The sequence below is a fragment of the Devosia sp. MC1541 genome (assembly GCF_012847305.1).
In the GTDB taxonomy this organism is placed as follows: domain Bacteria; phylum Pseudomonadota; class Alphaproteobacteria; order Rhizobiales; family Devosiaceae; genus Devosia.
In genome coordinates, this window is sequence record NZ_JABBDZ010000005.1 from 57,672 (window position 1) to 173,014 (window position 115,343).

General features: G+C 57.9%; 102 protein-coding genes, 4 tRNA genes and 2 other RNA genes (2 of these 108 cut by a window edge). 83 read left to right on the forward strand and 25 right to left on the reverse strand.

Going from position 1 to position 115,343, the window contains the following annotated elements; genetic code table 11:
• Positions 1 to 722 carry the 3' portion of a DUF2336 domain-containing protein gene (locus HKD40_RS07570; protein WP_169195135.1) on the forward strand. 403 nt of this gene lie to the left of the window's left edge, so only the last 722 of its 1,125 coding nucleotides appear in the window; its start codon lies beyond the left edge, outside the window; its stop codon occupies positions 720 to 722.
• On the opposite strand, the gene HKD40_RS07575 is transcribed toward HKD40_RS07570, so the two are convergent.
• Positions 710 to 1,963: a mechanosensitive ion channel domain-containing protein gene (locus HKD40_RS07575; RefSeq protein WP_169195136.1), complete on the reverse strand. Its 1,254-nt coding sequence runs from the start codon at positions 1,961 to 1,963 to the stop codon at positions 710 to 712. The genes HKD40_RS07570 and HKD40_RS07575 overlap by 13 nt on opposite strands.
• A 156-nt stretch (positions 1,964 to 2,119) precedes the next feature.
• Between HKD40_RS07575 and HKD40_RS07580 the strand changes: the two genes are divergently transcribed.
• The 7 genes from HKD40_RS07580 to HKD40_RS07610 all read left to right on the forward strand — a co-directional run bounded on the left by HKD40_RS07580 (position 2,120) and on the right by HKD40_RS07610 (position 8,888).
• On the forward strand, positions 2,120 to 3,082 hold the full coding sequence (locus HKD40_RS07580; RefSeq protein WP_169195137.1) for a metalloregulator ArsR/SmtB family transcription factor: 963 nt from the start codon (positions 2,120 to 2,122) through the stop codon (positions 3,080 to 3,082).
• A 1-nt stretch (position 3,083) separates the two neighbouring features.
• Positions 3,084 to 3,977: a methylenetetrahydrofolate reductase [NAD(P)H] gene (metF, locus tag HKD40_RS07585; protein WP_169195138.1), complete on the forward strand. Its 894-nt coding sequence runs from the start codon at positions 3,084 to 3,086 to the stop codon at positions 3,975 to 3,977.
• 122 nt (positions 3,978 to 4,099) lie between these two features.
• Positions 4,100 to 5,053 carry a hypothetical protein gene (locus HKD40_RS07590; RefSeq protein ID WP_169195139.1) on the forward strand — a complete coding sequence of 318 codons (954 nt, stop codon included), beginning with the start codon at positions 4,100 to 4,102 and terminating at the stop codon, positions 5,051 to 5,053.
• An 87-nt stretch (positions 5,054 to 5,140) separates the two neighbouring features.
• On the forward strand, positions 5,141 to 5,887 hold the full coding sequence (locus HKD40_RS07595; RefSeq protein ID WP_169195140.1) for a DnaJ family molecular chaperone: 747 nt from the start codon (positions 5,141 to 5,143) through the stop codon (positions 5,885 to 5,887).
• Positions 5,888 to 5,919: 32 nt separating this feature from the next.
• An RNA gene (gene rnpB, locus HKD40_RS07600) (RNase P RNA component class A) lies at positions 5,920 to 6,303 on the forward strand.
• 163 nt (positions 6,304 to 6,466) lie between these two features.
• A complete protein-coding gene (nspC, locus tag HKD40_RS07605) occupies positions 6,467 to 7,567 on the forward strand; it encodes a carboxynorspermidine decarboxylase (RefSeq protein ID WP_169195141.1) in 1,101 nt (366 codons plus the stop codon).
• A gap of 43 nt (positions 7,568 to 7,610) precedes the next feature.
• Complete coding sequence (locus HKD40_RS07610) at positions 7,611 to 8,888, forward strand: saccharopine dehydrogenase family protein (protein WP_169195142.1); 1,278 nt, start codon at positions 7,611 to 7,613, stop codon at positions 8,886 to 8,888.
• A gap of 292 nt (positions 8,889 to 9,180) precedes the next feature.
• Here the strand turns inward: HKD40_RS07610 and HKD40_RS07615 are convergent, their stop codons facing one another.
• From HKD40_RS07615 to HKD40_RS07625, 3 genes are read right to left on the reverse strand one after another with little or no spacing between them, the layout of a single operon-like run.
• Positions 9,181 to 10,218 (reverse strand): histidine kinase dimerization/phosphoacceptor domain -containing protein, encoded by a 1,038-nt coding sequence (locus HKD40_RS07615; protein ID WP_169195143.1) that lies wholly within the window; start codon positions 10,216 to 10,218, stop codon positions 9,181 to 9,183.
• 5 nt (positions 10,219 to 10,223) lie between these two features.
• A complete protein-coding gene (locus tag HKD40_RS07620) occupies positions 10,224 to 10,667 on the reverse strand; it encodes a response regulator (RefSeq protein ID WP_169195144.1) in 444 nt (147 codons plus the stop codon).
• Positions 10,664 to 12,160: a CHASE3 domain-containing protein gene (locus HKD40_RS07625; protein ID WP_169195145.1), complete on the reverse strand. Its 1,497-nt coding sequence runs from the start codon at positions 12,158 to 12,160 to the stop codon at positions 10,664 to 10,666. Before HKD40_RS07625 ends, HKD40_RS07620 begins: the two co-directional genes overlap by 4 nt.
• A 190-nt stretch (positions 12,161 to 12,350) precedes the next feature.
• Between HKD40_RS07625 and rsmH the strand changes: the two genes are divergently transcribed.
• The 17 genes from rsmH to ligA all read left to right on the forward strand — a co-directional run bounded on the left by rsmH (position 12,351) and on the right by ligA (position 35,137).
• Positions 12,351 to 13,349 carry a 16S rRNA (cytosine(1402)-N(4))-methyltransferase RsmH gene (rsmH, locus tag HKD40_RS07630; protein WP_169195146.1) on the forward strand — a complete coding sequence of 333 codons (999 nt, stop codon included), beginning with the start codon at positions 12,351 to 12,353 and terminating at the stop codon, positions 13,347 to 13,349.
• Entirely contained in the window at positions 13,349 to 13,732 is a 384-nt protein-coding gene (locus HKD40_RS07635) for a hypothetical protein (protein WP_169195147.1), read from the forward strand. The genes rsmH and HKD40_RS07635 overlap by 1 nt, the downstream gene beginning before the upstream one ends.
• Complete coding sequence (locus HKD40_RS07640; protein WP_169195148.1) at positions 13,732 to 15,468, forward strand: penicillin-binding protein 2; 1,737 nt, start codon at positions 13,732 to 13,734, stop codon at positions 15,466 to 15,468. Before HKD40_RS07635 ends, HKD40_RS07640 begins: the two co-directional genes overlap by 1 nt.
• Before the next feature lie 3 nt (positions 15,469 to 15,471).
• On the forward strand, positions 15,472 to 16,914 hold the full coding sequence (locus HKD40_RS07645) for a UDP-N-acetylmuramoyl-L-alanyl-D-glutamate--2,6-diaminopimelate ligase (RefSeq protein WP_248305963.1): 1,443 nt from the start codon (positions 15,472 to 15,474) through the stop codon (positions 16,912 to 16,914).
• A 143-nt stretch (positions 16,915 to 17,057) separates the two neighbouring features.
• Positions 17,058 to 18,455, forward strand: coding sequence for a UDP-N-acetylmuramoyl-tripeptide--D-alanyl-D-alanine ligase (murF, locus tag HKD40_RS07650; protein WP_169195149.1), 1,398 nt, complete (start codon positions 17,058 to 17,060; stop codon positions 18,453 to 18,455).
• A gap of 27 nt (positions 18,456 to 18,482) precedes the next feature.
• Entirely contained in the window at positions 18,483 to 19,568 is a 1,086-nt protein-coding gene (gene mraY, locus HKD40_RS07655) for a phospho-N-acetylmuramoyl-pentapeptide-transferase (RefSeq protein ID WP_169195150.1), read from the forward strand.
• A 158-nt stretch (positions 19,569 to 19,726) separates the two neighbouring features.
• Positions 19,727 to 20,890: a putative peptidoglycan glycosyltransferase FtsW gene (locus HKD40_RS07660; protein ID WP_169195265.1), complete on the forward strand. Its 1,164-nt coding sequence runs from the start codon at positions 19,727 to 19,729 to the stop codon at positions 20,888 to 20,890.
• Positions 20,887 to 22,005 (forward strand): undecaprenyldiphospho-muramoylpentapeptide beta-N-acetylglucosaminyltransferase, encoded by a 1,119-nt coding sequence (gene murG, locus HKD40_RS07665; protein ID WP_169195151.1) that lies wholly within the window; start codon positions 20,887 to 20,889, stop codon positions 22,003 to 22,005. Before HKD40_RS07660 ends, murG begins: the two co-directional genes overlap by 4 nt.
• A complete protein-coding gene (gene murC / locus HKD40_RS07670) occupies positions 22,002 to 23,420 on the forward strand; it encodes a UDP-N-acetylmuramate--L-alanine ligase (protein WP_169195152.1) in 1,419 nt (472 codons plus the stop codon). Before murG ends, murC begins: the two co-directional genes overlap by 4 nt.
• Complete coding sequence (locus tag HKD40_RS07675; RefSeq protein WP_169195153.1) at positions 23,417 to 24,337, forward strand: D-alanine--D-alanine ligase; 921 nt, start codon at positions 23,417 to 23,419, stop codon at positions 24,335 to 24,337. Before murC ends, HKD40_RS07675 begins: the two co-directional genes overlap by 4 nt.
• Positions 24,338 to 24,369: 32 nt before the next feature.
• On the forward strand, positions 24,370 to 25,212 hold the full coding sequence (locus tag HKD40_RS07680; protein WP_169195154.1) for an FtsQ-type POTRA domain-containing protein: 843 nt from the start codon (positions 24,370 to 24,372) through the stop codon (positions 25,210 to 25,212).
• Positions 25,209 to 26,522 carry a cell division protein FtsA gene (ftsA, locus tag HKD40_RS07685; protein WP_169195155.1) on the forward strand — a complete coding sequence of 438 codons (1,314 nt, stop codon included), beginning with the start codon at positions 25,209 to 25,211 and terminating at the stop codon, positions 26,520 to 26,522. The genes HKD40_RS07680 and ftsA overlap by 4 nt, the downstream gene beginning before the upstream one ends.
• Positions 26,523 to 26,875: 353 nt before the next feature.
• Positions 26,876 to 28,573, forward strand: a complete 1,698-nt coding sequence (ftsZ, locus tag HKD40_RS07690; protein ID WP_169195156.1) for a cell division protein FtsZ — start codon at positions 26,876 to 26,878, stop codon at positions 28,571 to 28,573.
• A 107-nt stretch (positions 28,574 to 28,680) separates the two neighbouring features.
• The gene (gene lpxC, locus HKD40_RS07695) at positions 28,681 to 29,637 is read left to right on the forward strand and encodes a UDP-3-O-acyl-N-acetylglucosamine deacetylase (RefSeq protein WP_169195157.1); all 957 of its coding nucleotides are present in this window, start codon (positions 28,681 to 28,683) and stop codon (positions 29,635 to 29,637) included.
• An 82-nt stretch (positions 29,638 to 29,719) separates the two neighbouring features.
• Positions 29,720 to 30,565 (forward strand): outer membrane protein assembly factor BamD, encoded by an 846-nt coding sequence (locus tag HKD40_RS07700; protein WP_169195158.1) that lies wholly within the window; start codon positions 29,720 to 29,722, stop codon positions 30,563 to 30,565.
• A gap of 216 nt (positions 30,566 to 30,781) precedes the next feature.
• Positions 30,782 to 32,452 carry a DNA repair protein RecN gene (gene recN / locus HKD40_RS07705; protein WP_169195159.1) on the forward strand — a complete coding sequence of 557 codons (1,671 nt, stop codon included), beginning with the start codon at positions 30,782 to 30,784 and terminating at the stop codon, positions 32,450 to 32,452.
• 519 nt (positions 32,453 to 32,971) lie between these two features.
• On the forward strand, positions 32,972 to 35,137 hold the full coding sequence (ligA, locus tag HKD40_RS07710) for an NAD-dependent DNA ligase LigA (protein WP_169195266.1): 2,166 nt from the start codon (positions 32,972 to 32,974) through the stop codon (positions 35,135 to 35,137).
• A 43-nt stretch (positions 35,138 to 35,180) separates the two neighbouring features.
• Here the strand turns inward: ligA and HKD40_RS07715 are convergent, their stop codons facing one another.
• Positions 35,181 to 37,004 carry an aminopeptidase P family protein gene (locus HKD40_RS07715; RefSeq protein ID WP_169195160.1) on the reverse strand — a complete coding sequence of 608 codons (1,824 nt, stop codon included), beginning with the start codon at positions 37,002 to 37,004 and terminating at the stop codon, positions 35,181 to 35,183.
• A gap of 110 nt (positions 37,005 to 37,114) precedes the next feature.
• Between HKD40_RS07715 and HKD40_RS18040 the strand changes: the two genes are divergently transcribed.
• Positions 37,115 to 37,249 carry a hypothetical protein gene (locus HKD40_RS18040; RefSeq protein ID WP_282567599.1) on the forward strand — a complete coding sequence of 45 codons (135 nt, stop codon included), beginning with the start codon at positions 37,115 to 37,117 and terminating at the stop codon, positions 37,247 to 37,249.
• A gap of 122 nt (positions 37,250 to 37,371) precedes the next feature.
• A complete protein-coding gene (locus tag HKD40_RS18045; RefSeq protein ID WP_282567598.1) occupies positions 37,372 to 37,503 on the forward strand; it encodes a hypothetical protein in 132 nt (43 codons plus the stop codon).
• 173 nt (positions 37,504 to 37,676) lie between these two features.
• On the opposite strand, the gene HKD40_RS07720 is transcribed toward HKD40_RS18045, so the two are convergent.
• The 3 genes from HKD40_RS07720 to HKD40_RS07730 form a co-directional block, all read right to left on the reverse strand.
• Positions 37,677 to 38,546: a 50S ribosomal protein L11 methyltransferase gene (locus tag HKD40_RS07720; protein WP_169195161.1), complete on the reverse strand. Its 870-nt coding sequence runs from the start codon at positions 38,544 to 38,546 to the stop codon at positions 37,677 to 37,679.
• A gap of 83 nt (positions 38,547 to 38,629) precedes the next feature.
• Entirely contained in the window at positions 38,630 to 38,947 is a 318-nt protein-coding gene (locus HKD40_RS07725; protein WP_169195162.1) for a heavy metal-binding domain-containing protein, read from the reverse strand.
• Between the two features lie 90 nt (positions 38,948 to 39,037).
• Entirely contained in the window at positions 39,038 to 41,395 is a 2,358-nt protein-coding gene (locus tag HKD40_RS07730; RefSeq protein WP_169195163.1) for a UvrD-helicase domain-containing protein, read from the reverse strand.
• Between the two features lie 246 nt (positions 41,396 to 41,641).
• On the opposite strand from HKD40_RS07730, the gene HKD40_RS07735 reads away from it, so the two are divergent.
• On the forward strand, positions 41,642 to 45,298 hold the full coding sequence (locus tag HKD40_RS07735; RefSeq protein WP_169195164.1) for an AsmA family protein: 3,657 nt from the start codon (positions 41,642 to 41,644) through the stop codon (positions 45,296 to 45,298).
• Here HKD40_RS07735 and HKD40_RS07740 read toward each other — a convergent pair.
• The 3 genes from HKD40_RS07740 to ssrA form a co-directional block, all read right to left on the reverse strand.
• Positions 45,279 to 45,524, reverse strand: a complete 246-nt coding sequence (locus HKD40_RS07740) for a ribbon-helix-helix domain-containing protein (protein WP_169195165.1) — start codon at positions 45,522 to 45,524, stop codon at positions 45,279 to 45,281. The genes HKD40_RS07735 and HKD40_RS07740 overlap by 20 nt on opposite strands.
• 12 nt (positions 45,525 to 45,536) lie before the next feature.
• Positions 45,537 to 46,025 (reverse strand): ClpXP protease specificity-enhancing factor SspB, encoded by a 489-nt coding sequence (locus tag HKD40_RS07745; RefSeq protein ID WP_169195166.1) that lies wholly within the window; start codon positions 46,023 to 46,025, stop codon positions 45,537 to 45,539.
• Between the two features lie 107 nt (positions 46,026 to 46,132).
• Positions 46,133 to 46,490, reverse strand: a transfer-messenger RNA (tmRNA) gene (ssrA, locus tag HKD40_RS07750).
• A gap of 63 nt (positions 46,491 to 46,553) precedes the next feature.
• Between ssrA and HKD40_RS17840 the strand changes: the two genes are divergently transcribed.
• From HKD40_RS17840 to HKD40_RS07775, 5 genes are all read left to right on the forward strand, one after another.
• Positions 46,554 to 47,132 (forward strand): thermonuclease family protein, encoded by a 579-nt coding sequence (locus HKD40_RS17840; protein WP_248305964.1) that lies wholly within the window; start codon positions 46,554 to 46,556, stop codon positions 47,130 to 47,132.
• A 53-nt stretch (positions 47,133 to 47,185) separates the two neighbouring features.
• Positions 47,186 to 47,737: a hypothetical protein gene (locus HKD40_RS07760; protein ID WP_169195167.1), complete on the forward strand. Its 552-nt coding sequence runs from the start codon at positions 47,186 to 47,188 to the stop codon at positions 47,735 to 47,737.
• A gap of 120 nt (positions 47,738 to 47,857) precedes the next feature.
• Complete coding sequence (locus HKD40_RS07765) at positions 47,858 to 48,427, forward strand: DUF1003 domain-containing protein (protein WP_169195268.1); 570 nt, start codon at positions 47,858 to 47,860, stop codon at positions 48,425 to 48,427.
• A 9-nt stretch (positions 48,428 to 48,436) separates the two neighbouring features.
• Positions 48,437 to 49,231 carry a thymidylate synthase gene (locus tag HKD40_RS07770; RefSeq protein WP_169195168.1) on the forward strand — a complete coding sequence of 265 codons (795 nt, stop codon included), beginning with the start codon at positions 48,437 to 48,439 and terminating at the stop codon, positions 49,229 to 49,231.
• The gene (locus tag HKD40_RS07775) at positions 49,228 to 49,548 is read left to right on the forward strand and encodes a phosphoribosyl-ATP pyrophosphohydrolase (RefSeq protein WP_169195169.1); all 321 of its coding nucleotides are present in this window, start codon (positions 49,228 to 49,230) and stop codon (positions 49,546 to 49,548) included. Before HKD40_RS07770 ends, HKD40_RS07775 begins: the two co-directional genes overlap by 4 nt.
• Here the strand turns inward: HKD40_RS07775 and HKD40_RS07780 are convergent.
• Positions 49,545 to 49,970, reverse strand: coding sequence for an EamA family transporter (locus HKD40_RS07780; RefSeq protein WP_169195170.1), 426 nt, complete (start codon positions 49,968 to 49,970; stop codon positions 49,545 to 49,547). The genes HKD40_RS07775 and HKD40_RS07780 overlap by 4 nt on opposite strands.
• A gap of 199 nt (positions 49,971 to 50,169) precedes the next feature.
• Between HKD40_RS07780 and HKD40_RS07785 the strand changes: the two genes are divergently transcribed.
• The 4 genes from HKD40_RS07785 to HKD40_RS07800 all read left to right on the forward strand — a co-directional run bounded on the left by HKD40_RS07785 (position 50,170) and on the right by HKD40_RS07800 (position 54,000).
• On the forward strand, positions 50,170 to 51,186 hold the full coding sequence (locus tag HKD40_RS07785; protein WP_169195171.1) for a DUF4424 domain-containing protein: 1,017 nt from the start codon (positions 50,170 to 50,172) through the stop codon (positions 51,184 to 51,186).
• 12 nt (positions 51,187 to 51,198) lie between these two features.
• The gene (locus HKD40_RS07790) at positions 51,199 to 51,720 is read left to right on the forward strand and encodes a dihydrofolate reductase (protein WP_169195172.1); all 522 of its coding nucleotides are present in this window, start codon (positions 51,199 to 51,201) and stop codon (positions 51,718 to 51,720) included.
• A 64-nt stretch (positions 51,721 to 51,784) separates the two neighbouring features.
• The gene (gene hflK / locus HKD40_RS07795) at positions 51,785 to 52,894 is read left to right on the forward strand and encodes an FtsH protease activity modulator HflK (protein ID WP_169195173.1); all 1,110 of its coding nucleotides are present in this window, start codon (positions 51,785 to 51,787) and stop codon (positions 52,892 to 52,894) included.
• A 2-nt stretch (positions 52,895 to 52,896) separates the two neighbouring features.
• A complete protein-coding gene (locus tag HKD40_RS07800; RefSeq protein ID WP_169195174.1) occupies positions 52,897 to 54,000 on the forward strand; it encodes a protease modulator HflC in 1,104 nt (367 codons plus the stop codon).
• 72 nt (positions 54,001 to 54,072) lie between these two features.
• Here the strand turns inward: HKD40_RS07800 and serB are convergent, their stop codons facing one another.
• Positions 54,073 to 54,945 carry a phosphoserine phosphatase SerB gene (gene serB / locus HKD40_RS07805; RefSeq protein ID WP_169195175.1) on the reverse strand — a complete coding sequence of 291 codons (873 nt, stop codon included), beginning with the start codon at positions 54,943 to 54,945 and terminating at the stop codon, positions 54,073 to 54,075.
• Between the two features lie 27 nt (positions 54,946 to 54,972).
• Here serB and miaA point away from each other — a divergent pair, with 27 nt between their 5' ends.
• Positions 54,973 to 55,866 carry a tRNA (adenosine(37)-N6)-dimethylallyltransferase MiaA gene (gene miaA / locus HKD40_RS07810; RefSeq protein ID WP_349236461.1) on the forward strand — a complete coding sequence of 298 codons (894 nt, stop codon included), beginning with the start codon at positions 54,973 to 54,975 and terminating at the stop codon, positions 55,864 to 55,866.
• On the opposite strand, the gene HKD40_RS07815 is transcribed toward miaA, so the two are convergent.
• On the reverse strand, positions 55,863 to 57,269 hold the full coding sequence (locus tag HKD40_RS07815) for an MATE family efflux transporter (RefSeq protein ID WP_248305965.1): 1,407 nt from the start codon (positions 57,267 to 57,269) through the stop codon (positions 55,863 to 55,865). The genes miaA and HKD40_RS07815 overlap by 4 nt on opposite strands.
• A gap of 74 nt (positions 57,270 to 57,343) precedes the next feature.
• Between HKD40_RS07815 and HKD40_RS07820 the strand changes: the two genes are divergently transcribed.
• The 4 genes from HKD40_RS07820 to HKD40_RS07835 all read left to right on the forward strand — a co-directional run bounded on the left by HKD40_RS07820 (position 57,344) and on the right by HKD40_RS07835 (position 59,160).
• Positions 57,344 to 57,706, forward strand: coding sequence for a DUF423 domain-containing protein (locus HKD40_RS07820; RefSeq protein WP_169195176.1), 363 nt, complete (start codon positions 57,344 to 57,346; stop codon positions 57,704 to 57,706).
• Positions 57,707 to 57,779: 73 nt separating this feature from the next.
• Positions 57,780 to 58,064 (forward strand): glycine zipper domain-containing protein, encoded by a 285-nt coding sequence (locus HKD40_RS07825; RefSeq protein ID WP_169195177.1) that lies wholly within the window; start codon positions 57,780 to 57,782, stop codon positions 58,062 to 58,064.
• A gap of 291 nt (positions 58,065 to 58,355) precedes the next feature.
• A complete protein-coding gene (locus HKD40_RS07830; RefSeq protein ID WP_169195178.1) occupies positions 58,356 to 58,571 on the forward strand; it encodes a cold-shock protein in 216 nt (71 codons plus the stop codon).
• A 130-nt stretch (positions 58,572 to 58,701) separates the two neighbouring features.
• Entirely contained in the window at positions 58,702 to 59,160 is a 459-nt protein-coding gene (locus tag HKD40_RS07835; protein WP_169195179.1) for an NUDIX domain-containing protein, read from the forward strand.
• Positions 59,161 to 59,238: 78 nt separating this feature from the next.
• On the opposite strand, the gene HKD40_RS07840 is transcribed toward HKD40_RS07835, so the two are convergent.
• Positions 59,239 to 60,738 (reverse strand): inorganic phosphate transporter, encoded by a 1,500-nt coding sequence (locus HKD40_RS07840; protein WP_169195180.1) that lies wholly within the window; start codon positions 60,736 to 60,738, stop codon positions 59,239 to 59,241.
• A gap of 370 nt (positions 60,739 to 61,108) precedes the next feature.
• Between HKD40_RS07840 and HKD40_RS07845 the strand changes: the two genes are divergently transcribed.
• The 5 genes from HKD40_RS07845 (at position 61,109) to HKD40_RS07865 (ending at position 67,263) form a co-directional block, all read left to right on the forward strand.
• Positions 61,109 to 62,878 (forward strand): acetolactate synthase 3 large subunit, encoded by a 1,770-nt coding sequence (locus tag HKD40_RS07845; RefSeq protein WP_169195271.1) that lies wholly within the window; start codon positions 61,109 to 61,111, stop codon positions 62,876 to 62,878.
• A gap of 23 nt (positions 62,879 to 62,901) precedes the next feature.
• Positions 62,902 to 63,456: an acetolactate synthase small subunit gene (gene ilvN, locus HKD40_RS07850; protein ID WP_169195181.1), complete on the forward strand. Its 555-nt coding sequence runs from the start codon at positions 62,902 to 62,904 to the stop codon at positions 63,454 to 63,456.
• Between the two features lie 137 nt (positions 63,457 to 63,593).
• Positions 63,594 to 64,340 carry a pyridoxine 5'-phosphate synthase gene (locus HKD40_RS07855; protein ID WP_169195182.1) on the forward strand — a complete coding sequence of 249 codons (747 nt, stop codon included), beginning with the start codon at positions 63,594 to 63,596 and terminating at the stop codon, positions 64,338 to 64,340.
• A 227-nt stretch (positions 64,341 to 64,567) separates the two neighbouring features.
• Entirely contained in the window at positions 64,568 to 65,182 is a 615-nt protein-coding gene (locus HKD40_RS07860; RefSeq protein WP_169195183.1) for an NADPH-dependent FMN reductase, read from the forward strand.
• A gap of 158 nt (positions 65,183 to 65,340) precedes the next feature.
• Positions 65,341 to 67,263 carry a potassium transporter Kup gene (locus HKD40_RS07865; protein ID WP_169195184.1) on the forward strand — a complete coding sequence of 641 codons (1,923 nt, stop codon included), beginning with the start codon at positions 65,341 to 65,343 and terminating at the stop codon, positions 67,261 to 67,263.
• Positions 67,264 to 67,290: 27 nt separating this feature from the next.
• On the opposite strand, the gene HKD40_RS07870 is transcribed toward HKD40_RS07865, so the two are convergent.
• The 7 genes from HKD40_RS07870 to HKD40_RS07900 form a co-directional block, all read right to left on the reverse strand.
• Positions 67,291 to 68,412 (reverse strand): NADH:flavin oxidoreductase/NADH oxidase, encoded by a 1,122-nt coding sequence (locus HKD40_RS07870; protein ID WP_169195185.1) that lies wholly within the window; start codon positions 68,410 to 68,412, stop codon positions 67,291 to 67,293.
• A gap of 107 nt (positions 68,413 to 68,519) precedes the next feature.
• Entirely contained in the window at positions 68,520 to 68,777 is a 258-nt protein-coding gene (locus HKD40_RS07875; protein WP_169195186.1) for a hypothetical protein, read from the reverse strand.
• 200 nt (positions 68,778 to 68,977) lie between these two features.
• Complete coding sequence (locus tag HKD40_RS07880) at positions 68,978 to 70,162, reverse strand: YeeE/YedE family protein (protein ID WP_169195187.1); 1,185 nt, start codon at positions 70,160 to 70,162, stop codon at positions 68,978 to 68,980.
• 78 nt (positions 70,163 to 70,240) lie between these two features.
• Complete coding sequence (locus tag HKD40_RS07885; RefSeq protein WP_169195188.1) at positions 70,241 to 71,167, reverse strand: sulfurtransferase; 927 nt, start codon at positions 71,165 to 71,167, stop codon at positions 70,241 to 70,243.
• 173 nt (positions 71,168 to 71,340) lie between these two features.
• Positions 71,341 to 73,002, reverse strand: a complete 1,662-nt coding sequence (locus tag HKD40_RS07890; RefSeq protein ID WP_248305972.1) for an iron ABC transporter permease — start codon at positions 73,000 to 73,002, stop codon at positions 71,341 to 71,343.
• Between the two features lie 51 nt (positions 73,003 to 73,053).
• Complete coding sequence (locus HKD40_RS07895; RefSeq protein WP_169195189.1) at positions 73,054 to 74,082, reverse strand: extracellular solute-binding protein; 1,029 nt, start codon at positions 74,080 to 74,082, stop codon at positions 73,054 to 73,056.
• Positions 74,083 to 74,250: 168 nt separating this feature from the next.
• Positions 74,251 to 75,318 (reverse strand): ABC transporter ATP-binding protein, encoded by a 1,068-nt coding sequence (locus HKD40_RS07900; RefSeq protein ID WP_248305966.1) that lies wholly within the window; start codon positions 75,316 to 75,318, stop codon positions 74,251 to 74,253.
• A 237-nt stretch (positions 75,319 to 75,555) separates the two neighbouring features.
• On the opposite strand from HKD40_RS07900, the gene HKD40_RS07905 reads away from it, so the two are divergent.
• The 14 genes from HKD40_RS07905 to HKD40_RS07970 all read left to right on the forward strand — a co-directional run bounded on the left by HKD40_RS07905 (position 75,556) and on the right by HKD40_RS07970 (position 87,176).
• Positions 75,556 to 75,702: a hypothetical protein gene (locus HKD40_RS07905; protein WP_169195190.1), complete on the forward strand. Its 147-nt coding sequence runs from the start codon at positions 75,556 to 75,558 to the stop codon at positions 75,700 to 75,702.
• Positions 75,703 to 75,785: 83 nt separating this feature from the next.
• Entirely contained in the window at positions 75,786 to 76,460 is a 675-nt protein-coding gene (locus HKD40_RS07910; protein WP_169195191.1) for a response regulator transcription factor, read from the forward strand.
• Entirely contained in the window at positions 76,457 to 77,839 is a 1,383-nt protein-coding gene (locus tag HKD40_RS07915) for a HAMP domain-containing sensor histidine kinase (RefSeq protein ID WP_169195192.1), read from the forward strand. Before HKD40_RS07910 ends, HKD40_RS07915 begins: the two co-directional genes overlap by 4 nt.
• Positions 77,840 to 77,869: 30 nt before the next feature.
• A complete protein-coding gene (locus HKD40_RS07920; RefSeq protein ID WP_169195193.1) occupies positions 77,870 to 79,096 on the forward strand; it encodes a hypothetical protein in 1,227 nt (408 codons plus the stop codon).
• Between the two features lie 147 nt (positions 79,097 to 79,243).
• Positions 79,244 to 79,891: a TetR/AcrR family transcriptional regulator C-terminal domain-containing protein gene (locus HKD40_RS07925; RefSeq protein WP_248306511.1), complete on the forward strand. Its 648-nt coding sequence runs from the start codon at positions 79,244 to 79,246 to the stop codon at positions 79,889 to 79,891.
• A gap of 28 nt (positions 79,892 to 79,919) precedes the next feature.
• A complete protein-coding gene (gene ilvC, locus HKD40_RS07930) occupies positions 79,920 to 80,942 on the forward strand; it encodes a ketol-acid reductoisomerase (RefSeq protein ID WP_169195195.1) in 1,023 nt (340 codons plus the stop codon).
• A 58-nt stretch (positions 80,943 to 81,000) separates the two neighbouring features.
• Complete coding sequence (locus HKD40_RS07935; protein ID WP_169195196.1) at positions 81,001 to 81,720, forward strand: hypothetical protein; 720 nt, start codon at positions 81,001 to 81,003, stop codon at positions 81,718 to 81,720.
• 88 nt (positions 81,721 to 81,808) lie between these two features.
• Complete coding sequence (locus HKD40_RS07940) at positions 81,809 to 82,270, forward strand: GFA family protein (protein ID WP_169195197.1); 462 nt, start codon at positions 81,809 to 81,811, stop codon at positions 82,268 to 82,270.
• A gap of 2 nt (positions 82,271 to 82,272) precedes the next feature.
• Positions 82,273 to 82,770 carry a heme-degrading domain-containing protein gene (locus HKD40_RS07945; protein WP_169195198.1) on the forward strand — a complete coding sequence of 166 codons (498 nt, stop codon included), beginning with the start codon at positions 82,273 to 82,275 and terminating at the stop codon, positions 82,768 to 82,770.
• On the forward strand, positions 82,767 to 83,642 hold the full coding sequence (locus HKD40_RS07950) for a PhzF family phenazine biosynthesis protein (RefSeq protein WP_169195199.1): 876 nt from the start codon (positions 82,767 to 82,769) through the stop codon (positions 83,640 to 83,642). The genes HKD40_RS07945 and HKD40_RS07950 overlap by 4 nt, the downstream gene beginning before the upstream one ends.
• A 48-nt stretch (positions 83,643 to 83,690) precedes the next feature.
• Positions 83,691 to 84,158 carry a GNAT family N-acetyltransferase gene (locus HKD40_RS07955; protein ID WP_210257055.1) on the forward strand — a complete coding sequence of 156 codons (468 nt, stop codon included), beginning with the start codon at positions 83,691 to 83,693 and terminating at the stop codon, positions 84,156 to 84,158.
• 136 nt (positions 84,159 to 84,294) lie between these two features.
• Entirely contained in the window at positions 84,295 to 84,432 is a 138-nt protein-coding gene (locus tag HKD40_RS07960; protein ID WP_169195201.1) for a hypothetical protein, read from the forward strand.
• Between the two features lie 115 nt (positions 84,433 to 84,547).
• Positions 84,548 to 86,107 carry a 2-isopropylmalate synthase gene (locus HKD40_RS07965; protein WP_169195202.1) on the forward strand — a complete coding sequence of 520 codons (1,560 nt, stop codon included), beginning with the start codon at positions 84,548 to 84,550 and terminating at the stop codon, positions 86,105 to 86,107.
• Positions 86,108 to 86,231: 124 nt separating this feature from the next.
• On the forward strand, positions 86,232 to 87,176 hold the full coding sequence (locus tag HKD40_RS07970) for an endonuclease/exonuclease/phosphatase family protein (protein ID WP_169195203.1): 945 nt from the start codon (positions 86,232 to 86,234) through the stop codon (positions 87,174 to 87,176).
• Here the strand turns inward: HKD40_RS07970 and HKD40_RS07975 are convergent.
• Positions 87,161 to 88,273, reverse strand: a complete 1,113-nt coding sequence (locus tag HKD40_RS07975; protein ID WP_169195204.1) for a pyridoxal phosphate-dependent aminotransferase — start codon at positions 88,271 to 88,273, stop codon at positions 87,161 to 87,163. The genes HKD40_RS07970 and HKD40_RS07975 overlap by 16 nt on opposite strands.
• A 458-nt stretch (positions 88,274 to 88,731) precedes the next feature.
• On the opposite strand from HKD40_RS07975, the gene HKD40_RS07980 reads away from it, so the two are divergent.
• From HKD40_RS07980 to HKD40_RS08015, 8 genes are all read left to right on the forward strand, one after another.
• Positions 88,732 to 88,947: a hypothetical protein gene (locus HKD40_RS07980; RefSeq protein WP_169195205.1), complete on the forward strand. Its 216-nt coding sequence runs from the start codon at positions 88,732 to 88,734 to the stop codon at positions 88,945 to 88,947.
• A gap of 103 nt (positions 88,948 to 89,050) precedes the next feature.
• A tRNA-Lys gene (locus HKD40_RS07985) sits at positions 89,051 to 89,126 on the forward strand.
• Between the two features lie 54 nt (positions 89,127 to 89,180).
• Positions 89,181 to 89,256: transfer RNA gene (locus HKD40_RS07990), tRNA-Lys, on the forward strand.
• Between the two features lie 59 nt (positions 89,257 to 89,315).
• Positions 89,316 to 89,391 (forward strand) — tRNA-Lys (locus HKD40_RS07995).
• A gap of 59 nt (positions 89,392 to 89,450) precedes the next feature.
• Positions 89,451 to 89,526 (forward strand) — tRNA-Lys (locus HKD40_RS08000).
• A gap of 193 nt (positions 89,527 to 89,719) precedes the next feature.
• Positions 89,720 to 90,409: a YjbE family putative metal transport protein gene (locus HKD40_RS08005; protein ID WP_169195206.1), complete on the forward strand. Its 690-nt coding sequence runs from the start codon at positions 89,720 to 89,722 to the stop codon at positions 90,407 to 90,409.
• A gap of 112 nt (positions 90,410 to 90,521) precedes the next feature.
• On the forward strand, positions 90,522 to 91,697 hold the full coding sequence (locus HKD40_RS08010) for a peptidoglycan bridge formation glycyltransferase FemA/FemB family protein (RefSeq protein ID WP_169195207.1): 1,176 nt from the start codon (positions 90,522 to 90,524) through the stop codon (positions 91,695 to 91,697).
• The gene (locus tag HKD40_RS08015) at positions 91,694 to 92,965 is read left to right on the forward strand and encodes an oligosaccharide flippase family protein (protein WP_169195208.1); all 1,272 of its coding nucleotides are present in this window, start codon (positions 91,694 to 91,696) and stop codon (positions 92,963 to 92,965) included. Before HKD40_RS08010 ends, HKD40_RS08015 begins: the two co-directional genes overlap by 4 nt.
• On the opposite strand, the gene HKD40_RS08020 is transcribed toward HKD40_RS08015, so the two are convergent.
• Positions 92,962 to 93,525, reverse strand: coding sequence for a hypothetical protein (locus HKD40_RS08020; RefSeq protein WP_169195209.1), 564 nt, complete (start codon positions 93,523 to 93,525; stop codon positions 92,962 to 92,964). The two genes, HKD40_RS08015 and HKD40_RS08020, sit on opposite strands and share 4 nt — an antisense overlap.
• A gap of 189 nt (positions 93,526 to 93,714) precedes the next feature.
• Here HKD40_RS08020 and acs point away from each other — a divergent pair, with 189 nt between their 5' ends.
• From acs to HKD40_RS08040, 4 genes are all read left to right on the forward strand, one after another.
• Positions 93,715 to 95,664 (forward strand): acetate--CoA ligase, encoded by a 1,950-nt coding sequence (gene acs, locus HKD40_RS08025; RefSeq protein ID WP_169195210.1) that lies wholly within the window; start codon positions 93,715 to 93,717, stop codon positions 95,662 to 95,664.
• Between the two features lie 206 nt (positions 95,665 to 95,870).
• Positions 95,871 to 96,953, forward strand: a complete 1,083-nt coding sequence (locus HKD40_RS08030; protein WP_169195211.1) for a glycoside hydrolase family 3 protein — start codon at positions 95,871 to 95,873, stop codon at positions 96,951 to 96,953.
• Between the two features lie 95 nt (positions 96,954 to 97,048).
• Positions 97,049 to 97,828 (forward strand): UDP-2,3-diacylglucosamine diphosphatase, encoded by a 780-nt coding sequence (locus HKD40_RS08035; RefSeq protein ID WP_169195212.1) that lies wholly within the window; start codon positions 97,049 to 97,051, stop codon positions 97,826 to 97,828.
• 124 nt (positions 97,829 to 97,952) lie between these two features.
• Complete coding sequence (locus HKD40_RS08040) at positions 97,953 to 99,143, forward strand: MFS transporter (RefSeq protein ID WP_169195213.1); 1,191 nt, start codon at positions 97,953 to 97,955, stop codon at positions 99,141 to 99,143.
• Between the two features lie 367 nt (positions 99,144 to 99,510).
• Here HKD40_RS08040 and HKD40_RS08045 read toward each other — a convergent pair whose 3' ends face one another.
• Complete coding sequence (locus HKD40_RS08045) at positions 99,511 to 105,606, reverse strand: hypothetical protein (protein ID WP_169195214.1); 6,096 nt, start codon at positions 105,604 to 105,606, stop codon at positions 99,511 to 99,513.
• Between the two features lie 347 nt (positions 105,607 to 105,953).
• Between HKD40_RS08045 and HKD40_RS08050 the strand changes: the two genes are divergently transcribed.
• From HKD40_RS08050 to HKD40_RS08095, 10 genes are all read left to right on the forward strand, one after another.
• The gene (locus tag HKD40_RS08050; protein ID WP_169195215.1) at positions 105,954 to 106,340 is read left to right on the forward strand and encodes an Hpt domain-containing protein; all 387 of its coding nucleotides are present in this window, start codon (positions 105,954 to 105,956) and stop codon (positions 106,338 to 106,340) included.
• 24 nt (positions 106,341 to 106,364) lie between these two features.
• Positions 106,365 to 106,784 (forward strand): GFA family protein, encoded by a 420-nt coding sequence (locus HKD40_RS08055; protein WP_169195216.1) that lies wholly within the window; start codon positions 106,365 to 106,367, stop codon positions 106,782 to 106,784.
• A gap of 124 nt (positions 106,785 to 106,908) precedes the next feature.
• Entirely contained in the window at positions 106,909 to 108,510 is a 1,602-nt protein-coding gene (locus HKD40_RS08060; RefSeq protein WP_169195217.1) for a peptide chain release factor 3, read from the forward strand.
• Entirely contained in the window at positions 108,507 to 109,676 is a 1,170-nt protein-coding gene (locus HKD40_RS08065; RefSeq protein WP_169195218.1) for an SAM-dependent methyltransferase, read from the forward strand. The genes HKD40_RS08060 and HKD40_RS08065 overlap by 4 nt, the downstream gene beginning before the upstream one ends.
• Positions 109,677 to 109,695: 19 nt before the next feature.
• Positions 109,696 to 110,016 (forward strand): 2Fe-2S iron-sulfur cluster-binding protein, encoded by a 321-nt coding sequence (locus HKD40_RS08070; RefSeq protein WP_169195219.1) that lies wholly within the window; start codon positions 109,696 to 109,698, stop codon positions 110,014 to 110,016.
• Positions 110,017 to 110,441: 425 nt separating this feature from the next.
• Positions 110,442 to 111,836 carry a siroheme synthase CysG gene (gene cysG / locus HKD40_RS08075; protein WP_169195220.1) on the forward strand — a complete coding sequence of 465 codons (1,395 nt, stop codon included), beginning with the start codon at positions 110,442 to 110,444 and terminating at the stop codon, positions 111,834 to 111,836.
• Between the two features lie 2 nt (positions 111,837 to 111,838).
• Positions 111,839 to 112,165 (forward strand): DUF2849 domain-containing protein, encoded by a 327-nt coding sequence (locus tag HKD40_RS08080; protein ID WP_210257056.1) that lies wholly within the window; start codon positions 111,839 to 111,841, stop codon positions 112,163 to 112,165.
• Positions 112,149 to 113,801: a nitrite/sulfite reductase gene (locus HKD40_RS08085; protein ID WP_169195222.1), complete on the forward strand. Its 1,653-nt coding sequence runs from the start codon at positions 112,149 to 112,151 to the stop codon at positions 113,799 to 113,801. Before HKD40_RS08080 ends, HKD40_RS08085 begins: the two co-directional genes overlap by 17 nt.
• A gap of 71 nt (positions 113,802 to 113,872) precedes the next feature.
• Positions 113,873 to 115,147 (forward strand): phosphoadenylyl-sulfate reductase, encoded by a 1,275-nt coding sequence (locus HKD40_RS08090; protein ID WP_169195223.1) that lies wholly within the window; start codon positions 113,873 to 113,875, stop codon positions 115,145 to 115,147.
• A gap of 151 nt (positions 115,148 to 115,298) precedes the next feature.
• Positions 115,299 to 115,343 carry the start of an NAD(P)/FAD-dependent oxidoreductase gene (locus HKD40_RS08095; RefSeq protein WP_169195224.1) on the forward strand. 981 nt of this gene lie beyond the right edge of the window, so the window shows 45 of its 1,026 coding nt (coding positions 1-45); it begins with the start codon at positions 115,299 to 115,301; its stop codon lies off the right edge, out of view.

A 115,343-nucleotide genomic window follows, 5' to 3' on the forward strand; every position in this document is an offset into this window, starting at 1 on the left:
AGCGGGTTGGGGAAGCCATTGTCGAGCATGGCGACGGCGCTTCGGTTGTGCGTCTGGTGCAAAACCCCAAGGCTGAGTTTGCACGGGAAACGCTGGCGAAACTGATTAAGCGTGCCCAGCAGGACGCAGCGCTGGCTGACGATTTGCGCGGACGCAATGATATCGATTGGTCCTCGGTTCGCAACGAGATCGATGAGGCGTCTGAAAAGGTTCTGCAGGCTATTCCGCAAGCCAATGTGACGCTCGATCCGGTAACGGCGAGCAAGATCAATGCGGTGGTTTACAATCGCCTGCGCGCTCGTGCGGGGTTCAACGCGCAGGAATGGAAGGTCGCCTATAATCAGGTAAAGGGCTTGGCGGATCGCCGTCAGCTTGATGATCGGGCTTTGGCGCGATTTGCCCGCTTTGGCTATGGTCACCATTCGGCTGCGGGCATTGCTGTGATGCTCAAGGTCGGTCCGGAGATCGTGGTGCGCTGGCTGGCCTCGCAGGACTACGCAGCGCTCACCGTGGCGCTGAAAGCGCTGGGGCTGAACGCAGACCTTTATGAGGCGATTGTTGCCACACTGCCGTGGCGCGATCTGCCATCTGAAGAAGAAAAGCGGATGGTCCTGTCGCGGTTTAAGGCGCTGGAGCTGGAAGACGCCAGAGAGATTTTCGCCCTCTGGCGCGCGCATTCCTTTCGTAAGAAAGGCCCCAGCCTAGAACGCTATTCGGCCTGAACGGTCCGGCTTGGCTGAGCGAGTAGCTTGCCCATTTGCTGCATGTCGTGACCTGCGGGTTCTTGGAAAACGCGCAGGTCGAACTCTGCCAGAATGGCATAGAGATGATCGAAGATGTCCGACTGGATAGCTTCGTAATTCACCCAAACCACAGTGTTGGTGAAGGCATAGAACTCCATCGGCAAGCCGGTGGAGGTGGGCTCCATCTGGCGCACCATGATCACCATTGAGGGGTGAATGTGGGGGTGGTTGCGCAGATACGCTTCAGCGTAAGCGCGGAAGACGCCGATATTGGTTGAGCGGCGCGTGTTCGCAGGGACTGTGGCGCGCTCGCCCAGGCTGGCGTTCCACTGCGCAATCTCCTCACGCTTCTTTTTGAGGTAGTTTTCGAGAAGGCCGATTGAGGCCAGACGATCGAGTTCGTCCTGGTTGAGGAAGCGGATGGAGCTTTGGTCGATATTGATGGCGCGCTTGATGCGACGGCCACCGGATTCCTGCATGCCACGGTAGTTTTTGAACGGATCAGTGACGAGGCGGCGAATGGGGATGGTGGTGATGGTTTTGTCAAAGTTCTGGACTTTGACCGTGTGCAGCTCGATGGCGAGAACATCACCATTGGCGTCCTGATTGGGCACTTCGATCCAATCGCCAACGCGGACCATGTCGGTGGACGAAATCTGAATGCCTGCGACCAGCGAGAGCAGCGTGTCCTGAAATACGAGGATCAAGACGGCGGCCATGGCGCCAAGACCCGAGAGCAGAATGACCGGGGATTGATCCATCAGGGTGGCGATCATCATCACCGTGGCGATGACGTAGACGGCGATTTTGAGGACCTGAATATAGCTCTTCATCGGCCGCAGGCGGGCCTTGGGGCGGCGATGGTAGATAACGTCAACGACGTTGAGCACAGCCGAAATGGCGCGGGCCAGCATCAGAATAATGGTGGCATTGGCGACGTTGCGAATGGCGACGACGGCAACATCATGCAGGTTTGGCACGATGGCGATGCCGAGTGCGATAATTAGCGGTGGCGCGGCCTGGGAGAGGCGCTCAATGACATTCTGGCGGCTGAGCTCGGGGTCTTTGCCATAGGGCGTGAACTTGAGCAGGCGATGCAGAACACGCAAGAGGACGAGCTTGATCACCAGATTCGCAGCATAAGCGGCGAGTGCGAGCAGGATGAGCGCTATGCTTGTGCTGACCAGCGGGTGATTGTCGATCCACTCAAGTGGCAGCATAAAGTCTCCTATCAGCGGGCGGGCGCTGGAATACGGCGGTTTGCCGGGCGGGCCCTTCAAAAGGAACCGCGTGGCAGAATGACGGCAGATGGGTTAAGAACAGGCTAGACCTCGTCACGATAAAGATATAAACATATCTTTATATCTGAGGTGTGTATGAGCAATCTGAACGAGTTGGTGGGCGTTTTGAAGGCGGCGGGGGAAAGCACCCGGCTGCGCCTTTTGGCGCTTCTGGCCGATGGCGATCACTCGGTCAAGGACCTGACCGAGATATTGGATCAAAGTCAGCCCCGTGTCAGCCGTCATTTGAAACTGCTTGCCGATGCAGGCCTAATCGAACGCCATGCGGAAGGGGCCTGGGCCTACTATCGCCTGACCCCATCGGGGCAGGGCGCAGATCTGGCCCGTTGGCTGACCTCACGTGTTGACCCGACCGACCCTGAGCGGTTGCGCGACAGAGCGCGTCAGGCTGAAGCGCGGAGCGCGCAGCAGGCTCTGGCGGCGAATTACTTCGCGCAAGTGGCGGACAGCTGGGACCTCTTAAAAACCCTTCATGTGCCAGAAGCTGCGGTGGAAGCGGCGGTTTTGGAAGCGGTTGGCGAACGCAAGATTGAGCTGCTGCTTGATCTGGGGACGGGTACAGGGCGGATGCTCGAGGTGCTGGCGCCTGCATACGAGCGCGGGATCGGCATCGACTCCAGCCGTGAAATGTTGGCGGTTGCCAGAGCGCGTCTGGTGGAAGCTGGGCTCGCCCATGCGCAGGTTCGCCTCGGCGATATGGCGGCGCTCGATAGCACGCTGGGACCAGCGGACGTGATCGTGGTGCACCAAGTGCTGCACTATTTTGACGATCCGGGTCGAATGCTGGCGCAGGCCAAGGGGTTGTTGAAACCCGGTGGGCAGGTTCTGATCGTCGACTTTGCGCCGCACACACTCGAATTTTTGCGCACCGACCATGCGCACCGACGCCTCGGGCTCTCCGATGAGCAGATGTCGGGTTGGGCCAATTCAGCGGGAATGGATGTGCAGTCTGTACGTCTGTTCCCAAGCGACACAAATGATCAGGGGCTGACCGTGTGTCTGTGGTCTCTGGTCGATCGAAATAAGACGGAAAACTAAAATGCTCGATGACAATTTGCGCGCTAGCCGCAAGACCGCAGAGACGCGGCCGGATTTGCAGATCTCGTTCGAGTTCTTTCCCCCCAAGACCGACGTTATGGAAGAGCGGTTTTGGGAAAGCGTACACAAGCTTGCGCCGCTGAAGCCACGTTTCGTGTCGGTGACTTATGGTGCCGGTGGTTCGACACGCGAGCGTACGCTGCGCATGGTGAGCCGCATTGCATCGGACACCGGTGTGCCAGCGGCAGCGCACTTGACCTGCGTTGGCGCGACCAAGGCCGAAGTCGACGAGGTTGTGCGCGGCTATAAGGATGCTGGCGTGACCAGCATTGTGGCGCTGCGCGGTGATCCACCAGAAGGCATTGGGCAGCCGTTCACGCCGCATCCGGAAGGCTATCAGAACGCGGCTGATCTGGTTGCGGGTATCCGCAAGATTGGCGATTTCGATATTTCGGTTGCCGCCTATCCGGAAAAGCACCCACAGAGCGAAAGCTGGGATGTCGAAATCGACAATCTCAAGCGCAAGATCGATGCCGGTGCGAACCGTGCGATTACGCAGATGTTCTTCTCGAACGCGGACTATCTGCGCTATGTCGAGCGCGCGCAAAAGGCCGGTATCACCGCGCCAATCGTGCCCGGCATTCAGCCAATCCACTCGTTCAAGCAGATTTCAGGCTTTGCCGGTCGCTGCGGTGCGTCGATCCCAGAATGGCTCGCAGAGCGTTTTGATGGGCTCGACGAAGACCCAGAAACGCATGCGCTCATGGCTGCAGCGGTTGCGGCGGAACAGGTCACCGAACTGCTCGATGAAGGCATAACGGAGTTCCACTTCTTTACGCTGAACCGGTCAAATCTGGTTCTGGCACTCGCGCGCTTGCTGGGTCGCCGCCCGTAAGAGGCGTTCATCCCCCGTTCAGACGGGGTGGCGGATGATGGGATCATGGCCGCAGTTCATATTGTGGCCATGAAAGCGGGGTTTGTCCTCGCCTAGCGCCCACAGCCGTTTGGATGATGTTTATGAAGATCGACCGCCGCATTACCAATGGCTTGGCCTGGACCGGCGCTTTGCTGGTCGTTGCCATTCCATCCGCAGACTTCATTACTCGCCAGTTCATGCCTGATGTCGGATCAAGCGTGGCTGTGGTCAGTGAAGTGCGTGCGCCTGCTGCTACTTCGGCGCCTGCAGCCGTTTCAGCCCCGGCGTCTCCAGTGGTTGAAGCGCGGCAAGAGGTGGCTGAAGCTCCAAAGGCGAGTGCACCTGCTGCGGCTCAGTCTGGCGATGTGGTCGATAATTTTTTGAACTCCGGGCGTGCGCTTCCCGATTATATCTCAGGCGGTGGCAGCGCGCCTGCGGCTAAGCCCGCGGCTCAGCCTGAAACCCAGCCGGTTGCCGCGAAGCCAGCAGTTCCGGCGTCGATACAGCCTGCGCAGCAGGCCGTAGAGAAGCCTGCGCCAAAACCAGTACCGGCTCCGGTGGCTGTGCCCGTTGCAACGCCACCAGCCGCTCCGGCTCCTGCACCTGCGGTTGTTGCTACTGTGCCAAAGGTCGTCGGGTTTCCGACGCCTGCGTGGCAGCGTCCGCCGTCAGTCGAGGTTGCGTCTACACCGCCGCTGATTATCGATACGCCGCCGATCCATAGTCAGACCGTCATACGTCCGTCAGATAACCGTGTTATCCGACTCCAAGACAATCGCGTCATTCGGCCTGAAGAGCTTGATGAGATGGAAGAATGGGAAGCTGGGCCTGTGCAGGATTTCCTCAATCAGCGGGGTAGCCGCGCCACCGTTCGCCGCCAGCAGATTGTGCCACCAAACGCAGTCGTGCCTCCGGCCAATGTTGGTGGTGGCAATGACTATGTGCCGGGCGGTTTTTTCTTTGATCAAGGTCCCGCGAACGCGCAACCAAGGGGCTTCCCTCTGGTTTATGACGGTAGGGACATCCCCGAATATGAAGTCTATCCGTTGAACTGATGAAACGGGTCCATGCGGTGCTGGCATGGACTTCATCGTAAAATGCCGATAGAGAGGTGTTTCGACGGAAACTGAAAGCGACAGCAAATGTTATCTTGCGTCCGCAAAGCTGAAGAGAACAACGATCTGCGTCATAAGCTGTCGCGGTTCCTTGGCTCGTTTTCAGATCGCACCGGCCTCGCGGGCCGAGTGGCTGATATTCTCGACCCAGACACATGGCTACCGGGTGGGCGCGACGCTGCCTTTACGCTGGCCTTGATTGCCTTGTCGGCCAAGATGGCTGTGGCTGACGGCGCGGTGACCGCATCGGAAGTGCGGGCGTTTAACGCTACGGTCGATATTGCCGATGGTAGCCGCGAGCAGGTGCAGAAGCTTTTCAACTTGGCCAAGCAGGATGTTGCTGGCTACGATTCTTATGCACGCAAAGTGTCCCGCTATTTCGCTGAAACGCCAGAAACGCTGGAGCACGTGCTCGACGGGCTGTTCTTTATCGCCACGGCGGACGGCCTCGTGCATGAAAGCGAGCTGGAATACCTGCGACACGTCAGCTCAATTTTTGGGTTCGATGAGGCGCGGTTTGAACAGATCGCCTCCCAGCATGTGATGCTGGAGGAGGGGGTGGACCCTTATATGGTGCTGGGCCTGCGCCACGATGCGCCGCCTGAGGAAGTGCGCCGGGTTTATCGCCTGCTGGTCGCCGAACACCATCCGGATCGTTTGATTGCTAAAGGCGTGCCTGAAGAGCTGATCGATGTGGCGACCGCGCGCATGGCGTCGATCAATTTGGCGTATCAAGCGATTACTCGGCCCAAACCCCAACCGATGCTCACTTGACGGATCAGTGGCGCTGCCGCATTTAGGCACCGTCAGTTGACCGGGTGACCGCTGGCGGGTGGGTAACTGCCCGTTGGAGGAAAGTCCGGGCTCCATCGAAACACGGTGACGGCTAACAGCCGCCGGGGGCGACCCTAGGGAAAGTGCCACAGAAAGCAAACCGCCTCGGCATGCCGAGGTAAGGATGAAAGGGTGCGGTAAGAGCGCACCGGGCGTCTGGCGACAGAGGCCGCACGGCAAACCCCACCGGGAGCAAAACCAAATAGGGATGACGCGGGCTTTATGCCCAGCCTGTTTCGAGGCCAGATCATCCGGGTTGGTTGCACGAGCGCGCCGGCGACGGCCGCCTCAGATGAATGGTCACCGCGTCGCTTTTAGCGGCCTTACAGAACCCGGCTTATAGGTCAACTGGCATACCTTCCCCATGGTGGTGGGGAGGGGCGTCCACAGGACGTGGGGTCGCAACCCCGTGAGATATCCCTGTGTGCCCTTGCGATTTTCGTCATCTTCCCTTAAACGGGGGCCCCTTGGACCTCCGCCGTATTTCCGGCGGGCACACGCTTTTTTGGAGTTGGCGCGATGCCCCTGGCAACACCGTTTTACCTGATCGACGAAGCCAAGCTCGATCTCAATCTGGCAAAAGTTGATCGCCTGCGGCAGCTCTCCGGGGCGAAAGCTGTGATGGCGCTTAAGGCGTTTTCGACCTGGTCAACCTTTCCGCAAATCTCCCAGCATATGGACGGCTCAACCTCGTCCTCGCTGAATGAAGTGCGTTTGGGCAAGGAAAAGTTTGGCGGGGAAACCCACGCTTATTCCGTGGCTTGGTCCGATGATGAAATCGACGAAGCGATTTCGTACGCCGACAAGATGATCTTCAACTCGATCAATCAGCTCGAGCGTTTTGGTGCCAAGGCTGCGCATATGCCAGTTGGGCTGCGGGTCAATCCGGGCGTGAGTCATTCCCATTTCGATCTTGCCGATCCGGCGCGACCATACTCCCGTCTGGGGGAACGCGACGTCAGCAAGGTTGAGGCGGTTATGGACCGCGTCAGCGGGTTCATGCTGCACTGCAATTGCGAGAACGACAGTGTTGTCGCTTTCTCCGCATTGCTCGACACTTTTGAAGAAAAGCTCGGTCACCTTTTCGAGAAGCTCGAGTGGGTCAGCTTTGGTGGTGGTATTCACTTTACCGGCGCTGGCTACGACATCGATGCGCTGGCAGCACGCCTCAAGGCGTTTTCTGAGCGCTATCAGCTACAAGTTTATCTTGAGCCCGGTGACGCGATCGTCACTGGAACTACGACGCTGGAAGTGTCGGTTCTTGATGTGGTCGAAAACGAAAAGTCTGTCGCCATTGTCGATAGCGCCGTTGAAGCCCATATGTTGGATCTGTTGATCTATCGGCAGAGTGCCGAAATGGAACCCAATGCCGGTCCAAACCACTATGTTATCGCGGGCAAGTCGTGCCTCGCCGGTGACGTGTTTGGCGAATACGATTTTCCGACGGAACTCAAGGTTGGAGACCGTATCTCTCTGCAGAACGCAGGCGGGTACACAATGGTGAAGAAGAACTGGTTCAACGGTGTTGCCATGCCTTCCATCGCTATTAAGAAACGAAATGGGGATGTCGAGCTGGTACGCACGTTCGACTATTCTGACTATCTCGCTAGCCTGTCTTAGGATTGGCTGACCTTTCCACCCATAAAAAGGTGTTTCGTGACAATTGAAGAAAAACGTACTGATCATCGGCGCCGGAGGTGTCGCGCAGGTCGCAGCTTATAAGGCTGCAATGCACAATGATGTTTTGGGAGACATTCACATTGCCTCCCGAACGCTGTCCAAGGCTGACGCACTGGTTGCGGGCATTTTGGACAAGAAGGCGCTTAAGCGCCCTGGAGTCTTGGCTGCACATAAGCTCGACGCAATGGATGTCGAAGCCACCAAGGCACTGATCAAGCAGACCCACACACACATCGTCATCAACGCCGGTTCTGCGTTTTTGAATATGTCGGTTCTGCGCGCCTGTATGGATACGGGTGTTGCCTATATCGACACAGCAATTCACGAAGACCCTAAGAAGATTTGCGAAGCGCCACCGTGGTACGGCAACTACGAGTGGAAGCATCGCGATGAATGCGAGCGCAAGGGCGTCACAGCCATTCTCGGTGCTGGCTTTGACCCAGGCGTGGTCAATGCTTATGCGTCGCTGGCAGCGAATGCCTATTTCGACCAGATCGACAGCATCGACATTATCGACGTCAACGCTGGTAGCCATGGGCGCTATTTTGCGACCAATTTCGACCCGGAAATCAACTTCCGTGAATTCACCGGCACCGTTTGGAGCTGGCAGAATAGCGAGTGGACGGCGAACAAGATGTTCGAAGTCAAGCGCACGGACGATCTGCCGGTCGTTGGTTCGCACACGACCTATCTCACCGGTCACGACGAGGTGCATTCGCTCTCGGCCAATCTCGGTGTTCCAGATGTTCGTTTCTGGATGGGTTTTGGCGAGCACTACATCAATGTCTTCACCGTTCTGAACAACCTTGGCCTGCTTTCTGAACAGCCGGTGACGACGGCAGAGGGCTTGGAAGTTGTGCCGCTTAAGGTGGTGAAGGCGGTGTTGCCTGATCCGATGTCGCTCGCGCCGGGCTACACCGGTAAGACCTTCATTGGCGATCTCATCAAGGGCACGCGCAATGGCGAGGCCACTGAGCTGTTAGTTTACAACATCTCAGACCACGAAGAAGCCTTTGCTGAGACCAATAGCCAGGCGATCTCCTATACGGCGGGTGTGCCTGCTGTCGCGGCCGCAATGCTGATCGCTACGGGTGAGTGGGATTGCCATCGCATGGCCAATGTCGAAGAACTGCCAGCTGTGCCGTTCATCGATCTTTTGGGCAGGCTTGGCCTGCCGACACGCATTCGTGACGCTAAGGGTGACCGCGAATTTAACCCGGCTGAGTTTAAGGCCCAGAAGGCTAAATCCAAGCTGGCTTAAGGATTTACGACATACGAAAGACCGGGAGCAATCCCGGTCTTTGATGTTTTGGGCACACTCTTAGGTTTGTTATTGCAACCACTTCCCGGCGACGGGCTTATGTCTGCAATACAATTACGGGCCTCTCTATGGACTATTCTAACAGCGGTGATCCGATGCGGGGTCGGAAAAACCCTTTCAAAAACAGCTACTTTAGGTTCTACGTCCTGAGCGGCGCTCTGGTTTTGGCACTGGTTGTGGGCATCGTGAAATTTGCCGCTGTACCGAACGAGCTTGCCCCTGTGCTCTATGCTCAGCCGTTCAGCGGGAAGGTGACCTCAACGCTTGTGCCCGGCCCGTTACGATAAGTGACATCGGCACTGAGGGAATGGGCCATTGCTCTGACGATGCGCGTTCCCAACCCAGTGCCACGCGGTTTGCCTACGCCGCTCCAGCCAACGCCATCATCTTCGATGATCAAGCGAACACTGTCATTCTGACAGCGCATCGTGATGCGGATTTCGCCGGGCTCGCGACCCTCATAAGCATATTTGAGCGCATTGGTGACCAACTCAATGAGAATGACGCCGAGAGAGGCCACCTTCTCCGTTGGGACTGGAAAGCTCTGCACATCGGTGCGAATGCGTGCGGTTTGGCCTTCTGCCTGAACGCTGTTTTCGAGTTCGCCAATCAGGCTGGAGACATAGTCGCCAATTTGCACGGTTCGGACGTCGCCGGAGGTATAAAGGTGCCTATGCACCCCGGCCACAGCATGAATACGCGCCTGCGTCTCGGAGAGGGCGCGCTTGGCTTCCTGATCCTCTAAGGCGTTCGCTTGTAAGCCGACGAGCGCGGCAACCATGGCCAGTGAATTGGCGACACGATGATTGACCTCCCCCAACAGCATTTCGGCGCGTTCGCGGGCTTCACGGGCTTCGCGGTTGGCGCGTTCATTGGCGCGGGTCAATCTCACACTGTCGACGGCGCTATCAATCGCCACCAAGAGCAGTTCCATGAATTGCTCAGAACCGGTCTTGGGGACGAAGTCGGTGGCCCCGGACTTCATGGCGGACACGGCAATCTCGGTTTCAGCAGCGCCTGTCACATAGACAACACCGGGCCGGTTTTCGAGCGTGCCCATGCCTGCGAGAATGTCTAGGCCGGTGCCGTCGGGCATGTAGTGATCAAGCACGGCGACATCGATATTTTCATTCTGCAAATGGGTCAGCGCTTCTCCAACGCCGCCAGCGCTGAAGAAGTGGAAGCCCCTGCGCTGCATGGCTTTTTGAACCAGCCGCGTCAGACCCGGGTCGTCATCAACATAAAGAACGGTCGGCGTTCTATTCGGCATTTAGATTATTCGGCCTCTGGAATTTGCATGACTGAGAAGAACAGGCCGAGCTGTTTGATGGCATGAGCGAACCCTTCATAGTCTACCGGCTTGGTGATGTAGACGTTGGCGCCCAGATCGTAGCAGCGCTGGATCTCGCGCTGATCATCGGTGGTGGTGAGCACCACGACCGGTGAGCGGCGAGTATGCTCGTTCGCTTTGACTTTTTCGAGGATATCGATGCCGGTCATGTCGGGCAGGTTGAGGTCAAGCAAAACCAGAAGCTGGCGCCCCTGATTGGTTTGGCCGGTGCCGTCGGGACCAAGAAGGAATTCGAGTGCATCGGTGCCGTTGGTGAAGCCAAGGATTTCGTTGGCAACACCAGCACGACGGATGTTTTTCTCGATGAGGCGGGCGTGGCCCTCATCATCTTCGACCATGACGATGGTCACTGGACGCGCGTTGTTCATGCCCCATTTCCCTTTAGGTATGCGCGCAGATCGCGCGGAAGATCGACGGTGAAGGTGGTGCCTGCACCGAGTTTGGATGAGAGTTTTACGTCGCCGCCGAGGCTGCGGGCCATGGTGCGGACGTGGGCGAGGCCAATGCCTTCGCCTGGATTGTTTTGGGTGCCAGAGCGGCGGAAGAGCTCGAAGACGCGTTCGTGGTCAGTGTCAGCAATGCCGCGCCCATTATCTGCGACATCAATGATCACGCGATTGCCGGGCGCGTTCCGCGCCGTGATCCGAACGTGTAGCGGCCGATTTGGGCTTTGGTATTTGATGGCATTATCGAGAATATTGCCCAAAACCTGCTCGACAGACAGCCGGTCGGTGAACAGCTCGTTGACCTTGACGTCGATATTGATCTCGCCTTGCCCTTCGACGAGTTGATGATGGACGGCCGCCGCCGAATTTTCAACGAGCCGTTTGAGATCAATAGATTCAGGGCGCAAGGTGCGCCGCCCTTCGCGGGAGATTTTGAGAATAGCGTTGATGAGGCTATCCATCTTGCGCGTGGCAGCGCGAATAAAGGTGACGGCCTCGGGAAGATCTTCAGAGGCGGCCAGATAGGCTTCCTCAGCCACTGTGTCGCCGGGGGCAGGCGGGTGCAGTTCCATATAGGTCCGCACGGCTGCAACGCCTGTTTCCATCTCACTGGTGAAGCCCATGACGTTGACGAGCGGGGCGCGCAGATCGTGCGTGACGATATAGGCGAAACGCTGGATTTCCTCATTCGCCTTGCCCAGCTCTTTGGTGCGATCAGCGACGCGCGCTTCGAGCCCGAGGTTCGCTTCTTCAATCTCTTTGCGCGCAAGGGCCAGTTCGCGCATGTAGGAAATCATGGTCCAGATGGAGCCGCTGACCACCAGCAGAATGACCGCGCCGCCCACGACCGTGATGAGGCGGAGAAAATTGATCGTGTTTTCTTGGTTCTCAGCACCGGCAGAGATTCGATCATCCGCGCCTGTCATCACAGCCGTGAGGAAAGCCCGGATGTCATCCATCGCTTGCTTACCACTATCGCTGCGGACCCGCTCAATCGCGTCAGGGAAACCTTGGCTATCAGCGAGGGTTAGGGTGTCCGCGAGCTCGGCGCGCTTGTAGGCGATATTGGTGCTCAGTCGCTGCAACGACTCTTGAGCGTTTTCAATTTGGCTGAGGCTCGCATTCAGATCGGCCAGGTTCCGATCGATTGCCTCAATATGCTGTTCGTATGGCTCAAGATATTTTCGGTCCTGGGTCAGCAAATAGCCGCGCTGCCCGGTTTCCATATCCTGCAATGATCCGAGTAGGTCGACAGATGCGCGGCGTATGGAGCGCGCATCAATAACTTCCTGGAAATAGCCTTGGGAGCGCTCGACCAACCAAATATTGGTCCCGACGATGCCGATCAGGGCGATCAAGCCGGTGAGCATTAAGAGTGCTGTCGATCGGATGAATGTTTTGTTGCTAATTGGCATCTGAAATCTCGGCAGGCACATATTTAATCGCCTGAATATTTTACAGGCGCAATGATGAATATAAGTCACGAGATCGTGAGTGGTTCCGCCGTCAGGTGAATGGGAAACAAAATCTTAAAGGTCCCATTGCAAAATAGGGGATGAGTTTTTGTAACCGGCGCGTTTTGCCGGTGATGGAGTTTTGCCGAATATGGGCAAGCCAAATCTGCCCGAGTCAGACGTGACAGCAGGGCCACATCTACCGGTTTTGTTGGACGAAGTGCTTTGGGCTTTGAAGCCCGCACCGGGAATGAAAATCGTCGACGGTACGTTCGGCGCAGGCGGCTATTCGCGTGCGCTGCTGCAGGCTGGCGCGACTGTCATCGGGATCGACCGCGACCCGACCGTTGCTCCGCATGTCGAGCGGTTGCGCGCTGAATTCCCCGATACCTTCCATTTTGTTGCTGGCACATTCTCGGCTCTCGATACGCTGGCCGCGCCCTTTGGGCCGATTGACGGCGTTGTGCTCGACATTGGCGTGTCGTCTATGCAGCTTGATCAGGCCGAACGAGGCTTCTCATTTATGCGTGAGGGGCCTTTGGATATGCGCATGAGCAGTTCAGGCACGAGTGCCGCGGATCTGGTCAATGAGCTGGAAACGGAGCCGCTGGCGAATTTGCTTTATGCGTTTGGCGAAGAGCGTAAGTCTCGCCGTATCGCCCAGTTCATTGTGGCCGCGCGCGAAGACGAGCCGATTACCACGACGCTGCAACTCGCCAAGATCATTGAGAAGGCCATCGGTCGTAAGCCTGGTGATGCGCATCCGGCAACGCGCTCGTTCCAAGCCTTGCGGATCGCGGTGAATGGCGAATTCGACCAGTTGGTTGAAGGCCTGTTCGCGGCCGAACGCCTTTTGGGCGAAGAGGGGACGCTGGCCGTGGTGAGCTTCCATTCGTTGGAAGATCGTATCGTCAAGCGCTTCTTCGACCCTGACAAGGGTGGGCCGACCGCATCGCGTCACTTGCCGCAGGTGCAGGCCGAAGCGCGGCGTTGGCATCCGGTCGCCAAGGCCGTCAAGGCGGGCGAGGCTGAGTTGTCGCGCAATCCGCGCTCGCGCTCGGCTGTGTTGCGCAGTGCGCGTCGCACCACTGATGCTGCGCGTCCGGTGCAGTTGCGTGGTCTGGGTGTTCCGGAAGTGCGAGAAGCGTAATGATCCGCAGCGTCAACATTTTCCTGCTGTTTGTGTCGGTGGCCATGCTTTCGGGCGTTTACGCGCTCAAGTTTTCCATTGAAGGCACGGCGGCTGAGCGAACTGCGTTGGCCGTAAAAATCAATGAGCAGGAGGGAGAACTCTCTCTGATCAAAGCAGACTGGGCGGTGCTCAATCAGCCCGGTCACATCGACCCAATTGTGAAGCGCCATCAGGTGGAGCTCGAATTGACCCCTGTTGCGCAAGAGCAATTTGGGGCGTTCGCGGCCTTGCCGATGCGCCCCGAAAAACCCGATGCGGCATCCATGGATGCCTTGTTTGAAGCAATTGCAGAAGGCGTTGATCCAATCGACGCTATCATTGAACTGGATGGAGCCGAATAATGGCTATCGTCGCCGAGGGAATGCCGCCGACCATTGCGTTAGAGGGCTCGCGTAAGCAGCGCGGGAACCTGACGCAGGCGCGTATTCGGTGGATGATTTTGGCCGTCGTCATGGGCTTTGGCCTGGTGGGCGGTCGCCTCATTCAGCTGGGCATGGTTGTGCCGGATCAATCGATCGAAGGGCAAACGCGTGACGCGATCATGGCGTCGCGCCCGCCCATTCTGGACCGCAATGGTTTGGAGATGGCGGTCGATATCCGTGTGCCTTCGCTTTACGCCGAGCCGCGCCGCATTATTGACGTTGAAGAGGCTGTCTCCAAGCTCCGTACCGTGTTGCCAAGCCTGGATGAAGAATGGCTGCGCAAGCGACTGACGGGCGAAAAGGGCTTTGTGTGGGTGCAGCGCGAACTGACGCCCGCCATCCAAGAGCAAGTGATGCGTCTGGGTATTCCGGGCATTGATTTCATCACGGAATCCAAGCGCTTCTATCCGGCGATGAGCGAGGCGGCCCATATTCTGGGATCGACCAATGTCGACAATCAGGGCATTGCGGGCATTGAGCGCTATGTCGATACCGACCACCTTTCGGTGTTGCAGGAGCTTGGCCTTGCGCGCGGCAATGCGCTGACGCCAATTGAGCTCTCGGTCGACATGCGCGTGCAGCATATTCTGCATCAGGAGATGCAGGATTCGATGGCGCGCTATCAGGCGATCGCGGCTGCAGGCGTCATTATCGACATCTATTCGGGTGAAGTTGTTGCGATGGCATCGTTGCCGGACTTCAATCCGAATGAGCCCGCGTCTGCCTTGGTCAAAGATACATTCAACCGGATCACGTCGGGCATCTTTGAGCCGGGCTCGATTTTCAAGACCATCACCATCGCGGGAGCGCTGGACTCCGGTACCGTCCGTATCACGGACAAGTTCGATGCGCGCTATGGTGTGCGCTTCGGTCGGTACACGATTAGCGACTTCCACGGTAAAAACCGTATCCTCGCGTTGCCGGAAGTTTACAAATACTCGTCTAATATCGGCACGATCCGGGTGATGCAGGCGATGGGCAAAGACAATTTCCGCGCCTTCCTCAGCCGCCTCAAGTTTGACGAACGCGTCGAGTTTGAATTGCCTGAAATGCGCTCTCCGACCATTCCAAAGTCGTTCTCAGAAGTGGGGGCCGCTACGGCATCCTTCGGTCACGGTCTTTCGGTGTCGCCGCTGCACATGGTTATGGCGCACACAGCTCTGCTCAACGGCGGCAATTACATTGCCCCAACGCTATTCAAGCGCTCGATTGCTGACGCAGAGAAGCTTTATGAGCCAGTGGTGAGTGCGCAGACCAGCGAATACGTCCGCTATTTGATGCGGTTGAACGCAATCTCGGTTGGCGGTTCCGGTTCGCAGATGAATAAGCTTGCGCTGGGCTACCGCGTTGGCGGGAAGACTGGTACTGCAGAAAAAGTGGTTGATGGCCGCTATTCATCGAGCAAGGTGACGAACTTTTTCGCGTCTGCCTTCCCACTCGATAATCCCCGCTATGCTATGGTCGTGATGGTCGATGAGCCAAAGGCAGAAAATGAACGGTCAGGCACCACCGCAGGTTGGAATGCGGGGCATATGACCGGCCGGATCGTGCAACGGATTGCACCAATGCTGGGTATTGCGCCAGAATTTAGTGAGCTGCTGGATCAACAGATCGTTCCGCAATCAGTGCGGCAGCTCTATCCAGAAGGATTTTGACTGTTGTCCATAAGCGTTAGCCAACTGCTCGAGGGATCTGGCGCCCGCCCGAAAAAGGGTCTTGGTGCCGTATTCGGGTTGAATTCGGACAGCCGGCGTATTGAACCGGGCGATGTCTTTTTCGCTCTGCCGGGCGTTAAGGTGCACGGTAATCAGTTTATCGCTGACGCGGTTGAACGCGGCGCGCTTGCTGTTGTGACGGATGTGACGCCTCCGGGTGACCCGGGCGTGCCAGTGATCGTGGTTCCCGATGTTCGCGCTGCCTACGCGCGCGCGGCAAGCCGTGTGTTTGAGCCGCAGCCAGAAATGCTGGTTGCTGTAACCGGCACGAATGGCAAGACCTCTGTTGCCTCCTTTGTTCGCCAGATTTGGGACGAAGTCGGGGTGCCGGGCGCAAGCATTGGTACGCTGGGTATTGAGACGAGCAACCGTCGTATCGACGGCGCTCTGACCACGCCCGACAGCCGCACGCTGCATCAGGCCATGCGCGCGCTCAAGGCGCAGGGGATTGACCATGTGGCGCTTGAAGCGTCGAGCCATGGTCTGGACCAGCGCCGGCTTGACGGTATCCACTTTGAAGCGGTCGCTTTTACCAATCTCAGCCGTGATCACCTCGATTATCACGCTGACATGGAAGAGTATAAGAACGCCAAGCTGCGTTTGTTCACCGAGCTTCTGGTTGATGGCGGCGCGGCAATCGTCAACGTCGATGATCCGGAACACGAAGCGTTTATGTTCGCGGCCCTTTCGGCCAGCGCAACATTGCTCACCGTTGGTCGTGAAGGCGCCTATATTGAGCTGCTTTCGATCAAGCCGGAAGGCTATGGCCAGCGCGTTGAAATCCGTCATATTGGCGAACTCGTCAGCTTCCACCTCAAAATCCCTGGTGAATTCCAGGTGTCAAACACGCTGGTAGCGGCTGCTCTGGCGATGTCTTCGGGTGTTGATAAGGCGGATGTGTTTGCCGCGCTGCCACAATTGGTGGGTGCTGTTGGGCGCCTTGAACTGGTTGCCGAGCACAATGGCGCAGCCATTTTCGTGGACTATTCGCATAAGCCCGAAGCACTGCGTACGGCTCTGACCACCTTGCGTCCATACGCGCCGAACAAGCTGCGCGTGGTGTTTGGGTGTGGCGGGGATCGCGACAAGGGCAAGCGTCCGCAGATGGGTGAGATCGCCAGCAGTCTGGCGGACGAAGTGATCGTTACCGACGATAATCCACGCACTGAAGACGCGGCTGCGATCCGCGCTGAGGTGATGGTTGGTGCCAAGGGCGCTGAGGAAATCGCTGATCGTCGTGAGGCTATCTTTGCTGCGGTGAAGCGCCTCAAGAAAGGCGACGTGCTTCTGGTCGCTGGCAAAGGCCACGAAACTTACCAGATCATCGGAACCACGAAATCGCACTTCTCGGACCACGAAGTGGTTCTGGAAGCGATTAAGGGCTAAAGCGATGGCGCCGGACCTCATAGTCCGGCGTTATTGTTTTGGGGGAAAGTGACACGCGTGGTCCATCACCTCAATTTCGCTATAGAACGGTGATCTGACTTTTTGCGTCACCAACTGCGCTTCTCTCAACGACAGCTAATCTCATGACCCCTCCACTTTTTACGCTTGATGCCATACTCGCAGCGACCGGTGGGCGCGCGGCTGGTGTGAGTGCGACTGAGATCAACTCGGTCTCGATCGACTCCCGTGATCTTCGCCGTGATGCCCTGTTTGTGGCGATCAAGGGCGATCGCTTCGACGGGCATGATTTTGTCGATACCGCTATCGCTAATGGCGCAGCGGCAGCTCTGGTGACAGACGGCAAAAGCGTGGGCGAGGGGCGTATTGTCGTCGCTGACGCCTTGGGCGGGTTGCGTGACATGGCGCGGGCAGCGCGGGCGCGGAGCCGGGCGTTTATCGTTGGCGTGACTGGAAGCGTGGGTAAGACCACGACCAAAGAAGCCATTCGCACTGTCCTCGAAACAGCGGGCGAAACGCATTACTCGATCAAGAGCTTTAACAACCACTGGGGCGTGCCGCTGATGCTGGCGCGGATGCCGGAAACGGCGCAGTTCGGTGTGTTTGAAATGGGCATGAGCGCGCCCGACGAAATTCGCCCGTTAAGCAAGCTGGTGCGCCCCCATGTGGCGGTGATCACCAATGTGGCGCCAGCCCATTTGGAAAATCTCGGTTCGCTGGAAAACATCGCGCTGGCTAAGGCGGAGATATTTGACGGGCTTGAGCCCGGTGGCACGGCGGTGATCAATGCTGATCACCCACAAATTGATATTTTGCTGCAAGCGGCAAGCGCTGCAGGCGTTGCCCGGGTCATCACCTACGGCTTTTCGGCCGGTGTCGATTGGCAGATCGTTGATGTTGTGACGAGAGCTGACGGCAGTACGGCTACGGTGGAGCGTGGTGGGGAACGCTATGCGCTTGAGCTGAGCGTCGCTGGGCGGCATATGCTGGTCAACGCCACGGCAGCGCTGATTGTGGCGGACCTCGCGGGCATCGATACGGGTTTTGCCCTGAACACTTTAGCGCGTTTGGGTGCGCAGCCGGGGCGGGGACAGCGCACCAATTTTGGATCAGCCGATAAGCCTCTGTTGCTGATCGACGAGAGCTACAATGCCAATACCGCCTCAATGGGTGCTGCCTTGGATGTGTTCGCCTCTGTAACACCGGCGAATGGTCGCAAGGTCATTGTGTTGGGCGATATGAGAGAATTGGGTGACACGGCTAACGCGTTGCACGCGGGCCTTGCACCAGCCGTACTGGCGTCGGGCGCGACGCGCGTGCATCTCGTGGGACAACATATGGCGGCTCTCGGACAGGCTCTGCCCGCTGGCATTGTGGCCAGCCATCATCAGAGTGTTGAACAAGCCCAAGAGGTGATCATAGATGATCTTGCGTTTGGCGACGCAGTTATGATCAAAGGATCGAACGGGGTTGGTCTGGCGCGTATTGTCAGCGCCATCACACAGAAATTCTCAAACAGCTGAAATCCCCAACAAGAATAGCGGAATAGAATGCTCTATTTTCTCGGCCAGTTGGGCGACTCCGTGTCAGCCTTCAACGTCTTCCGGTACATCACCTTCCGTACAACTGGAGCAGTTGTAACGGCGTTGTTCTTCGTTTTTATGTTCGGCCCGGGGATGATCTCCCTGCTGCGCCTGAAGCAGGGACGTGGACAGCCAATTCGTGAAGATGGTCCTGCTGGACACTTGCTGACCAAAAAGGGCACCCCGACAATGGGCGGGTTGATGATCCTTTCGGGCGCGGTGATCTCAACACTGCTGTGGTCGAACCTGACCAATGGTTATGTCTGGGTCGTGTTGTTCGTAACCATCGGCTTTGGTGCGATTGGGTTTTACGACGACTATCTCAAGGTCAAGCGCATGAGCCACAAGGGCTTTGGGTCCAAGCAGCGCTTGCTGTTGGAAGCGCTGATCGGGGGCGTCGCGGCCTTTGCGATTTCCCAGCTTGCTTCGGGCTCTTATGGCACTTCGCTGGTCTTCCCGTTCGTGAAAGACCTCGCCATCAACCTTGGCTATTTCTACATTCTGTTCGGCGGTTTCGTCGTGGTTGCTGCGGGCAATTCGGTGAACTTGACGGATGGTCTCGATGGTTTGGCGATTGTGCCGGTGATGGTGGCGGCGGCTTGCTTTGGCCTCATCGCCTATGTCGTTGGTTCGCAGAACTACGCGGACTATCTCTTCCTCAATTCCGTGCCGGGTACGGCTGAATTGGCGGTTGTGTGCGGAGCGCTAATCGGGGCGGGGCTTGGGTTCCTGTGGTTCAACGCGCCACCGGCGCAGATCTTTATGGGTGACACAGGTTCGCTCGCCTTGGGTGGTGCTTTGGGCACGATCGCGGTCGCGACTAAGCACGAAATCGTCCTCTGCATCATCGGTGGTCTCTTCGTTCTGGAGACGGTTTCTGTGATCGTGCAGGTGACCTCGTTCAAGCTAACAGGGAAGCGCGTTTTCCGAATGGCGCCCATCCATCACCACTTCGAGCATCTGGGATGGACGGAAAGTCAGGTGGTTATTCGCTTCTGGATCATTTCTTTTGTTTTGGCGCTGATCGGTCTGTCGAGCCTCAAGCTCCGCTAAATCGGTCAAGTCATTGAAATTCCAAGCAAGCCCCGGTTCGCCGGGGCTTGTTTTTTTCTGATCACGCTTTTGCAAAACGCAAATGCCTTGGCAAATCGGTAACCATCGTTGGTTACAAATCGAGGTAAGTTGTACCGCGTAACCGGGCTTTCCCGATGATGTTCTCCCGTGCTGAAAAAACTTGGCTTGCCGAATGGTGGTGGTCGATTGACCGCGAGCTGCTCGGCGCTCTGATTATGCTTTTGGCGTGTGGGATGGTCCTCAGCTTTGGCGCAAGCCCTGCTGTGGCCGAACGCATCGGGCTCGATGAGTGGCACTTTGTAATCCGCCATGCCATGTTCTGCGTCTTGGCGGTGCCAGTTATGCTGGCAACCTCTCTACTGTCTCACCGCCAAGCACGCTTGAGCGCGCTCTTCGTGCTGGTGGTGATGACAGTATTGCTCTGGGCGACCCTCTACTTCGGGACCGAGGTTAAGGGTGCGCGCCGGTGGGTATCGCTCGCCGGGCAATCCATTCAGCCATCGGAATTCGTCAAACCTGCCTTCGCGGTGATCAGTGCGTGGCTGTTTTCTGAATCGCTCATCCATCGCAACGTGCCTGGGCGCTGGATGGCCGCCGGGCTCATGGTCCTGATCGTGGCAGCGCTGCTGCTGCAGCCGGACGTTGGGCAGACCGCGCTGGTGGTCGCTACTTGGGCCGTGTTGCTGTTCTTTTCCGGGATCAGCTGGTGGGTGATTATTGGACTTGGGCTACTGGCGGTCAGTGCGCTGGCAGGGGCCTATATGTTCTTCCCGCACGTGTCGCGCCGTATCGATACGTTCATCAATCCTGATGCTGGTGGCAACACCTATCAGATCGACCGCGCCATTCAGTCCCTGCTGGAAGGTGGGTGGTTTGGACGTGGTCCGGGCGAGTCTCTGGCCAAAAAGCTCATTCCCGACGCGCATGCTGACTATGTGTTCTCGGCGGCAGCGGGTGAGTTTGGTATTCTTTTCTGCATGGGCCTAGTTGGTCTCATCGCCTTTATCGTGATCCGCGCGATGATCTCGGCGCAGCGTCAGACAAGTCTGTTTGCGCGATTGGCCGCATCGACCATTGCCGTGCAGTTTGCGATGCAGTCGGGCATCAATCTCGCTGTGAACCTGAACCTGATCCCACCCAAAGGGATGACGCTGCCATTCGTCTCTTATGGCGGCACGTCCATGTTCGCAGTGGCCTTTGGTATGGGGCTGATGCTCGCATTGACCCGTACCAAGCCGGAAGAGCGTATGGCGACCGGCATTCCTTCGTATCGCAGTGCAGTGGTGGCCCCCGCAGAATGAGCAGATTTATTCTTATTGCCGGTGGGACCGGTGGGCACCTGTTCCCGGCTATGGCGCTGGCTCAAGAGCTGCAACGCCGTGGTCATGTCGTCGAGCTGATGACGGACCATCGCGTGGAAGCCTATGGTGCGGATTTCCCGGCCAAGGCGATCCATATCGTCCCCTCCGCCACCCCTTCAGGCGCGAATTTGGTGAAGGCCGCGGGTGCGGGTTTCACTATTCTGCGCGGCGTGGCCAAGGCCTATGGCATTTTCGCTAAGGACAAGCCTGCCGCCGTTATTGGCTTTGGTGGCTATCCGACATTCCCGCCGTTCATCGCGGCGAAGCTGGCCGGTGTGCCGGGCATTCTGCACGAGCAAAACGCGGTTATGGGGCGCGCCAACCGGGCGCTGACCCGTTTCGCGCATACGCTGGCGCTGAGCTTTGCCAAAACGAAATTTGCTGATGCGCAAAAAGTGGCGTCAGTGGTGACGGGTAATCCGGCGCGTGACCGTGTTCGTGCCGTAGCGGGTCGACCTTATCCCGCGCTCGACGCTGTCGGTCCGATCCGGCTCGTGGTGACTGGCGGCAGCCAAGGCGCGCGCTTCACCTCCGATGTGGTTCCTGCGGCGATTGCGCTTTTGCCGGATGCGCTGCGTTCGCGTTTCCAGATTGTTCAGCAGGCGCGTCCAGAAGACATTGATCGTGTGACGGAAAGCTACCGCCAATCGCGCACCAATGTGGAACTGGCGAGCTTCATTGGCGACTTGCCAGAGCGGATCGCCAATGCGCATTTGGTGATTGGACGCTCGGGCGCTTCCACCGTAAATGAGCTTTGCATTATTGGCCGTCCAGCGATTTTGATCCCGCTGCCGGGCGCGCTTGATAGCGATCAGAAATACAATGGCCAGGTGCTCGAAGAGGGCGGCGGCGGCTGGGTGATGGAGCAAGACACACTCTCACCGCAATCGCTTGCCACTCGGTTGCAGAACCTGTTCAGCAATCCTGCCAAATTACAGCAAGCCGCTGAGGCTGCCAGAGCCTTGGGTCAGCCTCAGGCTGTCGAGAAACTGGCCGACCTTGCCGAGCAAATCGCTGGGCTTGCACCAAAGACGAATGAAGGAATTCCATCATGAAGATGCCGCGGAACATCGGGCCGGTCCATTTTATCGGCATTGGCGGCATTGGCATGAGCGGTATTGCCGAAATCCTTCATAACCAAGGCTACACGGTGCAAGGCTCCGACGCCTCGCTTAATCCCAATGTTCAGCGCTTGCGCGACATGGGGATCAAGGTTGAGATCGGTCAGAGCGGTGACAACCTCGGTCTGGCTGAAGTCGTGGTGATCTCCTCGGCGATCAAGAAAGACAATCCAGAGCTGATGGAAGCGCGGGCGCGGGCTTTGCCTGTGGTGCGTCGCGCTGAAATGCTGGCCGAAATCATGCGGTTTAAGACCGCCATTGCTATTGGCGGCACGCATGGCAAGACGACGACGACCACGCTGGTCGCGGCGCTGCTCGATGCCGGCAATCTTGATCCGACTGTGATCAACGGCGGTATCATCAATGCCTATGGCACCAATGCCCGTCTTGGTGGCGGTGAATGGATGGTGGTTGAGGCAGACGAAAGCGACGGCACTTTCGTGAAGCTGCCGGCGGACGTAGCGGTCGTGACCAACATCGACCCTGAGCACCTTGATCACTATGGTGACTTTGAAGGCGTGAAGAAGGCCTTCCACCAGTTCGTTGAGAATGTGCCGTTCTACGGCTTTGCGGTGATGTGCCTCGATCATCCGATTGTGCAGTCGCTGGTTGGCGAAATCCGCGATCGTCGTGTTGTCACCTATGGGCGTAACCCGCAGGCAGACGTACGCCTGATCGATGTCGAAAATCATGACGGCGTTCAGACCTTCTCGGTCGAAATCCGTGACCGGATTCGTCAGACGCAATTGCGCATTAATGGGCTCGAACTGCCAATGCCGGGCATTCACAACGCACTCAATGCGACGGCAGCGATTGCCGTGGCGGACCAGCTGCATGTGTCAGCTGAAGCGATTCGCAAGGGCCTCAAGGGCTTTACGGGCGTCAAGCGTCGCTTCACCAAGACAGGTGAAGCGGGCGGTGTGACAGTGATCGACGACTATGGTCATCACCCGGTTGAAATCGCGGCAGTGTTGAAGGCAGCGCGCCAATCGGCACGACGCGATGTGGTGGCGATTGTGCAGCCGCACCGCTTTAGCCGTGTGCAGGATCTGTTTGATGATTTCGCGGCCTGCTTCAATGACGCGGACACTGTGCTGGTAGCGCCGATCTATGCTGCGGGAGAGCAGCCGATTGAGGGCGTGACCAACGACGAGTTGGTCAACCGCATTCGTGCCCGTGGTCATCGCGATGCGCGCGTTCTTGCAGGGCCTGAAGACCTTGCCGCAATTCTGGCGGAACGCACGGCAGCAGGCGATTATGTCGTGTGCCTAGGCGCCGGCAATATCACTCAATGGGCGGCAGCGCTTCCGGCGCAATTGGCCGCTGCACAGAACGAGGCTGCACAATGAGCAAGCATGTCGCGGTCTTGATGGGTGGTTGGTCGAACGAGCGCCCCGTGTCGCTGAGCTCCGGCGCTGGCTGCGCTGCGGCTCTGCGCAATGCGGGCTATCGGGTGACCAAGGTTGACGTTGGCCGTGACGTTGCGGATGTGCTGCGTCAGCTTAAGCCGGATGTGGCGTTCAACGCTTTGCATGGCCCGTTTGGCGAAAGCGGCATGATCCAGGGCGTGCTGGAACTGCTCGAAATCCCATACACCCATTCGGGCGTGATGGCTTCGGCGCTGGCGATGAATAAGCATCAGGCCAAGATCGCCTTCAAGGCTGCGGGCATCCCTGTCACCGATCACGTGATCGTGACCAGGGCCGAGGCGGCGCGCGACCACGTTATGGCCCCGCCTTATGTGATCAAACCGATCGCCGATGGCTCCAGCTTTGGCGTGTTTATCGTCAAAGCCGAGACCAGTCATCCGCCGCAGGAACTGTTGCGCGAGGATTGGAATAATGGCGAAGAGGTCATGGTTGAACGGTTTATTCCGGGCCGTGAACTCACCTGCGCGGTAATGGGTAATGTGGCGCTAGGGGTGACGGAGATCGTCACAAACCTCAGCTTCTACAATTATGAAGCAAAATATGCGGCTGGTGGGTCGGTGCATATTTTGCCTGCCGATCTGAAACCGAAAATTTACGACAAAGTGCAAAAGCTCGCACTAGCTGCCCATGCAGCACTCGGATGCCGAGGCGTGACCAGAAGTGACTTCCGGTACAACGAGGCAGCTGGGGAAGATGGCGAACTGGTTTGTCTCGAGATCAACACCCAGCCGGGTATGACAGCGACATCCCTGGTGCCCGAGCAGGCTCTGCATGCCGGGCACTCTTACGAAGATCTAGTCTCCTGGATGGTGGAGGACGCGAGTTGCAACAGGTAAAAAGCGAGACACTTCTCGCTGGAGCGCGACCAGTGACGACCCGCGCTTTGCCTGTCCGAGCGCGCGCTCCGCGTCGCCGTATCAAAAATTCGCTGAACCGCGTTTGGGTTTTGCACAGCGGCAAGATCCGCAAGGTTTTTACTGGTGTTTTGCTACTCGCTGGCTGTGCCGGGCTTTACCAAGTCCGTGAGCCTATCGGCAATCTGGCGATGATCGGGGTCGAACTGGCGCAGGCGCAATTTGCGCATGCTGGCCTTGCCGTTTCGGAAATCTCGATCTCCGGTCAAACACTGACATCCGAGCAGGATGTGTTCGACGCTTTGGCGATCCAGCTCGAAACCTCGACGATGAGTTTTGATGTGGATGCCGCGCGCAAGCGCATTGCTGAGCTACCGGCCGTTGAAAGCGTGTTGGTCCGCAAGACCTATCCGGGGAAGGTGGACGTTACGATCACTGAGAAACTGCCGGTTGCGCGTTGGCGCGTGGATGGCATCACCTTCTTGATTGATCGGGCAGGGGATCAGATCGGCGAAGATCGTGGTGCCTATGGCGATCTGCCATTGGTCATTGGCGATGGCGCTGCGGACGATGCCTTGGCGATGATCCGCGCCATCGACACTGTTCCGCAACTCAAAGACGAGTTGGTGGCGATTTCGCGTATCGCCGACCGTCGTTGGGATTTGATCTATAGCACTGGCCTGCGTGTGCAGCTGCCGGAGCAGGGCGTCGCCCAAGCGCTGCGCAAGCTGCAAGACTATCAAGATGAATTCCGATTGCTCGACCGCGATCTGGCGCAGATTGATTTGCGCAATGACACGCTGGTCGCGCTCCGCCCCAATAAGCCTATCGAAGAAACTGTGACGACACCCCAATGATCACCGATGCGATGACCTCCCGGCTTCGTCCGGTTCAACCTGGCAAGACCACTCTGGTGGCCGTGCTCGACATTGGGTCGACCAAGATCTGCTGCATTATCGCGCGCCTGGTTCCGCGCAGCGAAGGTCGCTCCTTGAAGGGGCGTACCCACAAGGCAGAAGTGATCGGTTTTGGCTATGGTCCGGCGGCAGGCGTCAAGAGCGGTGTGGTCACCGACATCGAAAAGGCCGAACAGGCTATTCGCAATGTCGTGGGCATGGCTGAGCGCGCTGCAGGGCTGACGCTGGAAAGCGTGCTCGTCAACGTTACGGCTGGCCGTCTGGGTTCGGAAACCTTCTCGGCGGCGGTCAATCTTGACGGCCAAGAGGTGGAAAAGTCTGACCTTGTGCGTGTGCTCAAGGCGGTCAATTCTCGTTCGGTTCGTCCGGAACGCTCCATTATTCACGCGCTGCCCATCGGGTTTTCGCTCGATGGTCACAAGGGCATTCGTGATCCCAAGGGCATGGTAGGCGAGAAGCTGTCCGTCGATGTCGCCGTGGTGAGCGCGGAAACTCTGGCTATGCGCAATCTGGAACTGGTGCTTCACCGCTGCCACTTGCAGATCGAAGCCATCGTTGCCACGCCCTATGCCTCGGGTCTTGCGACCCTTGTAGATGATGAAGCGCAATTGGGTGTTGCCTGCATCGACTTTGGCGGCGCGACGACGACTGTGTCGGTGTTTAACGACGGGCATATGGTATATGCCGATGCTATCGCCATTGGCGGCCACCATCTGACGCTCGACATCGCGCGCCAGCTCTCGGTGAGCGTGCAGGACGCAGAGCGCCTCAAAACATTGCATGGCTCGGTTCTGCCGGGGCAGGCGGACGAACGCGAGATGATCCCGATCCAGCCCGTGGGTGCAAGTCATGACGAAGCGCCGGGGCAAATCCCGCGCGCTGTTCTGACCCGCATCATGCGTCCGCGTATCGAAGAAGTGCTGACAGCAATCCGCGACCGCATGCAGGCCACGGGCATGATGGACGTCTGCGGACGTCGCTTCGTGTTAACCGGTGGGGCCAGCGAAATGACTGGCCTGCCGGAAGTGGCGCGTCGCACCCTTGCTCGCAACGTCCGCAATGGTCGCCCGATGGGAATTTCGGGCCTGCCTGAAATTGCTCGTGGCGCCGCCTTTGCGACAGTGGCGGGCATGCTGGTTTATCCGCAGGTCTGCGCCAATGAATACTCCGAGCCGCGCAGTAGCCGCAAACTCATTGGGACGGACGGCTACCTCTCACGAGTCGGCAATTGGTTGCGTAGCAGCTTCTGATCGTCGACGGAAACGATCGATCAGGTGGCGGCGTTGGACGCGAATTAACACACAAAGATAGATACGGATAACTCCGTAGAGCCAAATCAGGAGAGGGCGTTCGTTAAGCGAGCGCCCTCTCACTTTATGGGCATTCGTTTATTTTATTATCACTTTATCAAGGCCCAAACTGACCAGCTCCGCACCGTGCAAGGTTAATTTTGTTGCTTATCGGCTGGTTAACGCCAGAGGGCGTGCCTTGCATGTGGTGTCGCAAAATGCGCCGAGAACTGCGCAATACAGGCAATTGTTAGGGTGGGATTAACGATTAGGCCGCTAAATCTTAATCAACCACGCCACCTATGGGGCCACACATGACGATCAACCTCACTATTCCCGATATTCAGGAACTCAAGCCCCGCATCACCGTGTTCGGTGTGGGCGGTGGTGGCGGCAACGCCGTAAACAACATGATTCAATCCGGCCTTGAAGGCGTGGATTTTGTCGTTGCAAACACCGACGCGCAGGCACTCGCCCTGTCGAAGGCACAGAGGATCATTCAGCTTGGCGTTGGCGTCACTGAAGGTCTTGGCGCTGGATCGCACCCGGAAGTGGGTCGTGCGGCAGCGGAAGAAAGCTGGGACGAAATCAACGATCACCTTTCCGGCTCGCACATGGTGTTCATCACCTGTGGTATGGGTGGTGGTACTGGCACTGGTGCAGCGCCCGTTGTGGCTCGGGCTGCGCGCGAACAGGGCATCCTGACCGTTGGCGTTGTGACCAAGCCGTTCAACTTTGAGGGTAATCGTCGTACCCGTCTGGCTGAAGATGGCATTGACGAACTGCACCGTCACGTTGACACGCTGATCGTTATCCCGAACCAGAACCTGTTCCGTGTTGCCAACGAGAAGACCACCTTCGCCGACGCTTTCGCGATGGCTGACCAGGTGCTGTTCTCGGGTGTTGCTTGCATCACCGATCTGATGGTCAAGGAAGGCCTGATCAACCTCGACTTCGCTGACGTGCGCGCTGTTATGCGTGGCATGGGCAAGGCGATGATGGGTACTGGCGAAGCTTCGGGCGAAGATCGTGCACGTCATGCTGCTGAAGCGGCTATCGCGAACCCACTGCTCGACGATGTGTCGATGCATGGTGCTCGTGGCCTGCTGATCTCGATCACCGGCGGTCCAGACCTGACCCTTTATGAAGTCGATGAAGCCGCTTCGCGTATCCGCGAAGAAGTGGATACCGACGCGAATATCATTCTTGGTGCGACTTACGATCCAAACCTGAACGGTACGATCCGCGTATCTGTCGTTGCTACTGGCACCGACGCGACTATGGTTCAGGCAATGGAGCCGGCTAAGCCGCACGCGTCCCGCACCCCTTTATCAGTAAAACGCCACGTTCCGGTTGAGGCCAACCGTCCCGTGGTGCCGCAGGCTCCGGTTGAGCCAGTGATGATGGAAGTTGAAGACATCAGCTCGCAGGTTGAAGCTGCGGTTGCCGAAGCGTTCCACGCTCAGCACCCAACGCCCGCTGCGCAGCCATCGCCAGTTTCCTTTCACGAAGACGACGGTATCGTCGTAGAACCATACGTGCCGGCTTCTGAATCTCACTATGAGCCAGAAGAGATTGTTGTTGCTCAGGAACAGCCGATCCCTTCGGTTTATGTTCCATCCAATGCAGCGCGTCCGGACGGTCAGCGACGTATGCCGCGTACTGAAGAGCTGCCAGCTGTTGCTCGCCGCACTCAGGAAGCTGCAGTCGCTCCGCAGGTGCAGACTGAAGAGCCACGCAATGCTCGCGCACTCTTCAAGCGTCTGGCATCCAATGTTGGTCTGAACTTGGGCGCACCTGCTCAGGCAGAGGTTCGTGCTGAACCGCGCCAGACCATGGCTGACGATGCTGCGGCTCGCAGTGCAATCGAGAATGGTGGTCAGCGCGCTTCGCGTGTCCCGCCAGCAACCGAAGGCGCGCGTGGCAATCTTGATACACATGGTCGCGCTCCTGCTGCACCCGCGCAGAAGGAACACCTTGAGATTCCAGCATTCCTGCGTAAGCACGGTTAGTCTTTTCGTGATCAACAGGTGAAAACCTTGCTCGGTGCGGCTTCCGCACCGAGCTTTTTTTCGATAAGCGTTCTGATTGAGCGTGACCTATTTGGAATATTCCAGGCATGACTAAGCTATCTACGCGTCAGCGGACCTTGGCCAGCGAGATTAACTTTGCTGGCTACGGCGTCCACGGGGCGCAGCCTGTGACAATGATTTTGGCGCCTGCAGCGCCCGATACTGGCTATGTAATTCGACGCGCCCTCGGCGGCGGCACGTATACAAAGACGGTTCCGGTGCTGCACACGCGCGTCAGCCGCACGACGCTCGCGACCACGATCGACCTGGGCGATAGCTACAGTGTTTCGACCGTTGAGCACGTGGTATCCGCACTCTCGGGACTTGGCGTCGACAACGCGCTGATCACGCTTGAAGGACCGGAATGCCCGATCCTTGACGGCTCTGCCTATCCCTTTGCCAAGGCAATTATTGAAGCTGGTTTGGTCACGCAGCCGGCTGCCAAGAAATTCCTCAAGGTGATGCGCGCCGTTACGGTTCGTAACAATGACGCCTTCGCAGCGCTTGAGCCCTACAACGGGCGCGCGCTCGATCTTGAAATTGAATTTGATTCTCGTGTCATCGGCCGCCAGCGCATGATCTTTGACTGGACACCGCGCCGGTATTTTGAAGACGTATCGCGCGCCCGCACCTTTGGCTTCGCGCGCGACGCCAAAATCCTGCGCTCGGCTGGTTTTGCGCTCGGCTCGAGCCTTGATAACTCAATCACTGTCGATGAAGACCGCATCCTGAACCCAGGTGGTCTGCGATTTGAGGACGAATTCGTGCGGCACAAGCTGCTCGACGCCGTGGGTGATCTCTCGCTCGCTGGCCTGCCGATCTTCGGTCGCTTCCGCTCCTATAAAGGGGGCCATGCGCTTAATGCTCATGTTTTGACTGGTCTCTTTTCCAGCGATGCTAATTATGAGATAGTTAGCGCGGAGGATCTGCCGCTTGAAATGGAAGCCTTCAACGACCAACCTGAAGGTCTTGAGGTGTCCCATTATCTGCGCTCGGCAAGCTGAGACGTTGATTTCTGCTGCCACAGTTTTGATCCATTTGGAAACTACGTCGCATTAGTGCGCATGAACCAATACGGGGCCGTACGTGACCTTTAATGCAATGAAGAAGCTTACAGCCCGCGCCGTTCGGCTCGCTGCCATTGGCGTTTTTGCGACAGCACTGACGGCTTGCGCCGGTGGTGGTCTGTTCCAGCCGCCTAAGCTTAAAGAAGCTGCTATCATTCCTGCCGCTGCCCTTTATCAGGGTGCGCTCGACGATATGGATGGCCAGCGCTACCAGACTGCGATCCGCAAGCTCGATCAGCTCAATCGCCAGCATCCGCTGGATCCGCTGACCGAAAAGGGCAAGGTTATGCAGGTCTATGCGAACTATCGCATCGGCAAGTTTGACGAGGCGATCCTAGCGGCAGACCGCTATCTGGCTCTCTATCCCAAGAGCTCTGAAACCGCCTATATCCTCTGGCTGAAGGGCACTGCCTATTTCGCTCAGATCAAGGATATTACCCGCGATCAGCAGCTGTCGACGGATGCGATCGACACCTATCAGCTCCTGATCAACAATTATCCTAAGTCCGAGCACGCCAAGGACGCTAAGGAAAAGCTCCTGATCGCCTATGACCAGCTCGCTGGTAAGGAAATGTCGGTTGGCCGCTATTACCTCGGTAATGGCCAGTATGCCGCGGCGATCAATCGCTTCCGCGAAGTCGTTGAAAAGTGGCAGACCTCGACTCACATCGAAGAAGCGCTCTACCGTCTGACCGAGGCTTATCTCTCGCTTGGTCTGACCACAGAAGCCATGTCGGCTGCCGCCGTTCTGGGCCACAACTACCCATCGAGCGACTGGTACAAGCGCGGCTTTGAACTTCTCGGTAAGCAGGGCCTTGCACCAAGCCTGAATTCAGGCAGCTGGCTGGCCGGCGTTCGCAACTAAGCGTGTCAGTATGACGAGTTTGAAGGGCCCCACACGGGGCCCTTTGTTTTTCGCTCTTGGGTTAGCGAAAGACGGTGTTGCTATTTTGTTCTAATTTGCTATCGTGTCACGCGGCTGTGTTAGCGGCTTTGCTGTGGAAGGCGTCTCGCGGGCGTCTCAATCCGCAGCCAAGCTGATAAGACAAGCAAAGCCCAGTCCCTTGAGGGAAATTCGCGCATGCTAAACGCGCTGTCGGTCCGCAATATCGTTCTCATCGACCAGCTCGATCTGGCGCTTGATAACGGCATGACTGTCCTCACCGGTGAAACCGGCGCGGGCAAATCCATTTTGCTTGACGCGCTGACTTTAGCGCTCGGCGGACGCGGGGATGCCTCGCTGGTACGGCAGGGGCAGGACAGCGGGCAGGTCGTCGCCGTGCTGGAACTGGCCGCAGATCATCCGGCGCGCGCGCTGTTGCGCGAAAACGCTGTGCCCGATGATGAGGACGTGATCCTCAAGCGTGTTCAGTTCTCGGACGGCCGTACCCGCGCCTTTATCAATGACCAGCCGGTGTCGGCCTCGCTTTTGCAAAAGGTGGGGAGCCAGGTCGTCGAAATTCACGGCCAGCACGATGATCGCGCTTTGGTTGATGTGGCCACGCACCGCGCGGCGCTCGACGCTTTTGGTGAACTCGCCAAACCGGCAGCGGCTGTGCGGGACGCCTGGGCGACCTTGGTTGAGGCGCAACAGGCCGTTGAGGAGCAGCGCGCGCAGGTTGATGCGGCACTTGCCGCCGAAGACTATGCGCGGCACACGGTTGATGAGCTCTCCAAGCTGAAACCGGGATTGGGCGAAGAGGCAGAATTGTCCGAACGTCGCCAACAGTTGCAGCAGGCCGAAAAGGCTGCCGCGGATGTTGTCGAGATTGATGAAATCCTCAACGGTCCAAACGCGCCATCGCCTGCACTCGCGGCGCTCATGCGGCGCTTGCTGCGCAAGCTGGACAGCGGGGCGACCCTGTTCCAGCCGATTGTGGATGCGCTGGACGCTTCGCTGGCCACCCTAGATACAGCCGCTGAAGCCTTGGAAGATCTGAAGCGTGAGATGGCGTTTGATCCCTCTGAGCTTGAGCAGGTCGAAGAGCGTCTTTTCGCGCTGCGCGCAGCCGCGCGTAAGCACCAGACCAGCTGCGATGGCTTGGTTGAAGTGCTCGAAAAGTATGAAGGCGATCTTAATACGCTACAAAGCGGGGAAGGGCGCCTCAAAACTCTGGAGAAGGCCGAAGCGCTGGCGCGGGCCAAATATGCAGAGGCGGCAGAAAAGCTCAGCACGAGCCGAGCCAAGTCTGCTAAAGCGCTGACCAAGGCGGTCGAGGCTGAACTGCCGGATTTGAAGCTGGGCGCGGCCAAGTTCATTGTCGACCAGCAGGTCGATAAGAACCGTGTCGCTGCTGCTGGCTTTGACCAAATCGCGTTCCACGTGCAGACCAATCCGGGCACGGCCGCTGGGCCACTGCTTAAGGTGGCGTCGGGCGGCGAATTGAGCCGTTTCCTGCTGGCGCTTAAGGTGGTGCTCGCCGATCGCGGCTCGGCACCAGTTCTGATTTTCGACGAAATCGACACTGGTGTTGGCGGTGCTGTTGCCGATGCGATTGGTCGCCGCTTGGCGCGGCTGGCAAGCACAGTGCAGGTTCTGACGGTAACACACGCCCCGCAGGTCGCAGCCCGGGCGAACCGTCACCTGCTTATTGAAAAGCAGATGGTCAAAGAGGGGGCTTTCATGCGCACGCATGTTCGTCCGCTGGACCGGGATGCGCGACAGGAAGAAGTGGCGCGTATGTTGGCGGGGGCGGAAATTACCGATGAAGCCCGCGCCGCCGCGAGCAAGTTACTGGGGACCGTGGTTTAGTCAAAATGGCGCTCGGTGTTTGGCCGAGTTGAGGCAGTATGCCTTGAGTGCTTTCCCCCACCCAGCCTCCCCCTGATAGGGGGAGGAGCGCATTGCGCGTTTGGATCGGGCGGGGTGGTGCCTAATCTCAGTAGTGGGCTTGATTCCCGATTGGCTCTATTGGGGGACTAACAGTACACTCGATCGGTCCCTCCCTTGCTAGCGGGGGAGGTTAGGTGGGGGGCTGCGTGCGAAGCTTTTTCAAGTCCACGAAGAAACCATAAGCTGATGCAGCTTCCAGTGTCGTTCCCCTATCTTTCTCGCGAAAGTGGGGGGGTGGGGCGTCGTCACAGCAATTGGGAACCCGTGTTCGTTTTAACTGGTGGCCCGCTTTCATGGGGGGACTAGTATGCCACCGCTCCTGCCACCCTCTGACGCGCGCGGCGCCATAGTCGTGGAGCTTAGGGCGTAACCCATGCGCGGTGTGATGCGTTCTGCTAAACCAACAGCATTCAGATTCTGAGTGATGCCATGACCGATTTGCCGCTGCTGCCTGTAACCGATCTCACGGAAGACCAAGCACGGGCTGAGCTTGACCGGCTCTCGACGGCGATTGCGGCGGCGGATATTGCGTATCATCAAAATGATGCGCCGGATTTGTCGGACGCCGATTACGACAAGCTCCGCCAACGCAATTTTGACATTGAAGAGCGTTTCCCTGCTCTCGTTCGCATGGATAGCCCGTCGACGGCGGTTGGGGCTGCACCTGCCGATGGCTTTGCCAAGGTGCGGCATGGCGTGCCGATGCTCAGCCTCGCCAATGCTTTCACCGACGAGGACGTGACGGACTTTGTCGCGCGGGCCAAAAAATTCTTCATGGCGGACACGCTGCGCGACCCGGAGTTCAAGCTCGAATTCACCGCTGAGCCAAAGATTGACGGGCTTTCGGCATCGCTGCGCTACGAGAATGGTGTGTTCGTAAAGGGCGCAACGCGTGGCGATGGGGCAGTGGGTGAAGACATCACCGAAAACCTCAAAACCATTGCCGATATTCCGCACTCGCTCTCGGGCGAGGGCTGGCCTGCGGTGATCGAAATCCGTGGCGAAGTTTATATGAACCACGCTGAGTTCAAACGCCTCAAGGAGCATTCCGCCAAGTTCGGCGGGCAGGATTACGTCAATCCGCGCAATACCGCGGCGGGGTCTTTGCGCCAGAAAAACGCGGAAATCACCAAGAGCCGAAAACTCAATTTCTTTGCCTATGCCTGGGGTCTGGCTGAGGATGGCGCGGGTAATCCGCAGCCTCCGGCCGAAACGCAGTTTGATTTCGTTCAGAAGCTAAAATCTTGGGGTTTTGTTACCAATCCGCTGATGATCCGCACCACTTCAGCTGAAGAGCTGATTGCCCATTATCACGGTATCGAAGTGCAGCGCGCGGCGCTCGGCTACGACATTGACGGCGTGGTCTATAAGCTTGATCGGCTCGACCTGCAGGCGCGTTGGGGCTTTGTGGCGCGCGCGCCGCGTTGGGCCATTGCTCATAAGTTCCCGGCCGAGCAGGCGTTCACCAAGCTTACAGCCATTGATATTCAGGTGGGCCGCACGGGGGCGCTGACCCCGGTGGCGCGTTTGGCTCCGGTGACCGTGGGTGGCGTGGTTGTTGAGAACGCGACGCTGCACAATGAAGATTACATCAAAGGCATAGGTAACAAGGGCGAGGCCATTCGCGATGGTGTCGATCTGCGCGTTGGCGACACAGTGGTCGTTCAGCGCGCGGGTGATGTGATCCCGCAGATCGTCAATGTCGTGCTTGATAAGCGTCCAGAGGGCACCGAGCCTTTCGTCTTCCCCCATGTTTGCCCGGTGTGCGGCTCTGAAGCGGTGCGCGAGATCAATGAGAAGACGGGTAAGCTCGACTCGGTGCGTCGCTGCACGGGCGAGTTGTTCTGCCCCGCACAGGCCGTCGAGAACCTAAAGCATTTCGTATCGCGCAATGCGCTCGACATTGATGGGCTGGGTGACAAGCAGATCAGCCAGTTTTACGAAGAAGGTCGCATCAAGCGCCCCGCGGATATTTTCACCCTAATGGCTGAAGACGCCAAAAGTTTCAAAAAGCTCAAAGACGCTGACGGGTTTGGTGCTGTCTCGGTCAAAAAGCTGTTCGATGCGATTGATGCGCGCCGTGAACCTGAGCTCGATCGCTTCATCTTTGCGCTCGGTATTCGTCATGTGGGTGAAACCACAGCGGCGCTTTTGGCCAAGGAATTTGGCACGATTGAAAAATTCCGCGATGTCGCATTTGCGGCGGCACACCACGAAGAAGGGCACGCGCTCTTCCCGGAAATCGGGGGTATTGGGGAGACAGTGCACTCTTCGATCATGTCATTTTTTGCCAATGACAAGAACGTCTCTGCGCTCAACGATTTGCTGCTTGAGGTGAAGCCAAAGCCCTATGTGGTGGTGATCTCGGCCGATAGCGTCGTCGCGGGCAAAACCGTGGTATTCACGGGAAGTCTTGAGAAGATGACACGCACCGAAGCCAAGGCAATGGCCGAGCGTTTGGGCGCGAAGGTTGCGGGTTCGGTTTCGGCGAAGACCGATCTGCTGGTGGCGGGGCCGGGGGCAGGCTCTAAACTCAAACAGGCGGAAAGCCTCGGCATTGAGGTGATCTCGGAAGACGAGTGGTTTGAGCGGGTCGCGAAATAGCCGAATGTAAAAAGGGCAGTCGAGAGACTGCCCTTTGGTTTGATTAGATCGCTGTGGTGGCGCGGCGAAGCCACTCTTTCACATCGCCCGTAAGGCGCGGGCTGATTTCGTCCCACACCTTGGCGTGGAAGGCGTTGAGCCAATCGCGCTCCGGCGTGGTGAGCAGGCTTTGGTCGATGAGGCGCGTTTCGATGGGCGCGAGGGTGATGGTGTCGAACTCCAGATAGCCAGGGAAGGATTTGGCTTCCTCGACCACGATCAGGTTTTCGATGCGGATGCCATAGGCTCCGGCCTTGTAGTAGCCCGGCTCGTTGGAGAGCACATTGCCGATTTCTAGGGGCGCCGTGTAGCGGCTGGAAATGCCAATCGGCCCTTCGTGGACGCCGAGGAAATGGCCCACACCGTGGCCGGTGCCGTGGGTGTAGGTGATGCCATCCTGCCAGAGGAATTGGCGCGCCAGCACATCAATGACTGCGCCGCTGGTGCCGACGGGGAAGCGCGCCATGGAAATAGCGATCATGCCTTTGAGGACGCGCGTGTAGCGGTCTTTTTCTTCGGCGCTGGCATCGCCGGTATACAGCGTGCGGGTGATGTCGGTGGTGCCGGAGAGATATTGCGCGCCTGAATCGACGAGCATCAGCTCGCCGGGGTTGAGGCGACGGTCGGTCTTTTCCGTGACACGATAGTGGACGATGGCGCCGTTTGGACCGGAGCCGGAAATGGTATCAAAGCTGGCGTCGACGCAGGTTTCTTCCTCGCGGCGGAAGGCTTCCAGCGCGGTCACGATGCCGATCTCGGTGAGATTGCCCTTGGGGGCTTCGGTATCGAACCAATGCAGGAACTTGGCGAGAGCAACACCGTCGAGCTTATGCGCTTCGCGCATGCCGGAGAGTTCGACCTCGTTCTTGCGCGATTTGGGTCCGAGGATAGGATCGCGCTTTTCGATGAGCTTGACGCCGGCGTTGGTCAGCGTTTCGGCAACGGCAGCGGGGGCAGATTGTGGGTCGATTAAAACGCTATTCGCATCTGCGCCAAAAGCCGCAAGAGCGGCAGAGAATCCGGTTACTGGTTCGATCTCAGCTATGCCCGAAAGTGCCTGTTTAATCTCGGGCGTGATCTTCCCCTCATCGAGGAACAGCTTCGGTGTGCCGGATTGTGGCACGATGGAAAAGCCAAGAACGAAGGGCGTGTTGGGCACGTCGCGCCCGCGCATATTGAAGAGCCAGCAGATGCTTTCGGGCAGGGTGAGCACCACAGCAGCGGCGTTTTCGTCACTTAGCGTTTTACGCAGATCAGTGAGCTTGTCCTGCGCGGTCTTGCCAGCGCGGTTGTGGCCCAGAAATTCGATCGGGCTAATGGGCGCTGCAGGGCGGTCGTGCCAGATGGTATCGACGAGATTGGTGTGCGGAACGACCTTGGCATAGCCCTTGAGCGCATCAACAAAAGTGCGGATTTCGCCCGGGGTGTGTAGCCACGGATCATAAGCAAGGGTCGCGCCCTCGGCGATGTAATCGCGCAGTACCGGGCTGGCCGAGCCAACTGCCAGTTCCTCGATTTTAAAAACGTCTGTGTCGGTCTGCGCGGGTGCCTGCAAGGTGTAGCGGCTGTCGACAAAAAGCGCGGCCTTATCCGCTGTGACCAGGGCATGACCCGCCGAGCCGGTAAAGCCGGTGAGGTATGCCAAGCGCGCATCGCTTTCCGGCACGCTTTCCCCGCGGTGCGCATCAGCGCGTGGAATGAGGAAGGCATCCACGCCCGCAGCTTTCATCGCCGCGCGCAACTGAGCGACTCGGGGCGCGACCTGGCTTGGGTCACTCTTGACCTCGAAGCTCTGAAACTGCGTGGGCGGGAAAGAACGGTCTGTCATGCTTACAAATCCTGCGCCGTGCTGCGCTCTGGGCATAGCTGGCTTGTCTTTATCGGACTGGTTGTCGCCCGAAGAATGCCTATCTTAGTGTCGAACACTAGGAGAGAAAAATGACGAAGCAAGAGAATTTCTTCCGCCGCGCCCTGAATGCCATCGTTGATGCTCGCACACAGCAGGCTGAACGCTATGTTGCTCAGTTCGATGCCAAGACCAAGGCTGCTCAGAAGCACAATACCGACATCTAATCGGTCGCCTTGCATAAAAGGCATAGCTGATCTGTTCGCGCCCCACTAACTGGAATGGCGCGGATGGAATAGAGAAACACACAGACGGCGCAACGGATTGCCGCCGTCGCATGGAGTAGAGAATGACCGAGAGCAAGAATAGCTTCCGCAGCACACTGGGTGGTCTGATTGACTGCCGTGGTCGCGAAGCTACCCGCCAGGTCAGCTACCGCATGCAGCACCAGCTGATTGGCGCGGTTACTAAGCGCCCATAAGGCGGCTGCAAGCATTACGCTGACAATCTAGACCAGACGATCCCCGGAGCCACCTTCGGGGATTTTTTGTTTTTGGGCCTGTGCACCAGGGGCTCGCACCGCATTGCGTGTTCCACGGGCCAACAAAAAAGCCTCCCCGAAGGGAGGCTTTTCTCTTTTTGAGGCGCAGTTGCTTAGTTCTTTTCGAGAATAAGCGTGGTCCAATCCTTGCGCTTGAGATGCTCGACCAGCTTGAAGTCGGCTGCGAGGTAAGCGTCGATAACGCCCTGCGCCTGAGTGTTGAGAATGCCCGACAAGATGGCATTGCCGCCTTCTTGCGTCACAGCGCCAACGCCCGGAGCCAGTTCGGTGAGCGGGCCCGCCAGAATATTGGCGACGACCAGATCATATGGCGCGCGCGAGGTGATCTCTTCATGGTCGAGGCCGGTGGCTTCGATGCATTCGATCAGTTCAGCGCAATCATTGAGGGCAGCGTTTTCGAGCGTCGTGGTGACAGCGATCGGGTCGATATCGGTCGAGAACACCTTGCGGTTGAGTTTCTTGGCCAGCGCAATGGCGAGAACGCCGGTGCCGGTGCCGACGTCGATCATGTTCTGCGGGTTTTTAGCGCCCAGGATCATGTCGATGGCTTCAAGGCAGCCGGTGGTGGTTTCGTGGTGACCCGTGCCAAACGCCTGCGCAGCGTCGATCTGCATGGCGATCAGGCCTTCGGGTACCGGGTCGGTCGAGTGCGAGCCATAGACGTAAAAGCCGCCCGCGATCACCGGAGCCAGGCCTTCGAGAGACTTGGCCACCCAGTTGATGCTCGGGTCGATTTCTTCGACAGTAAAGGTCACCGCGCCGCCGAGAACCTGCTGAGCGATTTCGTTAAACGCTTCAAGGTTTGGCGTGTCTTCGCAGCCTGCCTCAAAGATCCACTCGCCGGTTTCTTCGTTCTCGTGGCACGACACGGTCGAGGCCAGATCGTCGCGTTCAGAGACGGCGTCGACCAGCGCATAGGCCTGTTCTTTGGTGAGAGCGACGGAGACTTGTTCGACGGACATGGGCGACCTTTATTAGAGTTCGGTGCCATTGGGGCAGGAGAGGCGTCCAAGTCAATGGCGCAGTGTGTCCTGCCCGCGCGGAATTAGAGTTTTACGGCTGTGCCGGAGACGGAAACCATCAGCATGGAGCCGCCCTGACCGACCACTTCATAGTCGAGATCGATGCCCACAACAGCGTCGGCGCCGAGGCGGCGGGCTTCTTCTTCCAGCTCGCGATCCGCTTCACGGCGTGCATCGCGCAGTGTGCTTTCATAAGCGCCCGCGCGGCCACCGACGATGTCGCGAATACCGGCAAACAGGTCTTTGAAGATATTAGCGCCGACGATCACTTCACCCGTAACAATGCCAAGATATTGCGAGACGGGGCGGCCTTCGAGAGTGGGTGTGGTGGAGAGGATCATGTTTGCTTCCCATAAGTGTGTGCAGGCACAACGCTTAAATGGGAGCAGAGTTCACGAATGGATAGGGCAGCGTGAAGAAAAACCGGGCTCTTAGCCCGGCTTCACAAAGCTCTCCAAAACCTTCTTGGTTCCGGCCTTCTCAAAATCAATCGTCAGCTTATTGCCTTCGATATTGGTGACCGTGCCATAGCCAAACTTGAGGTGGAAGACGCGGTCGTTGAGCGAATAGCTGCTCGATTGGCTGCCGGTGTTGACAGAGCGGGCAACGAGATTGCCCTCAATCGTCATGGGGCCACCGCCCTTGCGGCTCGACTGGTTTTCGCGAGCACGCTTCCAGCCGGGCGTTTCATATACGCTCTCGAACGGGTCGATCTTATTAAAGCGGCTCGATGCGCCGCCGCCACCACCATAACCATAGCCGCCATAGGACGAGCCGGTGTCTTTCACTTCCACCACGTCGGGGGGAAGTTCATCGAGGAAGCGGCTTGGAATGGCGGATTGCCAGAGGCCATGGATGCGGCGGTTTTGCGCCACAGACAAGCGCACGCGTTTGCGGCCACGGGTGATGGCCACATAGGCAAGGCGCCGTTCTTCTTCGAGCCCAGCCTTGCCGCTTTCGTCGAGCGAGCGCTGATGCGGGAAGAGGCCTTCCTCCCAGCCGGGCAAGAAGACTGTGTTGAATTCCAATCCCTTGGCCGAGTGCAGGGTCATGATCGACACAGCATCGCTGGCGTCGCCTGCGTCACGGTCCATGACCAGAGAGATGTGTTCGAGGAAACCGCCCAGGTTTTCGAACCCTTCCATTGAGCGGACGAGTTCTTTCAAGTTTTCCAAGCGCCCGGGGCTGTCGGGCGATTTATCCGCCTGCCACATGCCGGTGTAGCCACTTTCGTCGAGAATTTGCTCGGCCAGCTCGTGGTGCGGAATGGATGCCATTCTCTCGGCCCAGTGGTCGAATTGCTGCACCAGCGCGCTCAGTGTCGAGCGTTGCTTGGGCTTGAGTTCTTCGGTCTCAACCAGCTGACGGGTGGCTTCGAGCAACGGCATGTTCATCAGCCGCGCGGTTTCCATCAGCGTCTTCACCGTGGTGTCGCCGATGCCGCGCTTGGGCACGTTGATGATGCGCTCAAAGGCAAGATCGTCGGCGGGCTGGCTGACAAGACGCAAATAGGCCAGCGCGTCGCGAATTTCCTTCCGCTCATAAAAGCGCGGGCCGCCGATAACGCGATAGTTGAGACCCAGCGTAATGAAGCGTTCTTCGAACTCACGCATCTGGAACGAGGCGCGTACCAGAATGGCGATGTCGTTGAGCTGCTCGCCGTCACGCTGCAGCTGTTCGATTTCTTCGCCGACCTGCCGGGCTTCTTCCTCACTGTCCCAAACGGACGTGAGCAGCAGCTTTTCGCCGTCTTCGGCAATGTCGGTGAAAAGCGTTTTGCCCAAGCGGCCTTCGTTATAGGCGATGACCGTGGATGCGGCCTTGAGGATATTGGCCGTAGAGCGGTAATTGCGCTCGAGTTTTACGACCTTTGCGCCGGGAAAATCCTGCTCAAAGCGCAGGATATTGTCCACTTCAGCGCCGCGCCAACCGTAGATGGATTGGTCGTCGTCACCCACCACGCAGATATTGGCTTCAGGTGCGGGCTTGCCCATGGCGAGCAAGCGCAGCCACAAGTATTGGGCGGTGTTGCTGTCCTGATATTCGTCGACAAGGATGAATTTGAAGCGCCGATGGTATTCGGCCAGCACGTCCTTGTTTTCGCGGAACAAGCGAATGCATTCGAGCAAAAGGTCGCCAAAGTCGGCGGCGTTCAGCGACTTTAGCCGCGCCTGATAGTCGTAATAGAGCTTTAGGCCCTTGCCATTGGCGTAGTGACTGCCCTCCGAGGCGGGAACATCCTTGGGCGTCCAGCCGCGGTTTTTCCAGGCGTCGAGCATGCCGGCGAACTGCTTAGCGGGCCAACGTTTTTCGTCGATCTGCTCAGCTTCAAGCAATTGCTTGATCAGGCGCAGCTGATCGTCCGTGTCCAAAATCGTGAACTGCGGTTTGAGATCAACCAGTTCGGCATGGCGGCGCAGGATTTTGACGCCGATGGAGTGGAATGTGCCCATCCATGGCAGGCCATCGAGTTGGGGCACCAGATCATGGATGCGCTTTTTCATTTCCGCTGCGGCCTTATTGGTAAAGGTCACAGCGAGAATTTCCGAGCCCCAGGCCATGCGGGTATTCAATATATGCGCAATACGGGTGGTGAGAACGCGCGTTTTGCCTGTGCCCGCGCCCGCCAGAACCAGAACCGGCCCTTCTGTAGTCAGCACGGCGTCGCGCTGTTCGGGGTTCAGACCGTGCAAGTAATCGGGAATATTCCGATCAACCGGCGGCTGACGGTTCAGTTGGCTTGTGATGGGGCCAGCTTTGGGGCGGGGCAGGGGCGCGTGGTCGACCATTAGCGAAAGTTTCCAAGGCGCTCACAGCATCGCTGCCACGTCGCCAAGCCTCGTCGAATCTCATTTTGTTCTCATTGCAATATAGGGAGTGCGCCGCCCCCTGTATAGAAGCGGGTGTTTTCACCGATCCGTCAGCGGCGGAGCTCGAAATTTCTCCCGTTTTCATTGCGCAAATTGCGGCTATGGCTTGCGCGGGGGCCGCAAGCGCCTACACTTCGCTCCAAATTGTCCGGGGCAGGCACAACATTGCTTAATCGCATTTATATCGTGGTCGGCATCTTCGCTATCGTGGTGCTCGGCTCAGCTTTCATTCTGCCCCGGTTCATCCACTGGGCGGATTATCGCGACCGCATGGAAGTGCTGGCTAGCCAAGTGCTTGGCACAGATGTGTCCATTCGCGGCGATATTGCGTTTTCACTGTTGCCGACCCCGCGTCTTGAGTTTGACGATGTGGTGGTGGGCCCGGCCACCGATCCGGCGGCAACGGTTCGGCGCGTTGAAGCTGAGTTCGCGCTGATGGACTTTTTGCGCGATATTTATAACGCCACCTCGGTTTCGCTGATTGGTCCCGTTGTTGATTTCACCATCGACGAGAACGGGCTTTTGGCCAGTGGCGTTGATATGTCGAACGCCGGAACCGGTGTCGCTCTGGGCCACGCCAGCATCACCGATGGCAGTGTGCGGCTCAATGATGTGCGGAGCCACGAAACCTTCACTGTTTCCAATCTGTCAGGCGATCTGCGGCTGTCTAGTTTAGGTGGGCCATTCCAGTTTCAGGGTAATGCCGACTATGCCGATGGGCGCTATGAGCTGCGGCTCAATTCTGGGGCCAGCGATGCGCAGGGCGCAGCGCGCGTGTCGGCCTTCGTGCGCGATCTTGTGACCAATACGGTTTTTAATGCCGATGGCTCTTTTGAAAGTGGGCTCGCCCCTAAGTTTGATGGCACGCTGACCTATCGTCAGCCACCACAACTCGCCACGGCAGCTAAGGACATTACGGGCGATCTGGTGCTCGAAACCAAGATTACCGCGTCCACCGATCGGGTGTCGCTGACCGGGTTTACGTTGAGCCCAGATCAGAACCGCTCGGGCATGCGGCTCACCGGCACGGCCAATGTGCAGCTGGGGGAAACGCGCTTCTTCGACATTATGGTTTCAGGGGGCGTGTTCTCGCTCCCGCCGCGTGATGCAAGCGAAGTTGCAGCCGAACAGGCCTATGAGTTCGTTCGTCTCTTGGGCGAAATTCCGGCTCCGCCAATTCCCAAGATGGCAGGCAAGCTTGAGATTGACCTTGCTGAGGTTGGGATGCGTGGCTTCTCGTTGCGCAATTTGCGCGTTGAAGCAACGACGGACGGCGATAGCTGGACCATTGCGCAAGCCATCGGGCTTTTGCCCGGCCAGACCGAAACCCGATTTTCTGGCAAGGTGACCAATGCCGGCGGAAGCTTGGGCGTCATGGGCGACATTGTCATGCGGGCGCAGCGTCTCGACGCACTGGCAGCGCTTTGGCGCAAGCCGAGCGACGACAACCCGCTGTTCGGCGTTCCGGGGGAATTGCACGGTCGCGTGCGTTTGGGCTCCGACGCTTTTGGCCTCAGTAATGCTTGGATCGCCTTGGGTGGGCAGGATCATGGGCTGGACCTGCGTATTGGGTTTGGCGCAGAGCCGAGACTGGACACTGTGCTGCGCTTGGGAGACCTCGATGCGCCGCTGAGCGAGGCGCTCTTTGCCCTCGCGCCCAATGCGTCGCTCGACAGCAATTTCCTTATTAGCTTCCCCGATGGCAGTTTCTCAGTACAGGCGCAGGCGCTCGATGTGCTCGGTGTGCCCGCGCAAAACCTCGTCGGCGAAGCGCAATGGTCGCGGGACGCCATCCGCTTCTCGCGCCTATCGGTTGATGATTGGGGCGGGGTTGGCTTTAACGGCACTGTGCGTCTAAGCGGTTCGCTGCTCGATCCCAATGTCACGCTTTCGGGTGGCCTAAATCTCAAAGAGGCCGGCGCGCCCGGGCTCACCGCGCTTTATGAAATGGCCAATGTGCCGTTCGATTGGCAACAAGCCATTGATTTGGCCATGCCAGCCGATTTGCAGATTGTGCTGGCCGATGCAGAACAGGGCAGTGGCCAGACCATTACCGCCAATGGCTCAATTGCCGAGGCGGCGCTGGACGTCCGCGTCGAGAGTGAGCGACCCATCTCGCACATGGGCGAGGGCCAACTTTCTGTGGTCGCTTCGATTGAGGCGCAGGATAGCCTCGCGCTGCTTGAGCAATTCGGTTGGACCGGCCCTTCTTTGTTTACCGGCGACGAGGCCATGGTCGGCAGCGCCTTTGTTGACGGAACGCTCGCCGATGGCTTCACTGGCCGTCTCTCTCTGGGGCAAGATGGGCAAGTCGTCGCCTTTTATGGCGATTTCGATTTTGACGATGGCGCTGTTCTGTCCGGCACGGGCACGGCCGACGTGATCTTGCGCGATGGCAGTGGGCTGGCGGCATGGGTTGGCGTGTCCGGCGCACAGCTGCCGCCGGTAGAAGCGAGCGCCAGCATGGAATTTGTCGCTGGTCGCAGCCTCGCACTGTCTGAAATTACCGGAGCGTCTGGCGACACCCGCTTTAGTGGCGACGTCAGCATGCAGATGATCGGACAATTGCCGGGCTTTGGCGGCACAATCACCACCGATCGCGTGGACACGACAGCACTGGCAGCGTTCCTCTTTGGTGGCGAAGCGCTCATCGGTGCGGCAGAGGGCGTCTGGCCAGAAGGCCCGCTCGCCACCGCGCACGCTCCCCGCCAAACGCGTGGCAATGTTGAAGTCATCGCCCGCGAGCTGAGCCTTGATGGGCGGACGATCGGCGGCGATACCAGTTTTATGTTCCTCTGGGACCAGCAATCGGCCACGCTGGGGCGCTTTGAAACCGCATTGGGCGGCGGCAAGCTCTCGTTGAACCTCGTCAATTGTTGCGCTGGCGCTCTGAGCGAACGGACCATTTCGGGGCGCGGGACCATGACGGGCGTCACTATTGCTGCCGTGGCGCCAGAGCTGGGTCTTTCCGGCATTCTCGATGGCAGCGGGCAGTTCGAAGGGGCAGGGCAAAGCTTGGCCGAGGTCGTGCGCAGCCTCTCGGGGGAAGGCAATTTTGCCATTCAGGAATTCGGCGTCGCCGGGCATTCTACCGCCGTCTATCCAGCACTCGTGAACGTTGACGATGTTCTCAACACTCCGCCAGAAGTTTTGGAAACCGTCATGCGTGCCGCGCTGGAGGAAGGCAAATTTGGCGCGCCGGTGGCGCCGGGCGCATTCACTATTGCGGGCGGCACAGTGCGCGTGGGCAACATGTTTATTGACGGTGAGGCAGCCACCCTTTCGGGCTCGCTCCAATTGGCGCTCAACGATATGGGCGTCAGCGGCTCTTTCGTTATGATGCCAAAAGCGTTTGAAGATCCACGCGGCTTGGTTGAGCTCGACAATGCGCGCATTCTGACCAGGCTTGGCGGGACTGTCTCTGCCCCCGAAGCCACTCTTGATCTCTCGGAAATTTCCGCTGCCGTGCAGGTGCGCGCCAATGAGATTGAGCTGGATCGCCTCGATGCGCTCCGTCTTGAAGACGAGGCTCGCCAGAGGGCAGCGGCAGAAGATCGGAACCGGCGTATTGAAGAGCAGCGCCGACTAGCTGCGGAAGAGGCCGCACGCATAGCTGCTGAGGAAGAAGCCGCGCGTCTTGCCGCCGGGGAGGAAGCGGCGCGTGCGGCAGAGCCAGTGCCGCCATTCTCCCAGCCGCTCGTCGCGCCGGAGCCGATCTTGCCAAATTTTGATCAGCAGACGATTGAAATGCTCATTCAGAGCGCGCCCGATGCCTCGCAAAGTCCGACGCTTTTCGCGCCGACTATTCGGCCTTTGCCTTAGGGTCTGTGGGGCGAGCCAAGGCTTCGCCATCACGATAATAGGCCAATACGGCCAGGCGCACGGCAGAGGATAAGTTCTGCGTGTCGCGGGTTTCGTCGATATGTCTGACGAGGCCAGCCAAGCTTAACCCGCGCTGTTGTGCCATGGCTTCAAGCCCAGCCCAAAACGCGGGTTCTAACGCAATCGATGTGCGGTGGCCGACAATGGAGAAGGAGCGTTTGTCCATCTCCGAAACGACTTATGGCTTCTTGCGGAAAGCGTCGAGCGAAACGACTTTTTCGCCGCTCGCTTCAACCGGTTCGGCAGAATTTTCGTCCGACGCAGCAGAAGGGGAGGAAGAGCCGGTATCGTCGCGCTGATCATCGGCAACGTTGCTCGGATCAAACTGCAAGCCAAACTGCACGGACGGGTCAAAGAAGCCCTTGATCGCGGTGTAGGGAATGAGCAGCATTTCGGGATTGCCGTTAAAGCTCAGGCCTACTTCAAAGCTGGCTTCGTTGACCTTGAGATCCCAGTATTGGTTCTGCAGCACGATGGTCATTTCGGAATCATACTGCTTGATCAGCTCTTCCGAGATGCGCACGCCAGGAGCGCGGGTCGCAAAGGAAATGTAGAAGTGGTGATCACCCGGAAGGCCGGTGCGCGACACCTCCGCCAATACCTTACGCACGACGCCCCGCATCGCTTCTTGCGTGAGGATATCGTAACGCATGTGGTCTTCGGCCATTGGGGCTTCTCCCGAGAGTAGTGTCGAATCCGAACGGCTCATATCAGCCCTACGTTCCCTGATAATTCAAGAACAAAGACGGATTTTTGCGATCGGATTGGAGATTGAGTGCAGGCTTCTGTTGCCAGGTGCCTGCGAACCCCGCCTATCGCCCGGCTAGGGGCGGAGGACTTATTTCCCAGATGTCGCGCAGCTTACGCTGCGAGAGCTACTGGAGCCTTATTGTTGTCATTTGCAACTATAAGTTTTAGTCCGATAACGGTGGTACCATGCCGAGCGAAAGCACACTCTTTACGCCCTCGTCGATCCTGTTTCGTCCCCATTGGCTCACCTCATAAAGAGGGGAGATGGTGGAGACGCCGGGTACTGCCCCCGGGTCCGATGGGTTTATTACAATGACAGTTTATCGCCATAGCTCTTGCGAGCCCCTTCTATATAGGTGACTGGGCGTAAGGATGCAAACGCTCTGCATAAAATTCACACGGGATTAAGATCGGATAGGTCAGTTTGCTCTGTGTAGGAGTAACTATGCCGCCCCGCCTTTATCTCGTACGATCTAACCGCTCGCGCCGATCTCAGCGCATGCCGTGGTGGGTGAAATTCCCCATCGCCTATGCGATTGCAGGCTCGTTTATGCTGGGCGCTTTGGTTGTTGTAGGCGTCGACCGCAGCGGGTTGGCGCAATGGCTTATCGAGCCACGGATCAGCGCTGTTGCCTCGACCGGTGTTGCGCCGTCTGGCGTGGCGATGCCCGCTAGGACGAGCGCACATTTTTCTGTCTGCAGTTCGAGAAATCGCGTCACCTGCGTTGTCGATGGCGACACATTCTGGCTCGATGGTGTGAAATATCGCATCGCCGATTTGAATACGCCCGAAGTCAGCAGCCCATCTTGCCCGCAGGAAGCGGCATTGGGCCAGCGCGCAACAACGCGCCTTGTCTCGCTGTTGAATGCGGCGCCTTTCACCTTGGGCGATTATGAGCGTGACGAAGACCAATATGGGCGCAAACTGCGCATCGTCGAGCGCAATGGCCGATCCATCGCAGACACCATGATCGCAGAAGGTCTGGCCCATCCATGGCGCGGCAAACGCGAAAGCTGGTGCTAGACAAGCTGGCCCAATTCACGCTTTTCTAAGGTCCGGGGGAATTGGAGGGGCCTATGGAATTGCAGCCAATTGAAGGGCGTAGCTGCGAAAGCTGCACCGCCTGCTGTTCCTTTGCGCCAATCCGCACGGAAGAACTGCAGAAGCCCGCCAATTTTTTGTGCCTGCATTGCGCCGAAGGGCAGGGCTGCACCGTCTATGATGTGCGTCCAACCGTGTGCCGCGGCTTTTACTGCGGCTACTTCTTCCTGCCTGAGTTGAGCGAGGCATGGCATCCTCTGCGGAGCGGCGTGGTCATCCGCTCAGAGCATTTCGACAATGACACGATCACAATTCTCGTTCTTGAGCTAACCGCCTTCCTCATTTCCGAAGAGTTCGCGGCTCTCGTCGGCGCTTGGGTTGATGAGGGCATTAGTGTTGAGTTCGAGCGTGTCGGACCTCTTGGCCATTTGCCCGCCAAGATGCGGATCAACGAGATCTTGGAAGAAGCGGTCGCGGCGCGAGACTTGCGTGGCATGCAGACCATGTTCGCGTGGGCGCTAGCGCATATCGACAAGTCGCATGTTTGGGAGAAGGACGAGACTGAGTTTGTCAGTCGCCTCGCCTGAAGCAGGCAATACCGTCTGAGACAGGTGCTGACAGCATTCTATACGGGAGTAGGATGCCGCTCTGGCTTGCGCCACCGCAGTGTCAGTATTGCTCCATCCATAAAGCAAGGGAACAAACCCATGTCTTCCGATCCCGCCGCCCGTATTGCGCATGCGTCCGATAGGTTTCTTGGCAAGGATATGGAAAATCTGACCGACCAGGAACGGAAGGTCCTTGAGCAAACGATAGAGCGACGCCCGCTATCGCGGGATACGCAGGCGCAATTCAATGACAGTCTGACCTTTGGACAGCGGTTGGCCGACAAGGTCGCGGCCTTTGGCGGCTCATGGGTTTTTATCGCAGGGTTTGGCGTGGTGTTGGCGCTTTGGGTGACGACCAATCTGCTATTGGCCGGTCGGGCATTCGATCCCTATCCCTTCATCTTTCTCAATCTGATGCTGTCGATGCTGGCGGCCGTGCAAGCGCCGGTCATTATGATGAGCCAGAACCGACAGGCGGCGAAGGATCGGGAGGTTTCTTCCCATGATTATGAGGTGAATTTGAAATCGGAGATCGAGATCATGGCCCTGCATGAAAAACTCGACCGGCTTCGCGAAGAGGAAATCCGCGGTCTCATTTTGCGTCAGCAGGAGCAGATCGCAACTTTGACGCGACTTATCGAGAAACACCTCGGCGGCGAATCGCGCTAGTTATGGGTCATGCAGCCGTACCTAAAACTCCTCTCCGATATTCTTGAAACCGGTGCCGACAAGTCGGACCGTACCGGAACCGGTACGCGATCGCTGTTTGGCTATCAGATGCGCTTCAACCTCCAAGAGGGGTTCCCGCTGCTGACCACCAAGAAGCTGCACTTGAAGTCCATCATCTATGAACTCCTGTGGTTCATTCGCGGTGAGACCAATGTGCGCTGGTTGCAACAGCGGGGCGTCAAGATTTGGGACGAGTGGGCCGATGAAAACGGCGATCTTGGTCCTGTCTATGGTTCGCAGTGGCGCAACTGGCCGGCGCCCAACGGTCGTCACATCGACCAGCTCGGTGCGCTTGTTGAAAGCCTCAAGCACAAGCCTGACAGCCGCCGTCACATCGTTTCGGCCTGGAACCCGGCGGAAGTGGACAATATGGCGCTGCCGCCATGCCATTGCCTGTTCCAATTCTATGTCGCCAACGGCAAGCTCTCTTGCCAGCTGTACCAGCGCTCGGCGGACACTTTTCTTGGCGTGCCGTTCAACATCGCTTCCTATGCACTGCTCACCCATATGATGGCGCAGGTGTGCGATCTCGAAGTGGGCGACTTCGTCCACACGTTTGGCGACGTGCACATCTATAATGACCACTTTGAGCAGGCGAATTTGCAGCTGACGCGCGAGCCGCGCCCACTGCCCAAGCTGATCATGAACCCAGAACGCAAGCGTCTGGAAGATTTTGTGTTCGAGGACTTTGCGTTTGAGGGCTATGATCCGCATCCGCATATCAAGGCGTCGGTTTCCGTATGAGCCGCACTCTCGAAGAGCTGACCGGTCTCGTCGCCAAGATTTCCGACCTTTATGCAGAGCGCATGAATGTCGAACGCAATGACGATTGGTTCATCCTCAAACTCCAAGAAGAGCTTGGCGAGCTGACTGCGGAGCATCTTCGCCTATCGGGTCGCGGGCGGCTCAAGGGCATGAGCGAAGACGAGATCAAGCAGAAGCGCGATGATGAGGCTGCTGACCTTCTCGCAATGATGCTGCTCTATGCGCGCCACAACGGCATTGATCTTGATGCCGCGCTCGACCGCAAGTGGTTCGCTTATTTCAATCGCCCCGATTAGGGGATCGCGACGAGTACTGCGCCCACGCCGATCAGAGCCACGCCAAGCCAATTGTGCACGGCCAGCTTTTCTCCGAGAAACAGCGCTGCGAAGAGAGCGACCATAACGACGCTGAGCTTGTCGATGGGCGCAACTTGCGACGCTGGCCCCATTTGCAGCGCACGGAAATAGCACAGCCAAGATGCGCCCGTGGCGAGGCCCGACAGCAGCAGAAACACCCAGGTTTTGCCGGGAATAGTTTCGAGCTTTTGCCAATGGCCAAAAGACACAACAATGGCCGCTGTCATGGCCAGAATGATGATTGTCCGGATCAGCGTCGCCATGTCCGAATTGATGTTCTGGACGCCGATTTTGCCGAAAACGGCGGTGAGCGCCGCAAACACTGCGGACAGAAACGCCCAAAATTGCCAAGTCTGAACCATGATGTGCGCGCTCTAAATACTTGCTCGGATGCTGTGCTGAAGAATGCTCTAGTCTAGGCTCAGGCTGCTGTCAGCTTTCGTCGGCTGTAATTCAGCGAATTTGCTGGTTTTGCGCTGCGGCTGAACATGCTTAAACCGGAACAAGGCATTTTGACGAGATTCCTGCTCCCACGAGGAGCGGGCAGAGTGGGGAGTTCACATGCGTTTCATCGCCCTTACGGTGGCTGCCGGAATTTTGGTGGGACCCAGTTTTGCCAATGATACGTCCGTTCAACTGACGACCAACGGGCTCAACTTCGTCACCAATGACCACATCTCGATGGAGAGCGAGGAACTCTACATCTCGGTCGACGAGATCCGCGTAAAATATGTCTTCCGCAACAATAGCGACAAAGATATTGAGCAGCTCGTTGCCTTCCCGATGCCCGACATTGATTTTTCCTATCATAGCCCAGTGTCCTATCCGACAGGGCCGCTCGACAACCTCTTTGAGTTTGTGACGACCTTCGACGGCGAAGAGCTTCCCGCGACGCTTTATGAATATGCCATGGCCGTCGGGGTGGATCGAAGCGCGCTATTGACCAGCATGGACATCCCCTTGGTCAATTTCGCCGACGAGACCCAAGACGCACTCAATGGTCTGTCGGCGGAGGACAAGAGCGCGCTTCAACGTCTCGGCATTGTTCAGCGTGAGGTTTATGATTTGGGCGAGGGCAAGGTGCAGGATGATACCTATCCGCTCTGGACCTATCGCGCCTCCTATGTTTGGGAGGCGACCTTCCCAGCCAATGATAAGGTTGTGGTCGAGCACAAATACCGCCCAAGCGTTGGCGGTACGGTTGGTACCAACGTCCTGCTCACCGGCGATCCGGAAAGCGGCTGGGACCCGCAGGGCGAATACGCAACCAAGTACTGCGTCGATGAAGGCTTCCGCAATACAGTGCGGAAATCCATTCCGAAGGGCGAGGAATACGCCCCTTATTGGGATAACTGGATTTCCTACATCGTCACCACCGGCAATAATTGGGCAGGGGGGCAAATCGAGAACTTCCGTCTCGTTGTCGACAAGGGCGACCCGAAAAATCTGGTGTCGTTTTGTGGGGACGGCGTCAAGAAAATCGGGCCAACGACCTTTGAAATGGTCAAAACAGATTACTGGCCCTCAGGAGAGATCGACATCCTTCTGCTGCGCCATTCCGATCAGCTGATGAACTGAGGACCGTATCCCATGCTGCTTGCCTTGATTGCCGCGGTGGCGCGGAACAGTGTCATTGGGTCTGACCAGACAATTCCGTGGCGCATTCCGTCCGATTTCGCGTGGTTCAAGGCAACCACTATGGGCAAGCCCATGATCATGGGGCGCAAACAGTTCGAGACTTTCCCTAAGCCCTTGCCGGGGCGCCCGCATATCGTGGTGACGCGGCAAGAAGACTATGCGGTTCCAGAGGGCGTCCATGTCCGCGCAAGCCTTGAAGCAGCCATAGAATTGGCCGCGAGCTTGGCCGGTGCGCTGGGTGTTGACGAGCTCATGGTCATCGGCGGCGGGGAGATTTACGCGCAAGCCATCTGCAAGGCGGATCGGCTCTATATCTCCCATGTCGAGCTCGAGCCGGCGGGCGATGTTGTCTTTCCTCAGGTCGACCCCGAAATCTGGCAGGTTGTGGCCGAACCACATGTTGAACCGTCGGAAAAAGACGGCGCGCCATATTCCATTAAGGTCTATGAAAAGCGCCAAGCGCTCGCGGATTGATACGCGGGTGCGCATGCCTATATAAGAACGAACAGATTTTCTCTTAGACACCGAAAGGATTGCGATGCCTTGGGAGAATAATGGTGGCGGAGGCGGCCGCAACAATGGCGGCCCTTGGGGCCAAGCGCCAGGTGGTGGCGGCAATAGCGGCGGTGGCGGCGGCGGTGGTCCGCGTCGTCCGGGCGGTAATCCCCCCAATCTCGAAGACATTCTCAATCGTGGCCGTGACCAGTTTAAAGGTAACGTTCCAGGTGGGAAGTGGCTGTTTATCGGCGGCTTCCTCGCGCTAGCAGCGTTTTGGGTGTCCAACTCTATCTACACCATCAACCCGCAAGAAGTGGGTGTTGAACTCCGCTTCGGTAAGCCGAAGCCAGAGATTTCGGGCCCGGGTCTGCACTTCATGGTGTGGCCTGTTGAATCGGTTGAACGTGCAACCACGACCGTCAATCAGACCCAGATCGGTGCAGCGACTGCATCGTCGCGCAGCAATGCGGGCGACGGTCTGATGCTTTCGGGCGACCAGAACATCGTCAATGTCCAGTTCTCCGTGTTCTGGGCGATCAACGATCCGGTCTCTTACCTGTTTAACGTTCGCGATCAGGAATCGCTGGTGCGCTACGCGTCTGAAAGCGCTATGCGTGAAGCGGTTGGTCGTCGTCCGGCTCAGGACATTTACTCTGACGACCGTGCCGGCATTCAGCAGGAAGTTCTGCGCATCACTCAGGCGACGCTGCAAAGCTACGGCCTCGGCGTGAATGTCAGCCAGGTGCTGATCGAGAATGCTGGTCCTCCAGCTGACGTTATCGATGCCTTCAATGAAGTGCAGCGTGCGCGTCAGGACGAGACACGTCTTCAGGAAGAAGCCCGTTCTTACGCCAACACCCTTCTCGGTAACGCTCGCGGTGAAGCCGCAGCGGCTCGTGAAGATGCTGCTGCGTATAAGAACCGCGTCGTTCAGGAAGCAACCGGTGAGGCGGAACGCTTCAACTCGATCTATGCTGAATACGTGAATTCGCCAGAAGTGACCCGTCAGCGTCTCTTCCTCGAAACCATGGAACAGGTTCTGGGCAGCTCCGAAAAGGTGCTGATCGAGCCAGGTGCAAATGGTTCGGGCGTTGTTCCCTATTTGCCGCTGCCAGAATTGGGCAAGCGCAACACCACTGAAGGGAACTGATCATGAACCGTCTTTATGTTCTCGGCGGTCTGGTTCTTGCCGCCCTCTACGTCGTCTTCTCCTCGCTTTACGTCGTTGACGAACGCGAGCAGGCCATTGTTATGCGCTTCGGTCAGATCACCGACGTGCGCACCGAGCCGGGCATCTACTTCAAGATCCCGACCGACTTCGTTGATACCGTTCAGATGATCGATGATCGTCTGCTGCGCTATGATATCTCGAACATGCGTGTTCAGGTGTCGGGCAACGCATTCTATCAGGTTGACGCATTCCTGACCTACCGCATCGCTGATGCGCGTTTGTTCCGTGAGCGTGCGACCGGTCAGCTTGCAGTCGCTGAAGCCCGTATCGGCGCAAGCCTCGATGCGGCTCTGCGTCAGGTTTACGGTCTGCGTGAATTCTCCGACGCTCTGTCTGATCAGCGCGCGCAGATGATGCAGGAAACCCGTGATCTGATCCGTCCGGATCTGGCAAATCTCGGCCTCGACATTGTCGACGTACGTATCCTGCGTACCGACCTCGATGCTGAAGTTTCGGCAACGACCTTTGAACGTATGCGTGCTGAACGTCTTGCCGAAGCTGCATTGCTTCGTGCTCGTGGTCAGGAACAGGCTCAGAGCCTGCGCGCTATCGCTGATCGTCAGGCGGTTGAAATCGTCGCGGCTGCAACCCGTGATGCGGAAATCCTCCGCGGTCAGGGCGACGCTGAACGGAACCGTATCTTTGCACTGGCTTATGGCCAGAACGAAGAGTTCTTCCAGTTCTACCGTTCGATGGAAGCCTATCGTACGTCGCTGGCAAACACCGGCACGACGATGGTTCTGTCGCCAGACAGCGCTTTCTTCAGCTACTTCGGTTCGGGCGGCGCGCTGCCAGAACGCGGCGAAATCACTGGTGCTCCGATCCAGCCTCTGGTTGTTCCAGAAGTTGTCGATGCACCGACTGAGCCACTCCTCGACGGCCTTGGCCTGCAGGACACCACTGTTCCAAGCATCACGCTGGAAGATGGTACGGCTTTGCAGCCAACCGTGGGTATTGAAGCTCCGGCCCCCGTTGAACCAGTGGTTCCGACTGAAGCCGAGCCTGCTGCACCAGCAGCTCAGTAAAAGCTGACTAGACATGATAAAGGCCGGCGCAGGAAACTGCGCCGGCCTTTTCTATTGGATCTTGGTGTTGGCTTAGCGGACGAGTTCTTCGTCGTCATAGCCTTGCAGATAAAGCAGGGCCGTGAGGTCGCTGTGGTCGATGCGGTAGCCTGCGGCCGCCGCTACGACCGGCTTGGCATGCAGCGCGACGCCCATGCCGGCAATGGCGATCATATCGAGGTCATTGGCACCGTCGCCCACAGCCATGGTCTGGCTCAGCGACAGACCCTTTTCTTGGGCGAGCGTTTCAAGGCGTGTACGCTTGGTGGTCTTGTCGACGATGGGCTTGCTCACTGTGCCGGTGAGGTTATCGCCGTCGAATTCGAGAACATTGGCGATGGCCTCGTCAAAGCCGATGCGCTTGCCAAAATAGTCAGCAAAGAAGGTGAAGCCGCCCGACACCAGCGAGGTGTAAGCGCCATAGGCCTTCATGGTCTGGATCAGCGTACGCCCACCCGGCATGAGGGTGATGGAGCCACGACGAACCTCGTCCATGGCAGCACGATCAAGGCCTTTGAGGAGAGCCACACGCGTGTCTAGCGCCTGTTCGAAATCAAGTTCGCCGCGCATAGCGCGTTCGGTGATTTCGGCAACCTTGTCTTTGAGGTTCAAGGCAGCGGCCAGTTCGTCGATGCATTCCTGCTGGATCATGGTGGAGTCCATGTCTGCGACAAGAAGCTGCTTGCGGCGACCATAGGTGGGCACCAAATTGACGTCCACTGCGCGCGTGCCAATGATTTCGCGCGCGAGGGCGAGAGCGTTCTCAGCTTTTGGCTCAATGATATCGCAGGCGATACCATTGTTCAGCCAGTTGAGTTCTCCGCCTATTTCCGCCACGACAGCTTGAGCAAGCTTGGTGTCGAAATCAGGATCTGCAGGGTTGGCGATCAGGGAAAGAACCGGCATGGATAAAGCGACTTTCGGGAGAACGAAATGATGGCCCAGAGGCGCGTGGTTCTGATAGCGGGTCCGACTGCCAGCGGCAAGTCGGCGCTGGCAATCGCGCGCGCCCAGACGGGTGGCGGCGTGATTATCAACGCCGATTCAATGCAGGTTTATAACACGCTTCGTGTTGTGACAGCGCGTCCATCTGTTGAAGACGAAGCGCAGGCCGAGCACCATCTCTATGGCGTTGTGCCTGTCGCTAAACGGTTCTCAACCGGCGAATATATCCGAAAAGTTAATGCGTTGATTCAAGAGGTCGATCCAGCGCGTGAGCTGATCTTTGTCGGCGGCACAGGACTTTACTTCGATGCGCTGACGAAGGGATTCGCAGACATCCCAGAAGTGCCTCAAGCCGTTATGATTTCGGTTGAAGAAGAGATTGCCGATTTTGACGAGGCTGAGCGTATGGCGCTGCTCGCGGCGGAAGATCCCATCACCGCATCTCGGCTCAAGGTTGCTGACCCTCAGCGTGTGGTTCGGGCGCTCTCGGTCAAGCGGGCAACGGGCAGGGCGCTGTCGTCTTATCAAGACGAGCCGCAGGCTGGAATTTTGGCTGACGCCGATATTGAGCGCTTTGTTATGTGGCCCGAACGCGAGGTGCTGCGCGAGCGTATCGCCCATCGCTTTGACCATATGTTCGACAATGGCGCTGTGGAGGAGGTGAAGGCGGTGTTGGCGCAAAACCTCGACCCGATGCTGCCTGCCATGAAGGCAATTGGCGTACCGGAAATTGCGGCTTGGCTGAAAGGGGAAATGGATGAGGAGGAGGCGATCCGTCTCGCCACGACTGCCACCCATCAATATGCCAAGCGGCAGCGAACGTGGTTCCGCAACCGCATGGCTGATTGGCCAAGACTGGGCCTTGGAGGAACCCCGCTTTAAGCGGGGTTCAGTGTTTTGAGCAGTCCGAGGCGTTCGCGATAGGCAAATCGCCCGACCAGCAGCACAGCCACGAAGGCGAGGCCGACAGCAAGACCGAGCCAAACGCCCAAGCCTTCCATGCCGAAGGTAAAGCCCAAGACATAGCTGGTCGGTAGCCCGATGAACCAATAGCCAAAGATGGCGATCCACATGGGCACCTTCGCGTCGCTCAGGCCGCGCAGCGAATAGGCTGCCGTAACCTGAGCGCCATCGACCAGTTGGAACAGGCCCGACACTGCGATGAAGGTCACAGCAAGATTGATCGCATGGGCGTTGGACTCGAGCGTCGGATCCAAAAACACCCCGGCAATCTGTCGACCCGCGAGCAGGAACAGGGCGCAGGAGAACACCATGAAGCCGGTTCCGAGGATGAAGGACGCCCAGCCGGCGCGCCGAATGCCTTCCTTGTCGCCGCGACCATAGGCCAAGCCGACGCGGACAGTTGCGGCATATCCCAAGCCTAGCGGCACCATGAAAGCGGTCGACGAGCATTGTAACGCGACGGCGTGCGCCGCAATCGCGTCTGTGCCGAATTGGCCAATGAGCACCGCAGCGGCGGTGAATAGCCCGACTTCCGCCAGTGTCGTCATGCCCATCGGAACACCAATGCGGAAGATTTCCTTGAGGTGCCCCCAGTCCGCCTTCCAGAAGCGCACGAGGATGTTGAAGCGCTTGAGTTTGCGGTGACGTAGCACATAGGTCAGCATCATCGCGACCATCGCCAAGTTCGCCACGAGCGAGGCAACGCCAGCGCCACGAATGCCCATTTCCGGCAAACCAAAATTGCCGAAGATGAGGCTGTATGCGATCAGCCCATTAATGAGCACGCCAAAGATGGTGATGATCAGAATGGGACGGGTTATGCCGGTCGCTGACAAAAACGAGCGCAGCACCATGATGCCGAGCGCCGGGAACAGGGAAAACGCCAGAATATTGATGTAGCTCTGGCCATGCGCGACCGTGTCGAGGTCTTGGCCCAGATGCTGATATATATTCTGAAACTGTAAGATCAGCGGCACAAGCACCGCACAAATCATGAGCGCCGCCCAGAAGCCCTGGCGCACGACACGGCGCACGGCCTTGATGTCTCGCTGCCCACGCGCTTGCGCAACAAGCGCTGATACCGCCGCGACAATCCCGGTGCCGAGCAGCATGAAAGGGGTATAAAACGTGGAGGCCAGCGTTGCCGCTGCCAGATCGGATGGGCCGAGCCAGCCGACCATGACGACGTTTGTTGTTTGCAGGGCGTTTTGAGCAAGCTGAGCAATAACCAGCGGCCAAGCGAGAGAAAAACTCTCGATAAATTCCCGCCCCCAGGCGCCACGCGAAGCACGCTCTGGCATTGGCGCGACCATCTCACTCATATTCAATACTCTCTTAGAGAGTGATCCTCTAGACCATTCGCTGGCGCTATAAAAGGGCGGCTAAGGAGTTGGACATGATTGTGTTGCATCGAGGCCTGCTTGTCGTTGCGGGTTTGCTTGGGGCAAGCGGCGTCGCTGCTGCGGCTGCATCCTCCCATATGGTGGACTCGCGCAATCTTTCTGCCATCGCGGCGGTCTTTCTATCCCATGGCCCTGCGTTGTTGGCGGTTGGCCTCTTTGGTCGGTCTCGTTCCTTCGCCTTTTCGGGGGCAATTCTGGCGCTCGGGACGCTGATTTTTGGAGCGGATTTGGCGTTGCGTGAGTTTCTCAGTGCACCACTTTTTGCAGGTGCGGCACCGATTGGCGGTGGGCTTATGATTTTGGGATGGCTTGGATTTGCCCTAAGTGGCGCGGGCCTCGCTAAATTAAATAAATAATTTGGGCGGAATTCTGGAACCATTCACGGATGTCGCGCATTTTGGACGCGGAAGTTATCGTGGAGGATATTCCATGCTTAAGATTTTGGTGGTCGCAGTTGCGGCTCTCTCGCTCACCGCATGTACTGCTAGCCAGCAGGGTGCAACCGTTGGCGGCGTCGGTGGCGCGGTCGTAGGGTCGGCAATCACCGGCGGCAGTGCAGCTGGTGCTATCGTTGGTGCTGGTATCGGCGCGATCGCCGGGGCGGCTGCTGGCGATGCTCTGCAAAGCCGTAACTATAACGGAAATCCAAATCAGTGCGTGTACCGCAACCCACGCACAGGTGTGCAGTACGTAGCGGCTTGTCCGCGCGGCTAACACCGTCTCTAGATGCCGTAGCGCCCCCTGCGGCGTACGCCCTTTTGGGCGTAAGACACCCGGTCGGCCCCCCGGCCGGGTGTCTTTCACTTACAGTGAGTTCTGCCTTGAAAATTGTTCAGTCTACGTAGATAATCGGTACTAACGTGCCACTCGACTTGCGCTAACTGAACGACCGGGCTTCCGGAAACTAGGCTACCTCCTGATCTGGTGAAAATGTACGTTCTGACAACTTGCTGTCAGGCTCACCCAACGCTGCGCGAGCAGCATCTACGACCTCGAGGTCTTGCTATGTCTACTATTACGGGCACCGTGAAGTTCTTTAACACCACTAAGGGCTACGGTTTTATTTCGCCTGAGAACGGCGAAAAAGACGCGTTTGTGCATATTTCTGCATTGCAGCGCTCGGGCCTACAGAGCCTGAACGAAGGCGACAAGGTCACCTTCGAACTCGAAACCGGCCGTGACGGCAAGGTTTCCGCAGCAAACGTTGCACTGGCACGCTAATCGAGCTTTTCGTCTCGATATAACGAATTTTGATTGGGCCCTTCGGGGCCCTTTCTGTTTGTGGTGTGGACACAAGCGGCGTAGCTGTGCCAAGGAGCGACCAACCTATTTTATCCAAAGGGTCGTGACCTTGCGCGAATTGCTTAAGCATTGGAGCCCCGCCGTCGAAACGCCAGATGCGTTGCGTCAGGCCGGAGCTCTGCCATATTCGATCATCGACGGGCGCATGGCTTTCCTGCTGATCACCTCGCGCCGCAGCGGCAAGTGGATCTTTCCAAAGGGTGCTATTGAGCCTGGCTATACTGCTTGGGACAGCGCTGCGAGCGAGGCTGCTGAAGAGGCGGGTGTTGTCGGCACAATCTCGCAGGACGTTATTGGCAGCTACCGCGCCAGCACCGGCGGGGAAGGGGCGACTTTAGTGAATGTCGATCTCTACCCACTTCTCGTCACCGAGCAGCTCGAGAGCTGGCGTGAGCAAGGGCAGCGTCTACGCCACTGGGCGACGCTGACAGAAGCCAAGCGTCTTTTGGCCGATCGCTCATTGGCGCGTCTCGCTGTGAAGTTTCACACGGCTTATCTCGTCAAGTAAGCGAACCCTTTCGAATTAGAGAAAAGGCCCGGAACCATGAGGTTCCGGGCCTTTTTGTTCGGCTAATGCTGTTGGTGGTTAGCGAATGATCAGGCTCAGCACGTAATAGAGCACGCCCGACAAAACGGCCGATGCGGGGACGGTTACGACCCAGGCCGCCGCGATCGAGTAAACATGCTGACGCCGGACCAGGAGACGCCCTTCAGACTTACGGGCATTGGCAAGTGCCTCTTCCGGGGTGGCATTGAGCTGGGATGGGTCAACGAACTTAGCGTTAACCGGAACTGCCGAGCCTTCCATATCGCGGCGCGAGAAATACTCACGCAGGAACCCGACGCCGAACACTGCACCCACAGCGATGTGCGTTGAGGAAACCGGCATGCCGAGTGCTGAAGCGACGAGTACGGTCACAGCCGCCGACAGCGCCGCACAGAATGCGCGGATTTCGTTGAGCTTGGTGATCTGCTCGCCAACAGTACGGATGAGGCGGGGGCCAAACAGCGCGAGGCCTAGTGAAATCCCGATTGCGCCAATGGCTAGGACCCAGAATGGCAAGCTGATGCCACCTGCGTCAGCCCCGCCGCTTTCGATGGCGCTCACGATAGCGGCCATAGGACCGATAGCGTTGGCAACGTCGTTTGCACCGTGGGCGAAGGAGAGCAGGGCGGCCGAGATTACCAGCGGAATGCGGAACAGGGTCGCTACATGCTTTTTGCGGTTTTCAAGGTTCATCGACTGCTTGCGCACGATTGGCATGGAAACAATCCAACCAAGTGCGGTGAACACGAAGAACAGCGTCACGACGATCGGCAGTTCAGGCTTCCAAATGCGGCTCATGCCCTTGGTCGCTAGATAAATGGCGAAGACGCCTGTCATCAGTGCGACAAGGATTGGTACCCAAACGCGCGCCGCTGAAATCTTGTCGAGGCGATTGGTGATCGTCTTCATGATCAACCACAAAAGGCCTGCTGCGCACAGCCCGCCCATGACTGGCGAAATCACCCAGCTGGTGGCGATAGCGCCAATCATGCCCCAGTTGACGACGCCAAAGCCTGCGGCAGCAATGCCGGAGCCAACGACGCCACCGACAACGGCGTGAGTGGTGGAAACTGGCGCGCCAATATAGGTCGCCAGGTTCACCCACAGCGCAGAGGCCAGCAGGGCGGACATCATCACGGTAATAAAGGTCTTCGACTCGAAGTCCGGTGCGATCAGCAGATCGCGCGCTACTGTGTTGACCACGTCGCCGCCAGCGAGCAGAGCGCCAGCCGCTTCGAAGATTGCCGCGATTACGAGAGCACCGCCCATGGTAATGGCACGGGCACCGACAGCTGGGCCCATGTTGTTGGCGACGTCATTTGCGCCAACGTTTAGCGCCATATAGCCTGCGATACAGGCCGATATGACGACGATATATGTGCCTGGCGAGCCGCCCATCGCGTAGCTGGCCCAAACTGCGGCCAGCAGAAGGAAGACCAAGGCGATGCCCGGCGCTGCGAGCGAGCGGGTTAAATTGAAGGTTGCCGTTTCCATTCCGGAAACACGCTGCAAGTCTTTGTCGAGCGCGCTTTTACTCATGTCACCAAAAGGTCATAATCTGTGTTGTGCCGCCTTTAGCACTTTGGAGGCGTCCTGCCATTAAAAAAGCCTGTGTGGCAGGCTGAGGCGATCTCAGCTGGGGATTTGCATGCGGCATTTTGGGTTGACTCAGGACTCACAATCACTTTATCAATGCGCAACGAATTTTCAGGAGAGGTCCCATGCGGGCGCTCATTCTCGTAGTGGTTAGCAGGCGCATCGGCACCGTGGGGTAAAACCCCGCGCGATTGCGGATGCGCCGAACACAAGGTCCCAAACGGGGCCTTTTTTATTGCCTTTTTTCCGCCGCGCGGGGAGAGGCGGAGAACGACGGATTTCCCTCCGGGGGAGAATTAGGAAGGGCTGAATGATGGCCGAAAAAATGACCGGCGCTGAAATGGTGATCCAAGCGCTCACCGATCAGGGCGTTGAACATATCTTCGGATATCCCGGTGGCGCTGCGCTGCCAATTTATGATGCGATGTTCCAGCAGGACTTCGTCCAGCACATTCTGGTGCGCCACGAACAGGGTGCGACCCACATGGCCGAAGGCTATGCACGTTCGACTGGCAAGCCGGGCGTTGTGCTCGTGACGTCGGGCCCGGGCGCGACCAATGCGGTGACCGGCCTCACCGACGCTCTTCTCGATTCCATTCCGCTCGTTTGCATCACCGCGCAGGTGCCAACGACCCTTATCGGGACCGACGGCTTCCAGGAATGCGATACGGTCGGCATCACCCGTTCGTGCACCAAGCACAATTACCTCGTAAAGAACGTGGCGGACCTGCCGCGCATCCTGCACGAGGCCTTCCACGTCGCCACCACTGGCCGCCCGGGTCCGGTTGTCATCGATATTCCGAAGGACATTCAGTTCGCGGTTGGCGATTACTATCGTCCAGAGCCGAGCACGCTGCGCGCCAAGTCGTACCGTCCGCAGATGGATGGCGACCTCAAGGCTATCGAAGCGGCTGTCGATATGATGCTCAAGGCTGAGCGTCCGATCTTCTACACCGGAGGCGGCATCATCAACTCGGGTCCGGAAGCCTCCGAATCCCTGCGCGAGCTGGCCGAACTCACTGGCTTCCCAGTCACCTCGACCCTGATGGGTCTGGGCGCGTTCCCGGCTTCCAACAAGCAGTGGCTCGGCATGCTGGGCATGCACGGTTCTTACGAAGCGAACTTGGCGATGCATGACTGTGACGTCATGATCAACATCGGCGCACGCTTTGACGACCGTATCACCGGCCGCGTCGATGCTTTCTCGCCAAACAGCCGCAAGATCCACGTTGATATCGATCCTGCATCGATCAACAAGATTATCCGCGTCGACATTCCAATCGTTGGCGATTGCAACCGCGTGCTGGCGGAAATGATCCGCATCTGGCGTTCCAAGACCAATCAGCCTCGCAATGAAGCAATTGCGCCGTGGTGGAGCCAGATTGAAAAGTGGCGCGCCGTTGGTTCGTTCAAATTCAAGAACTCGGACACGGTCATCAAGCCGCAATGGGCTATCCAGCGCTTGTATGAAGCGACCAAGAACCAGTCCAAGGAAGTCTACATCACCACTGAAGTGGGCCAGCACCAGATGTGGGCTGCGCAGCACTTCCACTTCGATAAGCCAAACCACTGGATGACCTCGGGTGGTCTCGGCACCATGGGTTATGGCCTGCCAGCCGCTGTTGGCGTGCAGGTTGCGCATGAAGATGCACTGGTGATCGATATCGCCGGCGAAGCGTCCGTACAGATGACCATGCAGGAAATCTCGACGGCGGTTCAGTATCGTCTGCCGATCAAGATCTTCATCCTCAACAACGAGCGCATGGGCATGGTCCGCCAGTGGCAGGATCTGCTGCACGGCTCGCGCTATGCGCATTCCTATTCGGAATCGCTGCCGGACTTCGTCAAGCTTGCTGAAGCTTATGGCGCTAAGGGTATTCGCTGCGAAAACCCAGCCGAGCTCGACGCGGCAATCGCGGAAATGCTCGACTATGACGGCCCAGTTATCTTCGACGTGATCGTCGAGAAGGACGAGAACTGCCTGCCGATGATCCCATCGGGCAAGCCGCACAATGAAATTATCCTGCCTGATACCGCTGACATCGGCGACATCATCGACGAGAAGGGACGCCAGCTGGTTTAAGCCAGCTGCGGAGAGAAACAAAAATGAACGCACATCTCCAGCCCACTGGTTCCGCCTATTTCATGGCTCCAGAAACCCAGCAGAACGAACGCCACACGCTTTCGGTTTTGGTCGACAATGAGCCCGGTATCCTCGCACGTGTCGTGAGCCTCTTCTCGGCGCGCGGCTACAATATCGAGAGCCTGACCGTCAGTGAGACCGAACACGACAGTCGACTTAGTCGCATCACTGTTGTTGTCATCGCCACGCCCAAGGTTCTGATCCAGATCAAGAGCCAGCTGGAGCGTCTCGTGCCGGTCCATAAGGTTCATGACCTTTCGGCAGAAGGCGCTTTCGTTGAGCGTGAATTGGCGCTGATCAAGGTTCGTGGTTCGGGCGATCATCGCGCTGAAACGCTGCGTCTTGCTGATGCCTTCCGTGCGCACATCATCGACTCGACCGTCGAGAGCTTTGTTTTCGAAGTCACCGGCAAGCCAGAAAAGATCGATAGCTTTATCGCTCTGATGGCGCCGCTTGGTCTCGTCGAAGTGGTCCGCACCGGTCTGGCTGCGATCAGCCGCGGCCCTGAAAGCATGTAATGCCCAATCATCCGGCGCGGTGTTCGCTCATCGCGCCGGGTGTTTTATAGTCTGCGTCTAACGGCCTAGCGCTTCAGTATTGCTCCTCGGTGAGGCAGGGCGTAAGCAGAAGCTATCTGCTGTAAGGATATCCGTCCGTGACTCTGCTGTCCGTCAATCTCAACGCCGTCGCCCAACTCCGCAATCGCCGCGATCTGCGGTGGCCGAGTGTGACCGGCATTGCGCGCGTGGTTTTGGACGCGGGCGCTGCGGGCATCACCATTCATCCCCGTCCCGACGAACGCCATATTCGGCGTACGGACGTGTTCGCTTTGGCTGAGCTTCTGTCCTTGGAATATCCCGATGTCGAATACAACATCGAGGGTTACCCAAGCGAAGATTTCATCACCCTGATCGAAACCATCAATCCCCATCAAGTCACGCTGGTGCCGGATGATCCGAGCCAGGCGACTTCTGACCACGGATGGGATTTTGTCGGTCAGGCCGACATTCTCAACGCGGTCATCCCGCGTCTTCGTGGTGCTCAAGGGCGCCGTATCTCGCTGTTTTGCGATCCAGACGCTGGGGCTGAAGGCGTTGCTGCTGCCAAGGCGGTTGGTGCCGACCGTATCGAACTGTTCACCGGCCCTTATGGCGCTTGCTATGACAACCGGGCTGCCGCGCAGCGTGAACTCGTGGCGCTGGCCGATACCTGCGCCGCTGCCCTTGCCATTGGTCTGGGTGTCAATGCCGGGCATGATCTGACGCTCGAAAACCTGCCCGCTTTCCAAGAGCAGGTGACAGGCGTCGCAGAGGCTTCCATTGGCCACGGCATCACCGCAGACGCACTGCTCTATGGCTTTGCTGAAGCCACCCGTCGCTACTGCGCGGTCCTCGCAGACTAAAGACTGTTCGATAAAACAGAACACTGCGTTTTAATTATGCTGAAAATGGACGGATTATCGTGATCCGTCCATTTTTTGTTCTAAAAGCCTAGGACTTTCCGATACTTACATCGGTGTTACCTAGTGAGACATATGTATCTGGGAACATAATAGTGCCCACTTGTGAACGGACGAGACAGGCACATATATCGCCTCAGTTACGTTTTGTTACCAAGGAGGGCACTCAGATGTCCAAGCTCAAGATTGGCGTTATTATTTCGACCACTCGTCCGACCCGCTTCGGTCACGTCCCTGCCCAGTGGATTGCTGACAAGGCCAACGAACGCCCTGAAATCGCAGCTGAAATCGTAGACCTGCGCGACTATGACCTGCCATTCTTTGACGAAGCTGCGTCCACTGCCTGGATGCCTTCGCAGAACGCAAATGCGCAGAAGTGGCAGAAGAAAATTGCTGAACTCGACGGCTACATCTTCGTAACCGCTGAATACAACCGTTCGATCTCTGGCGCTCTCAAGAACGCAATTGATCAGGCCTATGTCGAGTGGAACAAGAAGGCTTTTGGCGCTTTCGGTTACGGTGGTGTTGGTGGCGCACGCGCTATCGAGCACCTGCGGAACATCGGTGTTGAGCTGCAGATGGTTTCGACTCGCTCGGCAGTTCACCTTGCTGGCGCTGAATTTGCCTCGGTTCACCCAGGCTTTGGCGGCACCAAGTCGCTGAACGACATCGAAGGTGCAATCGGTGGCGCGGCCAAGGACATGCTCGATCAGCTGATCTGGTGGGCCTCTGCTACAAAGCAGGCTCGCGAAGCAGACGCTGCAACTGCAATCGCTGCTGAGTAAATCACTCACGCTCAGAGACAATTTTTGTCTTGGAAGGTCGCTCGCAAATCGAGCGGCCTTTTTTTCTTGTTGAACCAAGCATCGCGCCGGGCATTGATAGTTTATGGGTGCGGGTGTATAGCGGCGCCCGCCCTGCTACAGCGAGAGCCCTAACGCTCATGACGCATTCGGAAAACACCGCGCCCAGCGTCGGTGATGTGAACGCCCCCCACAGCGATCACAAGTCCAACAATCTACCCATGCTGACCCTCGGGGCGATCGGTGTCGTCTATGGCGATATCGGCACCTCGCCGATCTACGCTTTCCGGCAGGCCATGCACGTGCGCCCGGGCGCTGCGGCAACCAATGTCGAGATCCTTGGTCTGCTCTCGCTGATCGTGTGGGTGCTCGCGCTCACCGTCGCGGTCAAATATGTGTTCTTCGTCACCCGTGCGGACAACAATGGTGAAGGCGGCACGCTCAGCTTGATGGCGCTTGCCCGCAAGACCTTCACCAACCCACCATTCTGGATTACAGCGCTCGGGATTTTGGGCGCGGCCATGTTCTTCGGCGATGCCATTATCACCCCCGCCGTTTCGGTTCTGTCAGCCGTTGAAGGCATTGATCTTGTGGCCCCGGGCATGACGCGCTGGGTGGTGCCAATCACACTGGTCATTATTGTCGGCGTTTTTGCCGTGCAAAAATTTGGCACGGCGAAAGTCGCCATCATTTTTGGCCCCATAACGGCGATCTGGTTCCTCGTTCTCGGTGCCTCGGGCCTCTTCAATATCATGCAGTACCCGGCGATCCTGTGGGCGCTGAACCCGCTGCTCGGCATCGAGTTTCTTGTCACCCACCTCGGCATCGCCTTCGTGGTGATGGGGGCAATCTTTCTTGCTGTGACCGGCGCAGAAGCGCTCTATGTCGATCTGGGGCACTTTGGTCGCAAACCGATTGTGCTGGCTTGGTTTGGCCTCGTCTTTCCGTGCCTGTTGCTGAATTATTTCGGGCAGGGGGCTTATGTGCTGCATACGGGCGTCAACAACGTTGTCAGCCCGTTCTATGAGATGCAGCCTGAATGGGCGTTGCTGCCTTTCGTGATCCTCGCCACCTTGGCGACCATCATTGCCTCTCAGGCGGTCATCACGGGCACCTTCAGCCTCACTCAGCAGGCTATCGCTATGAACATGCTGCCGCGCATGCGCGTGCTCCACACGTCGGAGACGCAGAGCGGTCAGATCTACATGCCGCAGATCAACATGTTCCTGATGATCGGCGTGCTGATCCTCGTTGCTGCATTCGGTAGCTCGGCGTCCCTCTCCAATGCTTATGGTATTGCCGTGTCGGGGGTGATGATTGTCACGCTGGCCTTGTTGCTCGTTGTCATGCGCCGCAATTGGAAATGGCCGCTCTGGGCCGTTGCCTCATTTGGCGTGGTCTTTGCTATTATCGACGGCGGGTTCTTTGCCGCGAACGCGTCAAAGCTCTTCCAGGGGGGCTGGTTCCCTGCGGCGGTCGCAGTGTTTGTCGCGCTCTTGATGGGCAGCTGGATGGCCGGTCGTCGCCGTCTGCAGGAAAAGACCCGTCGCGATGAAGTGCCGTTGCAGTTCCTCGTCGATAACCTCGCCAAGAAAAAGCCAACGACTGTGCCCGGCACAGCGATCTTCCTCACCAGCGACATCGAGGGCGCGCCGACAGCGCTCCTGCACAGCCTCAAGCACTACAAGGTGCTGCATGAGCAGAACGTCATTCTGACGGTTCGCACCTCGACTTCGCCGCGCGTGCCGGACGATGAAAAGGTCACGATCGACGCCTATAACGCGCTGTTCTTCCGCGTGGTTATCACCTTTGGCTTTATGGAAACGCCGAACCTGCCAAAGGCACTGGGGTTGGCGCGCAAGCTGGGGTGGAAGTTCGACATCATGTCGACCTCCTTCTTCCTTTCGCGTCGTTCGCTTAAAATCGGCAAGTCCACGTCGTTCTGGCACACCTGGCAGGACAAGCTGTTCATTCGCCTGTCGCGCAATGCCAGCGACGCCACCGAATACTTCCACATCCCGTCTGGGCGGGTGGTGGAAATCGGCACTCAGGTGCTGTTGTAAAAGAAAAGGGGGCGTGAGCCCCCTTTGTCATTTCCGCACGCCGAGAACCTTGTCTCGACTTTGCACCCGCACTGTTTGCACCGGCCAGTTGTCATAAGACCCATCAAGTGCCCGTCGCGCGTGGGCTGCCCATTGCGGATCGTCCATTGCCCCGCGGGCCAGCGCGATGAAGTCGGCCTCGCCACGCGCAATGATCTGTTCTGCGCCTTCAACGTCACCCAAGAGGCCCACTGCCATGGTCAGAATATCGCCCTCGGCCTTCACCTGCTGGGCGAACTTGACCTGATAATTCGCCTCGGGCTTGATCCGGCCCTGCGCAAACCCGCCGCTTGAGCAATCGATCACCTCAACACCACGCGCTTTGAGCTCGCGCGCCAGCACGACGCTATCCTCAATTGTCCAGCCGCCTTCCGCATTGTCGCTTGCCGAGATGCGCGCCATGAGCGGCTTGCTGGCAGGCCACACCGCCCGCACCGCTTCGGTCACTTCCAAAACCAGTCGCATCCGGTTTTCGCGGCTGCCGCCATATTCGTCGGTACGATGGTTGGCGAGTGTCGAGAGGAATTGGTTGAGCAGATACCCATGCGCGGCGTGGATTTCGACGGTATCGAAACCCGCCTTGTCGGCGCGGATTGCAGCGTCTGCAAACCCGTCAATGACACGCTGAATACCGGCTGCGTCCAGTGCTGTTGGCACCTGATAGTCGTCGTCATTGGGGTCGTGGCTTTCGGCACTCGGCGCCACTGGTACCCAGTGCTCATAGCCTACGGCCTTGCGCTGTTCTTCCGTTTGAAGTTCATCCGCGCCGCGCCATTCGACAGATGTCGAGGCCTTGCGCCCCGCATGGGCCAGCTGAATCCCTGCGGCTGTGCCGTGCGTGTGCAGGAAATCGACAATGCGGGCGAGGGGAGCGATGTGCTCGTCTTTCCAGAGCCCCATGTCCGCATAGGAAATGCGACCCTCGGGGACAACGCCCGTGGCCTCCACAATCACCAGAGCAAAACCACCAATGGCAAAGCGCCCCAGATGAACGAAATGCCAATCATTGGCGAAGCCGTCGATGGAGGAATACATGCACATGGGCGCAACCACAGTCCGGTTGCGCAGAGTCACGTCACGAAGCGTGATCGGGGAGAATAACTCAGACATTGGTTCATCCGCTTAGGGTGGGGCGGTGACCATGCCTTGATATTGCTCCATCGGCAAGTGCCGATGGAAGCAAGATGTTTGAACCCACGCCTCTTGAGCGGAAAGGCTTAGTGGCTTGGATTATACTGGCGATAATCCTGCACGGCCTTCGCATCAGCGACACGGCGGGCGATGGCTTGTGCCAGTTCGCAATCGGCACCGGGGGCAAGCCCCTTCACCTTACGAAAATAGTCGCCCATCGCGTCGGGTGTGAAGTTGATATTGTCGACGACCTTGCGGAGCGTGCGGTGGAACACATTATCCTCGAGAGAGTCAGGTGTGTGCCAGGTATCGCGGTTCAGATATTCATCGAATACGTCGTACATGAGGGCCTGTACTAGTCATGTTTCTTTACGCCTGCGCGTGCGGAAAGACTGCAATGCGAGACGTCAAAAGTTCTAAAACAATTTCGTGTCGTGCAAACAAGTAAGCAGTCTGGGCGCGCTGGACCATTGGCATAGCGCGCCGCAGCCTCTTGGTAAACGCTTCTATCGTAGGGCCTGACTTGAGCCAGGCGCATTGCTCCTTAAAGGCTGATGCGGAAGACCCGCGCCAAGCGCCAGGTCAGCAGAATGCCAAGGCACATGAAGACGAGGAAGACCCAGCCCGACAAAGACCCTGCCTGAATGCCAGAGAGCAAAACGCCCACTGTGCAACCAAGCGCCGTCATCGAGCCCCAGCCCAGCAGCACGCCGCCCACGAGACCACGAGCAACGTCAGAGCCCTTTAGGCGGCGCGGCTTGAACTGACCGGCGATAAACGAGGTGAAAAAACTCCCCCCGATAATGCCCAGAACGAAAAGGCCGTTGTTGGAGAGCAGGGTTTCCTTGATGATGGTGGCGCAGCCGCGCAGCGTGTCCAAGCCAAAGAGGCTCGACGGCACAATGCCTCCCGCAGTGCCTGCGGTACGCGCCAGCGAGCCAAGTTCGGCTGTAACGCCCAGCGGCGCAACGCGCAGATAGGCGAGGGTGGAGATAATGCCCACCAGCGTTCCGGAGATGATCGCGGGCCAGCGCTTAAAGAACAGGTTCCTTACCCCGGTTTCCAGTGTCAGCGCTGCTTCCGCTTCCGTTGCTTGCGGCTTGGCCCACAGCAGCGCACCAATCGCCAGTGCGCCGAGCAAAACCAGCGTCAGCGTCAGCCCACCAGCATAGCCAAGGTGGTGCGGGATCCAGCCGATAAAGGCATTGGTGGTCACAGCGAGGAAAAGACTGTTCCAAGTGAGGAAGCCAATGCCGAAACCAAAGAAAGCGCCGATGATGGCGAAGGGCGAAATGACCGAGCCTTCAGAAAGGCGATAGAAATGCGCCGAAAGGCATGAGCCAGAGATGGCCATGCCGATGCCGAAGACGGTCGAGGCAATGGCAAGGGTAATGCTAACCGGGCCGATATGAGCGGTCGGGGGTAAGCGCTCCAGCGCCGGTGTCGGCAGCCAAGCGCCAAAAATGGTGGTGTAGCCAATCGCGCCAACGGCCAATGCCACCAGAATGGCAATGATGCCCCCTGCCTGCCGCTTCTCGATGAGATCGCGGAAGTTGCAGAGGAAGCAAAAGCGGCTGCGCTGCAGCACAATGCCGAAGGCCGTGCCGAGCACCAGTGACAAAGCGAGGGGGCGGCTTTCGACGCCCGCACTGTTGAGAGAAACGAAACCCCAGATCAGCACCGTCGCTGCAATCAGCGGCACGAGATAGCGAGATGGCGACAAAGTCATAAGAATGCCCCGGAAAAGTCAGTGGCGGGCGCCGAAGCGTCCGCCATGTCAGATCGTCAAAGCTAGTTCAGCTCTGGTTTAGATGCGGCCCCATACGGTGCCCGATGGGTTGTCGATCGGAACGCCAACCGAGTTGCCATATTCAGTCCAGGACCCGTCGTAGTTCTTCACTTCGTAGCCAAGGATACGCGAGAGAACGAACCAGGTGTGGCTCGAACGTTCGCCAATGCGGCAGTAGGTGATGATCGGCTTGGAGCCGTCGATGCCGATAGCCGCGAAAGCTGCCTTGAGGTCTTCGGTCGATTTGAAGCGACCGTCTTCCTGTACAGCGCCGCCCCATGGGAAGTTCACTGCACCAGGGATGTGACCGGCGCGGACGGAAAGTTCCTGCACGCCTTCTGGAGCGAAGATCTCACCGGAGAATTCCTTAGGACCGCGAATGTCGACCAGCGACACGTCGGCGCCACCTTCAACAACTTCGAGAACGTCAACGAGGCGCGCGCGGATCGGAGCCGCTTCTTCTGGCAAGTCGATGGTCGACGCTGCGTATTCTGGAGTTGCGGTGTCGAGCGGCAGGCCCTGTGCTTCCCAGTACTTACGGCCGCCGTCGAGCAGCTTTACGTCGTGGATGCCGTGGATATCAAACACCCAAGCGCCCCAGGCTGCGAACCAGTTGTTGTTGTCGCCATAGAGAACAACAGTGGTGTCTTCGGTCACGCCGGCCTGCTGGAGGATCGCTTCCAAGCCTTCGCTCGAAACGATGTCGCGACGAACGGTGTCGACGAGATCTGTGTGCCACGACAGGTTCAACGCACCCGGAATATGGCCGCGCTCATAAACGCCAGTATCAACGCTGACTTCAAAGATGCGCACGTTGGGATTGCTGATGTTTTCTTGAACCCACTCAGCAGTGACCAGCGGGCTGGCGTCGTCTGCGAGGGCGGGAGTGGCAACCAATGCAACACTGACTGCTGCGGTGGTCAGTAGTCGGGAAAATTTTGTCATTCTCTCGTCCTGATGAGCTCGGCGTATCTGCCGCGTTGACCCAATCATGGCCTTTTCGGGGCATAATTTTCAAAGCACAGGGGTCTAAAAGCGTGTTCAGGAGAATAAAATTCCGCTCAATCGAACGTGAGATGAGAGAATAAAACTCTATTGGACCGATAGTGTCAGAAGGCTCAGGGTTTTCGCGGCCGTCCCGTGCGCGCCAGCAATATGACCGGCAATATCCCTATCGCTACTAATAAAATTGCCGCTAACGAAGCATCTTCATAAGTGCCGCGCGCGGCCTCGCCATAGAGTAGTGTTGCGAGCGTTTCAAAATTGAGCGGCCGCAGCAGCAGCGTGGCTGGCAATTCTTTCATGCAATCAACGAACACCAAAAGTGCAGCCGCGATCAGCGCTGTGCGTGACAGGGGCAGGTGTACTCTGAGCAGCGTGCCAGATGCACTGTGGCCCAAGGTGCGCGCAGCATGATCATAAGAGAGCGGAATGCGCGACAGTCCAGCCTCGATCCCGCCTGTCGAAATCGCGAGGAACCGCGCGCTATAGGCATAGAGGAGTGCCGCGCCTGAGCCGAGGAGAAGGAGGCCAGAGGACAGGCCGAAGTTGGCGCGCAAAAAGCCGTCGAGCGTTCTGTCAAAAGCGGCGACAGGAACCAGTATGCCAATGGCGAGAACGGTCCCCGGCACGGCATAGCCCAGCGTCGCGATGCGCGAAAAGCCCTGCGTCACCGGCCCGGTGCGGACCCGCGCCGCATAGGCCACGGCAAAGCCGAGGGATAGAATGAGCACAGTCGCCAGCGATGAAATCGTCACTGTGTTCACCGTCGCGCGCAATAGGCTTGGCGAGAACCCGGCAAAATCCAACCGCTTGATTGCTGACGAGATCAGATAAATCGCTGGTCCCGCAAAGCCGATGAGGATTGGGGTGAGGCCAAGGCAAAGCGCCAACGCCGCCTGCCAGCCGCGTAGTTTCTGTGCTGGCATGGGGCGAGCCCGTTGCGCATTGCTCGCATAGCGTTGGTTGCGTCTCGCCCAGCGCTCAAGAACCAGCAGCAACAGCACGAGGGTGAGCATGGCGGTGGCGATTTGTGCCGCGCCGGCCAAATCGGTGCGCACAATCCAAGTCGTATAGACCGAAGCCGTCAGCGTGCGGACGCCAAGAAACTGGCTCGCCCCCACATCGTTGAGTACTTCCATGAGCGTCAGCGCTACCCCCACTGCGATGGCGGGGCGGGCGAGGGGCAGGGCCACACGCCAAAACACCATGTTCCGGCTGACCCCCAAGGTGCGCGACACTTCCACAAGGTTTGCGGCTTGGGTCAGAAACATCGCCCGCGTCGTGAGATAGACATAGGGGTAGAGCACGAAGCCAAAAACGACGATGGCGCCCCACATCGAGCGAATATCGGGCAGTCGGAACTGCCGGGGCGAGGAATAACCCAAGACCCATCGGATCGTGCCTTGTACCGGCCCAAGCGGGTTTAAAATGTCGAGATAGGCATAGGCCATAATATAGGTCGGAACGGCGAGCGGCAGGAGCAGCGCCCATTCCAGCACGCCGCGCCCTTTAAACTCGTAGGCCGAAACGATCCAAGCCGCGCCCGTGCCCACCATCGTCGCGATAATGCCGGTGCCGAGCAGCAGAACGCCGGTGTTCCAGGCCGATTGGGGCAGCACGTTGACCAGCACATGGCCCCACAGATCGCCCGTGTCCGCGCTCGCGGTGAAGACAATGACGAGGATTGGCACAAACACCAAAACCGCGGTGGCAGCAGCCACGGCGGTCCATGCAGAGATTGGGTTTCTGGTGCGCGCTAGAGGCGCGTTGGCCGCCATGGTCATGATGGGAAACGGTGCGGCTGGAACGAGCCGCCGCACCGAACTGTGTTAGTTTGAGAAGGTGTCGAAGTTCACTTCATCCACAAGTTCGCTGGCGCGCTTGCGGAACGGAAGGATGTCGCTCAGCGCCAGACTATCTGGGGTCAGCGTGCCGAATGCGGCGATGATCGGATGGACTTCAGCCGAAGCGTTGACTGGGTATTCGAAATTGGCTTCGGCGTAGATCTTCTGCGCTGCTGGCGACACTAGATATTCCAGCAGCTTAACGGCCTGATCCTTGTTCGGTGCGTGCTTGGCAACAGCAGCGCCCGAGATGTTCACCAAAGTACCGCCGTTCTCAAAGGTCGGAAGAATGACCTTGATCGCATCGGCCCAGGCCTTTTGCTCGTCGCCACCAGCGCCCGAAGCCATCAGCCCAACGTAGTAGGAATTGGCCAGCGCAATGTCGCAAATTCCGGCTGCAATATCGCGTGCGCCGTCACGGTCGCCGCCTGCTGCTGCACGGGCCTGATTGGCCTTGATGCCCTCGAGCCAAGTCTTGGTTGCCTCTTCGCCATGCTTGGCGAGATAGGCCGCAAAGGTCGCTGTATTATAAGGGTGCTGGCCCGAACGGATGCACAGGCGACCCTTCCACTCTTCATCGGCCAACTGCTCGTAAGTGATGGCGTCGAGATCAAGGTCCTTGGCCGCGTAAACAACGCGGGCGCGAGACGACAGGGCAAACCAATTGCCGTCCTTGTCGCGCAGCGTTTCTGGGATCGCTGCCGAAAGCACGTCTGACTGGATCGGCTGAGTGAGGCCCGCATCAACGAGGTCGACGAGGTTGCCAAAGTCGACGGTCATCAGAATGTCGGCGGGCGAGCTTTCGCCTTCAGCTTTCGCGCGTTCGATGATCCCGTCCTGCAGGAAGACGGTGTTGACGGTCACGCCGGTTTCGGCGGTGAAGGCATCGAGCAAGGGCTGCACAAGGCCTGGCTCGCGGGTGGTGTAAATGTTGAGTTCTTCGGCAATTGCAGGAACTGCGACGCCAAGCGCGAGTGCGCTGGTCGCAAAGATGATCTTGTGAAGCGATGCCATGGTGTTTCCCTTGTGGCTGACTCAAACAAGCGCGCCGTCGACGGAGAATTCTGCGCCCATGGCCGGGCAATAATCTAAGTGGAATTATTGAGTCAAGAAATATAGATTGGAATTAGAACAGTTCTAAACCACAGATGTTTCTCAAGAATACTGTAAAGAAAATATCGATCACGGAGAAAAGATCAATATTTCGTCTTCAGAGACATTTAGCTTGGCGGTGTGTCCGGGGCGCAATTTATAGCGCTGACTGGTGCGCATCAAAATAGGCTCGTGTAATTCTGGAACCGCAATGCGCCATTCTTCGATTTCGCCCAAAACGGCATGGCTAAGAATAGTGGCGTTGATTCCGTCGGCTCCAAAACTGAGCGCGCGAGGCCGGATGAATATCTCGCTGATCGCGTCTGGCTTATCGGGTGCGGGAAAGCGTCCGAGTGCTGTGTCGAGCCATTGCCCGTTGCGGGTGGCCGGAATGCGGTTCATCCGGCTAAAGAATTCGGCTGTATAGGCACTCTTGGGCGCGTTGAACAATTCGCTGCCGCGTCCGGCCTCGACGACCTTGCCCTCGCGCATCAGAACAATTCGATCGCCAACCGCCAACGCTTCTTCTGGGTCGTGGGTGACGATGATTGCGGTGGTGTTGAGCTCGCGCAGCAGCGCCACAACTTCCCCGCGCAAGGTGTCGCGCAGTCCACGGTCGAGGTTGGAGAAGGGCTCGTCCATCAACAGAACATGCGGTCGGGGGGCCAATGCTCTTGCAAGGGCGATGCGCTGCTGCTCGCCGCCCGATAGCATATGCGGATAGCGCTCAAGCAAATGGTCAATGCCAAGCCTAGAGGATAGCTCGTCCACGCGTGTGCTGGCGTCCTGCTTCGTGAGTTTTTTCAGGCCAAAGGCAATGTTCTGACGCGCTGTCAGGTGCGGGAATAGAGCATAGTCCTGCAACATGTAGCCAATCCGCCGATGCTCCGGCTCCACAAACCTGTGCGGGGCAAAAACAAGCGTCTCGTCGATTGCAATTGTCCCCGCATGAGGCGTTTCGACACCGGCAATAGCGCGCAGCAGAGTAGACTTGCCGCAGCCCGAATGCCCCAAAAGACAAATGATCTCGCCATCCATAACAGCGAGATCCACGCCATGAAGCGCAACGACATCGCCGAAGTGCAGATGGATATCTTCGAGTTTTAAAACAGTGCGCCGTGCGGTCATTGCTGCATCAACCATTCGGGCTTTGATCATGTCAATGTTTTGCATGACTTGTATGGTATGTTTGCTCGCGAAAGTGTGGGCTTCTACTTCGTTTTACTCATCGCGTTTCAGTGCGCGAGTGCCTTCGTATCGGGCTGATTTTGATCAACTTTCTGTGTTCAGCGAGAATTGTGCGTTTACTCGCTGATGAGGCAAGTTTGACGCAAGGTTGCCGATGCAATTTCACCGCACTCGATCCCTCCTCGAGACGCGAACAAGGAATTGAAAATGAAGAAGATCGCATCCGCTCTCCTCGCCGTTGCTCTGGTTGCTGGCGTCACCGCGCCGACTTTCGCGCAGGCCACCACCCACGGTTGCACTTTCAAGGAAGCATCGTTCTGCGAAGCTAAGTCGATCCCGAACACCGACGACTAATCAAAATTCGGCAGCAATTGCTGTAGAATAACAAAAGTCGGCTTCTGGATTTCCGGAAGTCGGCTTTTTGCGTGAGGTTGGGCATGAAGATTCTTTTCGTTGAAGACGAACCGGAAATGGCCAAATTGGTCCGTGCCGCGCTCACAAAGTCTGGTTTCGTGACCGATTGGGCGCCCTCTCTGGCGACCGCCTCCGAAACCATTCAAAGCACGCGGTATGATCTCGTCGTGCTCGATCGGTCTTTGGGCGATGGCGAAGGCACCAGCCTCATCCCCGTTGTCCGCAAGCTCTACCCGTCCATGCCCGTTCTGGTCCTGTCAGCGCATGGTACGGCCTCCGACAAGGTTGAGGGGCTCAATCTTGGTGCCGACGACTACCTTGCCAAGCCCTTTATGGTCGATGAGTTGATCGCCCGGGTCCGCGCTTTGCTGCGTCGCCCCCGCCATGTCGTCACCGAAGCCTTTGCCTTGGGTAATGTCGAGGTCGATGTCACCCTCGGGCAGGTGCGCGTCAATGGCCAGCCGTTAGAGGTGCCGCGCCGCGAATTGCTGCTTTTGGAAAGCCTTATCCGACGTTCAGGGCGCACCGTCCGCCGCAGCCTCATTGAAGAAGAGGTTTATGGCTTTGACGACGAGGTGCAGGCCAATGCACTCGAGCCCCATGTCTCGCGCTTGCGCAAGCGCTTGGCCGATGCTGGCGCGACAGCCACGCTCCACACTGTGCGCGGGGTCGGGTACATTCTGCAGGCTCAATCATGATTGACCGCAAATCGCCCAGCCTTGGCCGCAAGCTCACGGGCAAGATGATTGTCGTGCAGCTGTTTTCGCTCGCGCTGTTCTTTGGTCTGGGCGTGTTTCCGCTCGTCATTTACCCGATTGTGAGCCAGGCAGGCTCAGCGCGGGCCATTGACCCCAGTGTTTCGAGCACGCTCGCGGCGAGTTTCGCTCAAGTCCAAGATGGCGAAATCGTCATACGGCCAAGCCCGGAGGTTCGCGACCTCTTCGTCAACAATCCCGACATGTATGTTTATGCGGTCAGTGATAGCGGAGCGACTCTGACACTCGGTGCCGTACCGGCAAGCGCGGAGCCGCTTATTGCTAACCTGTCTCAGGTCACCATTTTGGATCTGCGCACCAAGGACGCCAGTGGGCGTTTCTTTGTCCGCACCGAAAACTCCAGCGTTGGGCCAGTTCACGTGCTCATTGGCAATGGCCCGACGGTCAGCGTTGTGGGCCTTTTGCGCAACGCCACCATTCTTCTCGCCTTCAGTATTTGGCTCGTACTTACGCTTGTCACCGTCATTGCCATTCCGCTCATTGTTCGGCGCGAGCTGCGCGGGGTGAAGCTGCTGGCAGAGGACGCCAGCCAGATCAATTACGAAAACCGGGGTGATCGTCTGCGTGAAACCGGCGTTCCAAGCGAACTGCTGCCGCTGGTGAAGGCCGTCAACGCGACCCTGGCGCGTCTCGATATGAGCTACGCTGGCCGCCAAAAATTCCTCGCCGCCGCTGCGCATGAAGTGCGAACGCCAATCGCCATTCTGCAAATGCGGCTGGAAAACAGCGACGTTTTCCCGGAGCGGCAGAACCTCCTCTTGGACGTGGCCCGCCTCGCCACTCTTGCCGAGCAATTGCTCGAGGTGCAGCGCCTCGGCATCGTCAAAGGCGTCTTGGCGCCGCTCGACTTGCGTGAGATCGCTGAGTTGGTGGTCGAAGAGATGGCGCCGCTTGCGCTCAAATCCGGCTATGATTTGGGTCTCGATATGGGCGATGCCCCGGTCACGGTCACCGGCGACAATCGCTCACTGCATCACGCCCTTGCCAATCTCGTCCAGAATGCCATCGCTCATAGTGGCGGGGCTGGAACAATCCTTGTCCGCGTCGGGACAGATCGCACCATTTCGGTCACGGACGAAGGGGAGGGGATTCCCGCGGAAGCGCGCGAGCGTATCTTTGAGCCCTTTGAACGCCTCCACCGCGCCGGTCGTGGAACGGGGCTGGGACTCAATCTGGTCTACTCGATCATGCACTATCACGGCGGTTCAGTCGTCGTTTCGGATAGCGATAGCGGCGGCGCAAAGTTTGTCCTGCGCTTTCCGGAGCAGGTTCAGGAGTGGCCTAGCTTAAGCTCTCTTTAACGGCAACGATGCAGTCCGAGGGGGAATAAAATGACACGACAGCAGGTTGCGCCAATTCTAGTGACCGCCGATACGGCGATATCTTTGCCTTCGCTGGACATCTCCAAAGGCGAGAGCGGCTTCGATGAAGCCAAGATACAGGATCTGATCCATCGATTCCCTGGGTGCTTGCCGATTAGGGAAATTGATCCGGCGTATTCAGACCCGATCGCGATATGCAGGGAACTGAGCACACGCGCTGGGCCGATCGATAACTTTCTTGTCACGGCATCAGGATTGCCAGTGCTCGTCGAGTGCAAACTTTGGCGCAATCCAGAAGGGCGGCGTAAAGTCGTTGGTCAAATATTGGACTATGCCAAAGAGCTTACCCACTGGACCAGCTCAGACGTCGAGCGTGAGGTAAGCAGGAGGATCGGCGCAGATGGCATCACTTTGCTCGACCGAGTCCGGGTGCACGCTCCAAATGTAGATGAAATTGCTTTTAACGATTCTCTTAGCCGAAACCTTAGGCGTGGACGCTTCCTATTATTGATTGTTGGTGATGGCATCCGTGAAGGCGTCGAGGCTATCGCTGAGTATCTAGAGCGCTACTCTGGCCTGCACTTCTCGTTAGGCCTAGTCGAATTGCCGATCTATGAATTGCCGTCAGGTGAAAAACTGGTCGCCCCACGGGTCCTGGTGCGAACCAAACTCGTTGAGCGACAAGTCGTTGCGCTGCCAGATGGGATGACACTCGTTGATGTTGCCGACGAGGAGGAGCACGAAGCGAGCGTCGTTGAAAAAGAGTGGGACGCGACCGCGCATGATCGTTTCTTGTTCTGGTCCGAATTTCTGCCGTATTTGGAGCTCGATGACAAAGAGCAAGCTATTCCTAAAGCCTCTCGGGCCGGCTATTTGGCGTTCACCCTGCCAGCAAAGGGCGGTTGGTTGACGGTCTACCGAGAAAAACTGAAGAATCGCGTTGGTGTCTTTCTCTCTGCGACGAGGGACACTGTGGGTGAAGCGGCAATGTTTGCTGTCGTCGAGGATGAAGCAGCTATTTTGAGGGAGCTTGGTGGCACAGCAGAGGTCATTGAGCGAGATGGCCGCCGTACGGTCTCGGACAGTAAGGTATTCACCGATTTAACTTCCCCGGTTGATCGGCACCAAGCATTTCTCTGGCTTGCCGAGCGCACAAATACGTTCATCAATGTCCTGAGGCCTCGTGTACGGGCGGTCGCGCAGGATGCGGCCGAAGACCGTGGGGCCTTATACTAGCCCACGGTATTCGGAGCGCCGCTGCCATGGTGTTGTAGCTCTTTTGATAGAAAGCTTAAGAATCCACTTGCTTCGAACCGTACCGTACGGTACGCCATCGAACGGATTAACGCCGATGCGTTCGGTCAACGCGTGGAAGGTATGGTCGTGGCACTCGCCATCAAGGTCAACGAAGAGACGTTTACGCCCCGCCAGCAAGCAGTGCTGACGGCCGCGCTCGATCTTCTGGTCGAGAACGGTGACGGGCTGACAATGACAGCCGTGGCGCGTCGCGCCTCGTGCTCGAAGGAAACCCTCTACAAGTGGTTTGGCGACCGCGATGGTCTGCTCACTGCGACAGTGCAATGGCAGGCCGCTAAGGTGCGTATGCCATTTGTCGACCGTAGCCATTTGTCGCTTAAAGCGCTGCGCACCAGCCTTGAGGCTTTTGCGCGCGATCTGCTGATGACCATTATCGGCGAAGTGTCTGTCACGCTCAACCGGACAGCCATTACCCATGCGGCGCAGGAGAAGGATTCTCTGGGCAATATCGTGCTCGAGAACGGTCCTTTGGCCATTCGCCGCCGCCTTAAACCCATTCTGGAAGCTGCGCGTGACGCGCGCCTTCTGCGGTTCACCTCTAGCGAAGAGGCATACCGCACTTTCTTTGGTCTTGTGGTTCGAGATGTGCAGATCCGTCTGCTGCTGGGCGACAAGGCCCTAACAAGCTCAAATGTCGAAGAAAACGTCGAAGCCGACGTTAAAGCTGCGACAGATCAATTCTTGGCCCTTTACGGGGCAAAGGCCAATACATAAACAAACCGCTTTCCGAGGGAGACTCCCAATGCGCGTATATTACGATCGCGACGCCGATCTGAACATCATCAAGGCCAAGAAGGTCGCCATCATTGGTTACGGTTCGCAGGGCCACGCCCACGTTCTGAACCTGCGCGACTCCGGCATCACCGACGTTGTCGTCGGTCTGCGTCCAGGTTCACCATCTGCTATTAAGGCAGAAGGCGAAGGCCTCAAGGTTATGTCGGTTGCCGACGCGTCCGCATGGGCAGACGTCATCATGCTGCTGACCCCAGATGAACTCCAGGCCGATATCTACAAGAAGGACATCGAGCCAAACATCCGTGACGGTGCAGCTCTTGCTTTCGCACACGGCCTGAACGTTCACTTCAACCTGATCGAACCAAAGTCGACCGTTGACGTGATCATGATCGCGCCAAAGGGCCCAGGCCACACCGTTCGCGGCGAATACGTTAAGGGTGGCGGCGTGCCATGCCTTATCGCTGTTCACCAGGACGCTTCGGGCAATGCACATGACATCGCTCTGGCCTATGCTTCGGGTGTTGGTGGCGGCCGTTCGGGCGTTATCGAAACGAACTTCCGCGAAGAATGCGAAACCGACCTCTTCGGCGAACAGGCAGTTCTCTGCGGTGGTCTCGTTGAGCTGATCCGCGCGGGCTTCGAAACCCTCGTAGAAGCTGGCTACGCACCAGAAATGGCTTACTTCGAGTGCTTGCACGAAGTAAAGCTGATCGTCGACCTGATCTACCAGGGCGGCATCGCGAACATGAACTACTCGATCTCGAACACTGCAGAATGGGGCGAATACGTCACCGGTCCGCGCATCATCACTTCGGAAACCAAGGCCGAAATGAAGCGCGTTCTTCACGACATTCAGTCGGGCAAGTTCACCTCCGAGTGGATGCAGGAAATCAAGTCTGGTGGCGGCGCACGCTTCAAGGCAACCCGTCGTCTGGCTGACGAGCATCCAATCGAAGCAGTTGGTCACCAGCTGCGCGACATGATGCCATGGATCAAGGCCGGCGCACTGGTCGACAAGGCAAAGAACTAATAGAGTTCGAGGGCGGGAGATAAAACTCCCGCCCTTTTTGTATCTTCACTTGGTGCCCATGACCTCTGTATTCCCGATCTCTGCCGTCGATATTCGGTTCAGCCCTGAGAACTGGCCGCTCCCGCAGGCCATTCGAGAGGCCGTTGGCGAGACTTGGGCCCGGCAGCTTCAGGAAAACCCACATTTGTGGGACGGGCGCATGATTTGCGTGTCGGTTCCGCAAATAGACGGTAATGGCGTCTTGCACGCGACCGCCTATGAAGATGCCTTTTCCGCTTTTATGACCTGGCGCGAGCAGGGCTTCCCGGAGATTGGGCTACGCAATCTCTTTGGCTCTGCGCTGATTATCACCACCGATAATGCCGTTATTCTGGGCGTCATGGGTGCCAACACCGCCAATGCCGGTCGTATCTATCCGCCAGCAGGCTCGCTTGAGCCGCGTGACGTTCTGCCCAACGGGTCGATTGATTTGCGGCGCAGCACTGAAATCGAGTTGATGGAAGAGACTGGCCTCTCCTATGCCGATGGTGTTGAGGGAGAAATGGTTGCCGTGTTTGATGGCCCGCGCGTTTCCGTCGCTCGCGCCCTCTACTTTCCGCACACAGCCGAAGACATGCTCGCGACCATCCGCGCCAATCTGGACATGCAAGAAGAGCGCGAGCTGGCCGATGTTGTTGCCGTGCGCAGCAAGGCCGAGCTTGAAGCGTTTGGCGAGCCTCTGCCTTATGTGGCAGCGCTGCTCTGGGCCTTCGAAACCGGCGGCTTTATTCGTCCCTAAAATCCCCTCGCAGGAGATCAAAAAGCCGCTACAACTGGTGGTGCAAGTCAGCGCGGGGAGTCGCTGGCTGATCGTCTGGAGGGGCGAGATGGCACTACCAAGATTTCCGGTTTCGGGTGGATGCAGCTGCGGGCAAGTCCGCTACACGCTGAGCGCGCCGCCCCTGACCGTCTATAATTGCCACTGCAAAGACTGCCAGCGCGCGTCCGGCTCGTCATGGGGCATGCCGGTCGTTGTTCCGGATGCGAGTTTTTCTGTCACCGGCGAGGTTGTCACATATCGGCGCACCGCCGACAGCGGCAATGTTATTGCCATGAACTTTTGCTCCACCTGTTACAGCTGGCTCTGGAACGATCCTCAAAGCCCCGGTTTCCGCATTGTGCGCGCCGGGACGCTCGATGATATCAGTTGGGCCAAGCCAGTCGGCAATATCTGGACGGATAGCGCTGCGTCTTGGGCGCCCATTGATCCAACACTTGTCAATTTTCCAAAAGGCCCACCGGGCCGCGAACCCCTCATCCAGGCATGGGCGAGGGCGAACGAGGTTTGAATATGACCAAAGACGACGAAATTGCCCTAGTGAAACGCCAAGAACTTGAGCTGGTGCTGCCGGCTTTCAACGAGAACGTCGCTTATGACATCGGCACGGCGATCCGGGCCCGCGCGCTGGCGGAAGGCCTTGTCCTCGTCTGCGATATTCGCACTTGGGACCGCCAATTGTTCTTCACCGCGATTGAAGGGACGGGCGCAGACAATGCTGAATGGGTCCGTCGCAAGATCAATTCCGTGCGCCGTTTCCAGCGCGCATCCTACCGCCTCGTGCTTGAGCGTGGCGAAGTGCCATTCTCGCCGCAGTCAGGTGCCGATCCGGCTGATTATGTGATTGCGGGCGGAGGTTTCCCGGTTCGCGTACCGGGCGCAGGCATTATCGGTACCATCACGATTTCGGGCCTGCCAGGCCGTAAGGATCATGGCGTTGCCGTTGATGCGCTCTGTGACTATCTGGGCAAGGCGCGCGGTGACTATGCTCTGCCGGAGACTGCAGCGTGAAACGCGATTACCTGCTTCTCGACGTCTTTACCCGCTCGCCTTTGCGCGGCAATCCTCTCGCTGTCCTTACCGATGCCACGGGGTTGTTGGACGACGAGATGCAGGCCATTGCCAAGGAGTTCAATCTCTCCGAAACGGTGTTTTTCCTCAAACCTGTGTCTGAGCGGAATGCGGCCTCGATCCGCATTTTTACGCCCACGCAGGAGTTGCCTTTTGCCGGTCATCCGACCGTTGGTGCCGCTGTCGTTCTCGGCCTCAACGGTCGAGGCGGGGTGGTTCGGATTGAGGAGCAGATAGGGCTCGTTTCAGCTCTCGTCGAAAAGATCGACCACCGCACAGGCTCCGCGCGCTTTACCCTGCCGAAGTTTCCCGAGTTTGTCGGCGATCTCCGCGATACGCTCACTATCGCACAGGCGCTAGGTCTTGAGCCGGAAGATATCGGTTGCGAGTTCTATAAGCCTGCAGGCTACTCGGCGGGTAATCCCTTCCACCTCATTCCGGTGCGCAGCACGGAAGTGCTCAAACGCATCGAACCCAATGCGCTGATCTGGGAGAAGGCTTTCCCCTTCGCGCGGAACTCGGCCTATATTTTCACCCTCACGCCCAACGAACCCGGCGTCGACATCGCCGCGCGCATGTTCAACGCTCGCCTCGAGGACCCCGGCACGGGCTCCGCCGCTGCCGCTCTCATCGGCATGTTGGCCACACAGCTCGGAGACAATGAGCATGCTGATTATGGTCTTCGTCAGGGCCATGAAATGGGCCGGCCGTGTCGAATGACCATCCACATCAAGAAAGAGGCTGGGGCACTGACCCACGCGGCCATCGGTGGCGACGCGGTGATCATCGCCTCCGGCACACTGGAGCTTTAGGGGAGGGGCTGAATTCGCCTCTCTATTGCAACGCACAGGGAGATGAACATGGCGATATCCGCAAGCACCATACGCTTGGCAACGGCCGACGATCTTGCGGGTCTCGCCATCCTCTATCGCCAGCTGCATCCCGATGACCCCGTGCTGCGCGCAGATACGCTCAAAGCAAATCTGGCGCGTCTTGCCGTCATGCCGGGCAGTGGCGTGTTCATCGCCTTGGTCGACACCCAGATTGTCGCAACCGTAACCGTCGCGATCGTGCCGAATCTCACCCGCGGCGGTCGTCCGTTCGCTTTGCTTGAAAACGTCGTCACCCACGCCGATTTCCGCAATCAGGGGTTAGGTCGACACCTCCTCAGCACCGTCATCGACCACGCCTGGCTCGCCGACTGCTACAAGATCATGCTGCTCACCAGCTCAGAAAAGCCCGAAGTCCTCGGTTTCTATGCCAATTGCGGCTTTGCAAATACAAAAACCGGCTTTGAAATGCGCCGGGTCAGCAAATGGCAAGAATAACCCAGTTCATAAAATCTTCCTGATCCGGCTCGTTATTTTTCAAGCCTCTCTGCTGCTAATCGAACGCATTTTGTCACATTGGTCTTGCAACGTGCTTTCAGTTCGCGCATTGTTGGAATTATCAGAAGCCGTACTCTTGGGTACTCGTATGCAGCGCAACCGCGCCAAAGCCATTGCAGTCGCTCAGCAGCAGGTCAACCAGACCAAGCTCGCGATTGTTGCTGCGCTGTCGCTGCTTCCACTACTTCTCCTCCTTCTTATCAGCCCCTGGTAACCGACAGCTCGATTTTGCGAGCGGGTGGTCAGGGGAGTGCGCATCTTAAACCGAACAGAGATTTTGTCCGGTCCAGTGAGCCTTTGCGCCCGGGCCGATAAGAAAAGAGACTAGTATGACCGCTGCAACCAATTCCAACAAAGAACGCGTCTTCATCTTCGACACCACTTTGCGTGATGGCGAGCAGTCGCCTGGCGCGACGATGACGCTGGAAGAAAAGCTGCAGGTTGCCGAAACTCTCGACGAAATGGGCGTCGACATTATCGAAGCCGGTTTCCCGATTGCCTCCAACGGCGACTTTGAAGCCGTTGTCGCTGTTGCCAAGCACGTCAAAAACGCGCGCGTTGCCGGTCTCGCTCGCGCCATCACTGCCGACATTGATCGCGCAGCTGAAGCTGTGCGCCACGCCAATGCAGGCCGCATTCACACCTTCGTTTCGACCTCGCCGATCCATCTGGCCCACCAGATGAAGAAGACCGAAGACGAGGTGATCGAGATCATTGCGCGCACCGTGGCGCAGGCTCGCAACCTCATCGACGACGTCGAGTGGTCCGCCATGGACGCGACCCGCACGCCAATCGAATTCCTGATGCGCTGCGTCGACACCGCCATCCGTGCTGGTGCGACCACCATCAACCTGCCGGACACGGTTGGTTACGCTGTGCCGGAAGAACATTTCCGCATGTTCAAGACCGTCATTGAAGGCGTGCCGAACTCGGACAAGGCGATCTTCTCGGTTCACTGCCATAACGATCTGGGCATGGCTGTTGCCAACTCGCTCGCCGGTGTTGCCGGTGGCGCGCGTCAGATTGAATGCACGATCAACGGCTTGGGCGAACGTGCTGGTAATGCGGCCTTGGAAGAAGTCGTCATGGCGCTGCGCACTCGCGGCGACGCGATGCCTTTCTATTCCGAGATCGAAACCACACACCTCTCGCGGGCCAGCCGTATTGTGGCAGCGGCTGCGAATTTCCCGGTTCAGTACAATAAGGCCATCGTCGGCAAGAATGCCTTCGCGCATGAGAGCGGCATCCACCAGGATGGCATGCTCAAGAACGCTGAAACCTATGAAATCATGACCCCGGCGAGCGTCGGCATTAAGGAAACCACCTTGGTCATGGGCAAGCACTCGGGCCGCGCTGCGTTCAAGGACAAGCTCAAGGAACTGGGTTACGAGCTGGGCGACAATGCCTTCCAAGAAGCCTTCCAGCGCTTCAAGGATCTGGCTGACCGCAAGAAGCACGTTTACGACGCTGACCTTGTAGCGCTGGTTGATGACGAAGTCGGTTCGGCTGGCGATCGCATCAAGTTGGTTGACCTCGAAGTCATCTCCAAGACCGGTGGCATTCACAAGTGCAATTTGACGGTCACCATTGAGGGCGAAGAAAAGTCAGTGACCTATGAAGGCACGGGCTCGGTTGACGCGATCTTCAACGCCATCAAGCTGGCCGCAGACGCCAACCCGCATCTGGTTCTCTATGCGGTTGACGGGGTAACCGGCGGCACCGACGCGCAGGCATCGGCACACGTTCGCCTCGAAATGAACGGCCGTATCGCCTCGGGCAATGCTGCCGAGCCTGATACTCTGGTGGCTTCGGCCCGCGCTTATCTCAACGCACTCAACCGTGTTGTCATCGAGCGTGGTGCTGCCGCACAAGGCGCGCTGGCAGGCTAATCGCTTTTAAACACGCAAGTGTCATTATGGGCCTCGGCGATAAGCCGGGGCCTTTTGTTTTGCGCACTTGCACTGAGCTGTCGAAACTGGTCTAGCCGGTCACTCGGGTGATGATGGAGTGTTGATGCTCAAACGTGCAGAATTCCGCGGCGCCATGCTGGCGCTAGGTTTGGTTGTGCTCGGTCTGCTCGGGTTGATCTGGTATTTGCCGGGCCTGCCGGGCGAGCTCTTGCTCCAGACCCTGCGCTTTCACATCCTCGGGCTCGGCGCGATTTTTGCCATCGGCGCGATGATCGCTGGCGCGCGTCTGCGCGGCACGCTCCTGCTCTTCATCATGATCGCCGGTGCCGTTCACAGCGTCACCTATGTCCGCGACTACCTCGGGCGTCGTCCGCCGATTTATGAAGCGCCCAAGGCAGAATTCTCGCTGGTCTCGTTCAATGTCTTGTTTGACAATCCCACGCCTTCCAAGCTTGTGGATGGCATTCTGGCCAACCCGCCCGATGTTGCCCTGATCTTGGAGAGCCCCGGTATCAGCCATCAGTTTGATCGGCTCAAGCGCGCCTTGCCCTATAGCGTAGGCTGCGAAGAGGGCAGGGCGTGCGATATATCGCTTCACTCAGCTTTGCCGATGGCAAATGCTCGTGTGCAGCGCTTGCCCCCATTCTCCCGCGATCGTCTCGTCTCTGCCGAACTGACGCTCAATGGCGAGACCGTGACCATTGTCGGCGTGCACCTCTCCAAACCCTATTTTGATGGGGCCTCTTGGGTTGAGCTTCAGGCCGTCGGCGAGTTCCTCAAGACCATCGAAGGCCCAGTCGTCATGGCGGGCGATTTTAATGCCGCCCCTTGGTCCGATCCGCTGGCCACTCTGGCCGCCAATCAAGGCCTTGCAATCGGCGGCTGGCCCTCGGCCACTTGGCCTGTCAATCTCGGGCTGCTCGGCGTGCCAATCGACAACGTCTTTTCGCGTGGCAATGCGCGTATAAAAACCCTAGAGGCGGGTGATCCTCTAGGGTCCAATCATTTGCCGTTGCGCGCAGAAATCAGTCTTTACGCGTCGCCCTGAGCCTGCTTGAGCGCAATGGGCAGCGCTGCAGCGAAAATATCCATCTCGCGCTCAGACCCACAGCTGACACGGATACACCGATCATGCCCCGGCGATCCGGGCTTGCGGATAAACACGCCCTGTTCGGCCAGCGCGTCGAGCACGGCCTTGGCAAACGCGCCATCGCGCTTGCAATCAATGGTCACGAAATTGGTCGCCGATGGAATGGGGTTTAGCCCGTGTTCTCTGGCGATGGCGTAAAGACGCTCACGCGACGCATCAATCGAGTTTAGCGCCCACTGCAAGTGTGCTTCGTCCTGCAGCGCAGCGAGGGCCGCCGCTTGGGTCAGGCGGGTAATACCAAAATGGTTGCGGATGCGGTTGAAGGCGCGGGTTAGGCGCGCATTGCCAATGGCATAGCCACACCGCATCCCAGCTAGGCCATAGGCTTTCGAGAAGGTTCGCATGCGCAAGACATTGGGGCGCGACGTGTCGATGGCGGGCATTGTGCCTTCGGGCGCGCATTCGCCATAGGCTTCATCGAGCACGATGATGCAGTCTTCGGGCACAGCATCAATAAACGCCTGAATGGTTTCGGCAGGCCACCACGTCCCCATCGGATTGTCCGGATTGGCGAGATAGACCATTTTCGCGCCCACTTCGCGGGCCTTTGAGGCCAAAGCGATTGGGTCTTCATGGTCGCGCATATAGGGGACGTAGTGCAAATCCCCGCCATAGCCCGACACATGATAGATAAACGTCGGGTAGCCACCCGCCGCCATAACCACCTTATCGCCCGGTGCGATAAACAGGCGAACGACCCAGCTCATCAGCCCGTCAATGCCCTCACCAATGGTGATTTCGTCTGGCGAGACCCCGAACTTGGCGGCGAGCGCCTGCTGCAGCTCAAAATTCTCTGGGTCGCCATAAGACCAAACACTGTCGGCATTGTCGCGAATGGCTTGCAGCGCTTTTGGGCTCGGGCCAAAGACGGATTCATTGGCGCCGATACGCGCGCGCGTCTTAATTCCGGTCCGCCGCTCAATCGCTTCGGGCCCGACAAAGGGTACAGTTTCGGGCAGAGTATCGACCACTGCGGTGAATGGCGGGACGGGCACAGGGCTATTCCTTCGTACGAATCGTCCCCCAGTCTACCCTCAGGCAAGCCACCCCGACCCCAGGTTTTTCGTCGCTGTTCTCTTCACCTCTCCCTTCGGGGGCTTCGCAGCGTGAAGAGATCGCTCCGGTGGACCGATCTTAGCGGAGAAGGCCGTGAGAGCTACGCTCGAATGGCTTGGTCGGTGCGTCGCGTCGGGTGAGGGGCCCACCACACCTCCAACCACACCCTAAACCCCTGAAATATCACAGGTCAAAACGCACCCCAAAACCCCACCTCTCGCCCCCGTGATTAAACTCATCCGTATCGACAAATTTTACATACCCACAGCACTTTACTGGAATCTGTCGCATTTGACTTAATCTACGTCGGACAGTGCAACAGCGCTGCAACTTGGGTCAGGCAAATTCGCGCCTGTTTCAACCAGTGTCTTCTCCAAAACTCATTGCGGAGCCTCCTATGCAATCATCGCATCTGCTCGCACGTGACTACCTGTTGCGCGCCGTGTCCATTCTCGAGGGGGATGACGACCGGACTGAAGAGATTCGATACATCATCGCGCGCACGGTGACGCTGTTGGAAGATCAGCAGGCGCAGCTGTCCACCTTCGGCGCCAATGTCGTTGAAATGTCAGACTATTCCTATCTGCGGTGCCGAAAAGCGCAGCCTGCCTAACTCTCAGCAAAGTTATACACATCCAGCATTTTTCACGCTGGACAGTCGGAAACTCGCTTGTTACATAGCACCCACTTTGGTGACGGCGGTTCACACCGCCTTCGGGTGCATAGCTCAGATGGTAGAGCAGCTGACTCTTAATCAGCGGGTCCAAGGTTCGAGCCCTTGTGCACCCACCAAAGTCTAAATCTCTTCATTGAGGTTTTGTTTCTTGGCTCCGGCCAAACCCTTTCGGGTGCATAGCTCAGATGGTAGAGCAGCTGACTCTTAATCAGCGGGTCCAAGGTTCGAGCCCTTGTGCACCCACCAAGGTTTTCTAACCTCGGTGGTCCGAATACGAAGGGATGAGAAATCATCCAAACCCTTACGGGTGCATAGCTCAGATGGTAGAGCAGCTGACTCTTAATCAGCGGGTCCAAGGTTCGAGCCCTTGTGCACCCACCAAGGTTTTCTAACCTCGGTGGTCAGAATACGAAGGGGTGAGAAATCACCCAAACCCTTACGGGTGCATAGCTCAGATGGTAGAGCAGCTGACTCTTAATCAGCGGGTCCAAGGTTCGAGCCCTTGTGCACCCACCAAGGCCTTCAGGTCTTCGTGGATTTTCTAATCTTAAAATTCTGTTCTGGCCGCACGATAGCCTCTTAATCGAGGCTCTCGGCTCGCCCTATGCGCAAGTGTCATGGCTTGTGTGTGATCTGTGCCTGACAAAGAGCATTCCCAGTTTAGCCGAGCAGGCGTATAGCGCTGCCAATACTCTGGGACAATTTTTCGATGTTTGGCATAGACTCGAGTTTTCTGTCATCGCTCCTGCAAGTAATTTTTATCGATCTCGTCCTCGCTGGTGATAACGCGGTGGTCATTGGTTTGGCCGCGGCCGGGCTAGCCTCCGACCTGCGTCGTAAAGCAATTCTCATCGGTATTCTGGCCGCTACGGGACTGCGCATTATCTTCGCGTTGATCACCACCGAGCTTCTCTCTCTGGGCGGAGGCTTGCTCGTTGCTGGGGGCGCGCTGCTGTTCTGGGTTTGCTGGAAAATGTACCGCGAACTTAGTGTTTCTCATCAGGATGAAGTGGAGGCGCATGAAGCCCTCGACAACGCTGATATCAATGCTGACGGACGTGTTGCCGGCAAGGCGCCAAAGAAAACCCTTCGGCAGGCGGTGACCCAGATCGTTATCGCCGACGTGTCCATGTCGCTGGACAATGTTTTGGCGGTAGCCGGCGCAGCGCAACATCACATCGAAGCAATGGTCTTTGGTCTGGCGCTGTCTGTAGTGCTCATGGGCGTCGCGGCGTCTTTTATTGCGCGCCTCCTGCACAAGTTCCGCTGGATCGCTTGGGTTGGTCTACTCATCATTCTCTTTGTCGCCGTTCGGATGTTGCTCGAGGGCGTTGGTAGCTTTGTTGCTATCCCGGAAATTCCGTTCCTCTACACGCCGCATGTGGCGGCTGCACATTAAGAGTTGCGAAACGATAGTGAAAAGCTCTCTGGGCTTTCACTGGCGCAGTAGGAATTTAAACATGTGAGCGTTTTATCTTCCGGATGTTGAATGCCGTCCGGAAGATGTTTTTATGTCCGCTGCAGTTAGTTCTGTTGATCGCGTCGAGATGTTGCGTCCGAGCGGCGCGCTTCGGGCGGATACTATCGAGCTGACACGTCGGCTGGTCGGTGCCGATGATTGGGATGCGATCATTTCGGGGTTCGACACGGTCTGTCAGGAGCAGATCTTTGCCTTTGCGCAAATGCGCTGGCCCTCCGTCATTCTGGAGCCCAATCTGTTTTACGTCGGCAATGTGCCGGTTGGTGGTGTGCTGATCATGATTCAGCGCTTGCCCGGTGGGCTATCCTCTATCGCCATTGCCAAGTGGGCGCCGATGATCGCTGACACCCAGCATCCAGAAGCTGATGCAATTTATAGCGCTATGGTGGCAGCGCTGAAGGCCGAATATGCCGATAAGCGCGGGATGTTGGTGTCGATCCTTCCCCATGCCAGCACCGATCCGCACAATGCTGATTATGCTGCACTGCGCGGGGCAGGGTTCAAGCGCGGCTATGCGCTCACCTATCCCGATCGCTATCTCGTCAAATTGCAACTCTCAGAGGGTGAGCTGCGCGCTAGCTTTGATCAAACCTGGCGGCGCCAACTGAACAAGTCTGAGAAAAACAATCTGCGCTTTGAACCCGCTCCGCCCGAACAGCTTGGCGCGTTCAAGTCGCTCTATGCCGCTATGTCAGAGCGTAAGTTGTTCCCCGATTTTTCTGCTTTTGACACGCTGGATAAGCTCTTTGCGCTCGATCCTGCGCTGCGCCCGGCGCTGTTCTATGTCTACGAGGGTGACACGCTCGTAGCGGGCGCGGTCATTTTTAAAGCTGGCAAGCGCGCCGTTTATCTCTATGGCGCGACGAATGCTGCGGCGCTGCCTTTGCGCGCGGGCTATTTCCTCCACTTCCACATCATCCAATGGCTCAGCCAGAACACAGATGCCGATTGGTATGATCTCGGCGGGACCGATGGCTTCCTCGGCCTCCATCAATTCAAAAAAGGCATGGTGGGGTCGCGTGGCGTCATTACCCCGGTTCCTCCTGTGGTCAATTATGCCTCCAACCCTCTGGCCTATGCTTTGGGAGTTGGGGCCTTGAGCGCCCGGGAGATGCTTCATCGCCTGCGCCGCACCCTCAGTCGCGCCAACCGCAATATTGCCCAGTCCGATCAACCATTACCGCCCTTGGATCGACAGTTTTCATGAGTTTTGTCGGACGGCTCGCGTCGCAGTCGAGCATTATTTTTGCCAGTCGCCTTGCGGGGGCAGGGCTCACCTTTATCGTCCAGGCGCTGATTGCCCGCGCATGGGGCGCAGCGATCCTTGCGGACTATATGCTCGCTATTGCAGCGGTAAATCTGATCGCCTGCTTTATGCCCTTAGGCTTTCAGACCATCGGCACTTACTTCGTTGCCGAATATGCGGCCAAGCGCGAAACCGGAAAACTCGTCGCCTTTATCAAGCGCGCTTATGCCCATGTCGCGATCTGCTTCGGCGTTGTTCTGGTGCTGGCGCTTTTGGGGCAGGGCGCGCTGCATCTGCCCATCGTCATTCTGGCCTGTGCCACTGCGGTCAACTACATCAGTGGTGCTGTGCTCGTGGGCCTCAAGCGCCCCTATGCGGGCTATTTCGCCGATAGTCTTTTCCGCCCGATGATGGTGGTTGCCACTTTCCTCGTTTGTCTCACCTTCATCGAGCAACCGACCGAAGGCTTCACCACCTTGCTGTGGGCCATTGCGTTCGGTTTTCTGGCGATTGCCGCACTGCAGTTCGCCTATGTTCTTGCGATCCTGCGCAAGCTTCCCATTGCGCTTGAGCCCTCACAGCCCGAAACCCGCCGTTGGTGGCGCTTTGCCCTACCTTGGGTGATCATTGGTCTAGCCACCGATTTCTTCTTCGACATCGACCTTCTGCTGCTCTCGACCCAGCTGAGCAAAAAGGATCTGGCGATCTTTGGCGTCGTCAGCCGGATTTTCGTTCTGGTGTCTTTCGGCGTCGCTGCGGTCTATGCCGTCATTCTCCCCGAAATCTTCGAGCGCGAGGCCAATGCCGATCGGGCTGGCTTCTTGCGTAAAGTGGGGGAGGCCAATCTTGCTGCCAGCCTTGCGGCGCTGGTGATGCTGGTCGGGGTCATCATTTTTGGCCCCTTGGCGCTTTCAATCTTTGGTGAAGGTTTTGGCGCTGGCCTGTGGCCCTTGGTCTTGCTGTCGCTGGCCTTGCTGGTGCGCTCGCTCTTGGGGCCGGCGGCCATGGTGCTGTCGATCTATGATCACCCTTGGGCCAGCATTCCTGCCGTCATCATCGGCCTATCGGCGCTCGTCTTGGGCAATCTGGCCCTCGTGCCCGCCTATGGCCTCGTCGGCGCGGCCGTTTCGGCGTGCCTCGCCATTAGCCTATGGTCGCTGGTGCTCTGGCTCATCGCTTGGCGCGTCGCCAAGGTCGATGTCTCCATTCGCCAATATTTCGCGCGCTAGCCGCCGACCAACTGCCTGATCTGTTTCTTGAGACGGCCCAAACGCCCCATATAGCCACTGTCATAAGGCCCATCTTGGCGCGTGTAGAACTTTTCGATGACGAGATAGTCCTCGCCGAATATGTGCTTTTCCAGCAGCGCCGTTTCCCGATAGCCGTAGCGTTTGAGCAAAGCGCGCGCCACGGCATTGTCAGGCCGCACATAGGTATAGGCCTTGTGAAACCGGCCATTGTCCCAATGCTCGTCGAAGGCCCGCATGCCAAACATGCCCAGCTTGGTTTGCCGTGCCTCTGGGAATACCCAGGACCAATAGCGGAAGACTGCGCCGCATTCAGGACCTGAAACCATCGCGCCACCCGGCACACCGTCGCTACACATGATCATGATGTGCCACGGGTCAATCGCGAGCAAATTGCGGAGGAAGGTTTTGTCCAGCCGCGCCGCCTCATGGGCTTTGAAACGCTCTGAATAATGGGGTGACTCGTGGATCACCGCAGCCAACTGCCGATGCACGAGGCCGATATCTGCGGGCGTCGCCGCCCGTACTGTCATCTCTGCCATGAGCCTCCTCAATGGACGCGCTTCTTGGTGCGTTTCGCCACACTAACAGGTTAGCTGTTAATGGGTTCTCACCTGCCATTTCGGCAAGCCCCCATGCTGGTGTAAGACGGTCAGCGACTCCCACGGTACTTGCCGCATAGTTGCGGTGTCAGGTAGAACAGTTGTGGGAGAGACGAAGGGAGGATGCCTATGAGCGAACAGCTCGTATTCCAGCCAAGCGCTGAAGCACTCGCGCACACCCACACCAAGCAGGACCAATACCAGGCCGACTATCGTCGTTCGGTAGAAGACCCCGATGGTTTTTGGGCAGACCAGGCCAAGCGGCTGGATTGGGTAAGCTTCCCCAAGACAATCAAGAACACCACATTTGCCTATCCGGATGTCTCGATCAAATGGTTCGAAGACGGTGTCCTGAACGTTGCTGCCAACTGCATTGATCGGCACCTTGCCGAGCGTGGCGATGACGTTGCGATTATCTGGGAGCCGGACAATCCGGCCGACGAAGCACTACATATCACCTACCGCACGCTGCATGAGAAAGTCTGCCGCTGCGCAAACGTCCTCAAGAAGCTGGGCGTCAAAAAGGGTGATCGCGTCACCATTTACCTGCCAATGATTCCAGAGGCGGCCTATGCCATGCTCGCTTGCGCGCGCATCGGTGCGGTTCACTCTGTTGTGTTTGGCGGGTTCTCGCCGGATTCGCTGGCTGGCCGCATCAATGACTGCGATTCATCGCTGGTCATCACCGCTGACGAAGGCCGTCGCGGTGGCAAGACTGTTCCCCTCAAGGCGAACGTCGATGCTGCCCTGCAGAATTGCCCCGGCGTGTCCAAGGTTCTCGTTGTCGAGAATACGGGCGGCACTGTCGACATGAAGGGCGCGCGCGACGTCTGGTGGCATGAAGCCGCCGCTGGCGTTGAACCCTTCCATGACCCAGAGCCAATGAATGCGGAAGATCCGCTGTTCATCCTCTACACCTCTGGTTCAACCGGCAAGCCAAAGGGCGTGCTGCACACCTCTGGCGGCTATCTCACCTATGCCTCGCTGACCCATGAGCGCAGCTTCGATTATCGTCGTGGCGAAGTGTTCTGGTGCACGGCAGACGTGGGTTGGATCACTGGCCACAGCTACATCGTCTATGGCCCGCTCGCCAATGGCGCGACCACGGTCATGTTCGAAGGCATTCCATCTTGGCCAGACTCCAGCCGTTTCTGGCAGGTGGTTGAGCGTCATAACGTCAACATCTTCCACACCGCACCAACCGCCATTCGCGCGCTTATGGGTGCTGGTTCTGAATATGCTGATAAGCATGACATGCCTTCGCTGCGCCTTCTCGGCACTGTTGGTGAACCGATCAATCCAGAAGCATGGATGTGGTATCGCAAGCACATCGGTAAGGACCGCTGCGGCATCGTTGATGCGTGGTGGCAGACCGAGACCGGTGGCCATATGATTGCCCCGTTCCCAGGTGCAACACCGACCAAGCCGGGCTCGGCCACCGTGCCATTCTATGGTGTTCAGCCGGTTGTGCTCTCGCCAGAAGGCAAGCTGCAGGATCAGACCAAGGGCGAAGGCGTTCTTGCCATCAAGGATTCTTGGCCGGGGCAGGCGCGCACCATTTGGGGCGATCATGGTCGCTTCGTTTCGACCTATTTCGAAACCTACAAGGGCTATTACTTCACGGGCGACGGCTGCCGTCGCGATGAAGACGGCTACTATTGGATCACCGGTCGCGTCGACGACGTTCTCAACGTCTCGGGTCACCGCCTCGGCACCGCCGAAGTGGAAAGCGCTCTGGTCGCCCATCCAAAGGTATCCGAGGCCGCTGTCGTTGGCTTCCCACACGACATCAAGGGGCAGGGCATTTATTGCTATGTCACGCTGATGGCTGGTGAGAGTTCCAGTGACGAGTTGCGCGCTGAACTGCGCAATTGGGTTCGTAAGGAAATCGGTCCGATCGCGTCGCCAGACTATATTCAGTGGGCTCCTGGCCTGCCGAAGACCCGTTCGGGCAAGATCATGCGCCGTATCCTGCGCAAGGTCGCCGAAAATGACTTTGGCGCATTGGGCGATACCTCGACCCTAGCAGATCCGGCAGTGGTGGATGATCTCATCGCCAACCGCCAGAACAAGGTCTAAAACGAAAAAAACGGGCGGCGACCCTGCGGTCTCCGCCCGAAAAGTATGATGGTTGTCGGATGAAAGGTTGAACATCCGGCATTGCGTCCACCTGGGGCCATTATCGCGCTTTGGTGCTGGCTCTGCACCTAAAAAATGCATTTTCACCACGCTATGGACATTTTTGACGGTCCATTTGCTCCTCTGCGCGTAACCAGGTGATTGCTTTGCTTCGAACTTTTGCGTTTATCGCTGTGCTTTTGGGTTCGGTCTCCGCCGCCGCAGCTGCCAGCCTTGCCGAAAAGGCGGGGCAAATGGTCGTGGTGGGCTTTGAAGGCACTTCCCCCAAGTCCAAGGGCGTTGTCGCCGTTACCGAGCAATTGGCCGAAGGGGCAATTGGCGGGGTCATGTTCTTGAAAAAGAATGTCTCCAGCCTTGCCGGCGTCGCCGAATTGAACGCCAGTTTTCGCGCTGCGTCTCCAGACTTAAAGCCCTTTATCACCCTCGACCAAGAGGGCGGGTCGGTAGAACGCCTGACCAAAGATGTTGGGTTTAAAGAAATCCCCAATGCGGCCCGGATTGCAGCGGTCAACTCGGTTGAGCAAGCCGAGATGATCTATGCCGAAATGGCGCGCGGCATTGCCGACGTCGGTTTCTCGGTCAATTTCGGCCCTGTGGCAGACCTCAATACCAATCTCAACAATCAGATCATCGCCAAGTTTGGCCGTGCTTATTCGGCAGATCCTGCGGTGGTGGCAGCCTATGACAGTGCCTTTATCCAAGCGCATCATGAGGCGGGCCTGGTGACTGCACTCAAGCATTTCCCCGGACACGGCTCGTCTACCGCCGATAGTCACGAAGGCTATGTCGACATCACCAAAACCTGGTCTGATGCGGAGCTTGAGCCTTATCGTCTCATGCAGGCGGATGGCTTGATGGACATGGTGATGGTCGGGCACCTCTATCACGCGGATTATTCCGACGCCGGGGATAAAACCCCGTCCTCTTTGTCCCGGCAGTGGATCGATGGCGTGCTCCGCAATGACATTGGCTTTGACGGCGTGGTCATCACTGACGATCTCGAAATGGGTGCAATCCGCGATCACTACACGCTCGAACAGACCGTGACGCGCGCTGTCCGCGCTGGTGTGGACGTACTTCTGTTTTCCAACACGGCCGAATATCGACCAGGACTGGGGAAAGAAATCCGCGACATCCTCGTTTCCGAGGCGGAACGCGACCCAGAATTTGCAAAAAATATTGACCAGAGTTACCAACGCATCCTCGCGTTGAAGTCGCGTATCCGTTGAGCTGGCGATTTAATTCTGACTTGCCTGCTTTTGCGTATTCAGCGATAGCGACCAGCGATAGTATAAGTTCTGCTTGAAACGAGGGCGCCTGGCTTATGGCCGAAGATCGTCAAACCCGACATGTCCGGGCGCTATTTCTGTCCGACGTGCATCTCGGCATGAAACCGATCCGCATCAAGCAATTGATCGACTTCTTGCGCGCCCACGATGCCGATATGATTTATCTGGTCGGCGACATTGTCGATGGCTGGCGCTTGGGCAAGCAGTGGCACTGGCCTGAAGAATACAATCAGCTGGTACAGATCATTCTCGACAAGGCCAAGGCTGGCGCGCGCGTCGTCTACTTGCCGGGCAATCACGACGAATTTTTGCGCGAATATCTCGGCACCTATTTCGGTGAAATCGAGCTGGTCGAGCGCACGATCCACACCTCCGCCACCGGAAAAACCTATCTCGTTATTCACGGTGATCAGTTCGACGTGGTGGTGATGAACGCCAAATGGCTCGCGCATGTCGGCGACTGGGCCTACAACGCAGCCCTGCGCGTCAACGGCGCCATCAATTGGGTTCGCCGTCGCCTTGGTTTGCAATACTGGTCACTCAGTGCATGGGCCAAGCAGCGCGTGAAAAACGCCGTTTCCGTCATCGGGCGGTTTGAGGAAGCCCTTGTCCATGAGGCCAAGGAAACTGGTGTCGATGGCGTCATCTGCGGCCATATTCACCTCGCTGACATGCACGACCGCTTGGGCATTCAATACATCAACACCGGCGATTGGGTCGAAAGCTGCACAGCCGTCGTTGAAAATCATTCCGGCGAGTTTGAGCTTATCCGCTGGACGGAGATGACAGCGACGACAGGTCGAAAACGCACCTAAGCGACTGAACTCTATCAATTTTTGGCGACCTCTGACTTCACCTCGTAAAATCTCCTTGCGTCAATTGAACTTCCGGCTCATGTAGGGTTTTGGGGGCGCGGTTTTGCGCCGGAGTTCAAGTTTCATGCAGTCGTTGGCTTCGCGCTGGGATACTCCCGAGCTGCGCGCGACAATCTATCAGTTCACCGTCTATTTTCCCGGTGGCGTTGCTTCTGTCTTCTTAGGCATCTGGCTCTTTGAGAACGGCATTCAGGCCGAGCAAATTGGCTTTATCAATGCCTTGCCGACCCTGTTGCTGCTCATCCTCAACGTTGTCGTTGGACGCATTGCTGATAAGGCCGATGACTGGCGGACGGCGCTGATAGGTCTATCCATCGTCTCGGCCTTGGTTGCCTTGCCGCTCTTCTACGTCTCTGAATTCTGGGGCATTTTGTTCGTCTGGGCCCTGTGTGCCTCGAGCAATGGCCTCGTTCCCCCGGTGATCGATGCTGCCACTGTGCGCATGACCCGCCGTAACGGCACAGACTTCGGCGTCATTCGCGCCTGGGCGACCGTTGGCTATGTCGCTTCTGCCATTATCATGGGGTCTGCTCTGAGCACTTGGGGCGCAGAGGCCTTCGTCTATCTCTATGTCGCTGTGGTCGTCGCGCGTGCGCTTCTGGCATTCCTACTCCCGCGTTTTCGCGCCCCAGAGCCGCAGCTCACTGTTGCCGCCGTCACAGCCGATCAGAACGCACCCAGCCGCCTCAAAGACTCGCTCAAGCTTTGGTTTGTTCTGCCACTTGTCGCCTTTGCTCTCGTCAATGGGGGCAATGCGATCATGGGTGGCTTTGCCTCGCTTCTCTGGCACGAGAACGGTATTGGCAGCTATCACATCGGCCCCTTGCTGGCGGTGTCAGCAGCAGCTGAAGCAACCTTGATGTTTGGCTGGCGAAAATTCGGCGGCCGGTTCACGGCGCGCAATATGATCATGGTGTCGGCAATCGCTGGGCTCGTGCGCTTCGCCATCATGGCCTTCAGCCCGCCTGTTTGGCTGCTCTATGTCGCGCAGTGCTTGCACGCCTTGAGCTTTGGTCTGGGCTATTTTGGCATGGTCCACTTCATCGCCAATTGGACCCGCGAAGAGAACGCCGCTGAAGCGCAGGGCTTTTCCAACATGCTCACGCAGGCTGCCGCGATGGTGGGTCTCATCGTCTTCGGCGCGCTCATGGAGCCGTTGGGTAGTTTCGCGTTCTTCTACTCAGTCGTCGCCTGCGCCCTAGCGGTGATCTGCGTTCTGATTTCGCTCAAACTAAAACCCCCAAAATCCCTCTGAGCCACTTTTAACTCTCCCCACCTCTTTTTACCTCTCCCCCACGGGGAGAGGTCGCCCCACTTGGGGCGGGTGAGGGGGCCTTCCATCAGCCTCTTGGTCCGGCCCCTTCACTTAACCCCGCACTCCCCAGATCTTGTATTCTCCTCCCAGAGATAGTGCTTCTGCCTGCCCATAGGACAGTCGCGCCTCCGCCCCCCAAAAAACCACCAATTGCTCTGCATCGCCAACACGTTGCCACTCCGCCGTGGCCCCAAAAAGCCACGCCCGGGCCTCGCCTGACGCCCAAAAGTGCCAGCACCGGGCCACAGATGTGCCAAAAAAAGCCCCGGATCTCTCCGGGGCTTTTTCATCTCGATTATGTGTTGTTTTACGCGAGGCGGCCGCTGGCGTGAGCGAGGGTCGTGTAAACCTTGCCGCGATCCGAAAGCAGATACTCGCGGGTTTCGGCAGCTGGGTTATTGCCCGAGGCGGCACGCTTAAGCAGCGCTTCAAACTCGGTCATATAGGCCTGTGCTGTGCGCGCGAAGTCTGGCTCGCGCTGGATGCGACGGCGCACTTCGTCATAGGTGCCTTGGCCGGTCAGCGAATAGATGCGGCGGGTGAAAACATTCGATTCACCAGACTGATAGCGTGCCCAAGCTTCCGCCAGTGCATTCTCATCAATCGCACGGGCGATCTCTTCAGTCAGGCCCGAAAGGCCCTGAGGAGCAATGCCACCGGCTTGCTTGGCCGAGGCGTTACGCAGCACGTCGCGGAGCCAACCGCCGTCCCGTGGAGGACCGGCTTCGGCAACGGCGGCCGCGGCAACTTCTGCCGCAGTTGGCAGAGCCGCTTGTGGCTGTGGCTGCGGACGCGGTGCAACACGGGCTGGTGCTGGCTGCGGCTCGACCGGCTGGGTACGGATCGGGTCAACCAAGGTCGCCTGAGCCGGTTCCGGACGGTAAACTTCGCGGGCAGGTTCTGGCTGACGCTGCGTAAAGCTCGGTGCTTCTGGCTGGCGTGGGGCAGGGCGGTTCGGCGCGCGGCGCTCAGCGACGTCGTGGCTCGCTGGCTGCGAACGGACGATGGCATTGAGTTCGCTGAGCGCTTCGATCTGCTCGGCCACGACGCGGCGCATTGCGGCGGCGCTGGCGCGGGTTTCTTCCGGTAGATCGTTGACGCTGCGAGCCAATTCGGCGCGGGTCGCTTCCAGTTCGCCACCCACTTCGCGGGCAGTTTCGCGCATTGCACGAGCGGTTTCGTTGAAGCGCTGGGTGGCTTCGTCGATTGCGCGCTGCATCTCAACCATCATGCGCTGCTGCGCTTCCTGCAGAACTTCGCTTGCACGGCGGCTTTCGGTATCGGCGACCGAATGGAATTCACCAAGCTTGCCGGTCACGTCGCCAGTGGTTTCGTCCAGAGCGCGGCGCAGCTGGCCGGCATTGGTCGAAATGGCGTTGCGAACCGAAGCGGTAGAGTCCGAAATTGTGTCGGCGAGCGAGCTCGTGGTCGTGGTCAGAACGTCGGTTACGCTGCCAGCAGTTGTGGCGAGTACATCGCTGACTTTGTTGGCATTTTCGTCGAGAGCAGCGTTGACCTGGTTGGCCTGTTCGGACAGCGCCAGACGCACTTGGCTCTGGGTCTGGTGCAGAACATTTGCTGCTGCATCTGCGGCGCGCTGAACGGCCTGATCAACCTGCGAAACATTGCTGTTCAGGGTCGAAGTGAAGCGTTCGTTGGTCGTGTAGAGCGCGTTGGCGACGTTTTCGCTGTTCTGTTCCAGAGCCTCTGTGAGGGTCTGGGTGGTGTTCGCCAGCACATCGGTGACGGTGTGTGTGGTCGCGTTGAGGGCTTCGTCCATGGCGCGGCGCGCACCGATCAGGCGGCGTTCCGTGTCGTTGACGGTGTCGGCAATGCTCTGTGCAAAAACGCGCATACGGCCGTCGATGTCGTCGGCACGCGACGCAAAGCTTTGCGCGAGGGAGTCCATTGCCTCGCGGCGCTGTTCGAGATTTTCCAGTGCAGTGGTGCTGGAGCTGTCGAGGGCGTGCGCGGCCATGTTGAGGCCAACGGCCTCGTGGTCGAGACGGCCGAGGATCGAGCCAAACTCTTGGACCATCGACTGAATTGTCGTCTGGAGGGCGCCAACGTGCTGGGCAACCATCGTGCCAGCCTGTTCGGTCTGGCCCATGGCTTCGCGCATGGTGCTGGAGTAGTTCGCGGTCTGCTGCGCCACGCTGGTTTCGAGGCTCGCCAGATTTGCGGTCGAAGCGTCGAGGACGCGCTGCAGCAGGAGATTGGAGTCGTTGAGCTTGTTGAGGGCAGTGCTCACGTCGCTCAGGATGCGACCTGTCGAGTTTGCCATCAGCTGCTCAGCCTGTGTGCTGTTCTCAGTGAGAGCATCACGCAGGATATTGCCGTGGTTCGCCAACGCGTTGTGCAGCAGGCCGGTCTTTTCGGTGACCAACTGAGCGAAGGTCGAAGTGTGCACTTCCACCGAGCGATTGATGTCGGTGAGGCGAGTTTCGATTGCTTCGGCAGCATCCACTGCCTTCACGCTGACCAGTTGATCGATATTGGTTGCGGCCAGACGGATCTGGTCGAGTGCAGAGCGGACAGCGGAGTCCATGCGGGTCGCTGTGTTCTCGACATTGTCCGAAATCGCGTGAGCCGCCGCAGTGATGCGGGTCGCGATGGTTTCTTCGATACGGTCAGCGCCCGCTTCGAGGTCCGCCATGGACTGGGTGATCGAGGTGCTGATGGTCGCGTTGAGGGCAGCCAGGCGTTCTGCGGTAATGTCTGCACGCGCAGTGATTGCCTCGGGCAGGGTGCCAAGGCGCTCATCGACCATGTCAGAGATGGCCTGACGGGCGGAGTTAACACCGTGTTCGATGAGCTCAGCCGCCTGACGGGCGCTTTCGCCGACAGTGATGCTGGCGCTTTCGATGCTCGCTGCTACGCCGCGTTCTGCGTCGGCGATGCGAACGATGGCAGCATCGAGGCCGCTTTCGAGACCATTGTTGACTTCTGTGACCTTAGTGGTGACCGTCTGCGACATTTCTTCGAGACGTTCCGACATGGTGTCGGTTGCCTGACGCAGAGCATTTTCAATGCTGCCACGGGCATTTGCACCATGCTGATCAAGGGTCGACGCCAGCTCTGCGGTATGCAGGCCGATGGTTTCGCCAATCGAGGCTGTGTGGGTTGCGAGCGTGTCGGAGAGCGACTGGGTACGGGTGCCGAGAGCTTCGTTGAGTTGCAGGGTACGCGTGTGAACTGCGTTGGCCAGCTCGTAGGTGCGTTCGTCGAGGTTCGACACCAGAGTGCCGGTGCGCTCGTCGATTTGACCAGCGAGGTCGCGGGTGCGGGTTTCGAATTCGAGCGAGAGCGCGTTGGTGCGTTCCGACAGTGTGGCGCTGAGGTCTTGCGAGCGCGCGGTGATCGTGTCGGCAAGGGCTTCGGCGCGACCATCGAAGGCCTGCGAGAGGTTGTCGGTGCGCTCGGTGAGTGTTGCCGCCAGTTCCTGGGTGCGCGCCGAAATGGTGCTTGCCAACTCGTCGGCACGGCCATCGAAGGCCTGCGATAGGTTCTGCGTGCTGTCGGCCAGAGTGGCCGCCAGTTCCTGGGTGCGCGCCGAAATGGTGCTTGCCAGCTCGTCGGCACGGCCATCGAAAGCCTGAGAAAGGTTCTGCGTGCTGTCGGCCAATGTTGCCGCCAGTTCCTGCGTACGCGAAGAAATGGTGGTGGAGAATTCGTCGGCGCGGCCGGAGAAGGTTTCGTTCAACTCCGAAGCGCGAGCGGCAAGGGTGTTGTTGAGCTCTGCCGAGCGCAGCGCCATGTTCTGGTCAATGTCGCCAGCGTGGGTGGCGAGGCTTGCCGCAATCTCCGCTGCACGATGGGCGAGGTTCTGTTCGAGTGTCTGGCTACGCGCCGATAGTGTCGAAGTGAGCTCTGCCGAGCGTGTTGCAAAGCTCTGATCAAGTTCAGAGCCGCGCTCAGCCAAGGTAGTTGCGATTTCGGCAGAACGGAGCGCAAGGTTCTGATCAAGCTCAGCATTGCGGTCGGCCAGAGTGGAAGCAATTTCAGCCGCACGCGCTGCAAGATTGAGATCAAGCATAGAGCCGCGTTCTGTCAGGTTCGACGCGATTTCGCTCGAGCGCGCTGCCAGGTTCTGGTCGATTTCAGCTGCGCGGACAGTCAGTGTCGACGCAATTTCAGCGGAGCGAACGGCTAGGCTCTGGTCGATGGACGACGCGTGAGTTCCCAGAGCATTGTTGAGGTATTCGCTACGCGCTGTGAGCGTTTCGTCGAGGCCCTGCGTATGAATAGTGAGGGTTTCGTCGAGCTGACGGGTCTGGTTCTCCAAGGTGTCGGAGAGACGCTGGGTACGACCGGCGATAGCCTGATCGAACGCCTGGGTGCTCGTGACGATGGTCTCGCCCAGTTCCTGCGAACGAAGGTGAATGGCTTCGCTGACTTCGACGGTGCGGTTCGCGAGGACTTCGCCGAGTTCGTCGGTCTGAGCCTTAATGGTCTGACCAACTTCGGTAGCACGGTTGATCAGCATCTCATTGAGCTGACCAGTGCGAGCGTCAAGCGTATCGGCAATCAGCGTCGCCTGGCCGTCGAGTACATCGGCGATCGCTTCTGCGCGCTTGGTCAAGTTGTCAGCAACAAACTGTGTCTTGGCGCCAAGGGTTTCGCTCAGTTCGCGTGTGCGTTCCGAAACGATGTCGTTGAAACGGCCGGACTCTGCGTTGAGGGCCATTTCCAGCACGTTTGCGCGCGCAGCAAAATTGGTGCCCTGTTCGCCCAGACGCGCAACAAGCTGCTCGCCACGTTCGCCGATAACATCGTCCAATGCCTTGAGCTTATCATCCAGCGCACCGGTGATTTCGGTGAGGCGGTTGTCGAAGTCCTGCAAGGAATCGCGACCAGCCGACGAAACGGTCAGGCGCGCGCGCTCCGAGGTATCATCCAGCGCGCCGTTAATTTCGATAATGGCCGACTGCAAGCGGCTATCGAGGGCGTTGAGCTGGATCGAGACAGATTCATCAAGCTGGCGCGAGAGCGTTGCCAGAAGCAGTTCGGCTTCGGTCGAACGACCGGAAATATCGCCCGACACCTGTGCGCCAATAGCGGCGAGGGCGGCGCTGACTTCTTCGCCACGAATGCGCAGCTGTTCGAGGAGCGAGCTGCCACCGTCGGTGAGCAAGTTCGACAGCGCTTCTGTGCGCAGGTCAAGTTCAGAGGCAAGGTTGGTGGTGCGTGCTTCGATCAGGCCGGCAATATTCTTCGTGCGGTCTTCAAAAGCACCGGTGAGCACGTCCGCGCGTTCGGCGATGTGCTGAGTGCGCGCGTCGATCGTCGCGGAGATGGACTGCTGATGGGCGTCAAGTGCTTGGCTGAGCAGCGCGATGCGGTCTTCAACGCCAGAATTGAGGTTCAGCGCACGTGCATCGAGAGCCTTAGCCATCTCTGCGGTTTTTTCGTCGAACCCACTCTCAAGGCGGCGCGAGCTGTCGTTCAGTGCGCCAAGGAAATCCGTCGTGCGGTTTTCGAGGAGGTGGACGAACTGGTCCGCATGGTCGTTGAAGCCAGTGTTGAGCGTGTTGCCCGCTGTTTCCAGCGCGCGGGTGAGGTTGCCGCCGCTATCGACGATAGAGCCCGAAATACGCTGGCTGATCATGTCGAGATCGAAGACCAGACCGGTATGGCTTTCGGTGATTGCTTCGCGGACACGTTCGGTGTTGGTAAGCACGCTTTCGCGCTGGCTGGCGAGTTCGGCAATCAGCGCACGCATGCGCGATTCGTTGTCAGAATAGGTACGTTCGAGGGCGGTGACTTCGTTGTGAATCATCACTTCGAGTTCGCCAGCACGCGAGAGCGCACGTTCAAGACCATCGCCAAGCGCGTTGACTTCGCGTCGAACGGCCTGGCCAACCGAAGCGACCTTATCGGCGGCGGTAATTTCTGGTTCGGCCAAGCGCATAGCGGCTTGGGTGATGGAGGATGCAGCATTGCGAAGGTCTGCGGCGCGACGGAAGAGTGTGGCTACGGCGAAGAAACCCACGATCGGCAGAACAACGATGGCCAGCAGTGCTACGAATTCGACCGATCCCATGAACTGGCCGAAGTTGGACATCTGCGGCGCGAAACGCAGCCAAGCAGCGGTGCCACATGCGAGCAGCCAAACGAGGGAGAGACCGAGAGCGAGGTAGGTCGGAGTGTTTGAAGAACGACTCTGCAAGCTATAGAGAAGCTTGGAAGTTGAGATGCGGTCGTCGTTGGCGACAACGCCAGCTTGCTGCGCGATTTTATCGGCGGCGCGCAAACGTTCCGAACGGGCTGGGGCCGTAGGCTTCTTTTCCGAAGTAGGCTCGGCGCCTTCCTCGAAATCGAACACCGAATCCTTAAGCGCATCCTCGACGGCCGAAAAAGCCAGTGCGGCCGGATCGTTCTGGGGTGTCGTGTTCTTCGCCATACTCTTTACAACTCTCGCGTCGGCACTGCAGCAACACGGCGGATTTTGGGAGTTGTTATCGCGTTCAAGCCCTTAGCAAGCTCAACGCCACAACGGGACAATGCGATGCAAATGCCCCAGATTGTCCCCCAAACCCTCGCCGCCGCGCGCTGGTTAAAGCGCATACTTACATTCAATTTTAAGCAAACCCACCGCTTTCTTGCTCAAAGGTTAATTTTTGAGTGAAAAACGTTAACCTTTTGATCGTTTGAGCAAGGCAAAGCTGTGGCTTAATTCCCTGTTCATGGGCGTTGCGTAAGTTGTTCACAGGGTATTTGCCGATTTCGATCGGTTCTAGGAGTGCGACTATGGCTCAGTGGGCAGTCAACGAGAACGAGCTAGAGAACAATGAGGCGCTGTCGAAGCGTCCCATTGACCGCGCTCATTTGGCCAAGCAGTGCCTGGGTGATCCCAACCTAGAACTCGAAATTTTGCGTCTCTTTGATACGACCATCAAAAACTATTACGAACGCCTGCGTCTGGCGGCGGACTACGACGGCATGGCCATGAATTTGCATGCGATCAAGGGAGCCTCTGCAGGGGTGGGTGCGTTTGAAGTGACAGAACTCGCGCGCCAGCTTGAACGCGATTTGCAGGTCATGCGCCCGCTCACCACCGAACAGCTCGATGATTTGGGCATGGCGGTAGAAGAAGTGCGTGCGACAATCGCTGACATTCTGAGCGAAGCAGAGTAAGCCGAGAACCAAGGAGGCACTGTGATGGATCTCGATGTTGCTACAACAAAAGGGGCCTGTCACTGCGGTGCAGTTCAATTCACGGTAAAGCTGACGGACGGTTTGCGCACGGCACGGCGTTGCACATGCTCGTTCTGCCGCATGCGTGGGGCCGTGGCGGTGTCGGCTGATCCCGGCGGGATCAGCATCACGGAGGGCGAAGACAAGCTCACGCTCTATCAATTCAATACCAACACGGCCAAGCACTACTTCTGCTCGGTTTGTGGCATCTATACCTTCCACGTTCGCCGCTCCGTTGCCGGGCAATATGGCGTGAACGTCGCCTGTCTTGAGGGCATTAGCCCTTACGATTTTCATGATGTGCCGCTCATGGATGGGGTGCACCATACTTCTGATGGGTTTGCCCTGCGCAAGCTTGGTACGCTCAAGTTTGTTCCAGAATGAATTGGAACAGGCGAGACACTGCGTCCGTTTGACCAAACACCTCTGTCAAACTATACAGCGCACCCATATGTAAGGCCGGGTCGCTCGGCTCTTTCTGCCAGCGCCAACACATTCAGCAGTATCGATGACCATTGCCACCGCTGCCGCGGCACCAGCCCGGCCCACCAACGAACCGTTCCGTCTTCGCCGTACCTTTGCGATCATCTCGCACCCTGACGCCGGTAAGACGACCCTCACCGAACGCCTGCTGGCAGCAGCAGGCGCAATTCAGTCTGCCGGCCTTGTTCGCGGCAAGTCGGGCGTGCGCGCCACGCGCTCGGACTGGATGGAAATGGAGCAGCAGCGCGGCATTTCCATCACCTCCTCGGTGATGACCTTTGACTATGACGGGCTGACGCTCAACCTGCTCGATACGCCGGGCCACTCGGACTTCTCGGAAGACACCTACCGCACGCTGACCGCCGTTGACGCGGCCATCATGGTCATCGACGCCGCCAAGGGTATCGAAAGCCAGACGCTCAAACTGTTTGAAGTCTGCCGTCTGCGCGACATTCCGATCATCACCTTCATCAATAAGGTGGACCGCGAAGGTCATGCCCCGCTTGAACTGATCGACGAAATTCAAGGCAAGCTGGCGCTGGATTTGACGCCTGTGCTCTGGCCAATCGGGCAGGGCGTGGATTTCACCGGCTATATCGATCTGATCGAAAAGCGCGTTGTTGATCCTAAGGGCAAGACCATCGTCGAGTTCGAGAGCCTCGAAGATCTTCTGGACGTCGAAGCATTGGCGAACAATCCAGTCTTCATGACGGCCCTTGAAACTTTGGAAATGGCGCAAGCCATGCTCCCAGAGTTTGATCTCGAAACTTTCCACGCTGGCCATTTGAGTCCAGTGCTGTTCGGCTCTGCGCTCAAGGGTGTTTCCGTTGCTGAACTGCTGCGGACCCTCGGCGAGTGGGGCCCTGAACCTCGTCCACAACCAGCATTGCCCGCGCCAATCGACCCTGCCGACAAGAAGGTCACTGGGTTTGTCTTCAAGGTGCAGGCGAATATGGACGCGAACCATCGCGACCGTATTGCTTTCGTGCGTCTGTGCTCGGGCACGTTCGAGCGCGGCATGCGTCTCAAGAACGTCCGTACCGGCAAAGATATGGCCGTGTCGAACCCGATGTTCTTCTTTGGTAACAACCGTGAACTCGCCGAAGAGGCTGTTGCGGGTGATATCGTCGGTATCCCAAACCACGGCACCTTGTCCGTGGGTGATACGCTCACCGAAGGCGCGAATATCAACGTCACCGGCATCCCGAACTTTGCGCCGGAAATCATTCGTCGCGTTCGTTTGACCGACGCGATGAAGACCAAGCAGATGGCTAAGGCTCTCTCGGACCTGTCCGAAGAAGGCGTCACGCAAGTCTTCCGCCGCATGGTAGGCGCAGACTGGATCGTCGGCGTCGTTGGTCAGCTGCAGCTTGAAGTTTTGGCGTCGCGCGTTGCTAAGGAATACAACGTCCCAATCACCTTTGAATCCATGGGTTATGAAGTTGCCCGTTGGGTCGAATGTGATGACGCTGAGGAACTCAAGCGCTTCATCGCCGCGCAGAAGGTCAACATGGCCGAAGATCGCGCTGAATCCCCCGTCTTTCTTGCTCAGAACGCCTGGTGGGCTGACCGCGCGAAGCAGGACTGGCCCAAGATCCGCTTCCTCACCACGAAGGAACGGCATTGAGCGCGTCCGACCGCATCGCTGAGTTTGTAGCTGCTGTTCGCGATACATTCGCGGACGGTACGCTGCTGAAACTGAAGCTTGCTGGCTACCACGGTGCTTCAACCGATCTGAAATCGGTTGAAGCCCGCAAGGTGGTCATCAAGGCCGGCGAGCGTTTGAGCTTGGTCTACCGCTACAAAACCCGCGACATCACCAAAAACCTCGCTTTGGCAGAAGCTGAAGCGTTTTTGTCGGCGGGTCTGGCGAACGACTATCGAAGCGCCAAGCTTGAAACAGTTGCGTTCGACCTTAGCTTCGAGCGTCAAAAGGACGAAGTTCGCCTCAAGCGTCGCGACGTGAAGGGTAGAGAAGCTGCCCCCGCTACGCACGACCGGGCGAAGAACCGGCCACTGGCAGATACGTCTTCTGTTTGGCTGAAGGAACTCGGCATTACAGGTGCTGATGGCAAGGTTCTGTCGGCGTCCCAAGACAAGTTCCGCCAGATCAACAAGATGGTCGAAATCTTTGCGCCGCTGATTCAACAGATTGGCGCAACCGAGCCCACCATTATGGATATGGGCGCGGGGAAGGGCTATTTGGATTTCGCCTTGGCCGACTATTTCAAGCGTGAGAGCCTAAAGGCCAAGATAGTGGGCGTAGAGATGCGTCCCGCCTTGGTCGAGAGCGGCAATGCCCTGGCCGCAAAGTCTGGCTTTGCGAGCCTCAGCTTCGCGTCCGGCATGATCCTTGATTTCGACACGAGCGGCGCTGATGCCATAATCGCGCTCCACGCCTGCGATACAGCCACCGACGACGCAATCTTTAAGGGCATTACATCAGGCGCGAGCCTGATTGCGGTTGCGCCGTGCTGCCATAAGCAGATCCGTCGCTCGATGGAGCAGGGGCAAGCCGATGAACGCCTCGACTTCCTGCTGCGCCACGGCACGTTCCTTGAAAAGCAGGCCGAGATGGTGACGGACGGTCTACGCGCACTCATTCTTGAAGTGCACGGCTATCGCACCAAGGTGTTCGAATTCATATCTGATGCACATACGCCCAAGAACAATCTCATCGTCGCGCAAAAGGGACAGGCGATGTCTCGCGAAGCCGCGCTTGACCGGATTGCTTCAGTCAAGGCTATGTTTGGGATAGAAAAGCATTACCTCGAAGGCCTTATGGGTCTTTGATCGTCTGGAAGGCCCCTTAATGACCAAGATTACCTATGTCACCGCTCAGGGTGAACGTATCGAAACTGTTGGCGAAAACGGCTCCACCGTCATGGAAACGGCGATCATGAACGCTGTTCCGGGCATCGTCGCCGAATGCGGTGGTGCGTGCACTTGCGCGACTTGCCACGTTTATATCGACGCTGCATGGCGCGACACGGTCGGTGGTCCATCGTCGATGGAAGAAGACATGCTCGACTTCGCCTTCGACGTTCGTGACGAAAGCCGCTTGTCATGCCAGATCAAGGTGCGTGGCGAGCTCGATGGTCTTGTCGTTCACGTACCGAGCCGCCAGGGCTGAGGGTTTGATTTTCAAGTTTGAAGGGGCCGCAGCAATGCGGTCCCTTTTTTGTTGGCCATTCTGCTTTCACGCAGAAGCGTTCCTCTCTCCGCGTCAGCCGTCGCAACGGACCGCACACCACTCACCGCCCGTCATCTTCTGACTTGCAGAATTATCCGGCCTGACGCGGACCGTGCAATTCGGAGAATATTTCTCTCCAAACGTGTCGCTATACGCAAATTGCTCGACCAAAACTTGCGCCGCTCGTCAGCAAAAAATTCTCTCTGGCGATCCGGGAAAGATTTATTTGGCGAGAAGTGGCCTGCATGGTGATGCTCTTTCCAAGTCACGCGTCTGAAGAGGAAAATAAAAGCTATCGAATTTCAAGCCATTGTTGCGCTTGATGAAATTAGATTAGGTTCCAGCATCTATTGTTTGGAAACCAAATGGGCAGTCTCAACACATTTCCGTTGAGTTTTAAGGTCAAGGGTAAGCGCATCATCATCGTCGGCGGTAACGATGAAGCCCTTAATAAGGTCCGGTTGGTTAGTAAGACGACAGCTTCGGTAGAGATTTACTCCCAGACTGTCGAAACTGACTTCTCCGCCTTTCCTGTGGCCATCATCCCCCGCGCGATCACTGCAGACGACGTTGTCGGCACAAGCCTCGTATTCGTCGCAGAAAAAAGTGACGCGGCAGAGTTGGCGAAAGCGACAGCACGTCGCCTCGGCATTCCGCTTAATGTGGTCGACGTTCCAGCCGAATGTGATTTCTATACGCCCTCAATCGTGGATCGTGCGCCACTGACCGTGGCGATCTCCACTGAGGGCGATGCTCCCGTTCTCGCGCGTCTCGTCCGCGCGCAAATCGAAGCCATGCTGTCGCCCAGCGTCGGCAAGATCGCTGGCCTTGCGGGTAAGATGCGCCACGCGGTCGAGAGCCTGATCCACGAGGGGCCGAAGCGTCGTCGGTATTACGAAGAGCTTGTCAGTTCACCCGCCGTCGCTCGTGCCGTCGAAGCGGGCGCAGGAGACGCCGCAGCCAATGATCTCCTTCAGCAGCACGCGAATGCTGGCCGCAGCGATGGCGTCGTCTGGTTGATCGGTGCGGGCCCGGGTTCTGAAGACCTCCTTACCCTGCGCGCCCAGCGATTGCTTCAATCCGCTGATGTGATTGTTCACGATCAACTCGTCCCCGCAGCCGTGGTGGAGATGGGCCGCCGCGATGCCGAACAGATTTGCGTTGGCAAGGCGCGGGGACACCATTCCTTTAGTCAGGCTCAGATCAATACCCTCATAGTGCGTCTCGCCTCAGAGGGCAAAAAGGTCGCCCGGCTCAAGTCTGGGGACCCGATGATCTTTGGCCGTGCGGGCGAAGAGATCGCGGCTTTGCGTAAGGCGGGCGTTGCTTACGACATCGTTCCGGGCGTCAGTGCAGCTCTTGCCGCTGCCGCAGATACGGCAACGCCAGTCACTCTGCGCGGCGTGTCGACGGGCTTTGTCGTTGCGACGGCGCACGGCGCGGACGACACAGATTTGAACCATTGGGCGGCGCTGGCGCAGTCGGGGCTGACGGTCGCGCTTTACATGGGCAAAGCCATCGCCGCCGAAACGGCCGCGCGACTGGTTTCGCATGGGGCAGGTTTTGATCTTCCTGTCGGCATTGTCGTCAATGCGGGCAGGGCGGATCGGACATTCTATTCTGGCACGCTTGGTGCCTTGGCAGAGGGCGCAGTCGAATTTGTCGATGGACCCGCCGTCATTCTGATTGGACGGGCTGTCGCCCACGGTGATTGGGCGCAAGCGGCCTCGGCGGCTGCTGAGAGTTTTAAGGTAGCGTGACTATGGAAATTCTAACCGGCAACGAGCTGATCTCGGGCGCCGCAGTTTATCTCGATGGACATGGCGTTTGGGTCGAGGACCTGCAGTCCGCGCGCCTTTACGCCAAGGACGAGGCCGTTGCTCGCGATGAGGCGCTGGCAGCCAGCAAGGCCACCGGCCGTGTGGTCAGTCTCGAAATTGAAGAAGTAGAGCAGGTCGATGGGGTGATTGTGCCCAAGCGTCTGCGCGAACGCATCAGGGCGGCGGGCCCCACCGCTCCCCTCTCTTTGAACGGGCAGGCATACGAACGCCAGCACTTGGGTGAAGACGGGCATGTATCGATACGATGAATTTGACGCGGCTTTCGTTGCAGGCCGCACTGCGCAATTTGCTGATCAGGTGAAGCGTCGTCTTTCCGGCGAGCTGAGCGAAGACCAGTTCCGTCCGCTTCGTCTGATGAACGGGCTCTACCTGCAGCTGCACGCCTATATGCTGCGTGTGGCCGTGCCTTATGGCACGCTCAGTTCGCGCCAGATGCGGAAACTGGCTCATATCGCCCGCACATATGACCGGGGCTATGGCCATTTTACCACGCGCCAGAACATTCAATACAATTGGCCAAAGCTGAGCGATATCCCCGCGGTGTTGGAAGAGCTGGCGAGCGTTGAGATGCACGCCATTCAAACCTCGGGCAATTGCATTCGCAACGTCACTACAGACCAGTTCGCTGGCGCTGCCGCCGATGAAATCATCGACCCGCGCCCGATAGCTGAAATCCTGCGCCAGTGGTCGAGCCTCCACCCGGAGTTCTCATACCTCCCACGAAAATTCAAAATCGCAATCACCGGCTCGCCCAATGATCGCGCCGCCATTCGTTTCCATGACATTGGCCTTCAGGCTGCCGTCAACGGCGCGGGTGAGATCGGCTGGGAAGTTTGGGTTGGTGGTGGCCTAGGTCGCACGCCGATGATCGCCAAGCTCCTCAACAGCTTCGTTCCAAACGAGCATTTGCTGGCTTATCTCGAAAGCATCATGCGGGTGTATAACCGCTATGGCCGCCGCGATAACAAGTACAAAGCCCGCATCAAGATCCTCGTCCACGAAGAAGGGCTGGAAAGCATTAAGGGGCAGGTCGAGGCCGAGTTCGCCGAAGTGCGTGGTGGCGTTCTCACCCTTCCGCAGGAAGAGGTTGATCGTATCTCGGCCTATTTCGCTCCGCCTGCGTTTGCCGACCGTTCTGGCGACAGTGTTGACATCGCCTATCAGTCGATCATCGATCCGGCCTATGGCCGTTGGCTCGACAATAATCTGCATCCGCACGTACAGTCGGGCTATGCCTCGGTGACGATCTCGCTCAAGCCAGTAGGCGGCGCGCCGGGCGATGCCACCGATGCGCAGATGGATGTTGTGGCGGATCTCGCCGAACGCTATTCCTATGATGAGCTGCGCGTCACCCATCAGCAAAACCTCGTGCTCCCGCATGTCGCCATCGCCGATCTGCGCGCGGTGTTTGATGTGCTCGTCGCCCATGATTTGGCTGAGGGCAATAACAACCTCATCACCGACATGATCTGCTGCCCGGGCCTCGATTTCTGCGCGCTTGCCAATGCCCGCTCGATCCCGATCGCACAGGAAATCTCCCGCAAATTTGCCGATCCGGTTCGCCAAAAGGAAATCGGCGACCTCAAGATCAAGATATCGGGCTGCATTAACGCTTGTGGTCACCACCACGTTGGTCACATCGGTCTCTTGGGCGTCGAAAAGAAGGGCGGCGAGCTCTATCAGATTACGCTCGGCGGCGACGCCACCGAAAGCGCGTCTGTGGGCAAGATCATCGGGCCCGGCTTTGAAGCCGAAGAGGTGCCGAACGCGATTGAAAAGCTTGTAGATTTCTACATCAGCCAGCGTCAGGGCGAAGAAGAAACCTTTCTCGCAGCCTATCGCCGCTTGGGCGAAGCCCCCTTCAAGGAGGCGCTCTATGGCTGATCTTACTTCTCTATACCTCTCCCTTTGGGGGAGCGGTCGGCGCGCAGAGACGGGTGAGGGGGCCTCTTCTTATGGCAATGCCTAAACTCGCCCCCGTTCCCGTCGCCAATGAAAAGCTGCGTGCCCTCGGCATCCTGGCGCTCAATGGCATGTTCGACGAAATGGATGCCGTTGGTGTGCTGCGCTATGCCGTCAGCGATGTCCTGCCTGACGATCTCGCCATTGTCTCAAGCTTTGGTGCGGATTCTGCTGTGCTGCTGCATATGGTGGCGCAGCTCGATCCCTCCATGCCGGTCTATTTCCTCGAAACTGGCAAGCACTTTGCCGAGACGCTCGAATACGTTCAGACGCTCAAGCGCACGCTCGGTCTCTCTAATGTCCGCGCGATCCATCCCGATCCAAAAGACATCACGCGCTTCGATCCTGATGGCACGCTCTGGCAGTCGGACCCGGATAGCTGCTGCCATATTCGTAAGACCGAACCGCTCGAGCCGATCACGCTACAATTTGGCGGTTGGGTGACGGGGCGTAAGCGCCACCAGACCAGAGAGCGCGGGGTGCTGCCGCATTTTGAATTGACCGCTGATGATCGCATCAAGGTCAATCCGCTCGCTTATTTTACCGACGAAGACGTCATCGCCTATCGCAATGAGCACAAGCTCCCCGAGCATCCGCTCTACGCCAAGGGCTTTAAGTCCATCGGCTGCGCGCCATGTACTTCGGCGGTGGCAGAGGGCGAAGACCCGCGTGCTGGCCGTTGGCGCGGCAAGAACAAGAAAGAATGCGGTATCCATTATGATTTCAACGGAGCGATTGCCCCCGCTATGACCGCCGCTGCTCGTCACACGCTCTGGAAGGATGGCGCTTTTATCGCTGATCCCTTCACCGCTTTTTCAGAGGATGTCTCGCCTTCGGAGGCGCGCTATGTGCACGTCCCGCTTGCCCACTTCCTCACGCACCGCAGCGACTATCTTGCCAATCCGCATCCGCTCGGACTTCTTATAGCCCCCGGCGACAAGATCGAAGCGGTGGAAGATGATCTCGCGCGCTTTGCCTCCATTGCGATTTCGTTCCCGGCCTACACCGATGGTCGCGGTTATTCGACCGCACGTTTATTGGCGGAACGGCTCAAATATGCCGGTGAAATCAGAGCTGTAGGCGATGTTCTGCAGGATCAGATTCCGCATATGTATCGTTGTGGCTTCACCGCGCTCGTGGTTAGCCATGAGCCGTCGCGCCAAGCGCTGATCGAAAAACGACTGCCAGAAATGGCATTGTTTTATCAGCCAGTTGGATTGACGGAAGTGCCTGCGGGCACGCGCCCCTTCCTTCGACGCGCGTCGTGAGTTAAGTGGAGCGCGCGTATCGCCTTTGACTAGGCAAAACGGGGGCGCTGGTGACAGCGGCTGTTCCCATTCATTCAGTGCGGGGCACTTGGCCCCGATGGGACCTTATATCCAGAGTCCACTGGGCTCTGGTTTCGATTGGACGTGAGAGATGACCACTGAGATCACCACCGATGTTGTTGTAATTGGCGCGGGC

Coding starts and splice junctions, on each gene's coding strand:
- HKD40_RS07575 (WP_169195136.1), bottom strand. CDS start 1,963: ATGCTGCCACTTGAGTGGATCGACAATCACCCGCTGGTCAGCACAAGC.
- HKD40_RS07580 (WP_169195137.1), top strand. CDS start 2,120: ATGAGCAATCTGAACGAGTTGGTGGGCGTTTTGAAGGCGGCGGGGGAA.
- metF (WP_169195138.1), top strand. CDS start 3,084: ATGCTCGATGACAATTTGCGCGCTAGCCGCAAGACCGCAGAGACGCGG.
- HKD40_RS07590 (WP_169195139.1), top strand. CDS start 4,100: ATGAAGATCGACCGCCGCATTACCAATGGCTTGGCCTGGACCGGCGCT.
- HKD40_RS07595 (WP_169195140.1), top strand. CDS start 5,141: ATGTTATCTTGCGTCCGCAAAGCTGAAGAGAACAACGATCTGCGTCAT.
- nspC (WP_169195141.1), top strand. CDS start 6,467: ATGCCCCTGGCAACACCGTTTTACCTGATCGACGAAGCCAAGCTCGAT.
- HKD40_RS07615 (WP_169195143.1), bottom strand. CDS start 10,218: ATGCCGAATAGAACGCCGACCGTTCTTTATGTTGATGACGACCCGGGT.
- HKD40_RS07620 (WP_169195144.1), bottom strand. CDS start 10,667: ATGAACAACGCGCGTCCAGTGACCATCGTCATGGTCGAAGATGATGAG.
- HKD40_RS07625 (WP_169195145.1), bottom strand. CDS start 12,160: ATGCCAATTAGCAACAAAACATTCATCCGATCGACAGCACTCTTAATG.
- rsmH (WP_169195146.1), top strand. CDS start 12,351: ATGGGCAAGCCAAATCTGCCCGAGTCAGACGTGACAGCAGGGCCACAT.
- HKD40_RS07635 (WP_169195147.1), top strand. CDS start 13,349: ATGATCCGCAGCGTCAACATTTTCCTGCTGTTTGTGTCGGTGGCCATG.
- HKD40_RS07640 (WP_169195148.1), top strand. CDS start 13,732: ATGGCTATCGTCGCCGAGGGAATGCCGCCGACCATTGCGTTAGAGGGC.
- murF (WP_169195149.1), top strand. CDS start 17,058: ATGACCCCTCCACTTTTTACGCTTGATGCCATACTCGCAGCGACCGGT.
- mraY (WP_169195150.1), top strand. CDS start 18,483: ATGCTCTATTTTCTCGGCCAGTTGGGCGACTCCGTGTCAGCCTTCAAC.
- HKD40_RS07660 (WP_169195265.1), top strand. CDS start 19,727: ATGTTCTCCCGTGCTGAAAAAACTTGGCTTGCCGAATGGTGGTGGTCG.
- murG (WP_169195151.1), top strand. CDS start 20,887: ATGAGCAGATTTATTCTTATTGCCGGTGGGACCGGTGGGCACCTGTTC.
- murC (WP_169195152.1), top strand. CDS start 22,002: ATGAAGATGCCGCGGAACATCGGGCCGGTCCATTTTATCGGCATTGGC.
- HKD40_RS07675 (WP_169195153.1), top strand. CDS start 23,417: ATGAGCAAGCATGTCGCGGTCTTGATGGGTGGTTGGTCGAACGAGCGC.
- ftsA (WP_169195155.1), top strand. CDS start 25,209: ATGATCACCGATGCGATGACCTCCCGGCTTCGTCCGGTTCAACCTGGC.
- ftsZ (WP_169195156.1), top strand. CDS start 26,876: ATGACGATCAACCTCACTATTCCCGATATTCAGGAACTCAAGCCCCGC.
- lpxC (WP_169195157.1), top strand. CDS start 28,681: ATGACTAAGCTATCTACGCGTCAGCGGACCTTGGCCAGCGAGATTAAC.
- recN (WP_169195159.1), top strand. CDS start 30,782: ATGCTAAACGCGCTGTCGGTCCGCAATATCGTTCTCATCGACCAGCTC.
- HKD40_RS07715 (WP_169195160.1), bottom strand. CDS start 37,004: ATGACAGACCGTTCTTTCCCGCCCACGCAGTTTCAGAGCTTCGAGGTC.
- HKD40_RS18040 (WP_282567599.1), top strand. CDS start 37,115: ATGACGAAGCAAGAGAATTTCTTCCGCCGCGCCCTGAATGCCATCGTT.
- HKD40_RS18045 (WP_282567598.1), top strand. CDS start 37,372: ATGACCGAGAGCAAGAATAGCTTCCGCAGCACACTGGGTGGTCTGATT.
- HKD40_RS07720 (WP_169195161.1), bottom strand. CDS start 38,546: ATGTCCGTCGAACAAGTCTCCGTCGCTCTCACCAAAGAACAGGCCTAT.
- HKD40_RS07725 (WP_169195162.1), bottom strand. CDS start 38,947: ATGATCCTCTCCACCACACCCACTCTCGAAGGCCGCCCCGTCTCGCAA.
- HKD40_RS07730 (WP_169195163.1), bottom strand. CDS start 41,395: ATGGTCGACCACGCGCCCCTGCCCCGCCCCAAAGCTGGCCCCATCACA.
- HKD40_RS07740 (WP_169195165.1), bottom strand. CDS start 45,524: ATGGACAAACGCTCCTTCTCCATTGTCGGCCACCGCACATCGATTGCG.
- HKD40_RS07745 (WP_169195166.1), bottom strand. CDS start 46,025: ATGGCCGAAGACCACATGCGTTACGATATCCTCACGCAAGAAGCGATG.
- HKD40_RS17840 (WP_248305964.1), top strand. CDS start 46,554: ATGCCGCCCCGCCTTTATCTCGTACGATCTAACCGCTCGCGCCGATCT.
- HKD40_RS07760 (WP_169195167.1), top strand. CDS start 47,186: ATGGAATTGCAGCCAATTGAAGGGCGTAGCTGCGAAAGCTGCACCGCC.
- HKD40_RS07765 (WP_169195268.1), top strand. CDS start 47,858: ATGTCTTCCGATCCCGCCGCCCGTATTGCGCATGCGTCCGATAGGTTT.
- HKD40_RS07770 (WP_169195168.1), top strand. CDS start 48,437: ATGCAGCCGTACCTAAAACTCCTCTCCGATATTCTTGAAACCGGTGCC.
- HKD40_RS07775 (WP_169195169.1), top strand. CDS start 49,228: ATGAGCCGCACTCTCGAAGAGCTGACCGGTCTCGTCGCCAAGATTTCC.
- HKD40_RS07780 (WP_169195170.1), bottom strand. CDS start 49,970: ATGGTTCAGACTTGGCAATTTTGGGCGTTTCTGTCCGCAGTGTTTGCG.
- HKD40_RS07785 (WP_169195171.1), top strand. CDS start 50,170: ATGCGTTTCATCGCCCTTACGGTGGCTGCCGGAATTTTGGTGGGACCC.
- HKD40_RS07790 (WP_169195172.1), top strand. CDS start 51,199: ATGCTGCTTGCCTTGATTGCCGCGGTGGCGCGGAACAGTGTCATTGGG.
- hflK (WP_169195173.1), top strand. CDS start 51,785: ATGCCTTGGGAGAATAATGGTGGCGGAGGCGGCCGCAACAATGGCGGC.
- HKD40_RS07800 (WP_169195174.1), top strand. CDS start 52,897: ATGAACCGTCTTTATGTTCTCGGCGGTCTGGTTCTTGCCGCCCTCTAC.
- serB (WP_169195175.1), bottom strand. CDS start 54,945: ATGCCGGTTCTTTCCCTGATCGCCAACCCTGCAGATCCTGATTTCGAC.
- miaA (WP_349236461.1), top strand. CDS start 54,973: ATGATGGCCCAGAGGCGCGTGGTTCTGATAGCGGGTCCGACTGCCAGC.
- HKD40_RS07815 (WP_248305965.1), bottom strand. CDS start 57,269: ATGAGTGAGATGGTCGCGCCAATGCCAGAGCGTGCTTCGCGTGGCGCC.
- HKD40_RS07820 (WP_169195176.1), top strand. CDS start 57,344: ATGATTGTGTTGCATCGAGGCCTGCTTGTCGTTGCGGGTTTGCTTGGG.
- HKD40_RS07825 (WP_169195177.1), top strand. CDS start 57,780: ATGCTTAAGATTTTGGTGGTCGCAGTTGCGGCTCTCTCGCTCACCGCA.
- HKD40_RS07830 (WP_169195178.1), top strand. CDS start 58,356: ATGTCTACTATTACGGGCACCGTGAAGTTCTTTAACACCACTAAGGGC.
- HKD40_RS07840 (WP_169195180.1), bottom strand. CDS start 60,738: ATGAGTAAAAGCGCGCTCGACAAAGACTTGCAGCGTGTTTCCGGAATG.
- HKD40_RS07845 (WP_169195271.1), top strand. CDS start 61,109: ATGGCCGAAAAAATGACCGGCGCTGAAATGGTGATCCAAGCGCTCACC.
- ilvN (WP_169195181.1), top strand. CDS start 62,902: ATGAACGCACATCTCCAGCCCACTGGTTCCGCCTATTTCATGGCTCCA.
- HKD40_RS07860 (WP_169195183.1), top strand. CDS start 64,568: ATGTCCAAGCTCAAGATTGGCGTTATTATTTCGACCACTCGTCCGACC.
- HKD40_RS07865 (WP_169195184.1), top strand. CDS start 65,341: ATGACGCATTCGGAAAACACCGCGCCCAGCGTCGGTGATGTGAACGCC.
- HKD40_RS07870 (WP_169195185.1), bottom strand. CDS start 68,412: ATGTCTGAGTTATTCTCCCCGATCACGCTTCGTGACGTGACTCTGCGC.
- HKD40_RS07875 (WP_169195186.1), bottom strand. CDS start 68,777: ATGTACGACGTATTCGATGAATATCTGAACCGCGATACCTGGCACACA.
- HKD40_RS07880 (WP_169195187.1), bottom strand. CDS start 70,162: ATGACTTTGTCGCCATCTCGCTATCTCGTGCCGCTGATTGCAGCGACG.
- HKD40_RS07885 (WP_169195188.1), bottom strand. CDS start 71,167: ATGACAAAATTTTCCCGACTACTGACCACCGCAGCAGTCAGTGTTGCA.
- HKD40_RS07890 (WP_248305972.1), bottom strand. CDS start 73,002: ATGGCGGCCAACGCGCCTCTAGCGCGCACCAGAAACCCAATCTCTGCA.
- HKD40_RS07895 (WP_169195189.1), bottom strand. CDS start 74,082: ATGGCATCGCTTCACAAGATCATCTTTGCGACCAGCGCACTCGCGCTT.
- HKD40_RS07900 (WP_248305966.1), bottom strand. CDS start 75,318: ATGATCAAAGCCCGAATGGTTGATGCAGCAATGACCGCACGGCGCACT.
- HKD40_RS07905 (WP_169195190.1), top strand. CDS start 75,556: ATGAAGAAGATCGCATCCGCTCTCCTCGCCGTTGCTCTGGTTGCTGGC.
- HKD40_RS07910 (WP_169195191.1), top strand. CDS start 75,786: ATGAAGATTCTTTTCGTTGAAGACGAACCGGAAATGGCCAAATTGGTC.
- HKD40_RS07915 (WP_169195192.1), top strand. CDS start 76,457: ATGATTGACCGCAAATCGCCCAGCCTTGGCCGCAAGCTCACGGGCAAG.
- HKD40_RS07920 (WP_169195193.1), top strand. CDS start 77,870: ATGACACGACAGCAGGTTGCGCCAATTCTAGTGACCGCCGATACGGCG.
- ilvC (WP_169195195.1), top strand. CDS start 79,920: ATGCGCGTATATTACGATCGCGACGCCGATCTGAACATCATCAAGGCC.
- HKD40_RS07935 (WP_169195196.1), top strand. CDS start 81,001: ATGACCTCTGTATTCCCGATCTCTGCCGTCGATATTCGGTTCAGCCCT.
- HKD40_RS07940 (WP_169195197.1), top strand. CDS start 81,809: ATGGCACTACCAAGATTTCCGGTTTCGGGTGGATGCAGCTGCGGGCAA.
- HKD40_RS07945 (WP_169195198.1), top strand. CDS start 82,273: ATGACCAAAGACGACGAAATTGCCCTAGTGAAACGCCAAGAACTTGAG.
- HKD40_RS07955 (WP_210257055.1), top strand. CDS start 83,691: ATGGCGATATCCGCAAGCACCATACGCTTGGCAACGGCCGACGATCTT.
- HKD40_RS07965 (WP_169195202.1), top strand. CDS start 84,548: ATGACCGCTGCAACCAATTCCAACAAAGAACGCGTCTTCATCTTCGAC.
- HKD40_RS07970 (WP_169195203.1), top strand. CDS start 86,232: ATGCTCAAACGTGCAGAATTCCGCGGCGCCATGCTGGCGCTAGGTTTG.
- HKD40_RS07980 (WP_169195205.1), top strand. CDS start 88,732: ATGCAATCATCGCATCTGCTCGCACGTGACTACCTGTTGCGCGCCGTG.
- HKD40_RS08005 (WP_169195206.1), top strand. CDS start 89,720: ATGTTTGGCATAGACTCGAGTTTTCTGTCATCGCTCCTGCAAGTAATT.
- HKD40_RS08010 (WP_169195207.1), top strand. CDS start 90,522: ATGTCCGCTGCAGTTAGTTCTGTTGATCGCGTCGAGATGTTGCGTCCG.
- HKD40_RS08015 (WP_169195208.1), top strand. CDS start 91,694: ATGAGTTTTGTCGGACGGCTCGCGTCGCAGTCGAGCATTATTTTTGCC.
- HKD40_RS08020 (WP_169195209.1), bottom strand. CDS start 93,525: ATGGCAGAGATGACAGTACGGGCGGCGACGCCCGCAGATATCGGCCTC.
- acs (WP_169195210.1), top strand. CDS start 93,715: ATGAGCGAACAGCTCGTATTCCAGCCAAGCGCTGAAGCACTCGCGCAC.
- HKD40_RS08035 (WP_169195212.1), top strand. CDS start 97,049: ATGGCCGAAGATCGTCAAACCCGACATGTCCGGGCGCTATTTCTGTCC.
- HKD40_RS08040 (WP_169195213.1), top strand. CDS start 97,953: ATGCAGTCGTTGGCTTCGCGCTGGGATACTCCCGAGCTGCGCGCGACA.
- HKD40_RS08045 (WP_169195214.1), bottom strand. CDS start 105,606: ATGGCGAAGAACACGACACCCCAGAACGATCCGGCCGCACTGGCTTTT.
- HKD40_RS08050 (WP_169195215.1), top strand. CDS start 105,954: ATGGCTCAGTGGGCAGTCAACGAGAACGAGCTAGAGAACAATGAGGCG.
- HKD40_RS08055 (WP_169195216.1), top strand. CDS start 106,365: ATGGATCTCGATGTTGCTACAACAAAAGGGGCCTGTCACTGCGGTGCA.
- HKD40_RS08060 (WP_169195217.1), top strand. CDS start 106,909: ATGACCATTGCCACCGCTGCCGCGGCACCAGCCCGGCCCACCAACGAA.
- HKD40_RS08070 (WP_169195219.1), top strand. CDS start 109,696: ATGACCAAGATTACCTATGTCACCGCTCAGGGTGAACGTATCGAAACT.
- cysG (WP_169195220.1), top strand. CDS start 110,442: ATGGGCAGTCTCAACACATTTCCGTTGAGTTTTAAGGTCAAGGGTAAG.
- HKD40_RS08080 (WP_210257056.1), top strand. CDS start 111,839: ATGGAAATTCTAACCGGCAACGAGCTGATCTCGGGCGCCGCAGTTTAT.
- HKD40_RS08085 (WP_169195222.1), top strand. CDS start 112,149: ATGTATCGATACGATGAATTTGACGCGGCTTTCGTTGCAGGCCGCACT.
- HKD40_RS08090 (WP_169195223.1), top strand. CDS start 113,873: ATGGCAATGCCTAAACTCGCCCCCGTTCCCGTCGCCAATGAAAAGCTG.